103 protein-coding genes (2 of these 103 cut by a window edge) are annotated in these 115,343 nt (G+C 62.2%); 56 read left to right on the forward strand and 47 right to left on the reverse strand.

Annotated features, from left to right (window positions below):
* Positions 1-233: the beginning of a TetR/AcrR family transcriptional regulator gene (locus BLW80_RS11530; protein ID WP_244528110.1), read on the reverse strand. It extends 439 nt beyond the left edge of the window; 233 of the gene's 672 nt are visible here — the first part of the coding sequence; the start codon lies at positions 231-233; its stop codon lies off the left edge, out of view.
* 150 nt (positions 234-383) lie between these two features.
* Between BLW80_RS11530 and BLW80_RS11535 the strand changes: the two genes are divergently transcribed.
* The 9 genes from BLW80_RS11535 to BLW80_RS11575 are packed head-to-tail and all read left to right on the forward strand — an operon-like array spanning position 384 to position 9,218.
* Positions 384-1,247, forward strand: a complete 864-nt coding sequence (locus BLW80_RS11535; RefSeq protein WP_093757989.1) for an FAD binding domain-containing protein — start codon at positions 384-386, stop codon at positions 1,245-1,247.
* On the forward strand, positions 1,244-1,756 hold the full coding sequence (locus BLW80_RS11540; RefSeq protein WP_093757990.1) for a (2Fe-2S)-binding protein: 513 nt from the start codon (positions 1,244-1,246) through the stop codon (positions 1,754-1,756). The genes BLW80_RS11535 and BLW80_RS11540 overlap by 4 nt, the downstream gene beginning before the upstream one ends.
* Positions 1,753-4,125: a xanthine dehydrogenase family protein molybdopterin-binding subunit gene (locus BLW80_RS11545; protein WP_093757991.1), complete on the forward strand. Its 2,373-nt coding sequence runs from the start codon at positions 1,753-1,755 to the stop codon at positions 4,123-4,125. Before BLW80_RS11540 ends, BLW80_RS11545 begins: the two co-directional genes overlap by 4 nt.
* A gap of 29 nt (positions 4,126-4,154) precedes the next feature.
* The gene (locus tag BLW80_RS11550) at positions 4,155-5,405 is read left to right on the forward strand and encodes an ABC transporter substrate-binding protein (protein WP_089266640.1); all 1,251 of its coding nucleotides are present in this window, start codon (positions 4,155-4,157) and stop codon (positions 5,403-5,405) included.
* A gap of 18 nt (positions 5,406-5,423) precedes the next feature.
* Positions 5,424-6,290, forward strand: a complete 867-nt coding sequence (locus BLW80_RS11555) for a branched-chain amino acid ABC transporter permease (RefSeq protein ID WP_089266642.1) — start codon at positions 5,424-5,426, stop codon at positions 6,288-6,290.
* Positions 6,291-6,340: 50 nt separating this feature from the next.
* On the forward strand, positions 6,341-7,294 hold the full coding sequence (locus tag BLW80_RS11560) for a branched-chain amino acid ABC transporter permease (protein ID WP_244528187.1): 954 nt from the start codon (positions 6,341-6,343) through the stop codon (positions 7,292-7,294).
* Positions 7,291-8,046 carry an ABC transporter ATP-binding protein gene (locus BLW80_RS11565; protein WP_093757993.1) on the forward strand — a complete coding sequence of 252 codons (756 nt, stop codon included), beginning with the start codon at positions 7,291-7,293 and terminating at the stop codon, positions 8,044-8,046. The genes BLW80_RS11560 and BLW80_RS11565 overlap by 4 nt, the downstream gene beginning before the upstream one ends.
* Entirely contained in the window at positions 8,039-8,743 is a 705-nt protein-coding gene (locus tag BLW80_RS11570; RefSeq protein WP_093757994.1) for an ABC transporter ATP-binding protein, read from the forward strand. Before BLW80_RS11565 ends, BLW80_RS11570 begins: the two co-directional genes overlap by 8 nt.
* A gap of 28 nt (positions 8,744-8,771) precedes the next feature.
* Positions 8,772-9,218 carry an SRPBCC family protein gene (locus BLW80_RS11575; RefSeq protein ID WP_093757995.1) on the forward strand — a complete coding sequence of 149 codons (447 nt, stop codon included), beginning with the start codon at positions 8,772-8,774 and terminating at the stop codon, positions 9,216-9,218.
* 12 nt (positions 9,219-9,230) lie between these two features.
* Here BLW80_RS11575 and BLW80_RS11580 read toward each other — a convergent pair whose 3' ends face one another.
* Positions 9,231-10,118: a LysR family transcriptional regulator gene (locus BLW80_RS11580; RefSeq protein WP_093757996.1), complete on the reverse strand. Its 888-nt coding sequence runs from the start codon at positions 10,116-10,118 to the stop codon at positions 9,231-9,233.
* Positions 10,119-10,216: 98 nt separating this feature from the next.
* Between BLW80_RS11580 and BLW80_RS11585 the strand changes: the two genes are divergently transcribed.
* Positions 10,217-11,710, forward strand: a complete 1,494-nt coding sequence (locus BLW80_RS11585; protein ID WP_093757997.1) for a CoA-acylating methylmalonate-semialdehyde dehydrogenase — start codon at positions 10,217-10,219, stop codon at positions 11,708-11,710.
* Between the two features lie 63 nt (positions 11,711-11,773).
* On the opposite strand, the gene BLW80_RS11590 is transcribed toward BLW80_RS11585, so the two are convergent.
* The 4 genes from BLW80_RS11590 to BLW80_RS11605 form a co-directional block, all read right to left on the reverse strand.
* Positions 11,774-13,078, reverse strand: a complete 1,305-nt coding sequence (locus BLW80_RS11590; RefSeq protein ID WP_093757998.1) for a PQQ-dependent sugar dehydrogenase — start codon at positions 13,076-13,078, stop codon at positions 11,774-11,776.
* Between the two features lie 136 nt (positions 13,079-13,214).
* Positions 13,215-13,580, reverse strand: a complete 366-nt coding sequence (locus BLW80_RS11595) for a response regulator transcription factor (protein ID WP_093757999.1) — start codon at positions 13,578-13,580, stop codon at positions 13,215-13,217.
* Between the two features lie 99 nt (positions 13,581-13,679).
* Positions 13,680-14,321, reverse strand: a complete 642-nt coding sequence (locus tag BLW80_RS11600; protein WP_093758000.1) for a response regulator transcription factor — start codon at positions 14,319-14,321, stop codon at positions 13,680-13,682.
* On the reverse strand, positions 14,314-15,819 hold the full coding sequence (locus tag BLW80_RS11605) for a sensor histidine kinase (protein WP_170849638.1): 1,506 nt from the start codon (positions 15,817-15,819) through the stop codon (positions 14,314-14,316). The genes BLW80_RS11600 and BLW80_RS11605 overlap by 8 nt, the downstream gene beginning before the upstream one ends.
* Before the next feature lie 266 nt (positions 15,820-16,085).
* Here BLW80_RS11605 and BLW80_RS11610 point away from each other — a divergent pair, with 266 nt between their 5' ends.
* The 3 genes from BLW80_RS11610 to BLW80_RS11620 all read left to right on the forward strand — a co-directional run bounded on the left by BLW80_RS11610 (position 16,086) and on the right by BLW80_RS11620 (position 18,293).
* On the forward strand, positions 16,086-16,643 hold the full coding sequence (locus tag BLW80_RS11610) for a helix-turn-helix domain-containing protein (RefSeq protein ID WP_093758002.1): 558 nt from the start codon (positions 16,086-16,088) through the stop codon (positions 16,641-16,643).
* Positions 16,644-16,774: 131 nt separating this feature from the next.
* A complete protein-coding gene (locus tag BLW80_RS11615) occupies positions 16,775-17,089 on the forward strand; it encodes a hypothetical protein (RefSeq protein ID WP_093758003.1) in 315 nt (104 codons plus the stop codon).
* Between the two features lie 184 nt (positions 17,090-17,273).
* The gene (locus tag BLW80_RS11620) at positions 17,274-18,293 is read left to right on the forward strand and encodes a carbon-nitrogen hydrolase family protein (protein WP_093758235.1); all 1,020 of its coding nucleotides are present in this window, start codon (positions 17,274-17,276) and stop codon (positions 18,291-18,293) included.
* Here the strand turns inward: BLW80_RS11620 and BLW80_RS11625 are convergent.
* From BLW80_RS11625 to BLW80_RS11660, 8 genes are all read right to left on the reverse strand, one after another.
* Positions 18,290-19,237 (reverse strand): acetamidase/formamidase family protein, encoded by a 948-nt coding sequence (locus BLW80_RS11625; RefSeq protein ID WP_093758004.1) that lies wholly within the window; start codon positions 19,235-19,237, stop codon positions 18,290-18,292. The two genes, BLW80_RS11620 and BLW80_RS11625, sit on opposite strands and share 4 nt — an antisense overlap.
* 14 nt (positions 19,238-19,251) lie before the next feature.
* Entirely contained in the window at positions 19,252-20,028 is a 777-nt protein-coding gene (locus BLW80_RS11630) for an ABC transporter permease (protein WP_068737726.1), read from the reverse strand.
* Positions 20,025-20,867, reverse strand: a complete 843-nt coding sequence (locus BLW80_RS11635; protein ID WP_093758005.1) for an ABC transporter ATP-binding protein — start codon at positions 20,865-20,867, stop codon at positions 20,025-20,027. Before BLW80_RS11635 ends, BLW80_RS11630 begins: the two co-directional genes overlap by 4 nt.
* Before the next feature lie 4 nt (positions 20,868-20,871).
* The gene (gene allB, locus BLW80_RS11640) at positions 20,872-22,299 is read right to left on the reverse strand and encodes an allantoinase AllB (protein ID WP_093758006.1); all 1,428 of its coding nucleotides are present in this window, start codon (positions 22,297-22,299) and stop codon (positions 20,872-20,874) included.
* A 14-nt stretch (positions 22,300-22,313) separates the two neighbouring features.
* Positions 22,314-23,108 carry an SDR family NAD(P)-dependent oxidoreductase gene (locus BLW80_RS11645; RefSeq protein ID WP_093758007.1) on the reverse strand — a complete coding sequence of 265 codons (795 nt, stop codon included), beginning with the start codon at positions 23,106-23,108 and terminating at the stop codon, positions 22,314-22,316.
* Positions 23,109-23,296: 188 nt separating this feature from the next.
* The gene (locus BLW80_RS11650) at positions 23,297-24,346 is read right to left on the reverse strand and encodes an ABC transporter substrate-binding protein (RefSeq protein ID WP_093758008.1); all 1,050 of its coding nucleotides are present in this window, start codon (positions 24,344-24,346) and stop codon (positions 23,297-23,299) included.
* Between the two features lie 206 nt (positions 24,347-24,552).
* A complete protein-coding gene (locus BLW80_RS11655) occupies positions 24,553-26,010 on the reverse strand; it encodes an amidohydrolase family protein (RefSeq protein WP_093758009.1) in 1,458 nt (485 codons plus the stop codon).
* A complete protein-coding gene (locus BLW80_RS11660; RefSeq protein WP_093758010.1) occupies positions 26,010-27,062 on the reverse strand; it encodes an ABC transporter substrate-binding protein in 1,053 nt (350 codons plus the stop codon). The genes BLW80_RS11655 and BLW80_RS11660 overlap by 1 nt, the downstream gene beginning before the upstream one ends.
* 165 nt (positions 27,063-27,227) lie before the next feature.
* Between BLW80_RS11660 and BLW80_RS11665 the strand changes: the two genes are divergently transcribed.
* Both BLW80_RS11665 and BLW80_RS11670 read left to right on the forward strand, forming a co-directional pair.
* Positions 27,228-28,136, forward strand: a complete 909-nt coding sequence (locus tag BLW80_RS11665; RefSeq protein ID WP_093758011.1) for a LysR family transcriptional regulator — start codon at positions 27,228-27,230, stop codon at positions 28,134-28,136.
* An 89-nt stretch (positions 28,137-28,225) separates the two neighbouring features.
* Positions 28,226-29,851, forward strand: coding sequence for an ABC-F family ATP-binding cassette domain-containing protein (locus BLW80_RS11670; protein ID WP_093758012.1), 1,626 nt, complete (start codon positions 28,226-28,228; stop codon positions 29,849-29,851).
* Between the two features lie 67 nt (positions 29,852-29,918).
* On the opposite strand, the gene BLW80_RS11675 is transcribed toward BLW80_RS11670, so the two are convergent.
* On the reverse strand, positions 29,919-30,395 hold the full coding sequence (locus BLW80_RS11675) for an Lrp/AsnC family transcriptional regulator (protein ID WP_068737711.1): 477 nt from the start codon (positions 30,393-30,395) through the stop codon (positions 29,919-29,921).
* Positions 30,396-30,548: 153 nt separating this feature from the next.
* Between BLW80_RS11675 and alr the strand changes: the two genes are divergently transcribed.
* The 3 genes from alr (at position 30,549) to BLW80_RS11695 (ending at position 34,931) form a co-directional block, all read left to right on the forward strand.
* Positions 30,549-31,712, forward strand: coding sequence for an alanine racemase (alr, locus tag BLW80_RS11680; protein WP_093758013.1), 1,164 nt, complete (start codon positions 30,549-30,551; stop codon positions 31,710-31,712).
* Positions 31,709-32,962 (forward strand): D-amino acid dehydrogenase, encoded by a 1,254-nt coding sequence (locus BLW80_RS11685; RefSeq protein WP_093758014.1) that lies wholly within the window; start codon positions 31,709-31,711, stop codon positions 32,960-32,962. The genes alr and BLW80_RS11685 overlap by 4 nt, the downstream gene beginning before the upstream one ends.
* A gap of 328 nt (positions 32,963-33,290) precedes the next feature.
* Entirely contained in the window at positions 33,291-34,931 is a 1,641-nt protein-coding gene (locus tag BLW80_RS11695; RefSeq protein WP_093758016.1) for a GMC family oxidoreductase, read from the forward strand.
* 221 nt (positions 34,932-35,152) lie between these two features.
* On the opposite strand, the gene BLW80_RS11700 is transcribed toward BLW80_RS11695, so the two are convergent.
* From BLW80_RS11700 to BLW80_RS11710, 3 genes are all read right to left on the reverse strand, one after another.
* On the reverse strand, positions 35,153-37,243 hold the full coding sequence (locus BLW80_RS11700) for a molybdopterin-containing oxidoreductase family protein (protein WP_093758017.1): 2,091 nt from the start codon (positions 37,241-37,243) through the stop codon (positions 35,153-35,155).
* A 96-nt stretch (positions 37,244-37,339) separates the two neighbouring features.
* Positions 37,340-37,531, reverse strand: a complete 192-nt coding sequence (locus BLW80_RS11705; RefSeq protein WP_081422070.1) for a hypothetical protein — start codon at positions 37,529-37,531, stop codon at positions 37,340-37,342.
* A gap of 80 nt (positions 37,532-37,611) precedes the next feature.
* The gene (locus BLW80_RS11710; protein WP_093758236.1) at positions 37,612-38,724 is read right to left on the reverse strand and encodes an alkene reductase; all 1,113 of its coding nucleotides are present in this window, start codon (positions 38,722-38,724) and stop codon (positions 37,612-37,614) included.
* A 193-nt stretch (positions 38,725-38,917) separates the two neighbouring features.
* On the opposite strand from BLW80_RS11710, the gene BLW80_RS11715 reads away from it, so the two are divergent.
* The 10 genes from BLW80_RS11715 to BLW80_RS11760 all read left to right on the forward strand — a co-directional run bounded on the left by BLW80_RS11715 (position 38,918) and on the right by BLW80_RS11760 (position 50,141).
* Positions 38,918-41,200 carry an FdhF/YdeP family oxidoreductase gene (locus BLW80_RS11715; protein ID WP_093758237.1) on the forward strand — a complete coding sequence of 761 codons (2,283 nt, stop codon included), beginning with the start codon at positions 38,918-38,920 and terminating at the stop codon, positions 41,198-41,200.
* 84 nt (positions 41,201-41,284) lie between these two features.
* Positions 41,285-42,565, forward strand: coding sequence for an MFS transporter (locus BLW80_RS11720; protein WP_093758018.1), 1,281 nt, complete (start codon positions 41,285-41,287; stop codon positions 42,563-42,565).
* A 133-nt stretch (positions 42,566-42,698) separates the two neighbouring features.
* The gene (locus BLW80_RS11725) at positions 42,699-42,908 is read left to right on the forward strand and encodes a hypothetical protein (RefSeq protein ID WP_068737702.1); all 210 of its coding nucleotides are present in this window, start codon (positions 42,699-42,701) and stop codon (positions 42,906-42,908) included.
* A gap of 19 nt (positions 42,909-42,927) precedes the next feature.
* On the forward strand, positions 42,928-43,875 hold the full coding sequence (locus BLW80_RS11730) for a glutathione S-transferase family protein (protein WP_093758019.1): 948 nt from the start codon (positions 42,928-42,930) through the stop codon (positions 43,873-43,875).
* 209 nt (positions 43,876-44,084) lie between these two features.
* Entirely contained in the window at positions 44,085-45,329 is a 1,245-nt protein-coding gene (locus BLW80_RS11735) for an ABC transporter substrate-binding protein (protein WP_093758020.1), read from the forward strand.
* Positions 45,330-45,374: 45 nt separating this feature from the next.
* The gene (locus tag BLW80_RS11740; RefSeq protein WP_089266696.1) at positions 45,375-46,094 is read left to right on the forward strand and encodes an ABC transporter ATP-binding protein; all 720 of its coding nucleotides are present in this window, start codon (positions 45,375-45,377) and stop codon (positions 46,092-46,094) included.
* Positions 46,087-46,791 carry an ABC transporter ATP-binding protein gene (locus BLW80_RS11745; RefSeq protein ID WP_093758021.1) on the forward strand — a complete coding sequence of 235 codons (705 nt, stop codon included), beginning with the start codon at positions 46,087-46,089 and terminating at the stop codon, positions 46,789-46,791. Before BLW80_RS11740 ends, BLW80_RS11745 begins: the two co-directional genes overlap by 8 nt.
* Before the next feature lie 12 nt (positions 46,792-46,803).
* On the forward strand, positions 46,804-47,670 hold the full coding sequence (locus tag BLW80_RS11750; protein WP_068737690.1) for a branched-chain amino acid ABC transporter permease: 867 nt from the start codon (positions 46,804-46,806) through the stop codon (positions 47,668-47,670).
* Positions 47,667-48,662 carry a branched-chain amino acid ABC transporter permease gene (locus BLW80_RS11755; protein ID WP_093758022.1) on the forward strand — a complete coding sequence of 332 codons (996 nt, stop codon included), beginning with the start codon at positions 47,667-47,669 and terminating at the stop codon, positions 48,660-48,662. Before BLW80_RS11750 ends, BLW80_RS11755 begins: the two co-directional genes overlap by 4 nt.
* A gap of 114 nt (positions 48,663-48,776) precedes the next feature.
* Positions 48,777-50,141: an FAD-containing oxidoreductase gene (locus BLW80_RS11760; RefSeq protein ID WP_093758023.1), complete on the forward strand. Its 1,365-nt coding sequence runs from the start codon at positions 48,777-48,779 to the stop codon at positions 50,139-50,141.
* 7 nt (positions 50,142-50,148) lie between these two features.
* On the opposite strand, the gene BLW80_RS11765 is transcribed toward BLW80_RS11760, so the two are convergent.
* From BLW80_RS11765 to BLW80_RS11785, 5 genes are all read right to left on the reverse strand, one after another.
* Entirely contained in the window at positions 50,149-50,328 is a 180-nt protein-coding gene (locus tag BLW80_RS11765; protein WP_089266704.1) for a hypothetical protein, read from the reverse strand.
* 315 nt (positions 50,329-50,643) lie between these two features.
* Positions 50,644-51,393, reverse strand: coding sequence for a glucose 1-dehydrogenase (locus BLW80_RS11770; RefSeq protein WP_093758024.1), 750 nt, complete (start codon positions 51,391-51,393; stop codon positions 50,644-50,646).
* Positions 51,394-51,505: 112 nt separating this feature from the next.
* Positions 51,506-53,089 carry a Na+/H+ antiporter gene (locus tag BLW80_RS11775; protein WP_093758025.1) on the reverse strand — a complete coding sequence of 528 codons (1,584 nt, stop codon included), beginning with the start codon at positions 53,087-53,089 and terminating at the stop codon, positions 51,506-51,508.
* Positions 53,090-53,277: 188 nt separating this feature from the next.
* Positions 53,278-54,342: a glycosyltransferase family 4 protein gene (locus BLW80_RS11780; RefSeq protein ID WP_089266708.1), complete on the reverse strand. Its 1,065-nt coding sequence runs from the start codon at positions 54,340-54,342 to the stop codon at positions 53,278-53,280.
* A gap of 1 nt (position 54,343) precedes the next feature.
* Positions 54,344-54,628 carry a hypothetical protein gene (locus tag BLW80_RS11785; protein ID WP_139285809.1) on the reverse strand — a complete coding sequence of 95 codons (285 nt, stop codon included), beginning with the start codon at positions 54,626-54,628 and terminating at the stop codon, positions 54,344-54,346.
* A gap of 17 nt (positions 54,629-54,645) precedes the next feature.
* On the opposite strand from BLW80_RS11785, the gene BLW80_RS11790 reads away from it, so the two are divergent.
* The 4 genes from BLW80_RS11790 (at position 54,646) to BLW80_RS11805 (ending at position 60,689) form a co-directional block, all read left to right on the forward strand.
* Positions 54,646-56,412 carry an ABC transporter ATP-binding protein gene (locus tag BLW80_RS11790; RefSeq protein ID WP_089266712.1) on the forward strand — a complete coding sequence of 589 codons (1,767 nt, stop codon included), beginning with the start codon at positions 54,646-54,648 and terminating at the stop codon, positions 56,410-56,412.
* A gap of 75 nt (positions 56,413-56,487) precedes the next feature.
* Positions 56,488-58,689, forward strand: coding sequence for an amylo-alpha-1,6-glucosidase (locus tag BLW80_RS11795; RefSeq protein WP_093758026.1), 2,202 nt, complete (start codon positions 56,488-56,490; stop codon positions 58,687-58,689).
* Between the two features lie 59 nt (positions 58,690-58,748).
* Positions 58,749-59,336 carry a PRC-barrel domain-containing protein gene (locus BLW80_RS11800; protein WP_093758027.1) on the forward strand — a complete coding sequence of 196 codons (588 nt, stop codon included), beginning with the start codon at positions 58,749-58,751 and terminating at the stop codon, positions 59,334-59,336.
* A gap of 87 nt (positions 59,337-59,423) precedes the next feature.
* Positions 59,424-60,689, forward strand: coding sequence for an MFS transporter (locus BLW80_RS11805; RefSeq protein WP_244528189.1), 1,266 nt, complete (start codon positions 59,424-59,426; stop codon positions 60,687-60,689).
* Here the strand turns inward: BLW80_RS11805 and BLW80_RS11810 are convergent.
* The 4 genes from BLW80_RS11810 to BLW80_RS11825 all read right to left on the reverse strand — a co-directional run bounded on the left by BLW80_RS11810 (position 60,686) and on the right by BLW80_RS11825 (position 65,432).
* Positions 60,686-61,864: a pyridoxal-phosphate-dependent aminotransferase family protein gene (locus tag BLW80_RS11810; RefSeq protein ID WP_093758028.1), complete on the reverse strand. Its 1,179-nt coding sequence runs from the start codon at positions 61,862-61,864 to the stop codon at positions 60,686-60,688. The two genes, BLW80_RS11805 and BLW80_RS11810, sit on opposite strands and share 4 nt — an antisense overlap.
* Positions 61,865-61,950: 86 nt before the next feature.
* A complete protein-coding gene (locus BLW80_RS11815) occupies positions 61,951-62,802 on the reverse strand; it encodes an LssY C-terminal domain-containing protein (protein WP_093758029.1) in 852 nt (283 codons plus the stop codon).
* Positions 62,803-62,855: 53 nt separating this feature from the next.
* The gene (locus tag BLW80_RS11820; protein WP_089266918.1) at positions 62,856-63,581 is read right to left on the reverse strand and encodes a thermonuclease family protein; all 726 of its coding nucleotides are present in this window, start codon (positions 63,579-63,581) and stop codon (positions 62,856-62,858) included.
* Positions 63,582-63,695: 114 nt separating this feature from the next.
* Positions 63,696-65,432: a hypothetical protein gene (locus tag BLW80_RS11825; RefSeq protein ID WP_093758030.1), complete on the reverse strand. Its 1,737-nt coding sequence runs from the start codon at positions 65,430-65,432 to the stop codon at positions 63,696-63,698.
* 351 nt (positions 65,433-65,783) lie between these two features.
* On the opposite strand from BLW80_RS11825, the gene BLW80_RS11830 reads away from it, so the two are divergent.
* The gene (locus tag BLW80_RS11830; RefSeq protein ID WP_089266722.1) at positions 65,784-66,650 is read left to right on the forward strand and encodes a caspase family protein; all 867 of its coding nucleotides are present in this window, start codon (positions 65,784-65,786) and stop codon (positions 66,648-66,650) included.
* A 15-nt stretch (positions 66,651-66,665) separates the two neighbouring features.
* Here BLW80_RS11830 and BLW80_RS11835 read toward each other — a convergent pair whose 3' ends face one another.
* The 5 genes from BLW80_RS11835 to BLW80_RS11855 all read right to left on the reverse strand — a co-directional run bounded on the left by BLW80_RS11835 (position 66,666) and on the right by BLW80_RS11855 (position 74,177).
* On the reverse strand, positions 66,666-67,571 hold the full coding sequence (locus BLW80_RS11835) for an efflux RND transporter periplasmic adaptor subunit (RefSeq protein WP_093758031.1): 906 nt from the start codon (positions 67,569-67,571) through the stop codon (positions 66,666-66,668).
* 9 nt (positions 67,572-67,580) lie between these two features.
* Positions 67,581-70,691, reverse strand: coding sequence for an efflux RND transporter permease subunit (locus tag BLW80_RS11840; RefSeq protein ID WP_093758032.1), 3,111 nt, complete (start codon positions 70,689-70,691; stop codon positions 67,581-67,583).
* Complete coding sequence (locus BLW80_RS11845) at positions 70,691-71,554, reverse strand: efflux RND transporter periplasmic adaptor subunit (protein ID WP_093758239.1); 864 nt, start codon at positions 71,552-71,554, stop codon at positions 70,691-70,693. The genes BLW80_RS11840 and BLW80_RS11845 overlap by 1 nt, the downstream gene beginning before the upstream one ends.
* Before the next feature lie 230 nt (positions 71,555-71,784).
* A complete protein-coding gene (locus BLW80_RS11850) occupies positions 71,785-72,441 on the reverse strand; it encodes an OmpA family protein (protein WP_089266920.1) in 657 nt (218 codons plus the stop codon).
* 239 nt (positions 72,442-72,680) lie between these two features.
* Positions 72,681-74,177 (reverse strand): caspase family protein, encoded by a 1,497-nt coding sequence (locus tag BLW80_RS11855; RefSeq protein ID WP_093758033.1) that lies wholly within the window; start codon positions 74,175-74,177, stop codon positions 72,681-72,683.
* A 262-nt stretch (positions 74,178-74,439) separates the two neighbouring features.
* On the opposite strand from BLW80_RS11855, the gene BLW80_RS11860 reads away from it, so the two are divergent.
* Positions 74,440-75,252, forward strand: coding sequence for an N-acyl homoserine lactonase family protein (locus BLW80_RS11860; protein WP_093758034.1), 813 nt, complete (start codon positions 74,440-74,442; stop codon positions 75,250-75,252).
* Between the two features lie 4 nt (positions 75,253-75,256).
* On the opposite strand, the gene BLW80_RS11865 is transcribed toward BLW80_RS11860, so the two are convergent.
* A complete protein-coding gene (locus tag BLW80_RS11865) occupies positions 75,257-75,730 on the reverse strand; it encodes a MarR family winged helix-turn-helix transcriptional regulator (RefSeq protein WP_089266730.1) in 474 nt (157 codons plus the stop codon).
* Positions 75,731-75,874: 144 nt separating this feature from the next.
* Here BLW80_RS11865 and BLW80_RS11870 point away from each other — a divergent pair, with 144 nt between their 5' ends.
* The 4 genes from BLW80_RS11870 (at position 75,875) to hmgA (ending at position 80,293) form a co-directional block, all read left to right on the forward strand.
* Entirely contained in the window at positions 75,875-77,488 is a 1,614-nt protein-coding gene (locus BLW80_RS11870; protein WP_093758035.1) for an FAD-dependent oxidoreductase, read from the forward strand.
* Positions 77,485-77,700 carry a DUF2783 domain-containing protein gene (locus BLW80_RS11875; protein ID WP_093758036.1) on the forward strand — a complete coding sequence of 72 codons (216 nt, stop codon included), beginning with the start codon at positions 77,485-77,487 and terminating at the stop codon, positions 77,698-77,700. Before BLW80_RS11870 ends, BLW80_RS11875 begins: the two co-directional genes overlap by 4 nt.
* Positions 77,701-77,881: 181 nt before the next feature.
* Positions 77,882-78,832, forward strand: coding sequence for an MBL fold metallo-hydrolase (locus BLW80_RS11880; RefSeq protein WP_093758037.1), 951 nt, complete (start codon positions 77,882-77,884; stop codon positions 78,830-78,832).
* A 114-nt stretch (positions 78,833-78,946) separates the two neighbouring features.
* Entirely contained in the window at positions 78,947-80,293 is a 1,347-nt protein-coding gene (hmgA, locus tag BLW80_RS11885; RefSeq protein ID WP_093758038.1) for a homogentisate 1,2-dioxygenase, read from the forward strand.
* A 115-nt stretch (positions 80,294-80,408) separates the two neighbouring features.
* On the opposite strand, the gene BLW80_RS11890 is transcribed toward hmgA, so the two are convergent.
* Both BLW80_RS11890 and BLW80_RS11895 read right to left on the reverse strand, forming a co-directional pair.
* The gene (locus BLW80_RS11890) at positions 80,409-80,720 is read right to left on the reverse strand and encodes a DUF1272 domain-containing protein (RefSeq protein ID WP_093758039.1); all 312 of its coding nucleotides are present in this window, start codon (positions 80,718-80,720) and stop codon (positions 80,409-80,411) included.
* 152 nt (positions 80,721-80,872) lie between these two features.
* Positions 80,873-81,349, reverse strand: a complete 477-nt coding sequence (locus BLW80_RS11895; RefSeq protein ID WP_089266744.1) for an Lrp/AsnC family transcriptional regulator — start codon at positions 81,347-81,349, stop codon at positions 80,873-80,875.
* Positions 81,350-81,482: 133 nt separating this feature from the next.
* Here BLW80_RS11895 and hppD point away from each other — a divergent pair, with 133 nt between their 5' ends.
* Positions 81,483-82,607, forward strand: coding sequence for a 4-hydroxyphenylpyruvate dioxygenase (gene hppD / locus BLW80_RS11900; RefSeq protein WP_093758040.1), 1,125 nt, complete (start codon positions 81,483-81,485; stop codon positions 82,605-82,607).
* 204 nt (positions 82,608-82,811) lie between these two features.
* Here hppD and BLW80_RS11905 read toward each other — a convergent pair whose 3' ends face one another.
* The 4 genes from BLW80_RS11905 to BLW80_RS11925 all read right to left on the reverse strand — a co-directional run bounded on the left by BLW80_RS11905 (position 82,812) and on the right by BLW80_RS11925 (position 88,015).
* A complete protein-coding gene (locus tag BLW80_RS11905; protein WP_093758041.1) occupies positions 82,812-83,918 on the reverse strand; it encodes a CaiB/BaiF CoA transferase family protein in 1,107 nt (368 codons plus the stop codon).
* Positions 83,919-84,211: 293 nt separating this feature from the next.
* On the reverse strand, positions 84,212-85,012 hold the full coding sequence (locus BLW80_RS11915) for an FAD binding domain-containing protein (protein WP_093758043.1): 801 nt from the start codon (positions 85,010-85,012) through the stop codon (positions 84,212-84,214).
* Between the two features lie 74 nt (positions 85,013-85,086).
* Positions 85,087-87,441, reverse strand: a complete 2,355-nt coding sequence (locus tag BLW80_RS11920) for a xanthine dehydrogenase family protein molybdopterin-binding subunit (RefSeq protein WP_093758044.1) — start codon at positions 87,439-87,441, stop codon at positions 85,087-85,089.
* 88 nt (positions 87,442-87,529) lie between these two features.
* Positions 87,530-88,015: a (2Fe-2S)-binding protein gene (locus BLW80_RS11925; protein ID WP_093758045.1), complete on the reverse strand. Its 486-nt coding sequence runs from the start codon at positions 88,013-88,015 to the stop codon at positions 87,530-87,532.
* Between the two features lie 355 nt (positions 88,016-88,370).
* Between BLW80_RS11925 and BLW80_RS11930 the strand changes: the two genes are divergently transcribed.
* From BLW80_RS11930 to BLW80_RS11940, 3 genes are all read left to right on the forward strand, one after another.
* Positions 88,371-89,042: a 3-oxoacid CoA-transferase subunit A gene (locus BLW80_RS11930; protein ID WP_093758046.1), complete on the forward strand. Its 672-nt coding sequence runs from the start codon at positions 88,371-88,373 to the stop codon at positions 89,040-89,042.
* A complete protein-coding gene (locus BLW80_RS11935) occupies positions 89,039-89,743 on the forward strand; it encodes a 3-oxoacid CoA-transferase subunit B (RefSeq protein ID WP_210185319.1) in 705 nt (234 codons plus the stop codon). The genes BLW80_RS11930 and BLW80_RS11935 overlap by 4 nt, the downstream gene beginning before the upstream one ends.
* Before the next feature lie 283 nt (positions 89,744-90,026).
* The gene (locus tag BLW80_RS11940; protein WP_244528112.1) at positions 90,027-92,072 is read left to right on the forward strand and encodes a methyl-accepting chemotaxis protein; all 2,046 of its coding nucleotides are present in this window, start codon (positions 90,027-90,029) and stop codon (positions 92,070-92,072) included.
* A 112-nt stretch (positions 92,073-92,184) separates the two neighbouring features.
* Here the strand turns inward: BLW80_RS11940 and atzF are convergent, their stop codons facing one another.
* The 4 genes from atzF to BLW80_RS11960 all read right to left on the reverse strand — a co-directional run bounded on the left by atzF (position 92,185) and on the right by BLW80_RS11960 (position 97,504).
* Positions 92,185-94,005: an allophanate hydrolase gene (atzF, locus tag BLW80_RS11945; protein ID WP_093758242.1), complete on the reverse strand. Its 1,821-nt coding sequence runs from the start codon at positions 94,003-94,005 to the stop codon at positions 92,185-92,187.
* A gap of 54 nt (positions 94,006-94,059) precedes the next feature.
* Positions 94,060-95,703, reverse strand: coding sequence for a regulator (locus BLW80_RS11950; protein ID WP_093758047.1), 1,644 nt, complete (start codon positions 95,701-95,703; stop codon positions 94,060-94,062).
* Positions 95,700-96,434, reverse strand: coding sequence for a cysteine hydrolase family protein (locus BLW80_RS11955; protein WP_093758048.1), 735 nt, complete (start codon positions 96,432-96,434; stop codon positions 95,700-95,702). The genes BLW80_RS11950 and BLW80_RS11955 overlap by 4 nt, the downstream gene beginning before the upstream one ends.
* Positions 96,435-96,697: 263 nt before the next feature.
* Positions 96,698-97,504, reverse strand: a complete 807-nt coding sequence (locus BLW80_RS11960) for an SDR family oxidoreductase (protein ID WP_093758049.1) — start codon at positions 97,502-97,504, stop codon at positions 96,698-96,700.
* A gap of 169 nt (positions 97,505-97,673) precedes the next feature.
* On the opposite strand from BLW80_RS11960, the gene BLW80_RS11965 reads away from it, so the two are divergent.
* Positions 97,674-98,399 carry a CBS domain-containing protein gene (locus tag BLW80_RS11965; protein ID WP_093758050.1) on the forward strand — a complete coding sequence of 242 codons (726 nt, stop codon included), beginning with the start codon at positions 97,674-97,676 and terminating at the stop codon, positions 98,397-98,399.
* Between the two features lie 56 nt (positions 98,400-98,455).
* Here the strand turns inward: BLW80_RS11965 and BLW80_RS11970 are convergent, their stop codons facing one another.
* Positions 98,456-99,514 (reverse strand): polysaccharide deacetylase family protein, encoded by a 1,059-nt coding sequence (locus BLW80_RS11970; RefSeq protein WP_093758051.1) that lies wholly within the window; start codon positions 99,512-99,514, stop codon positions 98,456-98,458.
* Between the two features lie 162 nt (positions 99,515-99,676).
* Between BLW80_RS11970 and BLW80_RS11975 the strand changes: the two genes are divergently transcribed.
* From BLW80_RS11975 to BLW80_RS11990, 4 genes are all read left to right on the forward strand, one after another.
* The gene (locus BLW80_RS11975) at positions 99,677-101,080 is read left to right on the forward strand and encodes an OmpA family protein (protein ID WP_089266757.1); all 1,404 of its coding nucleotides are present in this window, start codon (positions 99,677-99,679) and stop codon (positions 101,078-101,080) included.
* Complete coding sequence (locus BLW80_RS11980; protein ID WP_068737611.1) at positions 101,077-101,376, forward strand: hypothetical protein; 300 nt, start codon at positions 101,077-101,079, stop codon at positions 101,374-101,376. The genes BLW80_RS11975 and BLW80_RS11980 overlap by 4 nt, the downstream gene beginning before the upstream one ends.
* Before the next feature lie 329 nt (positions 101,377-101,705).
* Entirely contained in the window at positions 101,706-102,752 is a 1,047-nt protein-coding gene (locus BLW80_RS11985; protein WP_089266758.1) for a lysylphosphatidylglycerol synthase domain-containing protein, read from the forward strand.
* Between the two features lie 39 nt (positions 102,753-102,791).
* Positions 102,792-104,108 (forward strand): ATP-binding protein, encoded by a 1,317-nt coding sequence (locus tag BLW80_RS11990; RefSeq protein ID WP_093758052.1) that lies wholly within the window; start codon positions 102,792-102,794, stop codon positions 104,106-104,108.
* Between the two features lie 366 nt (positions 104,109-104,474).
* Here the strand turns inward: BLW80_RS11990 and BLW80_RS11995 are convergent, their stop codons facing one another.
* Positions 104,475-104,915, reverse strand: coding sequence for a hypothetical protein (locus BLW80_RS11995; RefSeq protein WP_093758053.1), 441 nt, complete (start codon positions 104,913-104,915; stop codon positions 104,475-104,477).
* 747 nt (positions 104,916-105,662) lie between these two features.
* Between BLW80_RS11995 and pstS the strand changes: the two genes are divergently transcribed.
* The 6 genes from pstS (at position 105,663) to phoB (ending at position 111,029) form a co-directional block, all read left to right on the forward strand.
* Positions 105,663-106,673 (forward strand): phosphate ABC transporter substrate-binding protein PstS, encoded by a 1,011-nt coding sequence (pstS, locus tag BLW80_RS12000; RefSeq protein WP_092140314.1) that lies wholly within the window; start codon positions 105,663-105,665, stop codon positions 106,671-106,673.
* 147 nt (positions 106,674-106,820) lie between these two features.
* Entirely contained in the window at positions 106,821-107,819 is a 999-nt protein-coding gene (gene pstC, locus BLW80_RS12005; protein WP_093758054.1) for a phosphate ABC transporter permease subunit PstC, read from the forward strand.
* A gap of 1 nt (position 107,820) precedes the next feature.
* Positions 107,821-108,666 (forward strand): phosphate ABC transporter permease PstA, encoded by an 846-nt coding sequence (pstA, locus tag BLW80_RS12010; RefSeq protein WP_089266762.1) that lies wholly within the window; start codon positions 107,821-107,823, stop codon positions 108,664-108,666.
* Positions 108,663-109,490 carry a phosphate ABC transporter ATP-binding protein PstB gene (gene pstB, locus BLW80_RS12015; protein WP_068737599.1) on the forward strand — a complete coding sequence of 276 codons (828 nt, stop codon included), beginning with the start codon at positions 108,663-108,665 and terminating at the stop codon, positions 109,488-109,490. Before pstA ends, pstB begins: the two co-directional genes overlap by 4 nt.
* A 28-nt stretch (positions 109,491-109,518) precedes the next feature.
* The gene (gene phoU / locus BLW80_RS12020) at positions 109,519-110,232 is read left to right on the forward strand and encodes a phosphate signaling complex protein PhoU (protein WP_089266763.1); all 714 of its coding nucleotides are present in this window, start codon (positions 109,519-109,521) and stop codon (positions 110,230-110,232) included.
* A 92-nt stretch (positions 110,233-110,324) separates the two neighbouring features.
* Positions 110,325-111,029, forward strand: coding sequence for a phosphate regulon transcriptional regulator PhoB (gene phoB, locus BLW80_RS12025; protein WP_068737970.1), 705 nt, complete (start codon positions 110,325-110,327; stop codon positions 111,027-111,029).
* Positions 111,030-111,133: 104 nt separating this feature from the next.
* On the opposite strand, the gene BLW80_RS12030 is transcribed toward phoB, so the two are convergent.
* Positions 111,134-111,643 (reverse strand): GcrA family cell cycle regulator, encoded by a 510-nt coding sequence (locus BLW80_RS12030; protein WP_068737968.1) that lies wholly within the window; start codon positions 111,641-111,643, stop codon positions 111,134-111,136.
* A 446-nt stretch (positions 111,644-112,089) separates the two neighbouring features.
* On the opposite strand from BLW80_RS12030, the gene BLW80_RS12035 reads away from it, so the two are divergent.
* Entirely contained in the window at positions 112,090-113,316 is a 1,227-nt protein-coding gene (locus tag BLW80_RS12035; RefSeq protein WP_093758055.1) for an aspartate aminotransferase family protein, read from the forward strand.
* Positions 113,316-114,254, forward strand: coding sequence for an ornithine carbamoyltransferase (gene argF / locus BLW80_RS12040; RefSeq protein ID WP_093758056.1), 939 nt, complete (start codon positions 113,316-113,318; stop codon positions 114,252-114,254). The genes BLW80_RS12035 and argF overlap by 1 nt, the downstream gene beginning before the upstream one ends.
* 7 nt (positions 114,255-114,261) lie before the next feature.
* On the opposite strand, the gene BLW80_RS12045 is transcribed toward argF, so the two are convergent.
* Positions 114,262-115,071, reverse strand: coding sequence for an aminoglycoside phosphotransferase family protein (locus BLW80_RS12045; protein ID WP_093758057.1), 810 nt, complete (start codon positions 115,069-115,071; stop codon positions 114,262-114,264).
* Between the two features lie 129 nt (positions 115,072-115,200).
* Here BLW80_RS12045 and BLW80_RS12050 point away from each other — a divergent pair, with 129 nt between their 5' ends.
* Positions 115,201-115,343 carry the start of an Hsp33 family molecular chaperone gene (locus BLW80_RS12050; protein ID WP_089266767.1) on the forward strand. The gene runs 856 nt beyond the window's last position, so 143 of the gene's 999 nt are visible here — the first part of the coding sequence; the start codon lies at positions 115,201-115,203; the stop codon falls past the right edge of the window.

The raw sequence follows: 115,343 nt of genomic DNA on the forward strand, positions 1-115,343 counted from the left end.
CTGAGATAGATCTCTTCATAGACGCGTTCGATCAGCGCCTCTTTGCTCGGGAAGTGGCGGTAGATCGCTGAATGGGTGATGCCCATGCGTTTCGCCAGTTCGCGCGTCTGCCCGCCGAAGCCGTGTTCGGCAAAAAATTTCACGGCTTCATCGACGATGAAACGCTCGCGCTCCGCCGCGCGCATGTTGCGACGCGGTGGCTTTTCGACTGATTTGATGGGCTTTTTTGCCATTTTTGCTTCGCGTTGCGGGAGTTCTGAATAGCTCAATTCGAAAAAGAGACCAAATGGTCATTTTAAGTTGACCCGGGGAAATCGACGTGTTCTAGATTTCCGACCAAATGGTCACAACTGGACGTCCGCGAGACGTTTAGGGAGAAGACGTTGAAGGCGAGGGCGTTCAACTATGTGAGGGCCTCCACCGTGGTGGAGGCTTTGAAAGCGTTCGAGGAAGCCGGCGACGATGCGAGTTACATCGCAGGTGGCCAGAGCCTCGTGCCGGCGCTTGCCTTGCGTTTGCAGGCGCCGCAATTGCTGATCGACATCGCGCATATCCCGACGCTTCGTGGTGTCGACCTGCAGGGTGACTGGTTGCGCATCGGCGCGCTCACCCGCCATCACGAAGTGCTGACCGATCCGTTGATCCGCCGGCACGCGCCGCTCTACAGCGAAGCCGCGCCGCATGTGGCGCATCCGGCTATACGAAACAAAGGCACCCTCGGCGGCAGTATCTCTCATGCCGATCCTGCGTCGGAATTCCCGGCGATGACGTTGGCGCTGGGCGCGGAGCTCGAAATTGCTAGCCGCGGCGGCGTACGCCGCGTGCCGGCCGACGATTTCTTCCTCGATCTGTTTCAGACAGCGATCGAACCGGGCGAGCTGCTTGTCGCGATTCATGTGCCGGTGGTCAGGCCCGGCCATCGCTGGGCCTTTCACGAGCTTGCGCGTCGGCGTGGCGACTTTGCGTTGGTCGGCTGCGGTGTTCTCGCCGAATTCGTCGATGACGTCGTCAAACAGGTGCGTATTGCGTTCTTCTCCGTCGGCAGCACGCCGCTGCGCGCCCGGCAGGTGGAAGAAGCTCTGATCGGCAAGAAGCTGGATCAGGCTGTAATCGCTGCTGCGCAGGCCGTTGTCGGCGACGATCTCGATCCGCCTGAAGACGAGCACACGCCGCCTGCCATGAAGCGCCATCTTGCGCGCGTTCTTCTCGGCCGACTGCTGGGCGAGATCGCGAGGCAGGGCGCATGAGCGATCTCGTCCATGTCACCATGACGGTGAACGGCACTGAGGTGTCGCACGGCATCGCGCCGCGCATCACGCTAGCGGATTTCCTGCGCCAGACGCTGGAACTGACCGGCACCCATACCGGCTGCGAGATGGGCGTCTGCGGCGCCTGTCTGGTTATTCTGGATGGCCGCGTCGTACATTCTTGTCTGACCTTCGCGGTGCAGGCGAGCGGGGCGGCCATCGAGACGGTAGAAGGTCTCAATGATCGGGCGGTGATTGCGGACATCCAGGAGGCGTTCCATCAGCGTAACGCCCTGCAATGTGGCTTCTGTACGCCCGGCATGCTGATGACAGCCCATGCCCTGCTGTCGCAGCCAGGTGTGCCGACGCGTGAGCAAATTCGCGACGCGCTGTCAGGCAATTACTGTCGCTGTACCGGTTATGAAGCGATCGTCGACGCCATCGAGAAGGTCGCGCGCGATCGTCATGCGGGCGCGAATGCTTCGGCTCCCGAGGAGGTTGGCGCATGAGCGTGCTGACTCCACTCGATCGTCCGAATTCCTATATCGGCCGCTCGGTGCCGCGCCCGAATGCCAAGCGATTGCTGGCCGGTCGCGGCCGATACGTCACAGATATCACGCTGCCGCGTATGCTTCATGTCGCCTATGTGCGCAGTCCTTATGCGCACGCCCGCATCGTCTCGATTGATGCGACGACGGCGCGCGAGATGCCTGGCGTGCGGCTGGTGGCCACCGGCGAGGACCTCGCCAGGCTCTGCACGCCATGGGTTGGTACCATGGATCACTTCAAGGGTATGAGGTCGCCGCCACAGCTGCCGCTGCCGATCGACAAGGTCGTATGGTCCGGGCAGGCGGTGGTCGCCGTCGTTGCCGATACGCGCGCGTTGGCGGAAGATGCTGCTGAGTCCGTATATATCGAATTCGACGAGCTGCCGGCCGTTGTCGATATCGATGCGGCACGCGCACCGGATGCGCCGGTGATTTCACCGGAACTCGGCAGCAATCTCTGTTTCCATGGCAAGATCGATACCGGTGGTGTCGAGGATGTCTTCGCCGGCGCCGCGCATGTGGTGGAGGAGGAGTTTCACTTCGGCCGCCACACGGCGGTCACCATGGAGCCGCGCGCGATCATCGCTGACTACGATGCCAGCGAAGGGCAACTGACGGTGCATCATGCGACGCAGACGCCGTATCAGTTCCAGGACATCTATGCCCTCCACTACGGCCTCCCTGAATCCCGCGTCCGCGTGATCGCACCGGATATCGGCGGTTCGTTCGGCATGAAGCTGCACATGTATCACGAGGACATGGCGGTGGTCGGGCTCAGCATGATGCTTGGCCGTCCCGTCAAATACGTTGCTGATCGTATCGAATCTTTCGTGTCCGACATCCACGCGCGAGATCACCGCGTCCGCGCGCGCATGGCGGCGGATATCGACGGCAATATCCTGGCGATGGATGTGGAGGACGTCACCGGCATCGGCGCGTTCTCTGCCTATCCGCGCACCAGTGTGGTCGAAGGTAATCAGGTCTATCGCCTGATGGGCGCGCCTTACACGTTCAGGAATTACCGGGCTGATCTCCAAGTGGTATTCCAGAACAAGGTGCAGATGAGCCAGTACCGCGCCGTTGGGCATCCGGTGGCCTGCACCGTCACCGAGCGTCTGGTGGACATGATCGCCGACAAGACGGCGCAGGATGTGTTCGACATCCGCAGCCGCAACTTGATCCCTGACGATGCCTATCCCTGCACGTCGCCGACCGGCTACCAGTTCGAGGCGCTGTCGCATCACGCCTGTCTCGCTAAGCTACGGGAGATGATGGACTACGACCGGCTGCGCGCCGAACAGGCCGAGCTGCGGACCAAAGGCATTCATCGCGGTATCGGTATCGCCACCTTCGTGGAAATCACCAATCCCGGCCCGGCCTTCTATGGCGTCGGCGGTGCGCGCATCTCGTCGCAGGATGGCGCCATGATCAAGGTCACGCCGTCGGGGGATGTTCATTGCTCGATTTCAGTGACCGAACTCGGGCAGGGTACCGAGACCATCATCGGGCAGATCGTCGCCGAACATCTCGGCGTCGATCGCGATCGCATCAAGGTGATGACAGGCGATACGGACACCACCCCGCATGGCGGCGCGACCTATGCCTGCCGTGGTGCCGGTATCGGCGGCGAAACGGCGTTGCAGGCGGCCAAAAAGCTGAAGGCGAATGTGCTGGCGGTGGCCGCGGCCATCCTGCAGGACGAGCCGGATAAGCTCGACATCCATAGTGGCTGGATCGTAGATGTCGCGACCGCCCAGCAGCGTATCGAACTCTCCGAGATCGCGCGCATCGCTTACTTCCGTTCCGATACACTGCCGCCCGACACCCAGGCACAGCTGTCCGTCGCGCATCACTATGCGCCGCAGGGCTATCCCTTCGCATTCACCAATGGCGTTCAGGCTTGTCATCTCGAACTCGATGTCGAGACAGGTCTGGTCAAGATCCTCAAGCTATGGGTGGTCGAGGATTGCGGCCGGGTCATTAACCCGCTGCTGGTCGACGAGCAGATCCGCGGCGGCGTCGTGCAAGGCCTTGGCGCGGCGTTCTTCGAGGAATGCGTCTACGGAGACAGTGGCCAGCTCACCAATGGTTCGCTCGCCGACTATCTCGTGCCGATGGCGGTGGAGATGCCGGACATCGAGATCGGACATGTCGAGACGCCGACGCTGGATACCCAGCTCGGTGCCAAGGGGGTCGGCGAAGCCGGTACGGCTGCGGCATCGGCAGCAGCGCTTAATGCGATGAATGATGCGATGAAGCCATTCGGAGGCACGGTCGCGCAGGTACCAATGACACCGGCGCGAATACTCAAGGCGCTTGGACACATCTGACCCATAAAAGAAATCAAACGGAGGACATCATGACGAAGGACATTCGAGACACCAAACGCAATCATATTTCGCGCCGCCACGTGCTGGCCGCGCTCGGCACCGGCGCGAGCGTCGTCGCCATGCCGTGGATCGCACGCGCTGCCGATGACACGATCCGCATCGGCTTTCCGACACCACTGACCGGGCCGTTCGCGGCGGAAGCCAAGGATCAGGTCAAGAGCGCAGAGCTTGCCGTCAAGCAATTCAACGACAAGGGCGGCGTCAACGGTCGCAAGATTGAGCTGCTGGTGCGTGATGACAAGCTCAATGGCGGCGAGGCGGCGACCCGCACGCTCGAGCTCATCGAAAAAGATAAGGTGCATGCGATCGTCGGATCGCTGTCTAGCGCGGTGCAGCTCGCGGTCAATGAAGTGACGCGTGCCCGCGGCGTGCTCTATGTCTCCATCAGCCAGTCCGACACCATCAATGAGGTGAAGGACTTCAGCAAATACACCTTCCACGAAGCGCTCAATCCGACAATGACCGCAGGCGCCGTGGCGCGCCACGCCTTCAAGAAGGGCACCAAGGTCGCGCATCTTGTGGCCGACTATGCCTATGGCCATGAAATGCTGCGTGGCTTCAAGCGTGCGCAGGCCGTAATCGGCGCCGAGACCGTTGGCGAGATCATGCACCCGTTCGGTGCTGCGGATTACTCGACTTTCATGCCGCGTCTGCGTTCGATGCGCCCGGACATCCTGTGCATCAGCAATTTCGGCCGCGACCAGGCCAATTCCATTAAGCAGGCGGTGGATTTCGGCCTCAAGCAGCAGGCCAAGATCGTCGTGCCTGTGTTGCTGCATAACCAGCGGCTGGCGGTGAGCCCGGAAGTGTTCGAAGGGGTCGTTGGCGGCTCTAACTACTATTGGGGCCTTGAGAGCCAGTTGCCGAGCGCCAAGGCGTTCAACGACGCCTATCGCGCGGCCAATGGCGGCGCGATCCCGACCGACTACGGCGCCTATGGCTATACCGGCGTCTCGTCGCTGCTGCAGGCGATGCAGGTGGCGGGCGGTACCGACACCGACAAGGTGATCGCGGCGCTGGAAGGCCTGAAATACGATGTCGCCAAGGGCCCGCAATATTATCGCAAATGCGATCACCAGTCGGTCCAGTCGGTTCTCGTGCTCGAGTCCAAGAAGAAGGCCGATATGAAGGGCGACAGCGATCTGTTCAGTATCGTGGCCAATGAGCCGGCTTCGGAAAACGTACTGCGCAGCTGCACTGAACTCGGCTTCCCGGCCTAACGAAAGCATTCGCCGTCCATGGATACAGAACTCATTCTGATGCAACTCTTCTCCGGAGTTGCCCTCGGTGCGATCCTCGTGATCACCGCGCTCGGCCTGTCGATCATTTTCGGCATGCTGGGTGTGGTGAACTTCGCGCATGGCGCGCTGTTCATGGTCGGCGCCTATGCCGGGCTTTGGGTCGCCTCATTGACCGGCAGTTTCTGGTGGGGGCTGCTCGTTGCCCCCATCATGATCGGCGTGTTCGGGATGGCGATCGAATATGTCCTGATACGCCCGCTTTACGGCCGTTCGATCGACGATCCGCTGCTGCTGACTTTCGGTCTCAGTTACGTGCTGGTCGAAGGTGTTCGCATTGTATTTGGCAGTGACGGCATTCCGTTTCCCACGCCGTCGTCACTGACCGGCGTGGTCGATCTCGGCGTCGGTTTCTTTCCGATCTATCGCATCTTCGTTGTCGGCGTCGTCTTCCTGGTCGTGGTGCTGCTGTGGATGGGGTTGGAGAAGACCAAATTCGGCCTGATCGTGCGCGCCGGCGCGCGCGATCCGACCATGATGAAGGTGCTCGGCGTCGATATCAGCAAGGTCTGGTTGCTGGTGTTCGGGCTCGGTGTTGGCCTCGCCTCGCTCGGCGGCGTGCTGTCCGGGCCGATGCGGTCAGTTAATCCGGAAATGGGCGCCTTGGTGCTGGCCGAAGCCTTCGTCGTGACTGTCATCGGCGGCCTCGGCTCGCTGGTCGGTTCGATCATCGCGGGTCTTCTGGTCGGCGTCGTGATCAGCATGACCGCGCTGTTCGCACCGGAAATGGCGACCATCGTGATGTTCGCGCTGATGGCCATTGTTCTTCTGATCCGGCCGCAAGGCCTGTTCGGCAAACTCGCGTAACGGAGCGGACCATGACATCCCCGGCGCTCGCCGTTTCCCCTTCTGCAAGCATGCGTAAGCCCGCACGCTTCAAATTGCTCGTGATCAAATATCGCGTCCCGCTCTCGATCCTCGCGCTCTGCCTGTTGCCCTGGCTGCTGCCGTCCAAGGCGCTGGCGGTGAACGTCCTGATCTACGGCACGGTCGCCGTCGGCTATAATCTGCTATTCGGCTATACTGGTTTGCTGTCGTTCGGCCATGCGGCCTTTGTCGGTACCGGGGCTTACGTCACCGGCATCGCCATCGGCCAGTTCGGTGTGCCCTGGTATCTCGCAGTGCTGATGGGCGTTATTGGCGGTGCGCTGCTGGCCTTCGTCATGGGCGCGCTATCGACGCGAACGCGCGGCATCTATTTCTCGATGGTCACGCTCGCTCTCGCGCAGCTGGTCTATTATGTGGCGCTCCAGACGCCGTCCTGGACAGGTGGCGAGAACGGACTGCGCGGCTTCACTGTCAACAAGATCAATCTGTTCGGCTTCGACATTAACTTCCTCGATCCGGTCAACAAATACTATGTGCTGATGGCGTTCGCCGCCGCGGCGCTGTGGCTGGTCTCGCGTATTCTCAATTCACCTTTCGGCGCCGCCATTGAAGCGATCCGCGAAAACGAGCGTCGTGCACGGACCTGCGGCTACAATGTCGAGCGCACCAAGCTGTTGTCGTTCACACTGTCAGGCACGATTTGCGCCCTCGGTGGCACCATGTCGGCACTGCATCTGGCCTTCGTGCCACTGGATTCGTTGCACTACCTGTCCTCCGGCATGATCGTGATGATGACTCTGCTGGGCGGCGCCAGCAGCTTCTTCGGCCCCTTCATCGGTGCATTGGTGTTCCTGGTGATGGAGGACATGTTCTCGCTGTGGACCTCGCACTGGCAGATCATCGTCGGATCCATCTTCGTGCTGTTCGTGCTGTTTCTGCCCAAGGGCATCTGGGGCACATTTCTCACAAAGGTCATGCGATGAACGCGCCGCTTCTCGCCGTCAACGATATCGGAGTGAGGTTCGGCGGCTTCGTCGCGCTGCAAGGCGTGACGACGGAGTTCCGGCCGGGCCGCGTCACCTCCATCATCGGCCCCAACGGTGCCGGCAAGAGCACGTTCTTCAACGTGCTGTCCGGCGTACTGACGCCGTCCAGCGGCTCGATCCGCTTCAAGGGCGACGATCTCAAAGGCACGAAGCAGCACGAATTCGTGCATCGCGGCATCGCGCGCTCCTATCAGATCACCAACATCTTTCCCGATCTGAGCGTCCACGAGAACGTGCGTGTCGCTGCGCAGGCCAGTCGCTCGCGCTACAATATCTGGACCAACCGGAACAAGTTCACGGAGCTGGATGCCAAAGCCGATGCGGCGCTGGAGGCTGTCGATCTGGTCACCAAGCGCGACGAGACCGCGAAGTTTCTAGCCCATGGCCAGCAGCGTGCGTTGGAGATTGCCATCGCGCTGATCTCCAATCCGGAAGTGCTGTTGCTGGACGAGCCGACCGCGGGCATGGGTCCGGAAGAGACCAAGGAAATGGTGGCACTGCTCGAGAAGCTGGCGGCGGAGCGGACCATCCTCCTGGTTGAACACAAGATGAAGATGATCCTCGGCCTCAGCGACCGGATTCTGGTGCTGCACCATGGCCGGCTGATCGCTGATGGCACGCCGCACGACATTCAGACGGACCCCGAGGTTCGTCGCGTCTATCTGGGACAGAACGATGGCTATGCTTGAAACCAAAGACCTGAACGCCTGGTACGGCGCCAGCCATACGCTGCATGGGGTCTCGATCTCGGTGGCGCAGGGCGAAGTCGTCGCGCTGGTCGGCCGTAACGGCGCCGGCAAGACCACCACGATCCGTTCGGTCATGGGGTTGATGTCGAAAACCACGGGCGGCATGACATTCGACGGTAACGACCTGACGTCGATGCCCGCCCATGATCGTTTCAGGCTCGGCCTTGCTTATGTGCCCGAAGAGCGCCGGATCATTCCGGGACTCACGGTGCGCGAAAATCTCCAGCTTGGTCTCGTTGCCAGCCGCGGGAAGATCGACGAGCGCGAAGCCATCGAGGAAATCGCAGAGAGCTTCCCGCGCCTCAAGGAGCGCCTCGATCAGGAAGGCGTCACCATGTCCGGCGGCGAGCAGCAGATGCTGGCCATCGCGCGCGCGACCATCGCCAAGCCCAAGATGATCCTGCTCGACGAGCCGTCGGAGGGCATCATGCCGGTGCTGGTCGAGGAGATGGGCGTGCTGTTCCGCAAGCTGCGCGATCAGGGCGTCACGCTGTTACTGGTCGAGCAAAATGTCGAATGGGCGCTGCGCCTTGCTGATCGCGCAATCATCATGGACCAGGGCGAGGTCGTTTACGAGAGCAGCTCAGCGGCATTGCTTGCCGACAAGGAAATCCAGGAACGTTATTGCGCGGTCTGACGCGCATGCTTGCAGACAGGTCACTCCCATGCAGATGAAAGACAGCCAAACCGTTCCGGCCTCGCGCGACAAGGTTTGGGCCGCACTCAACGATCCCGCTGTGCTGAAGCAGTGCATTCCCGGTTGCCAGGTGCTGGACATGACCTCGCCGACCGAGATGACGGCGACAGTCGTGATCAAGGTCGGACCAGTGAAAGCGACCTTCGGGGGCAAGGTGACGCTGAGTGATCTCGACCCGCCGAACGGCTACAGGATCACCGGTGAGGGCTCCGGCGGCGTTGCGGGCTTCGCCAAAGGCGGCGCGGCGATCAGGCTTGAGGCCGCGGGCGACGACGAAACGATCCTGCACTATGAGGTCGATTCCCAGATCGGCGGCAAGCTGGCGCAGCTCGGTGGGCGTCTGATCGACTCCACCGCCAAGAAGCTGGCCGGCGAGTTCTTCACCAAATTCGGCGCAGTCGTTTCCGCAAGCTGAGTGTAACGCCGGCTATTGCACGACGAACTGGCTGCGCGCCTCACGCACCCTTGCCACGATGTAGCGGCGGATCTCGCGTACCCGGCTGGTGTCATGCGTATCGGGATGTGACACGAGCCAGTAGCTTCGGGTGAAGCGGCTGGCCGGCAGGATGCGCTTCAGCTCGGGATAAAGCTGCGCGGCATAATCATGCAGGATACCGACTCCGTGGCCCGCACGAACTGCTTCAAGCTGGCCGACCACGCTACCGCATTCGAAGCGGCGGGTGATCAGTTCGCTGAAGGTCGACGCATAGTCCAGCGCGCGGCTGTAGATGATGTCGTAGATGTAAGTAATGAGCAGATGATTGGCGAGATCGCCGGGCTCGCGGATCGGCGTCGACCGGGCCAGATAGTCCTCCGACGCGTAGACGCTCAGCGTGTAGTCGGTGAGCTTGGTGCAGATCAATTTCCCTTCGTCGGGCCGCTCCAGCGTCACCACGATATCGGCCTCGCGCTTGGCAAGCGAAAAGGTGCGCGGCAGGGCCACGAGCTGGACGATGAGATCCGGATTGGCTGCGGCAAAGCCGCCAAGCTTGTCAGCCAGAAAATAATTGCCGAGCCCGTCCGGTGCGCCAATCCGCACTGTGCCTGCCACCTTGTCGGCGGCCGATGTCAGCTGCGATCCCACCTTGAGCAGTTCGGACTCAGCGCGCTCGGCGGCGGCGAGCAGCGCAACTCCCGATGGCGTCAGCGACGAGCCCGTCGTCTGCCGGTTCAGCAGCTTTGTCTTCAGGTCTTTTTCGAGGGCGGTGAGCTGGCGCGCGACTGTTGCGTGGTTGAGCTTCAGCCGCTTGGCAGCACCGAGAATCTGGCCAGTACGGGCGACTTCCAGAAAAATCCGAACTTTGTCCCAATCCATCGTTGGACTCTATTTGCTGCACATCGAAGCCGCAATACTTCGCGTTGTCCGGGCCGGGGAAGCGGCGCAAGACCGCCGGAGCATCAAAGGAGAGTTCGATGGCTTCGGAAATCAAGCACTATATCGGCGGACAGCTCGTTGCGGGCCGTAGCGGCCGGACATCGCCGGTTTTCAACCCGGCCACCGGCGAGCAAACTGCTCAGGTGGGCCTCGCCAGCACGTCCGAAGTGGGTGCCGCGGTTGCTGCCGCACTCGCGGCAGCAGAGAGCTGGGCCGATACGCCATCGCTGCGTCGTGCCCGTATTCTCAATAAATTCCTGCGCATCTGCGAAGACCGCATCGACGATCTCGCGGCGGTGATCACCTCGGAGCACGGCAAGACCCTGTCGGACGCCAAGGGCGAAATCCAGCGCGGCCTCGAAGTGGTCGAATTCGCTGTGGGTGCTCCGCAGCTCTTGAAGGGCGAAGTCAGCGAGAATGTCGGCACGCGTGTCGACAGCTACGGCGTCCGTCAGGCGCTGGGTGTGGTCGCGGGCATCACGCCGTTCAACTTTCCGGTCATGGTGCCGATGTGGATGTTCCCGGTGGCACTGGCCTGCGGCAACACCTTCGTACTCAAGCCCTCCGAGCGTGACCCGTCGGCATCGCTTCTGATTGCCGAATGGCTGGCCGAAGCAGGTCTGCCGGCCGGCGTGTTCAACGTCGTGCATGGCGACAAGGAAGCCGTCGATGCGCTGCTGCATCATCCCGATGTTGCAGCGATCAGCTTCGTCGGATCGACACCGATTGCCCGCTACATCTATTCGACCGCGACCAGCACCGGCAAGCGTTGCCAGGCACTCGGTGGCGCCAAGAACCACATGGTCGTGATGCCCGACGCCGACATCGACCAGGCGGTCGATGCGCTGATGGGAGCGGCCTATGGCTCGGCCGGTGAACGCTGCATGGCGATTTCGGTCGCAGTGCCGGTCGGCGAGAAGACGGCGGATGCCTTGATCTCGAAGCTTGAGCCGAAGATTCGTGCGCTCAAGGTCGGATCTGGCTTCAACGCCGAATCTGAAATGGGCCCGCTGGTGACTCAGCAGCATCTCGACAAGGTTCGCGGCTATGTCGATTCAGGTGTGGAGCAGGGTGCCAAGTTGGTCGTCGATGGACGTGATTTCCGGTCCAACGAAGGCGGCTACTTCATCGGCGGTTCGCTGTTCGATCACGTGACGCCGGACATGAAGATCTACAAGGAAGAGATCTTCGGGCCGGTGCTCGCCGTGGTGCGGACACCGGACTATGCGACGGCGGCGCGCATGATCAACGACAACGAATACGGCAACGGCACCGCGATCTTCACGCAAAACGGCGACGTCGCGCGTGAATTCGCTCATCGCATCCGCGTCGGCATGGTCGGCATCAATGTGCCGATCCCGGTGCCCGTGGCATTCCATTCCTTCGGTGGATGGAAGGCCTCTCTGTTCGGCGATCATTCGATGCACGGACCGGAAGGCGTTCGCTTCTATACCCGGCTCAAGACCGTCACCAGCCGCTGGCCGACGAGCATCGCGCAGGGGCCGGAATTCGTGATGCCAACGATGAAGTAGATCGGAGCGTGGGGCGCGCGACTAACGCGCGCCTCACAAGCCCGCCGGATTATTCCGCGGGTCTTAGGCCGCGCCCGTCACACGCCAGATGACGTCGCCCACATCGTCGGCCACCAGCAACGCGCCGTCCGGGGTGAGCGTGACGCCGACAGGGCGTCCATAAGACACCTTCTCGTCGGGCGCGAGGAAGCCAGACAGGATATCCCGTGGCGGTCCGGACGGCTTGCCGTTCACGAACGGGATGAAGACGACCTTGTAGCCGCTGAGCGTGCTGCGATTCCATGAACCGTGCTGGCCGATGACCATGCCGTCCGGAAATCCCGGTAGCGTGCCGGCCGGCAGCCAGCACAGGCCGAGCGAGGCGGTGTGGCCGCCCAGCGCGTAATCGGGCGTGATCGCAGTGGCGACCAGCGCCGGATCCTGCGGCACGCGGTCGTCCACCGTCTTGCCCCAGTAGCAATAGGGCCAGCCATAGAAGCCGCCGTCGCGCACCGAGGTCAGATAATCCGGCGGCGTCTCGTCGCCGAGGCCGTCGCGCTCATTGACCACGGTCCATAGCGCGCCGGTCGTCGGCTCCCATGCGAGGCCGACGGGGTTGCGCAAGCCGGCGCCGAAGATGCGGCTCTTGCCACTGGCGATATCTAGTTCATAGACAGCCGCGCGGCCTTCTTCGACCGCAATGCCACTCTCGGCGATATTGCTCAGCGAGCCGACGCCGATATAGAGCTTGCTGCCATCCGGGCTCGGCAGGATGCTCCGCGTCCAGTGGCCGCCCGACTTGAAATTGGTGAGTTTCTTGCCCGGCGCGGTGATGCTGTCTGCGCCCGCCACATAAGGGAAGGCCACCACGCCATCGACATTGCCGACATAGAATGTGTTGTTCAGCAGCGCCATGCCGAACGGCTGGTTCAGCCCCTCCATGAAGGTCTGGCTGGTCTCGGCGACGCCGTCGCCGTCCCGGTCGCGCAGCAGCGTGATGCGGTTGGCGCTGATGCCGAGCGCGGCGGCCCGCCGCATCGTCGCCTGCATCGCATAGCCGAACATGTTACGCACCGGGCCTGCGACCTGCGTCGCCTCCGCGATGAGGACGTCACCGTTGGGCAAAACATTGATCCAGCGCGGATGTTTTAGGCCGGAGGCAAAGGCATTGACCTTGAGCCCGGGCGCGACCTCGGGCTTCTGTCCCGCGGCCCATCCCTGGGCAGTCGGCATCTTCAATGTGGGGATGGCGCCTTGCGGCTTCGCCTCTGGCACCACCGGCGCGCTGCCCCAGGCGGGCGCGTGTGTATTGCCCTGCAGGCGGCGCCACTGCAGCGCCGCGCCACCGATCACCGCGACAACGCGCGCAAATATTCCGGACCAGCTCATGTCATTCCCCCATGTAAGTGCGCGCACACTATCCGACACGCGCGCGCGTTAAAACCGCCGCGTGACGGCATATAGGGCATGTGAGCCCATCGCTATTGGGGGATCGGTGCCATCGATCTTGGGAAGATCAGTGCTGCTATGGTGTCGCGATAGCCCGGTTGATGCAGTCCGCAAGTTCGTCAACTTCAAACGGCTTGTTGAGGACGCAGGGCGTGCTGCCCAGCCGCGCGCGCACTTTCTCTTCGGAATTGGCCGTGATGAAAATGACCGGCGTCTGGTTCTTGTCCGAGCGCATGCGCTCATAGAGGTCGATGCCGGTGAGGCCCGGCATTTCGACGTCGGTCACCACGCATGACGTCTCGCGGGCCACGGGCGAGGCCAGAAACGCTTCGGCGGATTCGAAGCTGAGGACGACAAAGCCCAGCGATCGCAGCAGGCTTTCAAGCGCGCGGCGAACCGACGAGGAATCGTCGATGATGGCAATGGCATGTTCAGAGTTCAACGCAATCTCCACACGGCGGCTTTGACAGCGACCCCAGTGTTGAGCCGTTTCGCCCAGAATATTGTCAAATATCGCCGTGCAGCGAAATCATACTGAGGTTTATCGGGAGGTACCCGGGGCTGGTTTCATGCCGATGGCCTCGGCCATGCGCACCAGAGAGGCGAAGGATTTTGCATCCATCTTCTTCATCATCTTGCCGCGGTGGATCTTAACCGTAATTTCGCTGAGGTTCAGCTTTGCGGCGATCTGCTTGTTCAGCAATCCTGCGGTGGCCAGCTCCATGACCTCGCGCTCGCGTGCGCTCAATGTGCCGAAGCGCGCCTTGATATCGGCCAGTCCATCGCGCTCTTGCCGCGCCTTGCGGTCGCGCTCCACGGCGCCCGCGACGGCATCGAGCATTTCCTGATCGCGAAACGGCTTGGCGAGAAAGTCGACGGCGCCGGCCTTCATGGCGCGCACCGTCATCGGCACATCGGCATGGCCGGTCATGAAGACGATAGGCGTATTGCCGCCGAGATCGGCCAGGCGCTTCTGGAAATCGAGGCCGCTGACGATAGGCAGCCGAATATCGAGGACAAGGCAGCTGGCCCTGGTGAGAATGTCGCTCTCGAGAAGCTCGACTGCCGAGGAGGCGAAGCTGACTTCATATCCGACCGAGCGCAGCAGACTGCCAACCGCAGTGCGGATGGCGGCTTCGTCGTCCACGACGACGACCAAAGGTACTTCTGCGTCGTTAGGCAAGGCTGCCGGGTCCTTCTGCGGTGGCTGTCGGTATCATGAAATGAAAGGTGGTTCCACCACTCTCGTTTCGTTCCGCCCAGATGCGCCCGTGATGCGACTCAATGATGGATCGGGAGATCGAGAGGCCGATGCCCATCCCCTCGGCCTTTGTCGTGAAGAACGGCGCGAACAGGCGTTGCATATGGTCGTCCGGGATACCTGATCCTGAATCGCGCACCGAGACGAGAATTCCTCGTGCCGCGTCGAATGCCGACCACACCCTCAGCTCTTTCGTCTCGGTCGCCTTCATGGCGTGGACGGCGTTGTTGACGAGATTCATCAGCACCTGCTGAAGCTGTACCTCGTCGCCGGCGATGGTTGGCAGATCGGGTGTCAGGTCGAGGACTGCTGAAATCTGGTGCTGTGCCAGATCGCGCTGAACCATCGCCAGTACCTGCGTGACGATGGCGTTGATATCGACCGGACCGCGCGCCAACTCGCCCTTCACGGCGAGCGACCTCAGCCGGTGAATGATGTCGCCGGCCCTGCGCCCCTCCTGCACGACTTCCTTAAGACAGGCCGTGGTCTCGCCGAGATCGGGCCGCTCCCGCGACAGCCAGCGCAAGGCGGCCTCCGCATTGGTCACCACGGCGGCAAGTGGCTGATTGACCTCGTGGCCGATCGATGCCGTCAAGGCACCCAAGGTCGCGATGCGCGACACGCGGGTGAGTTCTGCAATGCTCTGCTGGAGTGCTTGCTCGGCTGCGATCTTGGCGGTGACATCAAGCGAATTGATCAGGACCGAACGAGATCGATCGGTGGGAAAGGTTGCCGTGACGATGGTGGTACGCAACTCGCCATTGACGGCACGGATCGCCGCTTCAATCGTGAAAGAGCTTTCTCCCGCAAGGAATGCGAGCAGGATTTCGCGAAAGGCGACCAAAGTCTCCGGCTCAAGTGCCGCATCCCAGGACTGCTGAACGTTCTTTTGGTCGAGATCGCCGATCAATTGCTTTGCGGCGTCATTCGCGTCGAGGGTCCGCACCAGAAACAGGCAATGCTTGAGGAAGCCCTCATTGGCGATGAAGTAATCGCGCAACCGGGGAATGCCTTGTTGCAGGATTGGCGCGCAGACATTGGCCGCTTCCGTGAAGTCCTGCTCCCAGATGGCAACACTCGTGCCCTGAAAGATGTTGCGATAGCGCTCTTCGCTCTGCCGAAGCCTTGCGTCCGACATCCTGATCTGAACGCAGAGCACGGCGGCGATGGCAATGGCGAGCGCGCTGACGGCGCCGCGCAGCATTGCTCCCTCATTGGGGTCGTTCGCGTGGCCGATCAGATAACCGAGGATTGTCAGGCCGATGCAACCCAGGGCGATCAAGATGATGCCCGTGACATTGGTGAAACGGAGCGCCATCAGCAGCACGACGATATAAAGCGCGGCGACGGCGATCTCGAATGTGCTGAAGGCGTCGAACGCGAAAATACCTGCAGCAAGGATAGCTGTCGCAATGGCCATGGGCAGCTGTGAGGGGCGGTGCACCCGATCAGAATTGGTCATTTGAGCCGCAAAATAGGAAGCAGGGCGTGCGTCCTGCAGGGAATGGTGAAGTCGTCTGAAGTCGGTGGCGTCTCGCCCAGGATAAACCTTGGTATAGGGCGGGATTACCTTCGTTTCTTGAATCTCTATCCTCGTAGAATGGTTAGCGCGGCCGGAATCTCTCATCCTTGGATCGTCGAAGTCATCGCGATGTCGATGGCATTCACCATCCAAAGGAGACCGATATGCTGCTCGATTCACAGTCCCAGAATTCTGACTCGTTTGCCGGTATATTGTCTGACGCGAGTTCTACGACGGCCGCCCAGCTCCTGCTAGATGCACGGCAGGCGATTGGATCGGATGTTGGTGCGGCTCTTCGCTGCATCAGGCAGGCTGCATCGCTGCTCGAGGCGCCCTCCCAACCGTCGCCCGTCAGCCCAGCGAGGGGCGGCCTCGCACGCTGGCAGGCGGAGCGGATCAAGCGCCACATTGATTCAAATCTGGATGAGGCGATCCAAGTATCGGATCTCGCGAGTCTCGCTCGCCTGAGTTGCGGTTACTTCTCAAATGCGTTCAAGACCACCTTTGGCCAGTCTCCCCACGCCTATATCGTCTCCCGCCGTCTGACGCGTGCGATGGAGCTGATGACATCCAGCAGCAAGTCACTCTGCGAGATCGCGATCGATTGTGGCTTCTCCGATCAGGCCCACATGTGCCGCCAGTTTCGCCGCGCGACCGGGGCCAGTCCCAATGCCTGGCGCCGCGACAACATGATGATGTCCGCACTCGCAACACAGCAGTGATGCTGCTCGGGGAGTATCCAGAAACTGGCCACGGACGCTTGCATGATCGTCCCGCCTTTGACGAATAGTTCGCATCGACGCTCCACCCGAAGATATCTCGCTACCTCAACCATGATGAAAGGATCGCTCAAATGTCTGCGCGCAAGACGATGATGAAATGGGCCCGGCGGTGGCTCCTGGTGCCCGCATCCGTGGCTTTCGTGATGTTGACCTCCATGGCGGAGAGCTCGGCGGCGTCCGACAAGGCCTATCGCTGGATCGGAGATCGCCGGCTCTCCACCGACATCAGCGCAGCCCACCGTGTACAGCAGCGACGTGTCCATGCTCCAGCCCGCGTGACGGTTCCTTCCGTTGCTCCGCCGGTGCGGCCGATGGATTCCTATGCGAGTGCGCCGACGAGCTATGGCTACGGCATCGGCGATAACTCCCGCAATCAGACGTGGTGAAGCGAGGCGCCAACAAGGCCCAGCCGATCCTCGAAGCATAGTGGTCCGTGCAGCCCGGGTTGCAGAAATGCCCGGTGGTCCCGCGACCCCGAATGGATAGGTTCCTCTTCATGGTTCAGCGACGTTTCCGGGCCTTCCGACGAGCCTGAGACATCGCTGCATCGATGCAAGAGGAAGAATGACGATGTCGTCACAGGTTAAAGTCGCTGCGGTCCATGCTGCGCCGGTATTTCTCGATCGCGCGGCCACCACGGCGAAGGCGATTTCGATCATTCGCGAGGCTGCGGCCGCGGGTGCGCAGCTGATCGCATTTCCTGAAACCTATATCCCGGCGTTTCCGGTCTGGGCGGCATTATGGGCGCCGATCGAGAATCACGATCTGTTCGTGACGATGGCCGAACAGTCGGTCTCGATTGCAGGTCCGGAAATGGCCGCCTTGCGCAACGAGGCGCGGGCGCTTGGCGTGACCGTCTCGATGGGCATCAGCGAGAGCTCGCCGGTCAGCGTCGGCCTGATCTGGAACAGTAATATTCTGATCGGGCCCGACGGCAACATTCTCAATCATCACCGCAAGCTGGTGCCGACCTTCTATGAGAAGCTGGTTTGGGCTGCCGGCGATGGCGCGGGCCTCCGTGTCGCCGATACGCCCGTGGGCCGTGTCGGCAATCTCATCTGTGGCGAGAACACCAATCCGCTGGCACGCTATACGCTGATGGCGCAGGCCGAGCAGATCCACATTTCAAGCTGGCCGCCGATGTGGCCGACGCGTAAGCCGAGCAGCGGCGGTAATTTCAACAATGTCGCCGCCAATCGCATTCGTGCCAGCGCGCATTCCTTCGAGGCCAAGGCTTTCGGCATCGTCACCGCCGGTTATATGGACAAGGCAATGCGCGACTTCCTGATCGCGCGGGATCCCGATGTGGTCGATGTGATCGATCGCACGCAGCGCGCCGCCAGCTTCTTCGTCGACCCGACCGGCGAAGTGCTCGGCGACATGCTGCAGGACGAGGAGGGCATCGCCTATGCCGAATTCGACCTGCGCCGCTGCATCGAGCCGAAGCAGTTTCACGACGTGGTCGGTTACTACAATCGCTTCGACGTGTTCGATCTCACCATCAATCGCAAGCGTCTCGTGCCGGCGACCTTCGTCGACAAGATCGACGACGAAGAGGTCGCGTTTGAGCCGGCCGAACGCGCGGTTTAGCGCTTCGACTGGTTCAGCACCGCATGCGGCATCATCACATGGATGCCCTTGTCGAGGTTGACCAGCTGGGTGACGCGGACATCGGCGGCGAGACTGCAGAGCATATAGGCATCGTCGGGCGTCAGTGTTGTGCGTGCGACAATCATGCTCACCATCCGGCGGAGCGCGATACGCGCGGCTTCGTCGAGATCGGGATCGAAGGCCATCGAGATGAGGTGATCCTTCGTCTCGGCATAGGGTGCCTCCAACTGCGTATTCTTGACGAGATCGATCTTGAACGTGCCGGTGAGGCCGGTCTCGACGGCGGTCACACAGACTTCGCCATCACCCTGCACGGCGTGACCGTCACCGCAGGAGAACAGGCCACCCTCGGCCCAGACAGGAAGATAGAGAACACAGCCTGCGCCGAGCTCCTTGTTGTCGATATTGCCGCCAAAATGCGAGGGCATGGTCGTGCTGACCCGGCCAACCGCAGGTTTCGGCGCGGTACCCATCACACCGAAGAACGGTTGCGCCTTTAGCGTGATGCCCCATGGGGTCTTTACCGCGCCGCTGGCACGATCAAGTCCGATATGGACGCGGCGGAAATAGTCGAAGTCGTCGGGCAGCGTGCCCATGCCGGGCTTGAAGAGCGTGTAGCCCCAGTCATCCGCGAGCTGGACATCAAGGATCTCGACACGCAATGCGTCACCCCGTTGGGCGCCGCGCACGGCGACAGGCCCGGTGAGGATATGCGGCCCGAGTTCTGGCGTGACGGCATCCAGGATGGCGACAAGTTCGGGGCGGATGGTCATGCCCGCTTCTGTCGGGAGGTTCTCGCGTGTGCCGCTGACGCTTGTGATCGTGACCGTCTCGCCGGGATCGATGGTGGCGATCGGCTTCAGCGTGGCGTCGAAATAACCCCAATGAACGGTCGTCGGGCTCGGAAGCAATGTCTGCGTCATGGAATGTCCTGTGTTCAGCCGCCGGCGGCGAAACTGTCACTGCGCACGGCCCAGCCGGTGACGCGCGCCTCGATCAGCGAGAACACAATATACAAACCGACGCCCAATGCAGCCAGAATGAACAGGCCGGCGAACACCAGCGGCACATCGAAGCTGGACGACGCGATCATCATCAGATTGCCGATGCCGCGATTGGAGGCCACGGTCTCCGAAATCACCGTGCCGACGAAAGCCAGCGTCGCAGCCACCTTCAGGGAGGCGAAGAAGTACGGCATGGTGCGCGGCAGCCCCACATTCCACAGAATTTCCAGTTTGGTCGCGCGCAGCGTCTTCATGACATCCTGCAATTCGGGCTCTGTGGCCGCAAGGCCGGTGGCGACGTTCACGACGATCGGAAAGATGCACATGATCATCGCGGTGAGGATCGCCGGCACGGTGCCCGCGCCGAACCACAGCACGAAGATCGGCACCACCGCGACTTTCGGGATCGACGAGAATCCCACCAGCATCGGATAGGCGACGTCATAGGCCAGCTTCGACGAGCCGATCAGCATGCCCAGCAGAATGCCGATCGCGATGCCGAAGCCGAACCCAACCATGGTTGTGTACAGCGTCTGCAGCGCATGCGGCCAGATCGCGGGGAAGCGCGTCCAGAGCGTCGCAAGCACCTGGCTCGGCCGCGGCAGCACGATGTCCGAGACATGGAACATCAGGCACAACAATTCCCACAGTACGAAGAAGCCGATGATGCAGGCGGTGGACATGACCTGGCGGCGGACGCGTTCGCTCATGACACGATCTCCTGAACGGCGCGAGCCGCGACGATGCGCTGGCGCAGGCGCTGGGTCAGCGTGACGAAATCCGGCTCGAACGACACGTCGATGGTGCGCGGCCGCGCGAACGGCACCGCGCTGTCATCGACGATGCGGCCGGGCCGCGCCTGCATCACGCAGATGCGCGACGCCAGATAGGCGGCTTCCTTGAGGTCGTGGGTGACCAGCAGCACCGTCGGCCGCTTTTCGATCCAGAGATTTTGCATGATCTCCCACAATTCCTCGCGAGTGAACTGATCGAGCGCGCCGAACGGCTCGTCCAGCAGCAGCAGCGTGGGATCGTGGATCAGCGCGCGGCACAGCGAGGCACGCTGCTGCATGCCGCCGGAGAGCTGCCAGGGAAACTTGTCGCCGAAGCCGCCGAGGCCGACCTGCGTCAGAGAGGCCTCGACGCGGTCGCGATATTCGGTCTTGCGCTTGGCGCTGAACGCTTCCTTGAACGGCGGCACGATCTTCAGTGGCAGCATTACGTTGTCGCGTATGTTCAGCCACGGCAGCAGCGTGGGGTTCTGGAACGCCATGCCGATCCGTGCCGCGCCCGCGCCGATTTCGCGGCCGGCAACGAACACGTTGCCCTGGGTTGCATTCAGCGTGCCGGCCACCAGTTTCAGAATCGTCGACTTGCCGCAGCCGGACGGACCGACCAGGGCGACGAATTCGCCCTTGTCTATGCGTAGCGACGTCTCGGCCAGCGCGGTCACGGCGTTCTTCGCCGTGCCGAAGGTGACGCGCACCTTTTCGAGCTCGATCACATTGTCCACAGCGCGGGGCTTTGGGTGGGCGAGCGGTGCGTTCATCGGGTCAGGCTTTCTGCACGGAGGTGATCGCGGCCATGGTCGAGTCGGTGTTGACCGGCGTCGCCGGCGGCATCTGCTGGATCGCATGCACCGATTGCCCGGTGCCGCGGGCTTCCTCTTGCAAGATCCGGTCCTTCATCACGAAGCGGCCGCGCACGATGGTATGGATCGGCAATGCCGAGGCCTTGCGGCCATGCCACGGCGAAATCTTCGCGCGCGACTGGATCATCGCGTCGTCGACAGTCCATTCGCGCTTGAGGTCGACGATGGCAATATCGGCATCGGACCCCACCGTCAGCGTACCCTTGCGTGGATACAAGCCCCAGATTTTGGCGGGGCTCTCGGCGCTCCAGCGCACGTAGTCGTTGATGGTGGCGCGGCCCTTGTTGATCTCGGTCAGCATCAGCGGCATCTGGGTCTCGACGCCGGGAAAGCCGCAGTCGACCGTCCAGATGTCCGGCCGGGTCTTCTCGTCCGGTGCATGTGGCGCATGGTCGGTGGCGATCATGTCGATCGTGCCATCCATCAGCGCGTTCCACAGCGGCTGCTGGTTGGGCTTCTCGCGCACCGGCGGGTTGACGCGCACGACGCCGCCGAATTTTTCGTAATCGGTCTCCGACAGCAGCAGATATTGCGGGCAGGTCTCGCCGGTAATGTCGACACCCCGCGCCTTGGCTTCGGCCAGCGGCTGCAGTTCGGCAGCGGAGGAAATGTGCAGCACGTGGATGCGCGCACCGGTCCATTCGGCGAGGATCGCCGCGCGAGCGACGGCCTCGACGGCGACGACGGCGGGCCGTGCTGCCAGGTGCGCGATCGGTTCGATGCGTCCGCTGGCACGCAGCCGTGCTTCGCGGCGCTCCATGATGGAATTGGTCTCGGCATGCAGCGAGATGCGCTTGCCGGTCGGGGCCACCACTTCGAAGGCTTCGAGCATCGCGCCGGTGGTCGGCGAGGGGATACGGCCGAAAGTGTTGCCCATATAGAGCTTGAAGCCGATCACGCCGCCATCGATCAGCGCGTCGACATGTTCGATGCTGTCTTCGCCCAGCACCGCATAGAGCCCGTAGTCGACATAGGCCTTGGCAGAAGCGATCTTGTGCTTGTCGGCCAGCGCTTCCGCATTGTTGATGGTCGGCAGCGTGTTGGGCATGTCGAACACGGTGGTGACGCCGCCAAAGGCCGCGGCGGCGGTGCCGCTGGCAAAGTCTTCCTTCTGCGGATAGCCGGGATCGCGGAAATGCACGTGCACGTCAATGGCGCCGGGCAGAACATGAAGGCCCGTGGCGTCGAGTATCTGCGTCGCCGGCGGCATCGCCTCCGGCGCGCCGATGGCGTGGATCACGCCGTCCTTGATGGCGATGCTAGCCCTGTAACTTGCATCGGGCGATACGATGGTGCCGCCATTGATGACCAGATCGACCTTGTCGCTCATGTTAGCCCCCTCGCTCACAGCATGGCCCAACCGCCATCGACCGGCAGGTCGACGCCGGTAATCTGGCGCGAGACGTCGCTGGCCAGAAACAGACAGGCATTGGCGACGTCGGCATCGACGGTGACGCGGCGCAGCGCGTAGTCCATGGCGTGACGCTCGGCGGCTTCCTGTTCGGTGATGCCGAGCTTCAGCGCCATGTCGCGGCAGACCTTGTCGCGAAAGCGCGGGCCATCGACCATGCCAGGCGCCACGCAATTGACGTTGATGTTGTGCGGGCCGACCTCGAGCGCGAAGCTCTTGGTGATGCCGCGCAGACCCCATTTCGAGGCCGAGTAGGCCATCCGGCCGGCGCGGCCGCGCATGCCGAAGGTGCCGCCAACATTGACGATCTTGCCGTAGCGCTGATCGATCATGGTCGGCAACGCCGCGCGCATGGAGTGGAAGCAACCGTTCATATTGAGCGTGACGATCTCGTCGAATTCCTCTGGCGTGGTCTGCACCCCCGTTTTGCCGATCGGGCCGGAGCCGCCGGCGACATTGACAAGAATGTCGATGCGCCCGCCGAACGCCGCCTTGGTTTTCTCCGCCGCGGCCTCGCATTGCTCGGACTTCGTGAGATCGCAGGGAATGACGATCACCTCGCCGCCCTTGGCTTTCATCTCGGCGGCAACCGGCTCGATCGCCGAGGTATCGCGGCCCAGCAGCGCCAGCTTGCAGCCTTGTTCGGCAAAGGCGTGGGTGATGGAGGCGCCCATACCCTTGGCGGGGCCTGTGATCATGACGACGCGATTTTCGAGGGAGAGTTTCATGGTGCTGTCTTTCTTGGGTCGTTTGCTCTGGCCCCTCCACGTCATTGCAAGGAGCAAAGGCGACGCGGCAATCCAGAAGCCATGAGCGCAGGAAGATTGGATTGTTTCGCCCAACGAATTGGCTTCGCCAATTCGCCAGGGCTCGCAATGACGGTTGAGAGGCGATGATGTGAGGGGCCGGTGCGTCGTTACATCGCGGCCTTGATGGCCGTTGGGCGATCGGCCAGCGGCGGCATGAAGCTGCGGTCGAATACGTCGCCGACCTTCGGCGTGCGTGGCAGTTCCTTGGCGCTAACGAGAATATCGATCGCCTTGCTCATGCGCTCGTCGCTGATGTCGCCATGGCCGATCTTTGAAATTTCCGGCGAAGTCATTTCGTCGGACAGCGTGGCTTCCAGGCGCGCGCGTTCGATGTCCGGCTTGATCAGCGGTTCGCGCTTCTGCACCGCCTCGATGGCGGCTTTGGGATCGGCCATGGCATCCTTGACGCCGCGGTTGAGCGCCTTGAGGAAGCCCTTCACGGCGTCAGGGTTTTCCTTGGCAAACTTGCGCGAGACAATGATGGCGTTGGAATACAGATCCATGCCGTAGTCCCCGAACTTGATGAAGCGAATCTCTTTTTCAGGATCGATGCCGATCAGCCTGGCGCTGAAGCGGATGGTGGTGATGTAGCCGAACACGCCATCGACCTGATCCTTCATCAGCATCTGTTCGCGCAGATTCGGCTGCATGTTGGTAACCTCGACCTTGGTGCAGTCGATCTTGGTCGCCGCGCAGAGCGCCGGGAATAGCTTCAGCGCGCCGTCGTTGGCCGCACCGCCGAGCTTGCGTCCAACGAAATCGGCGGGGGTCTTGATTGGGCTGTCGGCTTTCACCGCCACCGTGAAGGGCGGGCGGTTGTACATCTGGTAGACGCCGATCGGCGCTTCGTCCGGCTTCCTGGCGGCAAGTTCGATCAGCGCATTGATGTCGCCGAACCCCATGTCATAGGCCCCGTTGGCGACCTGCGGCACCGCCGCACCAGAGCCGTTACCCTGGTCGAAACTGACGTCGAGGCCTTCAGCTTTGAAGTAGCCGCGATCCTGCGCCAGGAAGAACATGCCCTGCGGACCTTCATACTTCCAGTTCAGGACCATCTTGATCCTGGTGTCGGCCTGCGCGGCGACAAACGATCCGGCCGTCACGATCAGTGTCAGGGCAAGCGTCTGCAATCCACGAAATGCATGGCGTCCGGTCATCGGTGTGTTCCTGTTGAGAAGAGTGACACGATCGGCCGGTGGGGTGTCTCTGCCTGCGGCCGCCCTCAGGAACAAGTTAAGCCTATCCGAGTGCGCTTATCTGCTGCTATCTTTTTGTCTAAGCGGTGCAAAAAAGGCCTCACCGGAATCGTCCAGATAACGCGTTGTTCAGGCCGGCGCTTGCAGAACCGCGAGGCGCAGGCGCGTCAGCAGCATCCGCAAAGGCTTGCGGCAATCACGCCGTCGAGCGCAGCGAGGGCCCCAGCCAGGTTCTGGCAAGAGGGCATGCCGGCGCGCATCTGCGTCAGAATCTCCTGCCGCGCGGCCGTGAAGTCGATCCCGGTGACATGCCCATCGCGCACGATCGTGTGGCCGGCGACGATCACTTCCCGGATATGGCGCGCGGTTGCCCGCGAGAACAGCAGATTGATCGGGTCGAGATCGCTGCGCAGCGCGTCGTCGTTGAGGGCGTTCCAGTCCAGCAGCAGCATGTCCGCATCGGCACGGTCCCGCAGACCGCCGTCGCTGGCGATATTGGTGACGGCGAAGCGGCCGTTGCTTACGCTCTCATGCAGCGCCCGGTGGCGGGTCGCGACTTGATCGAAACCGCTGCCGGCATGAAGCAGATGTGACAGTCGGAGCTCGCGCAGTGCATCGTTGTCGTCGTCGAATGCTTTGCCGTCGATGCCGAGGGCGATCCGGCATCCGGCGGTCCACATCCGGGTCATGGGAGCCACACCCGAATGCAGATGGAGATTGGAGCTGGTATTGACCGAAATGACGACGCCCCGTTCGGCCAGGAGTTCGAGTTCATCGGGCCGGGCCCAGACGCAATGTGCCAGCGTCAGCCGCGGGGACAGCAGACCGATCTCGTCCAGCATGCGGACTACGCCGCCAGGATAATTGGCGTCACACCACTGGCGTTGATACTTGGTCTCGAGCAGATGCATGTGGACGCGGCGGCCGGTCCGTGCCGAGGCTTCGGCGATCGCCTGCAACAGCGCGTCGCTGCACCACTGCACGCCATTGGGACCATATTGCACATCGAATGTCGGGCCATCGGCGGCGGAGACAATCTCGTCCACTAGCGTCATGTAATCGCGCGGTGACAGCGGCGGACGCGTGAAGCGCTGCGCGATCTCCGCCCGAACGTCCGGCGGCAGCGCTGCCAGCACAGGTTCCGAGGGACCGTAGACCAAAGGATTGCGATCTTTCATTGCCACGGCGAGGCCGGTGCGCACGCCGACATCGCGTGCCGCGCGCGATACCTCGGCCAGTTCGGTCGGCAGATCAGTGAAGCCCTGCACGCGGGTGTAATGGTTCATGACGATACCGGCACCGCCCAGCGCGCTGCTGGCGAACGCGACGCAGGCCGCTACATAGGGATCGACCGCAGGAAACAATGCGAGATAGTGGATCCAGGACTCCAGCGGCTTGGCGTCGGCGCCGATGGAGCTGGTGCGGACCGCGCGGCCGTGGTCGTGGGCATTGACCAAAGCGGGCAGCGCCATGATCGGCTCTGCTGCTTCAGTTGTCAGCGCGATCGACTGGATCTTGCCGTCGTGCAGCGCGATCACCTGTGCGCCGGGCATCGGCCCGTCCGGGCCAAGCACATGAGCGCAGGTGATGCGACGCGGCGCGCCGGTGGAGCGAGCCGTTGTCATTACGGCGCGATGGTCGGGGGAATCCGGTCGGGCTTGGCCGGCAGGAACGTATTGTTGAACACGTCGTCGGGCTTCGGTGTGCGCGGCAGTTCGAACGAGGTGACGATGGTGGAGATCGCTGAAATCAGGCGCTTCTGATCGAGCTCGCCGAGGCCCAGATCCCCGACCTCTGGCGTGTTGATGAAGTTGTTGTAAACGTAGGTCAGGCGCCGCTTCTCGATATCCTTCTTGATCAGTGGTTCCTCGGTGGCGAGCAGGTCGATGGCGGCGTCCGGTACCTGGACGGTTTCCTTGATCGAGCGGTTAATGGCGCGCAGCAGACCTTTCACCGCCTCCGGATGTTCCTTCAGCAGCTTCTGCGACACCATTACGCCGTTGGAATAAAGGTCGAGGCCGGCGTCAGAATAAAAATTCCAGCGGAAGTCCTTGTCGGGATCGACCTTGAGCGACACCAGGTTGAGATAGCTGGTGGCCGCGAACACCGCGATCGAATCCACCTGGCCCTGCAGCAGCATTTGTTCTTGCAAGGCCGGCGAAACCTGCAGAATGCTGATCTTGCTGTAATCGATGCCGTTCTGCTTGGCGAGCAGCGGCAGTAGTTTCAGCGACGCGCTGCCGGAAGGCGAGGCAAGCTTGGATCCCTCGAGATTCTTGAGAGTTTTGATCGGTCCATCCGCCTTGCTGAGCAGCGCGAACGGCGTCTTGTTGTAGATCATGTAGACCATCACCGGTGCATCGTCCGGCTTGGTGGCGGCGTTCTGAATGATGGCGTTGATATCGCCGAAGCCGGCATCATAAGCGCCCGACATGATCCGCGTGACGGTCGCCGCCGAGCCTTCGCCCTGATCGATCGTTACGTCGAGATTTTCATCTTTGAAGTACCCTTTGGCCTTCGCCCAGTAGTACCACGCATGCAGACCCTGGATTTTCCAGTCGAGGGTAAACTTGATCTTGGTTGGCCCGGCAGCCTGGGCAAGAGTGAACGTTCCTGCGGCTACGCCCAAGGCTAATACGAGCGTCAGTAATCCACGAAGTGCCCGGCGTTCGGTCATCGATGCTTTCCTGTTGCGAAACGTGACATGATTGGTCGGTGGGCGACGTCGCTCTCGCGACTATCTTCCTGTGTGAATCAGGATAGACCTATTCGAGTGGTCACATCTGCTGCTATCTTTTCCAGTGACCGGTGTGAAAAAGGCATCACTTGAGAGGCGAGGGCAATGAGGCATCTGCGGTTGCTGACCCATGTGGTCGAAGTGGCCCGCACCGGCTCGATCCGCCGCGCCGCGGAACTGCTCAACTTGACGCCTTCCGCGATGAACCGGCGCATTCAGGACCTCGAAGCCGAAATCGGCACGCCTTTGTTCGAGCGCCGGCCACGGGGCGTGAAGCTGACTACTGCCGGCGAAATGTTCGTGCGCTACGCGCGCAGCCAGATTGCCGATGCCGACCGGATGAGATCGCAGGTCGAGGATCTCAGAGGTCTGCGGCGCGGTCCGATCCAGATCGCCTGCAGCCAGGCGCTGGCGCTGGATTTTCTGGCGCTGCGCGTCGCTGCGTTCCAGAAGAAGCATCCGAAAGTGGTGTTCGACCTCAAGGTGATGGATCACGAGCGCGCGCTGGCCGCGCTGGCGGCTTACGACGTCGATCTCGCTCTGGTGCATCGTCCGGCGATGTGGCCGTCACTGCGCGTCATCGCCAGCCTTCCCCAGCGTCTTGTGGTGATCACCCGCTCGGATCATCCGCTGGCAGCCAAGAAGATGCTGCGCCTCTCCGATTGTGTCGATTATCCCGCAGCCCTGCCAGATCGGACTTTGAGCGGTCGCCAGATTCTCGATGAGGTCACGACCCGGCGCGATCTGCGCCTCAACATGCTCGCGGAATCAAACTCCTTCGAGATGCTGCGCGGGCTGGTGTTCCGCTGCAACATGATCTCGTTCCAGATCGAGATCGGAGCCCCCACCGGGAACCTCGGAATGGGGCTGGTCGGCCGCCCGATCGATACCCGCGATGTGCCCACCGCCGATCTGGTGCTGTGCCAGCTGCGCGGTCGCACGCTACCGGTAGCCGCGGCGACTTTCGCGGAAATCCTGATGAAGAGCCTGGGCGAGATGCGGGCGGGCACTTAGCTCTTTTGCAGCGCAAAATATCCTTCCTTGGGCGGGCCGGATGCCTTATTGGCAGGCCTCAATCCCTGTCTCGTGAGCCCGTAGTTCCCATGATCCGCCTCGACAATATCAGCAAGCAGAACGGTCATCAGATCGTCTTCATCGAAGCCGCCGGCGCGCTGCTGAAGGGTGAGAAGATCGGTCTGGTTGGGCCCAACGGTTCCGGCAAGACGACCCTGTTCCGCATGGTCACCGGCCGCGAACTGCCCGACGAGGGGCAAGTGGTGGTCGAGCGCGGCGTCACCATCGGCTATTTCAGCCAGGATGTCGGCGAAATGGCGGGCCATAGCGCCGTCGCCGAGGTGATGGAGGGCGCCGGCCCCGTCAGCGTGGTCGCGACCGAGCTGAAGGAACTGGAAACGGCCATGGCCGATCCGGACCAGGCCGACAATATGGACACAATCATCGAGCGCTACGGTGAGGTCCAGGCCCGCTTCGAGGAACTCGATGGTTACGCGCTGGAAGGTCGTGCCCGCGAAGTGCTCGCTGGTCTCTCATTCACACAGGAAATGATGGACGGCGATGTCGGCAAGCTGTCCGGCGGTTGGAAGATGCGCGTCGCGCTGGCACGCATTCTGTTGATGCGTCCCGATGTGATGCTGCTCGACGAACCCTCGAACCATCTCGATCTCGAAAGCCTGATCTGGCTCGAAGGGTTCCTGAAGGGCTACGAGGGCGCGCTACTCATGACCTCGCATGACCGCGAATTCATGAACCGCATCGTCACCAAGATCATGGAGATCGATGCGGGCTCGCTGACGTCCTATTCCGGCGATTACGAATTCTACGAAGCGCAGCGCGCCATGAACGAGAAGCAGCAGCAGGCGCAGTTCGAGCGTCAGCAGGCGATGCTGGCCAAGGAAATCAAGTTCATCGAACGCTTCAAGGCGCGGGCCTCGCACGCCGCGCAGGTGCAGAGCCGCGTCAAGAAGCTCGACAAGATCGAGCGCGTCGAGCCGCCGAAGCGCCGCGAAGTCGTATCATTCGACTTCCTGCCGGCGCCGCGCTCCGGCGAAGACGTCGTCAGCCTCAAGAACATCCACAAGGCCTATGGCAGCCGCACCATCTATGAAGGGCTGGACTTCTCGGTGCGTCGCAAGGAACGCTGGGCCGTCATGGGTATCAACGGCGCCGGCAAGTCGACGCTGTTGAAGCTCGTGACCGGCGCGGCCGAGCCTGACAACGGCAACGTCACCATCGGCGGCAGCGTCAAGCTCGGCTATTTCGCGCAGCACGCGATGGACCTGCTGGATGGCGAGCGCACGATCTTCCAGAATCTCGAGGACTCATTCCCGCAGGCGGGCCAGGGCACGCTGCGCGCACTCGCCGGCTGCTTCGGCTTCTCCGGCGACGATGTCGAGAAGCGCTGCCGCGTGCTCTCGGGCGGCGAGAAGGCGCGTCTGGTGATGGCCAAGATGCTGTTCGATCCGCCGAATTTCCTGGTGCTCGACGAGCCGACCAACCATCTGGACATGGCCACCAAGGAAATGCTGATCAAGGCGCTCGCCGATTACGAAGGCACCATGCTGTTCGTGTCCCATGACCGCCACTTCCTCGCGGCGTTGTCGAACCGCGTGCTTGAGCTGACCCCGGACGGCATCCAGCAATATGGCGGCGGCTATACTGAATATGTCGAACGTACCGGCCAGGAAGCGCCGGGTTTGCATCCGAATTAAGCGCGCCTGTTTCCTTCGCCCCGCCCGGCGAAGCGAAGCTTCGCTAGGCGGGAGAGGTTAAGCAAGTTCAGCCCGTCAGCGCGGACACCGAGACGCCGCGCTTCACCACGCTGCGCATCGCGAAGCTTGAATGCAGCCGCGCCACGCCGGGCATCCGCGAGAGGTGCTGCTTGTGGATGCGCTCATAGTCTTCCATGTCGCGCGCCTGCACATGGACGAGATAGTCGTCATTGCCCGACATCAGGTAGCAGGACACGACATCCGGGCATTTGGCGATCTCGCGCTCGAAGGCGGACAGCGCATCCTCGCTCTGCTTGTCGAGCGTGATGTGGACGTGGACCGTCATCATGTAGCCGAGCTCGGATGCGTCGATCTCGGCGGCATAGCCTTTGATCACGCCCTTCTTTTCCAGGGCCGTGAGACGCCGGGTACAGGCGGTGGGTGACAGGCCGACTTTCTCTGCCAGTGCCATCTGGCTGATCCGGGCATCCCGGACAACCTCGCGAAGGATCTTCCGGTCGGTCGAATCGAGGTCGCTTGCCATGGTTCTCGCCAAAGTTTTGCAGGATTTCTCTACAGGGACGTAAATTTACGCCGATAATCACCATTTATGACCGTAGCAGCGGCCGGAATCGCCGTAAAGCGCCATGCGGAAGGTGAGATACTGCCGTTGCGATCATTCGTAGCGGGGGATGTGATGCTGGCACCTTGGACAGGCGGAACGGGCACGCGGCATGCGAGCGCGGTGCTGACCATCGATCTCGAAGCCATCTCACGCAATTACCGGCTATTGGCCGAGCGGGTCGGCCCCGGCGTCACCTGCGCCGGCGTAGTGAAGGCCGACGCCTATGGCCTCGGCGCTGATCGTGTCGCGCCGGCACTCTATCGGGCCGGCTGCCGCACCTTCTTCGTGGCGCATCTCGACGAAGGGCTGGATCTCCAGACCCATCTGGCCCGCGACGTTACGATCTACGTGCTCAACGGTCTGCCCTCGGGCAGCGAGCGTGACTGCGCGGAAGCCGGCATCATTCCGGTGCTCAATTCGCGCGAACAGCTTGAGGCCTGGTCCGATCAGGCGCGGCAACGCGGCCGGATTCTCCCGGCGGTCATTCAGGTCGACAGCGGCATGTCGCGGCTAGGCATGTCGCCGCGTGAGGTCGCCGAACTCTCGGGCAAGGACACCTCAGTTCTCGATATCCAGATGGTGATGAGCCATCTCGCTTGTGCCGACACGCCGGAGCATCCGGCCAATGCGCACCAGCTCGCCGCGTTTCAGGCGCTCGCGAAACGCTTCCCTGCTGCGCGACAATCTCTGGCCAATTCGTCCGGCATTTTCCTTGGGCGCAACTATCATCATGACCTCGTCCGCCCCGGCGCCGCGCTCTACGGGCTCAATCCCCATCCCGCGCAAAGCAATCCGATGCTGCCAGTGGTTCGGCTCACCGCGCAGGTGCTCCAGATGCGCGAGGTCGCAGCCGGTGCCCATGTCGGCTATGGCTGGAGTTTCCGGGCGACCAAGCCGACGCGGCTGGCGACGCTGGCGATCGGCTATGCCGACGGATTGCAGCGCGCCTTCGGTAATGGCGGTGCGGTCTATTTCCGTGGACGACGGCTGGCGGTTGCCGGACGCGTCTCGATGGATTCGCTCACCGTCGATCTCGGCGATCTGCCGCCCGGCATGTTGGCACGCGGATCGCAAGTGGAGATCATCGGCGGACACCAATCGCTCGACGCGTTGGCCGCAGCCGCGGGCACCATTGGCTATGAAATGCTGACCTCGCTGGGTCAGCGCTATGAACGGATTTACTCGGATGAGATTGATGTGCGGTGGACCGCCCGGTCTGGAGGCACTGTACGATGAAGGTTCTGGTTCTTGGCGCGGGCGTGATCGGCGTCACCACGTCCTATTATCTGGCCAAGGCCGGACACGAGGTGACGGTGATCGACCGTCAGCCCGGCGCTGCATTGGAAACCTCGTTCGGCAATGCCGGCGAAGTCTCGCCCGGTTATGCCTCGCCCTGGGCCGGCCCCGGCGTGCCGAAAAAGGCGATCGGCTGGATCATGGACAAATATGGTCCGCTGGTGGTGCGGCCGCAGGCCGACCCGCACCAGTGGCGCTGGATGCTGCAGATGCTGCGCAACTGCACAAGCGCACGCTACGCGTTGAACAAGTCGCGCATGGTCGGCATCGCCGAATACAGCCGCGATTGCCTGCGCGCGCTGCGCGCCGAGACCGGCATCACCTATGACGATCGCAGCCAGGGCACACTGCAGCTGTTCCGCAAGCAGTCGCAACTCGACGCGACCGGCGGCGATATCGACGTGCTCAAGCAATATGGCGTGCCCTATGAGGTGCTGGATCGCGCCGGTTGCGTGAAATACGAGCCGGGTCTGGCTGGCGTGAAGGACCTCTTTGTCGGCGGCCTGCGCCTGCCCGAGGACGAGACCGGCGACTGCCATCTGTTCACGCAGCGGCTGGAAAAGATCGCAGCCGGGCTCGGCGTCAAGTTCATCTACGAGACGACCATCAAGTCGGTGGATGTGACGGGTGGCCGCGTCGCGCAGGTGACGACCGACAAGGGTGTCTTCACCGCGGATAGTTACGTAATGGCGCTCGGCAGCTTCTCGCCGCTGTTGTTGCGCCCGCTTGGCATCGATGCGCCGGTCTATCCGGTGAAGGGTTATTCGCTCACGGTGCCGATCACCGACGAAAGCGTCGCGCCGCAATCGACGATCATGGACGAAAGCTACAAAGTGGCAATCACGCGCCTTGGTGACCGCATCCGCGTCGGCGGCACCGCCGAAGTCGGCAATTATCATCCGGTGCCGACCGCCCCACGGCGTATGCCGCTCGATAAATCGGTGACCGATCTGTTTTCGACCGCCGGCGATCTCTCGCGCTCGACCTTCTGGAGCGGGTTGCGACCGATGACGCCGGATGGTCCGCCGATCGTCGGCCCGACGCGTATCGGCAATCTCCATCTCAACACCGGCCATGGCACGCTCGGCTGGACCATGGCCTGCGGCACCGCCCGCGTGCTGGCCGACCAGATCTCCGGCAAGGCGCCGGAGCTGGATGTCAAGGATCTGGCGATCGCGCGATACGCTTGATGCTTGCTTAACCTCTCCCCGCTCTGCGCGGGGAGAGGTCGCCGCGTCTTCGCGGCGGGTGAGGGGCCGTCTCGGACGAAGCCTCAATCACCATTTATCGGGTCGTGTATATGTCGACCCGATAAAGCATCCCCGTCTCCGGGCTTTGTGCATCGCCCCTCACCCCAACCCTCTCCCCCGCGCAGAGCGGGGAGAGGGAGCTTACCTCACGCAGTCTCCCGCTTTCGTATTGCGACGATTCTAGCCGCATGTGTGCCATGCTTCCGGGCACGCCCATTTACTTCCCCGCGATTTCCGTTTTCAGTTGCTGAAAACAATCGGGGGAAACATGAGCGGTCAAACTGCGTCGGCGCATCGCGCGTCGGCTGATGCCATTGAGGCTGATTACATCATCGTCGGCGCCGGCTCGGCCGGTTGCGTGCTCGCCAATCGCCTCTCGGCGTCGGGCAAATACTCGGTGCTGCTGCTGGAAGCCGGCCCGAAGGATCGCAATATCTGGATTCACGTTCCACTTGGCTACGGCAAGCTCTTCAAGGAGAAGTCCGTCAACTGGATGTATCAGACCGAGCCCGAACCGGGCCTCGATGGACGCTCGGTCTTCCAACCGCGAGGCAAAGTGCTCGGCGGCTCCAGTTCGATCAACGGGCTGCTGTATGTGCGCGGCCAGCATGAGGATTACGATCGCTGGCGTCAGCTCGGCAATACCGGCTGGGGTTATGACGATGTGCTGCCCTATTTCAAGAAGGCGGAAAATCAGACGCGTGGGCCGAGCGAGTATCACGGCGTTGGCGGCCCGCTGCCGGTGTCGGACTCGCGCTGCCCCGATCCACTGTCGGAAGCTTTCATCGCTGCAGCCGCCGAGACTGGCATTCCGGTGAACAACGACTTCAACGGGGCGACGCAGGAAGGCGCTGGCTGGTTCCAGACCACGACAAAGGGCGGCCGCCGCGCCTCGACAGCGCGGGCCTATCTGCGCCCGGCGCTGAAGCAAGGCAATGTTCGTGTCGAGACCGAAGCGCTGGCACAGCGCATCCTATTTGAAGGCAAGCGTGCTATCGGCATCGAATTCAAGCAGCACGGCGTGGTGCGCAAGGCGCGCGCCCGCAAGGAAGTGTTGGTGTCGAGCGGCGCCTATAATTCACCGCAACTGCTGCAGCTCTCCGGCGTCGGTCCCGCCGATCTGCTCAAGGAGCATGGCATCGAAGTCCTTCTTGATGCCCCCGGCGTCGGCAGTGATCTGCAGGATCACATGCAGGTCCGCATGGTGATGGAGTGTCTGCAGAAGATTACGCTCAATGATTTCGTCAATCATCCGGTTCGCAGGGCGATGATGGGTCTGCAGTATGCGGCGTTCCGCACCGGTCCGCTGACCTATGCTGCCGGCACTACCGGGGCCTTCTTCAAGACCGATCCGCGCATGGCATCGCCGGATATCCAGATCCACTTCCTGCCGTTCTCCACCGACAAGATGGGCGAGAAACTGCATCCGTTTTCCGGCTTCTCGGCCTCGGTCTGTCAGTTGCGTCCGGAAAGTCGTGGCTCGCTGCGCATCAAGAGCGCTGATCCTTCGGTGCCGCCGGCGATCCGCATCAACTATCTGGCGACGGAAACGGATCGGACGGCGAATGTCGAAGGGCTCAAGGTCCTGCGCAAGATGCTGAACGCGCCAGCGATGAAGCCCTTTGTGACGAAAGAGGTCGAGCCCGGTCCGGGCACGGTGACCGACGAGCAGTGGCTCGCTTATTGCCGCCAGCGCGGCAGCACGGTCTATCACCCGACCTCGACGTGCCGGATGGGCAATGATGCGAAAGCAGTGGTCGATCAGCGCCTGCGCGTGCGTGGGCTGGAAGGTCTGCGCGTGATCGACGCGTCGATCATGCCGGACCTGATGTCGGGCAACACCAATGCGCCGGTGATCATGATCGCCGAGAAGGCGTCGGATATGATCCTGGAGGATGCGCGTTCTTAACCTCGCCCCGCTCTTTGCGGGGAGAGGTCGACCGGCGAAGCGCAGCGAAGCCGGGCGGGTGAGGGGCGTCCACTGAACTTGCTCTCATCATTCAGCTCTCGGATCTCACATATGCCGACCCGATGGCGCACCATTGTATTGCGCCTTGTGCCTCGCCCCTCATCCCACCCTTCTCCCCGCGCAGAGCGGGGAGAAGGAGTGCGCGGCCGGCGCTTCTTGGCTCAAGAAGCCTTCTTCACCCACACCTTGTTGTCGTGAAACGCCGCGCCGCCATAGGGCGCGACGGCTTCGCCGCCGGTCAGCATATTGATGCCATGACCGCCGATATGCGCCTTGTTGGGGTGCACCGATTCCGCAATCAGCACGCCGCGCCGCAGGCCGTCGAAGATGCGCGCGGTCAGTGTCGTCTCGCCGCGCGTGTTGCCGAGTGTCACGGCATCGCCATCGGCGATTCCCAATCTCGCAGCATCGACCGGATGCATCATCACACTAGGTGCACCCTCGCGGGCCTGCGATGATGGCGTCTCGTTGAACGAGGTGTTGAGGAACGAGCGCGACGGGCTGGTGGCCAGGCGGAACGGATGCGCCTCATCGACCTGTTCGATCACCGCCCAGTGGTCGGGGAATGACGGCATCTCGTCCCATGCGCCCATCAGCCCGGCATTGGGCATTGGCACTGTCGACCAGTCCGCCTTGAAGTGGAATTTGCCGTCGGCATGGGCGAAACCGTCAAGATAATGCGAGGTGCGGAAATCCGGCTGGATGTCGCGCCATTTGTCGGCCTCCAGCCCTTCGATGCCACCGCGGCCGCTGGCTTGCAGCGTCTCGTCGATGATGTCGCGCGGATGCATGTCGAAAGCGCGGTGTTTCGCGCCGAGGCGGGTGGCGATGCCCTGCAGGACGTCGTGGTTCGAGCGGCATTCTTCCGGCGCGTCGATCAGCTTGGCACCGACCGAGATGTGCTGATTGCCGCCGGCGTAATAGAGATCGTCGTGCTCCATGAACATGGTCGCCGGCAGCACGATATCGGCCATCATGGCGCTCTCGGTCATGAACTGCTCATGCACCGCGACAAACAGGTCCTCGCGGGCAAAGCCCTGCCGCACCAGGGCCTGTTCCGGCGCCACCGTCATCGGATTGGTGTTCTGAATCAGCATCGCCTTGACCGGCGGGCCGTTGTGCAAGGCTTCCGCATCGCCGGTCAGGATGCGGCCGATCTTCGATTGATCAAGACGCCGAACGCTCTCGTCGAGCACGTCGAGGCCCTCGATCAGCGTCTTGTCGAATTTCCAGATTGCGGCATTGTTGAAGAAAGCGCCGCCGCCTTCCTGCTGCCAGGCACCGGTAACGGTGGGCACGCACAGCGCTGCATGCATCTGCGCGGCTCCGTTGCGGCTGCGGGTGAAGCCATAGCCGAGGCGGAAATAGCTGCGCTTGGTCTCGCCGACCAGGCGCGCAAAGGCTTCGATTTCCGCAGCGGGCACGCCGCAAATGTCCGACGCCCATTCCGGCGTTCGCGAAGCAAGATGCGCCTCGAACTCCGGCGAGGCATCGGTGTATTTGGCGAGATAGTCGCGATCAGCTAGGCCGTCGCGGAACAGCACATGCATGACGCCGGCGGCGAAGGCGCCGTCTGTACCTGGCCGCAGCAGGATCTTGATGTCGGCCTGCTTCATGGTGTCATTGTCGTAGATGTCGACAACCGCCAGCTTGGTGCCGCGTTCTTTCCGCGCGCGCGAGACGTGGGTCATCACATTGACCTGCGTCGAGACGGGGTTGGTACCCCAGATCACGATCAGGTCCGACTTCGCCATCTCGCGCGGATCGACGCCGGCTACCTTGCCGGTACCGGCGGCAAAGCCGGCCCAGGCAATGGTTGCGCAGATCGTCGAGTAAAAGCGCGAATATTTCTTCACATTGGCGAGGCGGTTGATGCCATCGCGCATCACCAGACCCATGGTGCCGGCATAGTAATAGGGAAACACCGACTCCGCGCCAAAGTCGCGCTCGGCCTCGTTGAACCTCAAAGCGATCTCGTCGAGCGCCTCGTCCCAGGTGATGCGGGTGAAATGGCCGGAGCCCTTCGGGCCGGTGCGGCGCATCGGATACATCAGCCGTTCTGGATGATGGATGCGCTCGGCATAGCGCGCGACCTTCGCGCAGACCACGCCGGCGGTATAGCTTTGCTCCTTGGAGCCGCGGACCCGGCCGATGGTGTTCCCGCCGATCACCTCGATGTCGAGGGCGCAGGCGGAGGGGCAATCATGCGGGCAGGTGGAGTGCTTGATGTCGATCTTGGCTTGAACGTTCATGCAGCCAAGCTAGCCAAAAGTTTACTGGAGGAAAAGCCGCGGTTTTGCGCATCCCGCCCGACAACCGGGCAGGCCTCCAGTCCGTAGTCCTCTCGGCTATTTGCCCAGGGCGTCGCGTTGGGCGATCAGCCGGTCCAGCTCCTCATTCTGCTGCGCCAGCCGATCCGCGGTGCGCTCCTCGTTGCTCTCGCCGGAAGCCGCGGTGGCCTGCTCGATCAACTGCCGGATATTGTCGCGAAGGATGGCGATGCGATCGTCGAGCTCGGCGGCTGAGAGGGTGGAATCCATGGGGCGATACTCCTGACCCGCTACGGGCCGTACACAGACTATAGCGCGCCAGAAGTGCTTTCTATTGAATAATCCGCAGACTAGCCTGCGCCAAGCACCGGGTAGTCGGTGTAGCCAGCCACATCGCCGCCGTAAAACGTCGCCCGGTTATAAGGCGTAAAGGGCGCCTTGCGCTTGATACGCTCCGGCAGATCCGGATTGGCGATGAACGGGCGGCCAAAGGCGATAATATCGACATTGCCGGAAGCGACGGCCTCCTCGGCGGAGGTGCCGTCGAAGCCGCCGGCGGTGACCAGCACGCCGCTCCACATCGGCCGGAACAGCTCATAGGCTTTCGGGACATTGCTATGAAACACTTCCGCGCGGCCGACGCCGCTTGTGCGCGGCTCGACGAAATGGAGATAGGCGAGGCCGAGCTTGTCGAGCTCACGGACCACGTAACTGTAGAGCGGCATCGGATCGGCTTCGCCGGAGTCATTCGAGACACCATAGGGCGACAGGCGGACGGCGACACGATCCGCACTCCAGGCGCCGATGACGGCATTGGTCACTTCCAGCAGCAGGCGAGCGCGGTTCTCGATTGAGCCACCATATTGGTCGGTGCGCCGATTGCTGCGGGTCTGCAGAAATTGTTCGAGCAGATAGCCGTTGGCGCCGTGCACCTCGACGCCGTCGAAGCCGGCTTCCCTGGCGTTGCGCGTGGCCTGTCGGTAGGCGTCGATAATGCCGGGAATCTCGCTGGTCTCCAGGGCGCGGGGCGTTTCGTAAGATACCGTCTCGCCTGAAGCCGTCCGCGTGGTAGCGTTGATCGCAATGGCTGACGGCGCGACCGGAAGCCCGCCGCCGGGCTGGAACGAGGAATGTGAGGCACGGCCGACATGCCATAGCTGCAGGAAGATGATGCCGCCTTTGGCATGCACGGCGTCAGTGACCTGACGCCAGCCGGCGATCTGCTCCTTCGTATAGATGCCCGGCGTGTGCGGGTTGCCTTGTCCTTCCTGCATGACCTGCGACGCTTCGGCGATGATCAATCCGCCTTCGGTCGCGCGCTGCGCGTAATATTCGGCGTTGAGGGTCCAGGCCGCGAGCGTTGTCTTCTCGGCCCGCATGCGCGTCAGCGGCGCCATCGCAACCCGGTGGCTGAGTTGATACGGGCCAACTTGCAGCGGCTGGAACAGGGAAGAAGAGGTCATCGGCGCTCCATTCAAAATATCAATCGGGCGATAGCCTTGGTGAACAGGTGTCGCGGCATTCGTATCGTTCAATACAGCGCAGGGGTCGGTCAATCAAAGTTGATGGCATCTATTCGCAGCAATGCAGCCTTTAATGCTACGAGGCGGAATTAGATTGGGCCATATGGGCCCTGACGACGAAGGACGGATCGCGATGGCGAAGAAGCAGGTTCAGGGTGTCGAAGACTATAAAGGTGCCGCCGCAGGTTGGGGCGCGTTGAAAGCAGTGGCCGACGCGGTGCGCGGACAGATGGCGGTCGTCAATGAGACCCATGGCCTTCTGACGATGAACCAGCCGCATGGCTTTGATTGCCCGGGCTGCGCCTGGCCCGATCCGAAGCATACGTCGTCCTTCGAATTCTGCGAGAACGGCGCCAAGGCGGTGTCGTGGGAAGCAACGGCCAAGCGCACGACGCCGGAATTCTTTGCGGCCCATACGGTGAGCGAACTCTGGGAATGGCATGATCACGACCTCGAAAACGAGGGACGTCTCACCCATCCGATGGCCTATGACCAGGCTAGCGACAAATATCTTCCGATCTCGTGGGAGGATGCGATGGCGCGGATCGGTGCCGGCTTGCGCGCTTTGCCCGATCCGAACATGGCCGAATTCTACACATCGGGCCGCTGCTCTAACGAAGCAGCCTTCATGTATCAGTTGTTCGTGCGCGAATACGGCACAAACAATTTTCCCGATTGCTCCAACATGTGCCACGAGGCCACCAGCGTCGGCCTTCCGGAATCCATTGGCGTCGGCAAGGGCACGGTGACGCTCGAGGATTTCGACCATGCGGATGCGGTGTTCTGCATCGGGCATAATCCCGGCACCAATCATCCGCGCATGCTGACGACGCTGCGCGAATGCTCCAAGCGCGGTGCTGCCATCGTTTCAATTAATCCGCTGCGTGAGCGCGGGCTGGAACGATTCACATCCCCGCAGCATCCAGCGGAAATGCTGACGTTGAGCTCTACGCAGATCTCGTCGACCTATTACCAGGTCAAGGTCGGCGGCGACATTGCCGTGCTGAAGGGCATGATGAAGACCGTCGTGGCGCTTGACGCCGCGAGCCTTGCCGAAGGCGGTCCCGGCGTGCTCGACCGCGCCTTCATCGCCGAACACACCAACGGCATCGAGGCGCTGCTGGCCGATCTCGATGCGACCTCATGGGAGGCGATCGAGAAATCGTCTGGCCTGCCGCGCGCCGATATCGAAAACCTCGGCAATATCTACGCCGCGGCCAAGAGCGTCATCATCAATTACGGCATGGGCATCACGCAGCATCGCCACGGCACCGGTAACGTGCAGCAGATCGCCAATCTCCTGATGCTGCGCGGAAACATCGGCCGTCCCGGCGCCGGCATCTCGCCGCTGCGCGGGCACTCCAACGTGCAGGGCGACCGCACCGTGGGGATCACCGAAGTACCCAACGCCGCACTGCTCGTCGGTATCGAACGCACGTTCAACTTCAAGCCGCCGAGCGCGCATGGTCACGATGCCGTCGCGTCGGTGAAGGCGATCCGCGATGGCCGTTCGAAGGCGTTGATCTGTCTTGGCGGCAATCTCGCGGTCGCGATGTCCGATCCCGAGGCGACCTATCCGGCGATGCGCAGCCTCGATCTCGTGGTGCATATCGCCACCAAGCTCAATCGCTCGCATCTGCTGATTGCAAAGGAGTCGATCATTCTGCCATGCCTTGGCCGTACCGAGATCGACGTGCAGGCGACGGGGCCGCAACTGGTGACGGTGGAAGATTCGATGTCGATGGTGCACGCCTCGCGCGGCGGCTTGAAGCCGGCGTCCGAGCATCTGAAGTCCGAGACTGCGATCGTCGCCGATATGGCAATCGCGACTTTGCCGAATACAAAGGTGAAGTGGCTCGATTACGTCGCCGACTACAGCAAGATCCGCGACGCCATCGAGTCGGTCTTTCCGGCCTTCCAGGATTACAATGCGCGGATCAAGAAGCCGGGTGGCTTCCGGCTGCGCAACGCCGCCTCGGAACGGGAATGGCTGACGCCGAGCAAGAAGGCGCAGTTCCTGGTCTTCTCTGGCCTCTATGAGGACGGCCCCGCCGAGACCGCGTTGACGCTGACCACGCTGCGCAGCCACGACCAGTACAACACCACGATCTACGGTATGAACGATCGCTATCGCGGCATCACCGGGCGGCGTGATGTGGTGTTCGTCAACGAGCAGGACCTCGCCCGCCGCGGGCTGAGCCACGGTGATCTGATCGACATCGTGCTGGACCGTCCGGACAGCGCACCGCGCGCACTGCGTCGGGTGACGGCGGTGGCTTACAACATCCCGCAAGGATCGGTGGCGGCCTATTATCCCGAGGCCAATGTGCTCGTGTCGCTCGACCAGCACGATTTGAAGTCGGGAACGCCGGCTTACAAATCGATCCCGATCCGGATCGAGGCATCGGCCGCCTAAGCTGCACCGCAGCATTGAGAGAGCATGACCGCCACGGCTTTCGTGGCGGTTGATGCGCGCCATGTTTCCGCGTAGGCGAGCGCCATGACCAGTGCTGCCGACTCTTCTGCCTTCAAGCCCGTTGCCATCGATCCGCCCGTGAGCGTAGCGCTCGTGGCCGCGATGCTCATTCTGACCTGCGGGCATGTACTGTCCAACATGCTGCGCACCACGCCTGCGGTCGCGATCGATGTGATGTCGACCGATCTTGGCGTCACGCCGCAGACGCTGGCCGCGCTGACTTCCGCCTATCATTTTTTCTTCGCGCTCCTGCAGATTCCGGTCGGCGTCGCGCTGGATCGCTACAGCATCCGCTCGGTGTCGCTCGTGCTGTTCGCCGGTACGGTCTGCGGCGCGGCGATTGCCGCGCTGTCGACAGGGCCTCTGTCGTTCTTCGTGTCGCAGGCAACGATCGGCATGGCGACGTCGGGCATGCTGATGTGCCCGATGACGCTCGCGGCCAAGCGGCTGACACCAGCGCAGTTCGGTCTGTGGTCCGGCATCATTCTGTCATTCGGCAATGCGGGGCTGCTGTTGTCGGCCAGTCCGCTTGCTTACGTTGTCGAACACTGGGGATGGCGCGCCGGATTCTGGATTGCCGCCGCAGCGGCGATTGTCGTGGCGATGCTGATCGCGGTCATGGTGCCGGCATCGCGTCCCGAAGGCCGGCCGCGCGCGCTTCTGGGCGAGATGGTTTCGGTTCTGCAACTCGGTGTATCACGTGCGGTGCGCGGTATCGTGATCCTCGCTTTCGTGTCGCTGGCGGTTCAACTCGTGTTGCGTGGGCTTTGGGCAGGTCCCTGGCTGATGAATATCAAGGGACTGTCGCGGATAGAGGCCGGCAATGTACTGGCTCTGTTTACGGTTGCGTTGGTGATCGGACCGGCGCTGTCGGGCCTGCTCGATCGCAAGCTGGGTCATCGCCGCATGCTGCTGTTTGCGGTCCATTTGTGCGCCGCCGCGTTGCTACTCGTGATGGCGCTCGGTGCACCGGGCTATCCGTTAGCCACGCTTTTCGGCCTGCCAGTGATGCCCGTGGCAGTCGATACCGGCCTGCTTGTGGTCATCGGCCTTCTCGTGGCGATGCAGCCGCTCGTCTATGCGATGATCCGCCAGGTCGTTGCTGCCGAGAATATTGGCAAAGCGCTCTCTGCAGCAAACCTGTCGTTCTTCCTTGGCACCGCCGTAATGCAATCGGCTACCAGTCCGATTGCCGCCGCCTGGGGATTGCCCGCAGTTTTAATCTCAATGGCGGTATTCCTGACCGTATGCACCCTCGTCTTCTTCGCGTTGACGCGTCCCGCAGCGCAGCGCGGGGCTGCATAACAGGTTCATGACGATTGCGACGGCAAGTTGCTGGAATTGCCGCGAGTCCTGTGGTCTGATGCGCAGAGTGACGCGATCAAGACGTCGCGCGCGGTCTCGCATTGCGGGGCGCCTCACACAGGGAGGACGTGACTTGCCGTTTTTCGTCAGGGGAACCGATACGTCAGGGACTGTTTCACTCCGCCGCGACAACGCGGCCGGAGCTGTCAAGAAGGCCAGGGAGCTGCTCGACGACGGCAGCTGGGATGTTGAGATCACCGGCCCGGATGGACTTCCGCATCCGATTGCCGAATTCGAGGCGATGTATTCCGCCGGCGCGACGACGGCGGTGCATGCGACATAGCTGACAGGCAAGGGATGCAGTGACGGCGACCGATCTTGTTCTGCATCACTATCCGCGTTCGCCGTTTGCCGAGAAAGTGCGCGTCGCCTTTGGATTGAAGGGCCTGCATTGGCAGTCAGTGATCCAGCCGCGGATCGCGCCGAAGCCAGAGCTCGTGGCGCTCACCGGAGGCTATCGCCGCGTTCCGGTGCTGCAGATCGGCGCAGACGTTTATTGCGATACGCGCCGCATTCTCGCGGAGCTTGAGCGGCGTTTTCCCGAGACGACGCTTTATCCGACGGGCACGCGCGGTCAGGCCGATATCATCGCGGCCTGGGCCGATCGCGCGCTCTTTGCCAATGCTCTTGGACTGGTCTTCGGCCTGAACGGCGATCGTTTTCCGCCAGAACTGCATGCCGATCGCGCGAGTTTCACGTCAGGCAAGTTCGATGGCTGGGACAGCGTGAAGATGCGTGAGCAGATTCCTGCGCTGCGCAACCAGTTTCGCATTCATCTTGCCTGGCTGAGCGATTGGCTTGCGCATGGCGACGCATTCCTGCTCGGCAACGTGCCATCACTTGCCGACATCGCCGTCTACCATCCGCTCTGGTACGCGCGCCGCAATCTCGGTGAGAGCGAAGGTCTTGCCGAGCATCCGCGCGTTCTCGCGTGGATGGACCGGGTTGCCGCGCTGGGGCACGGAACGGTTGAGGAGCTGTCGCCCGAGCTGGCGCTGGACATAGCGCGGCTCTGTCAGCCTATGGCGACATCTGCTTCTCCTCATAACGATATTGCAGATGATCAAGGTCTGCCGTTTAAGGAAGGCGTAATGGTATCGGTCATGCCGACCGATTGGGGTTTCGATCCCGTCATCGGTGCGTTTGTTTCTGCGGGTCATGACAGCATCGCTTTGCGGCGTGAGGATCCCGATGTCGGCGCGACGGTTGTACATTTCCCGCGTGCAGGCTTTGCGATTGCTCGCCTGTGAAAGCCCCGTCACGGATGCATGGCCCTCATTCGCGATTCCCGTACGCCGCAATTTGACGCGGCTGCGCAAAGGCGGCTAAGTCCGAAAAACGCTGCCCGACTGCGATATGCAGACTCCCAATCTGTAACGCAGTGTTCGACACTCCAGCGCCCAGTAACAGAACAAGAAAGCGCGTCGCTTCAGCGTCGTTGCGCATCGGAGGATATGACATGACCATGACCCGCCGCACATTTGGCCTTGGTGCCTCTGCCGTTCTGGCAGGGCCGATCGCCGCGCCGTTCATTCGTAGCGCAGGCGCCGCCAAGCCGGCGATCCGCATCGGCATGGTCAATTCGATGAGCGGCGGTCTTGCGGCTTACGCGCAGGAAGGCCAGCCGGCTTTCGAATACATCATCAAGAAGATCAATGCCGAAGGCGGCATCAAGAGCAAGGGCGGCGCCAGGATCGAGCTGGTGCTGGCGGACGATACCAGCCAGCCGGCGCGGACCGCTGCCGAAGCGCGGCGCCTGATCACCGAGGAAAAAGTGCAGCTTCTGACCGGCACCATTCTCAGCGCACAGATGCTGGCGTTGACGCCGGTGGTCGACGAAGCCAAGATTCCGACGCTGTCGGTCTGGGCCGGTGGGTCGCAGTCGAACTATATGTTCACGCTGGGATACCCGTATGATCGCGGCTATGCGCAGACCATGCATGATTTCGTCATCTCATTGCGCGACGATTTCAAGTTTCCGATCAAGACCGCCGTCATGGCCTATTCGAATTACGAGGCCGGCCAGCAGTCGAACAAATTCCTGGTCGAGAAGCTGAAGGCGAGCGGCATCCAGATCATCGGCGAAGCCGCGCTCGATATTCGTGCGCAGGACCAGACGGCGGCGATGGTTCGTATTCGCTCGCTCAAGCCGGACGTCGTTGTCGGCCTCGTGACGCCGCGCGATGGCATCTTGCTGCATCAGGCGCGTTACAATCTGAACTATCACGGCAGCATCTTCTGCGGTGGCACCGGCGGCTACTCGGATCTGTCGCTCTGGAAGGATCTCGGCCCCGAGATCGGCAAGGCCGTGCTGACGAAGAACCTGTTCGGTATGACCGGCTTCAGCGCCGGCGCCAAGATCGAGTCGATGCAGAAGATCGTCACGGAATTGCGCGATGTCGCCAAGCTCGAAAAAATCGGCCAGGGCGCGGTGCAATACGCCCAGGCGGCGCGCGTGCTGCAGCAGGTGCTTGAGAATGCCAAGTCGCTGCAGAGCGATGCGTTGCTCGAGGCGCTGAAGAACGTCAACATTCCGGCAGGCGATCCGAACCTCTACATCGCCAAGCCGAAGGGCCTGCAATTCGCAGAAGACCGTCTGCTCAAGGATGGTTCTGCGATGTTCATCCAATGGACTCCCGAGCAGGATCAGCAGGTCGTGTTCCCGAAGGAATTTGCCCAGGTGCCGCCGCGGCCGAAGTCCTGATCGGCGCTGTAGTAAGACTGAGCGCAACATAAAGAGTGGACGGCTGTGGCATTTCTGGAAGTCTCCAACATCACCAGGCGGTTTGGCGGGCTGGTCGCGCTCAACGCGGTGAGCTTCGACGTCGAGAAGGGCGAAATTCTTGGCATCATTGGCCCGAACGGTGCCGGCAAGACCACTTTGTTCGGTGTGATCTCCGGCTTCATTCCGCCGAGCGCGGGCGACGTTGTTTATGACGGTGAAAGCATTATCGGGGTGTCGCCGGATCGGCTGGTGCGCCGCGGATTGATGCGCTCCTTCCAGATCGTCCAGTCCTTTGCCGACATGACGGCGCTCGACGTCGTCACGACCGCAGCATTGACACGCCGGCCGATGCGCGAGGCCATCGACTATGCGGCGCAGGCGCTGCTGCGCGTCGGCCTCGGCGGCAAGGAGCACAAGACGCCGGCGACACTGTCGCTGCAGGACAAGAAGCTGTTGGAGCTCGCGAAGTGCATCGCCACCGATCCGCGCTGCATTCTGCTCGACGAAGTGATGGCCGGCCTGACCATGGCCGAGACCGCCGCGCCGATCGCGATCATCGAGGAGCTTAACAAGCAGGGCGTCACCATCGTGATGGTCGAGCACGTGATGCCGGTCATCATGCGGCTGGCGCAGCGTATGGTGGTGATCAATTTCGGCGAGAAGATCGCGCAGGGCACGCCCGACGAGATCCTTCGAGATCAGCGCGTCGTCGATGCCTATTTCGGAGATCATCTCGATGCTTGAGATCGATAACCTGGTTGCAGGCTATGGTGGCGTGCCGGTGCTGCGCGACATCAACGCCAAGATCGCTGCGGGCGAGATCGTCGGCCTGCTGGGCGCCAACAATGCCGGCAAGACCACGCTGATCAATGCGCTGTCCGGCATGGTCAAGCCGCTCTCCGGGCGCATTCTGTTTCTCGGCGAAGACATCAGCAAATTAACGCCGCAGGCGCGTGTCGAGCTCGGCATCGTGCAGGTGCCGGAAGGCCGTCTGGTGTTTCCGGAAATGAGCATCCGCGAAAATCTTCTGCTTGGCGGCATCAATGCGCATGCGCGCAAGCATCGTCCGCAGCAGATGGAGAAAGTCATCGGTTTGTTTCCGCGGCTCGGCGAGCGGCTGACCCAGAGCGCCGGGTCACTGTCAGGCGGTGAGCAGCAGATGCTGGCCATCGGCCGCGGGCTGATGGCGGAAGCCAAGCTCCTGATGCTCGATGAACCCTCGCTCGGTCTGTCGCCGCTGTTCGTGCAGTATATTTTTGAGATCATCGACAAGTTGCATGCCGATGGGCTGACCATCCTGCTGGTGGAGCAGAATCTGAATCTGACGTTGCGCCACGCCAAGCGCTGCTACGTGCTGGAGCGCGGGCAGGTGGCGGTGGAGGGTGATGCGGAGACCGTGAAGAACGATCCGCGTACCCGCAGCGCCTATCTTGGTCTGTGATCGGAGAGTGATGTGACCGAACTTTATCAAGCTCTCGCCCAAGGCCTTCTGATCGGCGCCACCTATGGCTTGCTGGCGTTGGGCATGGGGCTCGTTTACGGCGTTTCGGGCGTCGTCAACTTCTCGCATGGCGATTTCATCTCGCTCGGCATGTTCATGTGCCTCGCCCTGTACTCCGCCTTCGCTATGGACCCCTATGTGTCGATCATCATCACGGTGCCGCTGATGACCGCCATCGGCGCACTGGTCTACATCTTCCTGATACGGCCGATGGTCGGGCATCAGTTCCTGATGGTGGTGCAGCTCACGTTGGGACTCAGCCTCGTGCTGCAGAACGGCATCCTGATGGTGTTCGGCGGCGAGCCGGCACGCACGCCGTCCTTCGTCGAATCCAAGCTGATCATTCTCGGTGACGTGGTGCTGCGGGTGCCGCATATCGTGGCCTTCGTCGTCTCCTTCGCGCTGGCCATCGGCCTCTACATCATGCTGCGCTCAACCGATTTCGGCCGCTCGATCCGCGCCGTGCATCAGAATGCCCATGCCGCCGCGCTGATGGGCATCAATGTCGGCCGCGTCCAGGTGCTCACTTTCGCGCTCGGCATCGGCATTCTCGCGCTGGCCGCCGCGCTGCTACTGCCCGGCACGCCGATCCAGCCGACCCAGGGTCTGCGTTACACCGTGATCACGCTGCTGGTCGTGGTGCTCGGCGGCATGACCAATTTCGTCGGCATCATGCTCGGCGGCCTGATTATCGGCATCGCCGAAGCCTTCGGCACGATCTATCTCGACGGCCCGATCGGCTTGCTGCTGCCCTACATCATCTTCGTGGCGATCATGCTGTTTCTCCCGAAGGGCCTGACCTGGAGCTCGGCACGATGAGAGACGAATTCTACAAGACGCTCGCATCGCCGATCTGGTGGGGCGCGTTGGTCATCGCCGCCATCATGCCCTTCGTGCTGTCGAGCTATTACGTCCACATCCTCACGCTGGCGCTGGTCTATGTGGCACTGGCTTCGTCGTGGAACATCGTCGGCGGCATGGCCGGGCAGATCTCGCTGGCGCACAGCCTGTTTATCGGCATCGGATCGATGTTCTCGGCCGCGCTCCTGCTCAAGCTCGGCATCAATATGTGGCTGGGTCTCGTGATCTCGGCGGTGATCTCGGGAATCCTCGGCGCCGTCATCGCCTGGATCGATTTCCGCTTTCAGCTCGGCCATCTCTCTTTTGTGCTGATCACGCTGGCTTTCGCGGAAATGGGCAGCATCGTCGTCGAAGGCTGGGACTTCCTCGGCGGCGCGTCCGGGCTGCTGCTGCCGAAGGACACGGGTAATTTCCTGGCGTTCCAGTTTGGCGGTGGCCACGGCGCGTTCTGGATGATGCTGGGGCTGGCCGCGATTTGTGTACTGGTCAATGTCGCGATCCTCAATTCGCCGCTTGGCTATTATCTGCGCACCATCCGCGACAATGAGAAGGCGGCGCAGGCGATTGGCGTCAACGTCCTGCGCTACAAGATCACCGCCATGGTGATCTCGGCGATGCTCGCCTCCGTCGTCGGTACCGCCTATGTGCGCTATCTCACTTTTGCCGATCCCTATCTGCTGATCTCGCCCGTGATCACCATCGAGATCGTGCTGTTTGCAACCGTCGGCGGGCTCGGCCGCGCCTATGGCCCCGCGCTTGGCGCATTGCTGCTGGTGCCACTTGGTGAAATCCTGCGCGGCAAGCTCGGCAGCACGCTGCCCGGCCTGCATTATTTCATCTACGGCATCGTGGTGATCTCGGTGATTTTGGTGACGCCGCGCGGGCTGTTGCCGCTGTTTGAACGGCTCTGGGCGCGCTGGCGCGGCCCTGCAGTTGCCGGCAAGCCCTAAGCGGCCCGGGAGCTGCCGGCGCTGGAACTTCGGTCATCCGTTGGCTGATGCTGTTTCCAACGGTAGTCTCTCGCCACAGTGGAGCATTGGCTCTGCCGGTTGGGAGCTGAAATCATGCGCTTCGATGCCATCATCATCGGTGCTGGGCAGGCCGGACCTTCACTCGCGGGGCGGCTCACATCCACCGGCATGTCGGTCGCGATCGTTGAGCGCCATCTGTTTGGTGGCACCTGTGTCAATACCGGTTGCAAGCCGACCAAGACGCTGGTCGCCTCTGCCTATGCCGCGCATCTTGCGCGCCGTGGTAGCGACTATGGCGTGATGATTGACGCGCCCGTGCGGATCGACATGGCGCGCGTGAAGGCGCGCGCCGACAAGGTCATCCACGACTCGCGCAACGGCGTCGAAAGCTGGTTGCGCGGTATGGACAAATGCACGGTCATCAACGGCCATGCGCGCTTCGAATCCGCGGATACGATGCGTGTTGGCGATGAACTGCTGACAGCTCCGAGGATCTTCCTGAATGTCGGTGGGCGGGCTGTCGTGCCGGATATGCCGGGCATCAACGACGTCACCTATCTGACCAATACGGGCATCCTGCAGCTCGACCGCGTACCGAAACATCTGGTGGTCATCGGCGGCAGCTATATCGGGCTCGAATTTGCGCAGATGTATCGCCGCTTCGGCGCCGAAGTGACGGTCGTTGAGAAAGGCGCGCATCTGGTCTCGCGTGAGGATGTTGAGATCTCCGAAGCGATCCGCAATATCCTGCTCGCCGAAGGCATCCATATACGAACCAATGCCGAATGCATCACCTTCAAGCCGCATCCCGATGGCGTGGCTGTCGGTGTCGACTGCACCGAAGGCGCGCCGGAGATCATCGGCAGTGATGTTTTGCTTGCGGTGGGACGCCGTCCGAATACCGACGATCTCGGTCTCGACAAGGCTGGCGTCGCTGTGGATGACCGCGGCTACATCAAGGTCGATGACGGTCTCGCCACCAATGTACCCGGCATTTTCGCGATGGGCGATTGCAACGGCCGCGGGGCCTTCACGCACACGGCTTACAACGACTTCGAGATCATTGCCGCCAATCTGCTCGATGGCGCAAGTCGCCGCGTCAGCGATCGGCTTCCCGGCTACGCGCTGTTCATCGATCCACCGCTCGGCCGCGTCGGCATGACGCTGGCTCAGGCAAAGTCCACAGGAAAGAAATTGCTGATCGGCAATCGGCCGATGACCCATGTGGGCCGTGCCGTCGAGAAGGGCGAGACCGCGGGCATGATGCAGGTTGTGGTCGATGCTGAAACGAAGAAGATTTTGGGAGCCGCCATCCTCGGTACCGGAGGCGACGAGGCAATCCATGGCATCCTCGACATCATGAATGCCGGCGCCGATTACACCCAGTTGCAATGGGCAGTGCCGATCCATCCGACGGTGTCGGAACTGATCCCGACGTTGCTCAACGAGATGAAGTGATCGCCGCTCAGGCGGTCTGGAACTTGAGCACGGCCATCAGCGTCAACAAGGTGGTTGCGCAGGATGCGGACACAATCGCCATATTGATAAGGCTGCGGACTGCAACAGCCGCGACTGCAGAAATCGGATGAACAGCGTCCGATGCACTGGCTTTCTTGCGCGGAGCCGGTTTCTTCTTTGCTGCCATGATGATCCCCAAAGAGAGGGGTCAGACCGTTGACCGGCCTGACCCTGACGCCTTCCCTGCCGAGGTGTGTCCCTCGATCATGACGCGACCATCGCATGAATGACCGGTGAACTGCTTAACGCGAGTGGTAAATCGAATCTGACCGGATTCGATGGTTTATGAATTTCCCAGTTCGTCATTCCGGGGCGTGGGCGCATCTTGCGCACGCGAACCCGGAATCTCGCAGTGTGAGTCGATTCGAGATTGAAACCATGCCGGGATTCCGGGTTCACGTCCGGCAAGAGCCGGCCGCGCCCCGGAATGACAAGGGTGAGCCTAAATCGTTCGCCCGCCATCGACCGGCAAGATCACGCCGGTGAGGAACTCGGATTCCTCACCCGCCAGATACACGCAGGCATTGGCAATATCCGAGGGGCGCGACATGCGGCCGAGCGGGATCGTCCCGATGAATTTAGCGCGGTTCTCTGGCGTATCCGGTACGCCCATGAAGGATTCCAGTAGCGCGGTTTCCCCGATCACCGGCGCGATGCAATTGACGCGGATGCCATCGGGCGCCAGTTCCACGGCCATCGATTTCGACATCAGGTTCACCGCGCCCTTGGTGGCGTTGTACCAGGTCAGGCCCGGGCGCGGCCGGACGCCGGCTGTCGAGCCGATATTGATGATGCGACCGCTCTTCTGCTTCTTCATCACCGGCACACAGGCATTGGTCATCAGGAAGATCGATTTCACATTGATGTCGAACGCCTTGTCGAATTCTTCTTCGGTCACTTCGAGCAAGGGCTTGTTGCGAAAGGTCCAGCCGGCATTGTTGACGACAACGTCGAGCTTGCCGAATTTTTCGACCGCGAGCTTCACCGAGGCATCAACATCGGCCTTGCTGGTGACGCTGCCGCCAAGGGCGATTGCGCTGTCGCCGATCTCGGCCGCAACCTTTTTCGCGCCATCGGCATTCAGATCGAGGATGACGACCTTGGCGCCTTCGCGCGCGTAAGACCGCGCGATCTCGGCACCGAAACCCGATGCGCCGCCGGTGACGATAGTGGATAGGCCTTGAAGTCGCATGTTGTTTTCTCCCGGATTTTGCGCCTTGACTGGCGCTTGACGATCAAGGTTAGAGCCGATGGTGGCGGCTGTGAAGGCGCCACGGCGAATGGCTGCTAAAGGAAGCGTGCCTTTACAGAAAACGTCTTGCGTTGACTTCTTCGAGATCTAGCCCTTCCTCGATCGCATGCAGCACACTGTCGTGGATTTCGCCCTCACGGTGCATCTTCAGAAGCTCTGCACGGCCGGCTTCGATGGCGGCCAGCACGGTCGTGTAATGGTCGATGCGGTGCGGCGATAGTGCCTCAGCCTCTTCGGCATAGCGCGCCGCGGCGCCCTTGCGATAGGTATATTGCTCGAACAGGCGCGGATGGCGATGTGTGCCGTCATCATTGCGTGACGCCTTCTCGATGGCAGAAAATTGCGCGGCCGCAACGCGCGCGCGCGCCTGCGCTTCGCTGAGTTTGGAATGATGCGGTGCGCGGACATTGTCGGTTTTGATGAGACGGCGCACGATCGGTGCCAGCGTCGAGCCCTGGACAAGGACCGTCACCAGGATGACTGCGAAGGTGATCGCCAGGATGACGTCGCGGCCCGGAAATTCCTCCGGCAATGATAATGCGGCAGCGAGGCTCACCACGCCGCGCAAACCGGCCCAGCTCATGATGAACGGCACCGTCCATGGCGGAGCGGGGTCGCGGGCACGCAGCTTCGGCATCAGCATGCGCGGCAGATAGGTGCCGGGAAACATCCAGGCGAAGCGGGCGAGGATCACTGCTGCGATGACAGCAGCCGTCACCGGCAACAGCGCCACCACCGCGTCATAGCCGCCGAGGCGATACAGCACGCCGCGCAGCGACAGGCCAATCAGGATAAACACCAGAGATTCCAGCACGAATACGACGACGCTCCACGCTGCGGTGGCGCGGGTGCGCGTCGCAGCGCCGAAGAATTCGTGCTGCTTCCATCCGAGGATCATGCCGCAGGCGACGGTGGACAGCACGCCCGAGACGTGCAGCTTTTCCGCGGCGATATAGGAGATCCAGGCGACCAGGAAGGTCCAGGCAATGGCAAGGTCGATTTCCTTGATGCGCTTGATCACCAGAATGGCAGCGAAGGCGAAGACGATGCCAACAAGCAGGCCGCCGATCGCGACCGAGAAGAAACTCACGGTGGCCGCAGTGACGCTGAACGAGCCGGTCAGCGCTGCCGCGATGGCGAAGCGCAGCAGCACCAGGCCCGATGCGTCGTTGACGAGGCTCTCGCCCTCCAGCAGCACGATAATGCGCGGCGGGAGCGGCACGCTCTGCAGCACGGCCTTGGCCGCCACCGAATCCGGCGGCGAGACAATGGCGCCGAGCGCAAAACAGGCGGCCCAGGGCAGCGACGGCATCACCAGATGCGCGACTACGCCGACCACGAGGGTGGTGAAGAAGACAGCGCCAACGGCGAGCTGCAATATGATGCGAAGATCGGCGCGGAAATCCCGCCAGGAGGTGAACCAGGCGCTCGACATCAGCAGCGGCGGCAGAAACAACACGAGCACCAGCTCGGGGTCGATTTCGACATCCGGGGTGCCCGGGATCAGTGCGAAGCCGATGCCGCCGAGGATCAGTGCAGCCGCGCGCGGAAGCTGAAAACGCCGCGCGATCATATCGAGCAAAACGATGACAGCCATCAGCAGCAGGATAATTTCGAAGCGGGAAACGGCGGTCATGAGGGCCTGTCGAGATGCGAGAAAAACGGTCGGACGTCGATTCGGGCCAATGCCGTGATCTGATGTCTGTCATCTATCTCGCAAATGTCGCACGGGCTGTACAGCGGGCCAGTGATTTTGCAGCAGGCCCGCACCAAAAAGGGCGACCCGACGGGCCGCCCTTCGATGCCTTAATTATGCGCTTCAGACTACTCTGCGCTGCTGACCAGTCGCAGCGACACCCTATGCTCCATCATGCTGCGATAGGTGGCCACATAATCCAGAGCCATGCGCCGGGCGGTGAAGCGGGTTTCGAACTGCTTGCGGATCGCTGTACGATCCATGCCGGCGAGACGACCCACCGCGGCAACTGCACTGGTCTCGTCCTCGACGATGAAGCCGGTGAGGGCCTCGTCGATGATCTCCGGCACCGAGCCGCGGTTATAGGCAATGACCGGCGTGCCGCAGGCCATGGATTCGATCATCACCAGGCCAAACGGCTCGGGCCAGTCGATCGGCAGCAACAGACCATAGGCGCCGCTGAGGAATTCCGGCTTCTCCCGGTCGCTGATCTCGCCGATATATTCGACCAGCGGATGATCCATCAGTGGGCGAACGACCTGCTCGTAATAGTCCTCATCCGCGCGGTCGATCTTGGCCGCGATTTTCAGCGGGATGCCGGCGCGGATGGCGATCTTGATCGCGCGGTCGACGCCCTTCTCGGGCGCAATACGCCCGAGCACGGCGAGGTAGCTCGGCGTGATCGGTTGCGGCGTCAGCAATTTCTCGGGAAGGCCGTGATAGATCGTGCGCACGAAATTCGCCTGCGGTACCGGGCGCCGCTGCGCGTTCGAAATCGAAACAACGGGAATCTTGGAGAAAGTCGTGAAGGTCGGCTGATGTTCCGGCAGATCCAGACGGCCGTGCAGCGTCGTGAGAAATGGTGTGGGTTGGCGGGAGAATAGCGAGAACGGATAGTAATCGAGATGGAAATGCAGAACGTCGAATTCGTCGTCGTCACATTTCTGTCTTACGCGCTCGAGCATTTCCATATGGAGGGCGTTGGGATCGCGGACAGAGCCATCGAGCCGCAGCGCCTTCGGCCATCCGGCGTCAAGCTTGCCTGACGTTTGAGAGTCGCCGCTGGCGAACAGCGTAACATCATGCCCCTGCGCCACCAGCTCTTCGGTCAACCAGTGGACGACGCGTTCCGTGCCTCCATAGAGCTTCGGCGGAACGGCTTCTGTCAGCGGAGCAACTTGCGCGATGCGCATTTTACATATCTCCCATGTTGGAAGTGATGAACAACTTCAGCGACGACGTGTCGGTACCGGTATGCCTGAAGCTGGAACGTTCTCGCATCTGCGAGGTTCCTATGTGATCTGCGTAGTTCGTCCACACTGTGGTCTTGCTGATGCCATCACGTTCAACCACGGTTTCTGGAGTGTTAATGCTGCCCGAATGTTGCGCCGAGATGGCGAGAGCGTGGGAAATTCGGGATGGCATCATCTCCATCAGCGGGCGGGGACGCTGTCCGTCGAGATTCTTGTTCTTATTCAACGGGTTTTGACAATCACATGGACAGTCTTTCCGGATATGCGTATCGCCCTTTCGCTTTCGTGATGCGCTACATCAGGATGCGTTCTGCATCGCATCTGATCATCCTGATATCCGTGCTTGCAGCCGTCGCCTGTTCGGTGGGCACGCAGTACGGAATTAAATTTTTAGTCGATGGCCTCTCATCTGGACCTTCGGGAGCCGGTAATACCGTCTGGATCGCATTTGGCGTTCTGATCTCGCTGATCACGGCAGACATGTTCCTGTGGCGCGTGGCCAGCTGGACCGCGAGCTACACATTCGTTGGTGTCACCGGTGATCTCAGGCGCGATATCTTTCGCCATCTGACCGGACACGCACCGAGCTACTTCTCGGATCGGCTGCCCGGCATGCTGACCAGCCGTATCACGGCAACATCCAACGCGGTCTTCACCGTCGAAAACATGTTTGTCTGGAACGTGCTGCCGCCCTGCGTCGCGACATTCGCGGCGATCCTGCTGATTGGAACCGTCAGCCTGCCGATGGCGGCGGGGCTGACAGTGGTGGCGGGCGCGGTGGTCGTGATGATGTTCAAGATGGCCGCGGCCGGCAAGAAACTGCATGACGACTTCGCCAGCAAGGCGGCCGCCGTCGATGGCGAAATGGTCGATGTCATCAACAATATGCCGCTGGTCCGCGCATTCTGCGGATTGAGCTTCGAACATGACCGCTTCGATGAAACGGTCGATCGCGAGCTGAATGCCCGTGGTCGCAGCCTGCGCTACCTTGAGCGTCTGCGCTTGACGCATGCGGCCATCACGGTCGCGCTCACGATCGGGCTACTCGCCTGGGCGATCATGCTATGGCAACGCGGCGGTGCCAGCACCGGCGACGTCGTTCTGATCTGTACGCTCGGTCTCTCGATTCTGCATGCGACGCGAGATCTTGCGGTGGCGCTCGTGGATGTCACGCAACATGTTGCGCGCTTGTCCGAGGCGCTGTCCACATTGCTGGTGCCGCATGAGCTTAGCGATCATCCCGAGGCCGAGCCGCTGGTGAAGTCGGGCGCAGCGATCGCCTTCAACAATATCTCGTTTCGTTATCCCGGCGGTCTGCAGGTGTTCGACAAGTTCACGTTGCGGCTCAATGCCGGGCAGCGGGTCGGGCTCGTCGGCCAATCCGGCGGCGGCAAGTCGAGCCTGTTCGTGCTGTTGCAGCGCTTCTATGACGTCCAGGATGGCAGCATCACCATCGATGGCCAGGATATTTCACGCGTGACCCAGCACAGCCTGCGTCATGCAATCTCCGTGGTACCGCAGGACATCTCATTGTTCCATCGCTCCATCATGGAGAACATCCGGTATGGACGTCCCGAGGCGACGGATGACGAGGTATTGCGTGCAGCCATTTCGGCGCGTTGCGACTTCGTCGAGACGCTGCCGGAAGGCCTTCACACCATGGTCGGGGACCGCGGCGTCAAACTGTCCGGCGGGCAGCGCCAGCGCATCGCCATTGCACGCGCCTTCCTGAAGGACGCGCCCATTCTGCTGCTGGATGAGGCGACGGCTGCCCTCGACAGTGAATCGGAAGAGGCGATTCGTGAGGCGCTGGCGCGTCTGATGCGTGGTCGCACGGTAATCGCGATCGCGCATCGCCTCGCGACGTTGCGGAATTTCGATCGCGTGGTCATGCTGCAGAGCGGCAAGATCATTGAGGACGGCAAACCTGATCATCTGATGCAGGGCGAGGGGCCGTATCGGGAACTCGTCACACAGGAAATGAGCCGTCTCGCGCAGCACGCAGCCTGACGACTCAGTTATCCTCTCCATGCGCTGTGTTTATCTTCGTGCCTGTCTTCACCTTACAACCGGCCGAGGTCATCCATGCCCATCGAAGCCGCCGCGACCAAGTTGAACGCTATCGCCGATCAAAAGGCGGTCGAGTCGCCGTTCTACATTCCGATGACGGGCCCTGCTTCGCGCCCACGACGTGCGCTCAAGCACGACGATACGTTTGTGGTGCTCGACAGTCATGGTGACATTGGCGCGTCCGCGGGCGGGCCGGATGGCTTGTTCAATGCCGATACGCGCTATCTCGCGCGGCTGGAGCTGGCGCTGAACGATGTTCAGCCGCTTCTGCTCGGCTCGAATCTGCGCGATGACAACTCGTCGCTGACCGTCGATCTGACCAATCCGGATATCTATCGCAACGGCCGCCTCGTGCTGCAGAAAGATATGCTGCACATCGTGCGCACCTTCTTCCTGTGGCGCGGTGCGGCTTATCAGCGGATCGGTCTGCAAAATCACGGCGAACACCGTGCCAGTTTCGATCTGACGCTGTCATTCGACAATGACTTTGCCGATCTGTTCGAGGTGCGCGGCGAAAAGCGCAAGCATCGCGGCATCGCCACCAGTCGCCTGGTCGGGCCCAGTGACGTTGCGCTGGAATATACCGGCCTCGACGGCAAGCCGCTCAGCACGATGGCGCATTTCGATCCGCGCCCGACGCGGCTGGCGGCCAATACCGCGACCTACCACTTCGAGCTGAAGCCGCAGCAAACGACGTCACTGTTCGTTGCTGTCAGTTGCAACGCCGAGGTCGGCCACAAGCCTGTACCGTTCTTTCGTGGGCTGCTCGCGCACCGCCGCGAGATGCGCAATTTCAGCAAGGGTGCGGCGACGGTCGAGACCTCGAACGATATTTTCAACGAGGTGCTTTGCCAGGCGATGGCCGATCTCAGTATCCTGATGACGAATACGCCGCAGGGGCGATATCCCTATGCCGGTATTCCCTGGTATTCGACGACATTCGGTCGCGATGGTCTGATCACGGCGCTGCAGCTGTTGTGGATCGATCCACGCGTGGCGCGCGGCGTGCTGAAACGGCTTGCGGCGTTTCAGGCGAAGTCGGTCGATCCGCTTGCGGATGCCGAGCCCGGCAAGATTCTGCACGAAATGCGCGGCGGCGAGATGGCTGCGCTCCGCGAAGTCCCGTTCGCGCAATATTACGGCAGCGTCGACTCCACGCCGCTCTTTGTGATGCTCGCGGGGATGTATGTCGAGCGCACCGGCGATGATGAGACCCTGCGTGAGCTGTGGCCGGCCGTTGAGGCGGCCCTCGGATGGATCGATGGTCCCGGCGATCCCGACAAGGATGGCTTTGTCGAATATCAGCGCGCGACCGAACAGGGACTGCAGAACCAGGGCTGGAAAGATTCGTATGACGCCATCTTCCATGCCGATGGAAAGCTCGCTGAGGGCAATATCGCACTGGCGGAGGTGCAGGGCTATGTCTTCGCCGCCAAGCATCTCGCGTCGCGTCTCGCATTGCGCATAGGCCTGCCCGACAAGGCCCGGCAGCTTGAGGCCGAAGCGGAGCAACTTGCTGCGCGGTTCGAGGAAGCTTTCTGGTGCGAGGAACTCGGCACCTATGCGCTTGCGCTCGACGGCAAGAAGATGCCTTGCGCGGTTCGTGCCTCCAATGCGGGACAGTTGCTGTTCACAGGCATCGTCCGTGAAGACCGTGCACGCATGGTCGCCGCCGACCTGATGCGTCCGCATTTCTTCACCGGCTGGGGCATTCGTACCATTGCGCGCGGCGAGGCGCGCTACAATCCCATGTCCTATCATGACGGCTCGATCTGGCCGCACGACAATGCGCTGATCACACTCGGTCTGGCACGCTATGGCCTGAAGCATTCGGTCGAGGCTGTCTTCAAAGGCCTGTTCGACACCGCGGCCTATATGGACCTGCGACGATTGCCGGAATTGTTCTGCGGCTTCCAGCGCGAAAAACGCCGCGGCCCGACCTTGTATCCGGTGGCTTGCGCGCCGCAGGCCTGGGCCAGCGCAACGCCGTATACCCTGCTCGAGGCAGCGCTAGGAATCGAATTCGATGTCGCGCGCGGCGAAATTCGTTTCCGCGATCCGCGGCTGCCCGCCTTCCTGCAATACGTCATTTTGCGCGATCTTCAGCTCGGCGAATCCAGCGTCGATCTCTGCCTGCGCAAACACGAGAACGATGTGTCGTTGGAAGTGCTGCGGACCCGCGGTCAAATCCAGGTGTCGATCGTGCTGACGCATTGACGCGTCGCCTGGCGCTGGGGTCGTGCCCATCAGCGAAACGCGTGAGTGAGGGAGTTTCCATGCCTGCAATTCGCATCGTTGCCGGATTGGCTGTAGCGTTGGCGTTGAACGCCGTGGCCGTGTGCCAGGCGGCGGATGCGCCTGTGCCTCCGCCCGCGACGTCAGAGAAATCCACCCCTGAAGCGCAGCCGTCCGTGCCGTCGCCCGCACCGGATGCGGCTGCGGTGCAGCCGGCAGCGCCACCGGTCGCGTCCACGCCTCCTGCGCCTGTCGCCAAGCCGCCATCGGTTACGGTGATCGACGCTTTCGATGCCAAAGGCATTCTCGGCCGCGACGTGCGCAGTCCCGCAAGCGAGAATATGGGACGCATTGCCGACGTGATCGTCGATCGCGCGGGGCAGGTGCGCGGCGCGGTCATCGACTTCGGCGGATTCCTCGGGGTCGGCTCGCGCAAGATCGTGGTCGATTGGGGTGCGCTGCATTTCTGGAACGTGGCCGACAAGACCGCCAGCATCACGCTCGATCTTACACGCGAGCAGGTGCGTGCTGCGCCGGAATACAAGGACGACCAGCCCATCGTCGTGCTCGGCGCGTCCGGCACACTGACGCCGCTGAGGTTTCCGCCTCTCACCATGCAGGAGCGCTAATTGGCGGTTCACGCGACCACACGTGCAGCCGATCTCTCCCGCCGCGACGATGTCGCGGCGGTGCCCGAGGTCGCCTGTGCGCCGGGGATTGCGCCGGAGTCCGAGCTGGGCCCGCAGGAGCCGCAGCGGAGTCCTGAGCCATCGAAGCAGAGCCTGCGCGGGCTCGACTGGTTCATCTTCTTTCTCGCCGATGTGCAAACCGGATTCGGTCCGTTCGTTGCGGTCTATCTCACCACACAGAAATGGACCCAGGTCGAGATCGGCTTCGTGCTGTCGATCGGGGGCATCGTCGCGCTGCTCGGCCAAATTCCGGGTGGCGCGATCATCGATGCGGCGCGCTCGACGCGGCTGGTCGCCGGCGCCGCGGTCGCAACGATCGGCGGCTGTGCGCTGGCCTATGCCGCGCTGCCGGTGTTTCCTGTCATCGTCGCGGCAGCGACGCTGCATGCGATGGCGAGCTGTGTGCTCGGCCCCGCGATTGCCGCTATCAGCCTGGGGCTGGTCGGGCCGCTGCGGATCGGCGAACGGCTCGGGCGCAACGCACGCTTTGCGTCACTCGGCAACGGCGTCGCGGCCGCCGTGATGGGGACTTGCGGCTATCTGCTGTCCACCCGGTCGGTGTTCATCGTCACCTTCTTGCTGGCGCTGCCGGTGCTTTATGCGCTGTCGCGGATTCGGCCTCAGGAGATCAATCCTGCACAGGCGCATGGTGCGGGCACCAAGGAAGCCGAGAGCCATAAACCGATCCGCTTCCGCGATCTGGTGCGGCAGAAGCCGCTGTTGATTTTCGCCTGCGCTGTGCTGCTGCTGCAGCTTGCCAATGCCGCGATGCTGCCTTTGATGGCGGGCGTCGTCACGACGCGCTCGGCCGACTGGGCACCGGCGCTGATCGCCTTCTGCATCGTGGTCCCGCAGGCCATCGTCGCGGCGACCTCACCGACGGTCGGCCGAAAGGCGCAGCAATGGGGCCGTCGGCCACTGCTGCTGATCGCCTTCGCCGCGCTCGTGATCCGCGGATTGCTGTTCGCCGTGGTCACCGACCCGTTTGCGCTGGTCGCCGTGCAGATCTTCGACGGCGTCACTGCTGCCGTGTTCAGCGTGATGATCCCGCTGATCGTCGCCGACATCGCTTTTGGCAGCGGGCGCTTCAGCCTTGCGCAAGGCATTGTCGGAACAGCCACCGGCATCGGCGCGTCGCTCAGTACGGTGACCGCCGGCTTCGTCGCCGACAAGCTCGGCGCGCCGGTTGCCTTTGTCGGTCTGGCCTGCGTCGCCGGGCTCGGCCTCTTGTTGATCTGGCTCGTGATGCCCGAAACCCGCCGCGACCACGGCGAGGTTGAGAGCGGACCTTAGGGCGCGACACTCTCGCCGAGGAAGTTGACCGCCGCCGTGACGCCGCCCTTGCCGTGCGGAATGCCGAGCGCCTGCAGTCCCATCTCGATCACGCCGAGCGTTCCGAGAATCATGGGCGCGTTGACATGGCCCATATGGGCGATGCGGAATGCTTTTCCGTGCAGGTCGCCGATGCCGACGCCGAGAATGACGCCGCATTTATCGCGGCAGTAATCGAGCAGCGGCGTCGGGTTGTCCATCCGCACCGTCGTGACCGTGTTGCCGCGTTCTTTCGGCTCGATGATATTGAAGCTCAGCACGCCGCCATCGGCCCATACGGCAACGGCGCGGCGCACGGCTTCCGCCAGCAATCGATGGCGCTGGAACACGTTGACCAGCGTCTCGTCGAACAGCATGTCAATGGCCTGACGCTGCGCGAACATCAGGTGCACCGGCGCGGTGCCCGAATGTTTCCGGTAGTGCTCGTCGCCGTCGCGCTCGGTCCAATCCCAATAGGGCGTGCGCAGATTGGCAGTTTTGTGCACTTCGCGCGCGCGGTCATTGGCGGCGACATAGCCGAGGCCGGGCGGTGTCATCAGGCCTTTCTGCGAGCCGGACATGGCGACATCGATGCCCCATGCATCCATCTCGAACGGCATGCAGCCGAGCGAAGCCACGGTGTCGACCATGAACAATGCGGGATGACCGGCGGCCTTGATCGCCTTGCCGATGGCTTCAATGTCGTTGAACGCGCCTGACGCCGTGTCGATCTGCACTGCAAGCACAGCCTTGATCTCGTGCCTGGCGTCTTGTCGCAACGTTGCTTCAACCTCGGCAGGACGAATGGCGCGATTCCAGTCGCCCTTCAGGCTCTGCACGTCGACGCCCATGGCGCGCGCAGCATGCCCCCAGCCGACCGCGAAACGCCCGCTTTCCAGCACCAGAATCTTGTCGCCGCGCGACAGCACATTGGTGAGCGTCGCTTCCCAGGCACCATGCCCGTTGGCGATGTACATATAGGTGTTGCCTTTAGTGGCGAACAACGTGCCGATATCGCGCAGCAGCCCGAATGTGAGCTGCACCATTTCCTTGGAGTAGATATCCAGCGGCGGACGATGCATCGCCCGCAATACTTCGTCTGGCATCGTGGTGGGGCCGGGGATGGCGAGAAATTCACGACCTGCACGAACGACCATTTTCAATCCTTGTTGGTATTTTTAGCCATGGTGCCATGGCGCAGCGCGAAATCAAAGCGCGTGTGAGGTGGTTTGAATTTCACCGCTTAGTGAGTCAGCGCATCACGCCCGATCACATTCGCGATGGCCTGGAAGATCTGGTCCTTGATCTCGGTCGCCGCCGGGCTCGGGATCGTCTCGGGAGGGCCGTCGTGTTTGGCGCAGGCCACCACGAGCCGCAGGATCCAGACTTCGCCATCGGTGTAGTACAGGTCACCGCCGCCATTGTGGCCGGCGACGGTTGGCCCGATTCCTGTGACCTGATATTTGGCCTCGACCATGCCGGCCTTTTCGAGGTCGCCTGCGAGTACCGCGCGCTCCGCGTCGATATCGGCAGCGATATGATGCGTGATCGCGCCGGTGTATTTGCTGATCCCGACGCTGCGATCGAAAGTCGCATCGCCGAGCCAGACCGGGCGATCTTCCTGTCCCTTGTCGAGTACCTTCCAGAGCCGGATGTGGTGGCGATGATCAGCGCTGTTGCCGACCGGCTTCTCGAAAGCGAGATCCTCGCGGCGGCCGAGGTAAACCAGCGGGCTCACCGGTGCTTCGCGATAGGGGCGGTCGAGCAGGACGCTGCCGACAATCTCGAGGGACGAGCGCAAGGTTACGGGATCGGCGGGATACCAGCCGGCAGCATGCATCGCGCACAGCACGTCCTTCTTGTCGCCGATCAGGCCGACATTGATCGGATCGCCGGGAATACCTTGTGCGGTCATCGTCGTCATCGGCAATCCGGCAAGGCTCTTCTGGTGCTCGTAATGAGTCCAGAGTTCCGGGAGCAGCAGATAGGCGATGCCGCCATAGATGATCAAAGCGAGCAGCGTCAGCCGCGCCGCCCGGAATGTCCGGCTGCGGCGTTGTTTTTGCGCAATGACATCCGTCTGCAGGTCAGCCACGGTTCCGCTCGATCGAATCTGAGCGGGGAACCTGCCACGTCAGCGCCACGATGTCATCGGCGGGTCTCGCGGCAGCCGGCGGCTTCGGCCTCTTCTTTAGAGCAAAACCAGCGTGTTCCCTTGCTGATCCGCATGCTGATCTTGGCATACCAGCGGCTTTCGGGCGTGTGGTAGATGCAGACGCCGGCCCGGTTGACGTTGCCCTTGATCCGGCAGGCTGGAGACGGCGCCACGTGGCCGGATGCCGAGGCCAGCAGGATCGGCAAGGCATCCTCCGGAGGCTTGATCGAGCCGAGAATGGTGGTTTTCTTGTTGCGTACGCGCCAGTCCCAGGGCGCAAAGAACGCGCCGGCCCAAAGTCCGGCCTTGGCCTCACGTGCGGCTTTCTCGTCGGCATCATAGGCATGCGAGAAGCGCACATAGGAGAGCGCCCAGCCGCTCTTCACCATCCATTGGCTGATGTCCTCGCCGTCCACCTCGCATTTGGCGACCGAGCGACCGAAGCGATCGGTCCGTAGCACGTGGCAGGTCCAGCTCTTGTCGCCGACATGTTCAACAAGCGCTTCATGCGCTGCGACACCGCAGGTCCAGCGCTCGCCAGCGGCATTCAGGCACAACTGATCGAGGCCGGGCGAGTCCATGCCGGCGAGCCGGATGCGGGTCGCGCCAATGGTCATCTGGTCGCCATCGCGAATCTTCGGCACCCCGGTCACGTCGGCGGCCTGTGCCAGTGCGGGAATGCAAAGCATCGCGATAAAAAGTGAGAAGGTGCGGAACATGCGCATCGAACCGTTTGATTGCAAAATCATGACGACAATCCGGAGACAGTGCGGGCATTTCGCCGTGCATGCCAGCGCGGTCGCTCCTTCATACCTTCAACTTCGCGCGATGACCTATGCCGCGTGGCCATTCATCATTCTCCGCCGCGCCAGCGCGAGACCCATCAGCACGAAGGCTGAGGTCACTTCGGGACCGCCGACGAGAATCCGTGTCGGCGTTTTCATCTTGTTCCATTCATAGGCCTTGAACGGACCCTTGCGGCCGCCTTCGCCTGTTGCCGTGATGATGCAGCGCAGCGCAGGTGCGAAATGCGCGAGCTCGCCGCCGAGATGTCCAAGCGCGATCAGTGCGAGTGCCGCATCGAAAGTATTCATCTCGCGCGCAATCAACTCATCCTGTACATAAGCGAGCACACGCAGGCGGATGAAGTCGAACGTGCCGTCGGTATCGATGGCTTGTTGTGTCTCGGCCGGCAATTCACGGAAAGCCGCATAGCAGCGGCCGAAATAGGCGCTGTAGAGCTCCGGCAGATAGTAGATGTGCGATTTCGGATCGGCGAAGGCGCCGGATGCCACCAGGCGGCGCTGGAAGCCGATGATCCGCTGCATCGTTTCCAGACGTGTCGGCGTCTCCATCACCTTCCAGCGGACGAGATTCCGGAACGAGACTTCGAGCACGTCGAGATTGAGTGTCGGATCGAGATCGTTGCCATAGGGCCGCTCGCCCGCGAGATTGTCGATCCATGTGACGATGGCGCCGTCATAGTCGATATGGTCGTTGAGCGGCACGGTGACCATCGGTTCGTTGCTGCCGTTGCCGACCTGATAGCCGGCATAGAAGTCGAGTAGGGGTTGATCGAGGATCGGATCGGTCGAGCCGGCCTGTGTGGCGGCGGAGAACGAGCAGGCGGTGGTGTCGCAGTCCGGCACATAGATGCCGAAGCCGAGATCCTGCTTGATCTGTGCGAAGAGGCGGCTGAAGCGCGGATGCGGCGGCGGCGCCAGCGCGGTGATCACGTTCACGCTCGTCCCGTCATGCGAGCGGACTTCCTCGCGGCTGGTGACCAGGCAGAATTCAACCATCGCATCGATGGCGCGGTGCGAGGATGTCGTCTGGTCCGGCGACGGCAGCCCGGTTTCGCCGAAGCTGAGCAGCGCCTCGGTGAAGAACGCGTCGTAATAGGCCGAGCGATGCCGGATCTGCACCGGCTCCCACATGGGTTCGGCAATTCCGGTCCATGGCGGATTGATGAGTTTTCCGGCCGGCGAGCGGGCGATGAAGATACGCGCGAGGGTGAACAACAGCGTCGAGTTCTTGTAGCCGCGCGAATTCAGGCCCGTCAGAGCCATCAGGAAATCGCGGCCATGCATGTCGGGATCGCCGATCAGGTTGAATGCCGCGTAAGTAGGAATGAAGCCGTTGCGGTCGAACGAGCGCAGCAGATGCGCGCCGCAGGCCTTGATGACATTGTCGATCTCGCCCAGCGACGGTGCCTGCGCTGACGCCGTCACCGGCTTCGGCTCTGGATGGCTCAATGTGACCGTGTCGAGCAGCTCGGCGATGGGCTGGCCGATGGCTTTCCAATCGGGGCTCGCGTCGTCGCGCGCCGCTCTCAGGGCCTGCTGTATGGCTTTGAACCGCGCGGGGTCACGCAACTCGGGCAGGCCGGCGCGACAGAGCAATGGACGGAGCGCAGGATTGCCGAGCGCAGTTTTGTAGAACTTGACGATATGGGCGTCGCCGCCGGTGTGCTTGTGGAATAGGGGGTCGCAGAGGTCGTAAAGCGACGGGCCGACCTTGCTGGCTGTCAGCGCGCGGTATGCGGCGCCGGCAAAATAAGTCACACCCATGAGGTTTCTTTCAGTGCCGCCCCCTGCGCACGCCTCGAAAACCGCCCGCCGCTGCTGCGGCGCAATCGCTTCCCGACACCTGCAAGCCTTTGAAAACTTGCACGAATCGGTCGAGATTACAATTGCGTGAAGCGCAAGCCCGTTCAAGACCTTAGCCTGGTCAGTCAGTAACCCTGTCTTAAATCCCGGCCTTTACCGGTTGCCCGGGTGGGCTCGACGGGTTAACAACCAGTTTGCTGCGATGCCGCAAATTGAGCGCATTTAATACTCATTGGTTTGGCATCCCTTCAAACCTATTTCGACGTTCGCGCGACCCACGGTTGCGCCTGAACGATGAGCAGGAATGACGTTATGAACGTACGGCAGTTTCGCGTATCCCGTCGCTCGATCACTGTGGCCGCAGCTTTTGTCGGCCTGGTGTCGCTGGTGCTTGGCGCCAATGCCGCGCTGAACAAGCGCTCGCTGGAAGCCGCACAGGCCGAGACGGTAACCGGGACGATCAATCCCGTGACGAAGGCGTCGCGCATCGCGCTGGTGATCGGCAACGGTCATTACCCCGACGCTGGCGCGCCGCTGAGCCAGCCGATCAATGATGCACGTGCCATGACGAGCGCACTCCGCCGCGACGGTTTCGACGTCGATGTGGTGGAAGACGCGACCCGCGATGACATGACCCGCGCTGTCGAGCGCCTGAAGGCCAAGATCAAGCCTGAAACCGTCGTGATGCTGTATTTCGGTGGCTATGGCGTTCAGGTTGGCCGCCAGAGCTACATGATCCCGGTCGATGCTGCGATCTGGAAAGAGCGTGACATCCGCCGCGATGGCATGAGCGTCGAGGCCGTTCTCGATATCATGAAGGAGCAGGGTGCCCAGGCCAAACTGGTCGTGTTGGATGCGTCCCGCCGCAATCCCTATGAGCGTCGTTTCCGCGGTTACTCCCGTGGTCTCGCGCCGATCGATGTTCCTGAGAATGCCCTGATCCTGACCTCGGCGACGCCAGGCAAGGTTGCCGACGATGTGGATGGTCAGAACAGCCTGCTCGCAACCGAATTGCTGAAGAACATGAAGGCCAAGCCGGCGAGTGCCGAGTCCGTCTTCACCAACACCCGCGTTGCGGTTACCCGCGCGACTGCCGGTGAGCAGGTTCCTGCGGTGTCGTCGTCGCTCGTTGAGGATATCCTGCTCGGCGATAGCGCAACGGCCAAGGCCGGCAGCTAAGCTTTCCCATCGCGTTTACTTGTTAGCGTCTGCGCTGGCCATCACCGGACGAACCGGATCGCCTTCGCGCAACAAGGCGCCTGCCCGCGCGACGATCACATCGCCATCGCTCAAACCTTCGCGTACCTCCACGCGTCCGCCTGACATCAGCCCGATCTCGACGCGGCGCGTCTCGATGCGCTGCCGCCGGACCACCTGCACGACGGTCCCGCCAGCACTGTAGAGAACGGCGGTCAATGGCACCGCGACGCCGCAGCTTTCGCCAGTCTTGATGATGGCACGCGCGTAGGAATTGCTCATCAGCCGCCGGGCCGAGGTGATCGAGACCACGACCTGGCCGAGCTGGCTGTTGGGCTCCACGGTGGAGGCGACGCGTTTCACTTTACCGTCCAGCTCTCCAGCGCCGATCACCTTGACCTTGACCGGCTGATCGACTTTCAGCTTCGGCAGGTCGCGCGTCGGTACCTGGCCGATGAATTCGAATTCGCTCCGCGCGATGATGCTGAAAAGAGCCTCGCCCTTGGCCGATGCGAGTGATCCGACAACGGCGGAAGAGGCGCTGACCAATCCTGCGACCGTGGCCTGAACTTGAAGCGATCCGCCTTCCGGTGGCGTCAGGCGTGCGAGGATCTGGCCCGCAGTGACGTTCTCGCCGGCATCGACCATGACCTCTGCGACCTTGAGGCCCGGGCGATCCGGACGGATCGAGACTTCCTCGCGCGGAATCAGGATGCCGGAGACTTCGACGGTGGCGGAGAAGCAGGACTTCGCGGCGGTCAGCACGGTCACTGCTGCACCCTTCGGGGCATCAGCAGGATCGTCGGCGGCCAGAGCCGGCTGGGTGAACACGCATAGCGACAGCGCGACCAGCAATCTGGCCCATGTGGTGGTTCGCTTGGAAGAGGCGACGGACAGGGTCATTGCTTTTGCCTATTTGTGCGGGACGGCGGGTGGTTGACCGTTTTGCGGGTCTTCCTCGCCGCTCGACACCAGCAGCTTGCGCCCGAAGCGCCATGCCAATTGTCCGACATCGTCCATCATCATGAACATCGCCGGCACGAACAGCAGCGACAGCGCCGTCGAGAAGATCAGCCCGCCAATGATAGCAAGCGCCATCGGCGAGCGGAACTCGCCGCCGGCGCCGAAGGCCAGCGCGGACGGCATCATGCCAGCGACCATGGCAACGGTGGTCATCACGATCGGCCGCGCGCGCTTCATGCCGGCGTCGATGATCGCGACCTCTCGCGGCTTGCCTTCGCGAATGGCTTCCACTGCAAATTCCACCAGCATGATCGCGTTCTTGGTGACGATGCCCATCAGCATCAGGATGCCGATCCACACCGGTGTCGTCAGTTGCTTGCCCGTCAGGAGCAGCGCCAGGATCGCGCCGCCGATCGAGAGCGGCAGTGAGAACAGGATGGTGATCGGCTGCAGGAACGTGCCGAACAGCAGCACCAGCACCGCATAGACCATCATCAGGCCTGCCGAGATCGCGGTGGCGAAACCATCCGCGAGTTCGTTCAGGCTTTCGGCGTCGCCGGACTGCTTGACGCTGACATTCTTCGGCAGGCTCTTCATGACCGGTAGTTCGTAGATTTTCTTCAGGGCATCGCCGAGTGCGGCGGTGCCCACGAGATCCGCGGCCACGGTGGCCTGACGTTCTCTGTCGTAGCGGTTGATGCTGGTCGGTCCCTGATCGAGCTTGATGTCGGCAACGACGGAGAGCGGCACACCGCCGCGGCCGCCACCAAGTGGCACCCGCAATTGTTCGAGAATCTGGAAGTCTGCGCGTGCCGTGTCTTCGAGCTGCACGCGGATCGGCACCAGGCGATCGCCGGCATCGAATTTCGCCAGAGCGGGACCGACGTCGCCGATGGTGGCGACGCGGATGGTTTCCGACAGGCTCTCGGTGGAGACGCCGAGCCGTGCCGCCAGATCGGCGCGCGGCTGTACGCGTAGCTCAGGACGATCCAGCGAGGTTTCCGAGATCACGTTGGAAATCAACGGAATGCGCTTCATCTGTGTTGCCAGTTCGCTGGCGACATTGGCGACGATATTGCTGTCGGTGCCGGTCACTACCAGCGAGATGGCGCGCAGCCCGTTTTCGTCGAGGAACCAGTAGCGGATATCCGGAACGCTTTCGAGTTCCTTGCTGATATCGAGTTCGAGCAGGCGCTGTGTATGTGCGCTGTCGCGTTCGCTCTTTGGAGTGTAGTTGATGATCAGAGCTGCGCGCCGCACTTCATAGGTGCCGGGAGGAACGTGACCGCCATCGACGAACACGCTCTTCACCTCAGGTCGCTTGCGGAGCCGCGCAACGATGTCTTCGGTGACCTTTTCGGTGTAAGCGAGCTGCGATCCCGGTGGCAATTCCATCGCCATGAGCGAACGCGCCGTGTCCTGGGCCGGCAGGAAGCCCTGCGGTAGCAGCTGGATGCTCCAGATCGACAGTGCGAAGACGGCGAGACCGAACAGAACCGTCACGTAGTAGCGCTTCACCGACAGGGTCACGAGCTTGTTGTAGGCCTGCAGGATGCGCCGGGGGGGCGGGTCGTCGTGCTTGTGATCTTTCAGGAAGTATGCGGCCAGCACGGGCGTGACGAAGCGTGCCGCCAATAGTGAGAAGAATACCTGCACCGACACGGTGATGCCGAACTGCTTGAAGAATTGTCCGGCGATGCCGGACATGAAGCTGGCCGGGGCAAAGATCGCGATAATGGTGAGGCTGATGGCGATCACGGCGAGGCCGATTTCGTCGGCCGCTTCCAGCGCGGCGCGATAGGGCGATTTGCCCATCCGCATATGCCGCACGATGTTCTCGATCTCGACGATGGCGTCATCGACGAGAATACCTGTCGAGAGCGTGATGGCGAGGAAACTCACGAGGTTGAGCGAGAAGCCGAGCAGGTCCATCGCCCAGAAGGCCGGAAAGATCGACAGCGGGAGCGAGATCGCGGCGATGACCGTGGCGCGCAGGTCGCGCAGGAAGAAGAACACGACGATGACGGCAAGCGCTGCGCCTTCGAACAGCGTCGAGATTGCAGCTTCGTAATTGCCCTTGGTGAAGTCGACCGACGTGTCGATCAGTTTCAGATCGACATCGGGATAGGACGCCTTCAGCGCATCGATGCGTTTCTGCACGGCCGCGGCGACAACCACATCGCTTGCGCCCTTGGAGCGCTTGATGCCCAGCGCCACCACCGGTTCGCCGTTGAAGCGCGCAAAGGTACGGCGGTCGGCGATGGTGTCGGTGACGGTGCCGAGATCTTCGAGCCGCACTTCGCCGCCGGACGGCAGGCTGATCATGGTGCCGGCGAGTTCATTCAGTGTTTTCGCGCCCGCCAGTGTGCGAATGGCCTGATCGTTCTTGCCGATTTCGGCGCGGCCGCCGGCGAGGTCCACATTGGTGCCGCGCAGACGTCTGGAGACGTCGACGGCGGTAAGGCCTGCGGCCTGCAAGCGGTCGGGATCGAGCGAGACTAGGATTTCGCGCTCGACGCCGCCGATGCGCTCGACCTGTGCGACGTTGCGCACGCCCTGCAGCGCGCGCTTGACCACGTCATCGACGAACCACGACAGCTGCTCCGGCGTCTTGCCCGGCGAGATCGCGGCGTAGGTCACGATCGGCAGGCCGATCACGTCGACGCGCTGGATCAGCGGTTCATTGACATTCTGGGGGAGATTGGCGCGCACGCGCGTCACGGCGTCCTTGACGTCGTTCAGCGCGCGGTCGGTATTGGTTTCCAGCGCGAATTGCACCGTGGTGACCGACAGGCCGTCAGTGATCGACGACGAGATGTGGCGCACGCCTTCAACGCCGGAGACGCCGTCTTCGATGGTCTTGGTGACCTGCGCTTCAAGTTCCGCGGGCGCCGCGCCGAATTGCGAGACAGCGACCGAGATCACCGGAATGTCCGCGCTCGGCAGCCGCGTGATCGCCAGCTTGGTGAAGCTGATCCAGCCGAGTACCAGAAGAATGATCGAGAAGACGATGGACGGAAGCGGATGGCGGATCGACCATGCCGAGATATTCATTGCCATTAACGCACCCGCGATCGATCGAGGTCATCGGCGAACATGGTCTGGACCTTGTCGCCGTCATGAAGTGATGTGCCGGCATCGGCGACGACGATGTCGCCCACCTCGACGCCTTCAAGAATTTCCGTCGACGTATCGGACACCAGCCCGACTTTTACCCGTCGGGTCTCGATGGTGTTGCCCTTCACGAGCTGCACCATGAAGTGTTCGATCGCCGAGCGCGGGATCGCGACGCCGCAGCTGCGCTTGGCGTCGATGCTGGCGCGGGCGAAGACACCGACCTTGAGCGACGGGTTGCTGGCCAGTGACAGCCGGACATGGCCGAGCTGTGTCACGCGGTCGATCTGTGGCGACACCAGCCGCACCTTGCCGAAAATATCGGGCTGATCGTCTCGGCTGATCCGCGCTGTGACGCCGGGGTTGAGTTTGAGGATGTGGATGCTCGGCACTTCCGCATCGAGCTCGAGCTCGTTGTGGATGGCGATCCTGAACATCGGCCCGGCCTGCGGCGAGGCCGGCGCGCCGACGATGGTGTTCACGGAGGTAATCAGACCTGCCGCGGGGGCGCGCAGCGTCACAGGATTCGGGCGTGCATTGCCTGCTGTCGACGGCGGTATCAGCCGGGCCAGTTCCTGGTTCTCGGTGACGGTGTCGCCTTCGCGGACCAGCACTTCGGAAACCTTCGAACCTTCGGTATCCACGCCGACCACGGCCTCGCGGCGCGGAACCACGAAGCCAGTGACCCGCACGAGATCCGAGAAGCAGGCATTGGTGGCCTTGGCGACGATCACCATGGCGCCATTCGGCGAAGCGGAGCCGGCGGGTGCGGGTTCAGCGGCGAAGCCGATAGTGGTGGTTGCGACCATGATGGCCGCCAGCGACAGACATGCGAGAGAGGGGGAGAAGCAGGCAAAAGCCTTCATTGCGAGATCGATCCACTTGGTATTACGGAGCACCAGGGGCATTCGATCGGTGCGGCGGCAGGTCGGGGCAATCTATACAGGATATCCGCGATCACCACAGCAAACAGCGTCCCGCGTGGCGCGGAACGCTGTGGTGCGGCAATCCGCAGCAAGCTCAGAGGTACCACCGAGCTCTATTGGGATGCGGTGGTCTTGTTCGCCATATTCACCACCTGAACGCGGCGGTTGGACGGATCGGTCGGCGCAACGCCGGCCTTCGGCTTGCCCTTGCCATAGCCAACGGTGACCAGGTCGGCGCCGGCGATGCCGTATTTGTCCGTCAGATAGCGCTTGATGGCATCGGCGCGGCGCTCCGAGAGATCCTGGTTGTATTCTTCGCCGCCGACCGCGTCGGTATGGCCGGCGACCACGAAGGTCGCGCCCTTGAGATCTTCGCTGCTCAGGGCCTTGCCGAGGGCCTGCACCGAGGACAGCGACTTCTTGCTGATATTCGCCGAGTTGTAGTCGAAGGTAATTTCCAGATCGATCGCCGGCTTTGTCTGGGCGACGGCGGCGATCTGCTCGCGCTCGCCGATCGACAGCGACCGCGTGCTGCGATTGCGAAGGGAGTCGACGAACTTGCCTTCGGCGGCATTGACGGCCGGCTCGGCCGGCGGCGTCATCGACAGACCGCGGGTCAGCGGCTTCTTCGGCGCTAATGCACGCAGGATCTGGTCGGAGGTCACTTCCTCAGCCGCTGCGGCGATGCCTGCGGTCAGCGACAGGGCGACGCTGATCATGGCGATCGTGCGAAGTGCCTTGAAGCCGGGGCGTGCGGATGTGTTTGACATGGGTGCATCCTTCATTTCGGCGCGCAAAACGCGCTTGAATCAAATCCAACAAAATCTGGTGCCGGATCGCTTCAGGATGGCTTCCGGCTTGCCATCAATAGTGTCCGCTCGCGCGCCGCAGGTTCAAACCGGGCTTGCGACTTTCCTACGATTTTCTTGCGACTTTCCTGCGAAATCCTGGTGACCTCTGGGGATCATCGGCTGGCGTGCTATCGCGCGCTGTCCTATCGGACGCCGTTCTATCGAACGCCGTAGCTGGCAAATTCCTTGACGATGTCCGGGTCCATGGCCTTGGCATTGGTGATGTCGAGATCGCCTTCAGCCGTCTGGCCGAGGCGATGTTTGGCGAGCCCGCGGCCATAGAGCGATGAGGTCAGCTGCGGATTGATCTTCAGCGCAGCGTCGAAATCCGCAATCGCGTTCTTGCTCTGGCCGTTCTTGAGGTTGACCAGGCCGCGGCTGTCCAGCGCATCGACAAAATTCGGGCGCAGGCGCAGCGCTTCGTTGCAGTCCTTGAGCGCGGCGGCGAGGTCGCCGGTCACGGTGCGTGCCCAGCAACGATTGTTGTAGGCCTCGACATCCTTGGGATTCAGTTTGATCGTGGCGTCGAAATCCTTGATCGCAGCGGAATAGGCGCCTTTGCTGGCATAGACCTGGCCACGGCGATACAGCGCGCCGGCGTCTTCCGGATTATCGGTCAGCTTGACGTTCAGCGATTTGACGGTCGGATCCTCCGCCAGCGCCAGCAGGATCTTGTTTTCGTCGCGAGGAACTTCGGCGGCGACGGCAGGGGCAGGAGTCGGTGCCGCGGCCGGCGCAGGCGCTGCTGCCGGAGCGGCCGGCGTGGGTGCAGCAGGCGCGGGGGCGACAGGTGCGGCGACGACTTCCGGCTTGGCCACAGCAGAGGGGCGCGGTGTCGCAGCCGGCGCCGGGTCGGCCGGCTTGGCTTCCGCCACAGCGGCTGATGCCGGGCGCGTTCCCGCTATGAAAGAGAAGTCTTCCGCCAGCGACGACGAAATCCACGGCACCTGCTCGCTGCGCGACGCGCGGGTGACGTTGACGCGGGTTCGGTTCAGCGTCTGCTCGGCGGTGAGATCCGGAACCCGGATTTCCTTCAGCAATTCGCTGACAAACAACCCATGATCGCCGCCGCCATCGCTGACGACCGAGCTCAGCGCCGCCGAATACATCACAAGCGTGCCGCTCGGTGCGATCACCGGAGCGAGCCCGGCGGAGAAGCTGCGGAACCGGCGTTCGAACGGATTGCGGCGAGATGCGTCCAAAAGCGCAATCTTGACGCCGGCGCCGCGGCCGTTGATCTCGCCCAGCACGGTCTCGAGGCTGAAGCCGTCGCGGCGCACGTCGGGCTCGGTCCAGATCTGGGCATCGACCGGGATCATGTAACTCTGGCGCGCGGACTGGATGCCGAAGCCGCTGAAGAACACCAGGGCGACCGAGCCGGGCTTCACCTTGCCGTAGAATTTGTCGAGCGCCCGGCGCATGCCGTCACCGCCGAGATTTTCCCCGGTATCGACCTCAAATCCGTCACGCTTCAATTCGGCAGCGACGTCGCGGGCGTCGTTGATGGGCTCTTTGAGCGGTGTCTCGGCGTCCGGATATTTCGCATTGCCGATCACCAGTGCGATCCGGTGGGTCCGATCTTCCGCGGCGGAGGCCTGCCAGATGGGCGTGGCAGCAAACGTCAGGAGAGCGATCAGAGCAATGCGCATTTTCATAATGAAACCGGTCCAGACTTGAGGGCGCTGTCCAAGCTGTGGCTTGCGCCGCAGCGACACTAATCCACGCCATTCGCATTATCAAACCGGCGTGATCGCGGCTGTCAACGTGCGGTGCTATCGCGTCCATTCACCTCACCACGCGTCCGGCGTTGTCGCTGCAGTCCCGGTTCCCGGTCATTCCGGTGGCTGGAACGGTTTGACCTTTCCCGGCAGCAATGGCTTGTTGCGCATAACAACGATCGGGAACGGGACGGGACGAATGAGCGTGACTTACGAAATCTATGCGATCCGCTATGCCACGATGACGCCGCGGACGCCGCAGATGAATTATCTCGCACCCGATCCCCATGAGACCGCGGCGGCCGATCTCGATTATTTCATCTGGCTGATCCGCGGCGGCGGCCGCGACATTCTTGTCGATACCGGCTTCAACGAGGTCGCCGCGAAAGAACGCAGCCGCAAGCTCACGATCAATCCGATCGATGCGCTGGCCGATTTCGGCGTTCGCGCGGCGGACATCCGCGACGTCATTGTCACGCATCTGCATTACGATCATGCCGGCAATCTCGATCGCCTCCCCAATGCCAGGTTCCATCTGCAGGACCGCGAGATGAGCTACGCGACGGGCCGCTGCATGTGCAACGGGCTGCTGCGGCATCCGTTCTCGGCGGAAGACGTCACCTTGATGGTGCGTCACGTGTTCAATGAGCGCGTCACGTTCCACAATGGCGATGGCGAGGTTGCGCCGGGCGTCACGCTGCACCGCGTTGGCGGCCATTCCGATGGTCTGCAGATCGTGCGCGTGCAAACCGCGCGCGGTCCAGTGGTGCTCGCCTCGGACGCCTCGCATTACTACGGCAACATGCAGCGCCGCAGCCCGTTTCCGATCGTCTACAATATCGGCGACATGTGCGACGGCTGGACCACCTGCGAGCGCCTTGCCGGCCACCCCGATCGCATCATTCCCGGCCATGATCCGCTGGTGCGTGAGCTCTATCCGCGCGTCGAGGGCAGCAAGGCCGATGCCTATGCGCTGCACGAGATGCCATCGCGCTCCTTTGTGAAAGACTAATCGCTCAATAGGCGCCGGCCTTTTGCCCATGCCGCGTCTGCACGAGGTCGAGGCTACGCTCGATCTTGCCGAGTGCGGCGGCGAAGTCCTTGCGCTCCTGCGCCGTCAGGCATGACAGGATGTCGCGCTCTTTGCTTAGCAGGCGCGGGATCAGTTCTTCATAGAGCGCTGTGCCTTTCGCGGAGAGACGCAGTTCGAAGGCGCGGCGGTCGTCTTCGTTTTCGACCCGTTCGATGAGTTCGCGGTCCAGCAGGGCCGTCACCGCCCGGCTGATGGTGGATTTGTGGGTGCGCGTGCATTGCGAAATGAACTGCGCGCTGCAGGCGTCGTCGCGAAAGCCCAGCGTGGCGATGACGCGCCATTCCGGAATATCGAGCCCATAGCGTACCTGATATTCGTCGGACAGTGCGGCGCTGACCTCCGCGGCCAGCCGGTTGAGCCGGAACGGAACGAACTGAAACAGGTCGAATTTTGCCACGGAGCCACCAATTCTGCTGTTGACGCCGCCACGGGTCCGGCGTTTAGATGGTTGCAAATGAGACTATCTTAGAGGGAGTGCGATCCGTTGGCCAGACCAGCGTTGATCCGAAAATACATCCGGTTGCAGGGCGGGGTCTGAGCCATGGCGCAGCATGTCCGCCAGTTTGCCTATCGTCGCCATGCCGATCAGGCACGCCCTGCCGTTGATGCAGCGTGTCATCCCGTTGTGATCGTCGGCGCCGGGCCGGTGGGTCTATCGCTGGCCATCGATCTGGCGCAGCGGGGCCAGCGCGTGGTGCTGCTCGACGACGCCGATCGCATCGGCGACGGCTCGCGCGCCATCTGTTTCTCGAAGCGCTCGCTCGAATATTGGGATCGTCTCGGCGTCGCCCATCGCATGATCGACAAGGGCGTGGTGTGGAAGGTCGGCAAGATCTTTCTCGGACCGGACATGCTGTATCAGTTCGATCTGCTGCCCGAGACCGGCCACAAGATGCCGGCCTTCATCAACCTGCAGCAATATTACGCTGAATCCTTTCTGGTCGATCGCGTGCATCAATTGCCGGAGATCGATCTGCGCTGGCGCAACAAGGTCATCGCGCTGGCGCAGCACAACGATCACGCCGAACTCACCATCGAGACGCCCGATGGGCCTTACACGCTGCGCGCCGACTATGTCGTTGCCTGCGATGGGGCCCGCTCCGGGCTGCGCGGCATGGTTGGCGCGGACTTTTCCGGCGAGGTATTCGAGGATCAGTTCCTGATCGCCGACGTCAAGATGACCGCGGAATTCCCGACCGAACGCTGGTTCTGGTTCGATCCGCCATTCCATTCCGGCCAGTCCGCACTGCTGCATCGTCAGCCCGACGATGTCTGGCGTATCGATCTGCAGCTCGGGCCAGATGCAGACCCCGCCGAGGAGCGGCAGCCGGAGAAGGTGCGGCCGCGCATCGCACGCATGCTCGGCCACGATGATTTCGATTTCGAGTGGATCTCGGTCTACAAATTCCAGTGCCGCCGCATGCAGCGCTTCCTGCATGAGCGCGTGATCTTCGCCGGCGACGCCGCGCATCAAGTGTCGCCTTTCGGCGCGCGGGGCGCCAATTCCGGCCTCGAAGACGCCGAGAATATCGCCTGGAAGCTCGCACTGGTGCTGGCTGGCGATGCGCCGGCGTCGTTGCTGGCGAGCTATGACGCCGAGCGTGGTCCGGCCGCGGACGAGAACATCCGAGCCTCGACCCATGCCACGGATTTTATCGCGCCGCATTCGAAGCAGGAGCAGCGCATGCGGCAAGCCGTGTTGTCGCTTGCCAGGGAGGCCGATTTCGCCAAGCGGATGATCAATGGCGGCCGGCTGTCGGTGCCGTCGGTCTATCAGACGCCGCTCTCGACGACCGATAGCGACGACTGGTCTGTCGGTCCTCAGCCGGGCGCGCATATGCCGGACGCGCCGCTCGCGACTGACGACGGCGCACATGTATTTCTCTCGGAATGTTTCGCGGGGGCGGGTCGCGGTTTCACCGTATTGCACTCGGATGGTCAGGCGATCGAACTGCCCGAGGGCGTGGCGCGTCTGGTCGTCGGCGATGATGCGGCGCTGCGCGACGAGACCGGGTTGTTCAAGGCGCGCTACGGTGCCGATCCCGGAAACGCCTATCTGCTGCGTCCCGATGGTTATGTCGCTGCGCGTTTCCGGCATCCGACGCCGCAGGCGATCAAGGCCGCGGTCGCGCGTGCCTCCGGGAGGCCGTCATGACGGCACTATCCATGACGTCCAACTTCGCCAGTCCCGACGACGCCTATCGTGTGATCGTCGAGGCGCATCGCGGATTGACCGACGATCAAAGCGCGGCGCTCGATACGGCACTGGTGCTGATCCTCGCCAATCATATCGGCGATGCCGCTGTGCTCGGTGACGCGATTGCGCTGGCGAAGCGGCGGCTGCCGAATGTGAGGGACGAGAAATGACAAAACTCGTCATTCCGGGGCGAGGGCGGCGTCAGCCGCACGCGAACCTCAGCCACTCCAATTGGAGTGGCGGGGAATCTCGGCATGTTCATCACTCCGGGATTCCGGGTCTGCACTGCAGTCGCTGCGCGACTTACGTGCATCCCGGAATGACGACCTAGATCTGCAAAGGAATAGATAGATGACCAAGGGTTTCGCATCCACGACCGACATGACCGAGAAGAAGGTCACCTTCTCGGAGATCGGTACCGATCTATATGCCTTTACGGCCGAGGGCGATCCGAACTCGGCTGTCATTGTCGGCGATGACGGTTGCATCGTATTCGACGCGCAGGCGACGCCGGCGATGGCCAACAAGGTGATCGAGCGCGTGCGAACCGTCACCGACAAGCCGATCAAATATGTCGTGCTGTCGCATTATCACGCGGTGCGCGTGCTCGGTGCGTCCGCCTACAAGGCGCAGGGCGTGGTCGCGTCGCAGGAAACCTATCGGCTGGTGGAAGAACGTGGTCAGCAGGACTGGGATTCCGAATTCGGCCGCTTCCCGCGCCTGTTCCAGGATGCTGAGAGCATTCCCGGCCTGACCTGGCCAACGCTCACTTTTGAAGGCGAGATGTCGATCTTCCTCGGCAAGCGCGAGGTGCGCCTGATGCAGCTCGGCGCCGGTCATACGTCGGGGGATATCGTCGCCTGGGTGCCCGATGCCGAAGTCATGTTCTCCGGCGATCTCATCGAGTATCATTCGGCCTGCTACTGCGGCGATGCGCTGCTGCGCGAATGGCCGTCGACGCTGAACGAGATTCGTGCGTTCAACCCGAAGGCAATTGCGCCGGGCCGCGGCGATGCACTGAAAGGGCTGGAGACGACCCGCGAGGCGATCGCGATGACGCGTGACTTCGTGATGTCGCTCTACGGCGCGGCGGAGCTGTCAGTCGCCAAAGGGCGCAGCCTGAAGGAGACCATGGCGGCGACCCGCGACGTCATGGACAAGAAGTTTTCGAGCTTTGCGATCTACGAGCACTGCCTGCCGTTCAATGTATCCCGCGCCTTCGATGAAGCTTCGGGAATCGACGACCCCGTGATCTGGACCGACAAGCGCGACCGGGAAATGTGGGCCGCGCTCCAAGGGTAACCTAGTAGATTCGTCATTGCGAGCGAAGCGAAGCAATCCAGAAGGTCACAAAGGAAGACTGGATTGCTTCGTCGCAAGCGCTCCTCGCAATGACGGTAGGAAAAGGAGGATGAGATGAACATCACCACCAATCCCGATCTGATCAGCCGCAACACCGTCAACGTCACGCCGGGCTATATGTCCGGCTTTGGGAACAGCTTCGAAACCGAGGCGCTGCCCGGCGCGCTGCCCATCGGCCGCAACTCGCCGCAGCGTGCGGCCTATGGGCTCTATGCCGAACAGCTCTCCGGTTCGCCCTTCACCGCGCCCCGCGGCACCAATGAACGGTCCTGGCTGTATCGCATCCGCCCGTCGGTGAAACATTCGGGCCGCTTCGAGAAGACAGATAGCAAGTTGTGGCGCACCGCGCCGTGCCACGAGAACGATCTGCCGATCGCGCAATTGCGCTGGGATCCAGCGCCGATCCCGAAGGAGGATATGACCTTCCTGCAGGGCGTGCAGACCATGACCACGGCCGGCGACGCCGGCACCCAGGCCGGCATGGCAGCGCATGTCTATCTGATCACCAAATCCATGGTAGATCAGCACTTCTACAATGCCGACGGCGAGATGATGTTCGTGCTGCAGCAGGGTAACTTGTTGTTCGTCACCGAATTCGGCCGCATCGATGCCGAGCCAGGCGAGATCGTGGTGATCCCACGCGGCGTCAAGTTTCGCGTCGAACTCACGGGTGGCGCTGCGCGCGGCTATCTCTGCGAGAATTATGGCGGCGCCTTCACGCTGCCGGAGCGCGGGCCCATCGGCGCCAATTGTCTTGCCAATGCGCGCGACTTCCTCACGCCGGTGGCCGCCTATGAGGACAAGGACACGCCGACCGAACTCTATGTGAAATGGGGCGGCACGCTGTTTGTCACCACGCTACCGCATTCGCCCATCGATGTCGTCGCGTGGCACGGCAACTACGCGCCGTATAAATACGACCTGCGGACCTTCTCGCCGGTCGGCGCCATCGGCTTCGATCATCCGGATCCGTCGATCTTCACGGTGCTGACCTCGCCGTCGGAAACTGCCGGCACCGCGAATATCGATTTCGTGATCTTCCCGGAGCGCTGGGCGGTGGCGGAAAACACCTTCCGTCCGCCGTGGTATCACATGAACATCATGTCGGAATTCATGGGTCTCATTTACGGCGTCTATGACGCCAAGCCGCAGGGCTTCACGCCGGGCGGCATCAGCCTGCACAACATGATGCTGCCGCACGGTCCGGATCGCGAGGCCTTCGATCACGCCAGCAATGGCGAGTTGAAGCCCGTGAAGCTCACCGGCACCATGGCCTTCATGTTCGAGACCCGCTACCCGCAGCGCGTTACGGAACACGCGGCCACGACGGCGACGCTGCAGAGCGATTATGCGGATTGCTGGAAGGGCCTGGAGAAGCGCTTCGATCCGAACAAGCGGTGATACACCGGCCGTAGGATGGGTAGAGCGCAGCGAAACCCATCGACTGCAAGCTCTGCAGGGATGGGTTTCGCGAAGACGCTCTATCCATCCTACGACGCCATCAAGTTGACGTGCCTCACCGCTCTCCGGGCGGTACGTCCCTGATCCGCGCCGAATGCGCCGCGATGTCTTCAAGGCTGTAGGACAGATGCGCGCGCTTGTCCGATGGCGGGCGCTTGGCAACGGAAAGTCCCGGCCGCCATTCGGTGACCGGCCGGATCGGGCGTGGGGCGAAGCCTCCGCCGCAGTTCGGACAGACATTGTGGAGCTTGGTCTCCACGCAGTCCGCGCAGAACGTGCATTCAAAAGTGCAGATGAATGCATCGCGTGCCGCGGGCGGCAGATCCTTGTCGCAATATTCACAGTTTGGCCGCAGCGCCAGTGCCATCGTTCTCTCCCAATCGGTTCGTTGCGCCGATCTTGGCAGAACCGCGATGGTTCGTGAACTGTCAGGCGGCCTGACGCTGGAAGGCGGGTGCTACGACGCTGCGTCCGTGCGCGGGATGTTGAGCCGCCGCGCCCAGGCGATGCCCTTTGCGCTCAGGCGAGGGCCGATTTCAGCGGCAGTTTCGATGTTTCCTTCAACCGATCGAGCACGATCGACGAGCGCACATGCGCCACGCTCTGATGCGGCATCAGCACATTGTTGACGAGATCGGACAATCCCTTGAGGTCGCGCAGCACGGCCTTGAGCACATAGTCGGCGTCGCCGGTCAGTGAGTAGGCTTCCTGCACCTCGTCGACCCGCTGCACCAGCGTGCGGAACTTCTTGGCATTGTCCGGCGAGTGGGTGGCCAGTTGCACCTGGATGAAGGCGATGACGTTGAACCCGAGCGCGTCCGATGACAGATCGGCGTGATAGCCGGAGATCACTTTCTCCTCTTCGAGCCGCATCCGGCGCCGCGAGCATTGCGAGGCAGACAGGCCGACGGCGTCGGCGAGCTGCTGGTTGGTCAGCCGGCCGTCATCCTGCAAGGCAGCCAGCATCTTGAGATCGAAGGCGTCTACCGGGATCATGCGTCAAAAGCCTCTTTCATGCGTGAACCGTGCATGAATGTCGCATATTCCATCCGAATTTGCATGCACCTTGCGTCGCAAACGACCGACACTCCAGGCAAGCGATAATGCAAATCAGCTTCGGGAGATCACCATGGGTCCGTTTCCGCACGACGCGCCGGCTGCCATCATCTCGGCACATAATCCGATGGGCACCGACGGCTTTGAATTCGTCGAATACGCGCATCCGAACCCCGCGGAGCTGCATGCGCTGTTCAAGCTGATGGGCTACGCACCCGTCGCAAGGCACAAGACCAAGCACATCACAGTGTACCGCCAGGGCGATATCAACTACCTCGTCAATGAGGAGCCCGGCACCCACGGCTTCAATTTCGTCGCCGCGCACGGCCCGTGCGCGCCGTCGATGGCGTTCCGAGTCGTCGATGCGCAGGCGGCCTATGACCGCGCGATCTTGCTCGGTGCCGAGCCGGCGGATGTGATCGCAGCGCAGAAGACGCTCGAGGTGCCGGCCATCAAGGGCATCGGCGGCAGCCTATTGTACTTCGTCGATCGTTACGGCGCCAAGGGCTCGGCCTATGACCATGAATTCGAATGGCTGGGCGCGAAGAACCCGCGGCCCGAAGGCGCCGGCCTGTTCTATCTCGATCACCTCACCCACAACGTTCATCGCGGCCGCATGGATGTCTGGACCGGCTTCTACGAGAAGCTGTTTAATTTTCGCCAGATCCGTTTCTTCGACATCGAGGGCCGCGCCTCGGGCCTGTTCTCGCGCGCGCTGACCAGTCCGGATGGCAAGATCCGAATTCCGATCAACGAGGATGCCGGCGATGCCGGCCAGATCGAGGAATATCTCAACACCTATCACGGCGAGGGCATCCAGCACATCGCCTGCGGCGTGACCGATATCTACACGACCATCGAGAAGCTGCGCGCCGATGGCCTGCCCTTCATGCCGGCGCCGCCGCAGACCTATTTCGAGAAGATCGATGCACGGCTGCCGAAGCATGGCGAGGACGTGCCACGGCTGCAGAAGAACGGCATCCTGATCGACGGTGAAGGGGTGGTCGCAGGCGGCGAGACCAAGGTGCTGCTGCAGATCTTCTCGGCCAATGCGATCGGACCCATTTTCTTCGAATTCATCCAGCGCAAGGGCGATGATGGCTTCGGCGAGGGCAATTTCAAGGCGCTGTTCGAGTCGATCGAGGAAGATCAGATCAGGCGCGGCGTGCTGCACGTCGGCGATAAGACGGCGGCGTAGTCTTCTCCCTCCCCCAAGCAGCGCAGCTGCGCAGTGGGGAGGGTGGCGCGGCTGCGAGCGTTCAGCGAGCAGACGTGACGGGTGGGGTGGCACGCGCCCCGACGTCACGTGGGGCACCCCCACCCGACCGGCCTTCGGCCGGCCACCCTCCCCACAAGGGGGAGGGATAAGAGAAGCGGAGCTCTTAGGCGAGTATGAGCTTTCTCAATTCGCCCACTCCTTCACCGCATCCCCCAGCTCCACCTTCACTGCCGGCCGTGCCGCCGATGGCGTGCGCGAGAACCGCGGTGCGGGTGCCGGCTGTGTCGCGCCTTCGTGCTGGATGAACACTTCGCGTGCCACCATATGCGGATGCTTGGTTGCTTCCGACATGGTCAGCACCGGTGCGAAGCACACATCGGTGCCTTCCATGATCTTTGACCACTCGTCGCGGCTCTTGGTCTTGAACACCGCGGTGAGCTTGTCCTTCACCGCGGCCCAATTCTTCGAGTCCATGTGATTGTCGTAGCAGGCCTCCGACAGCCCGGCGAGTTCGCGCAGCTCGGCATAGAATTGCGGCTCGATCGATCCGATCGAGATGAAGTTACCGCAGCTGCATTCATAGACGCCGTAGAAATGCGCGCCGCCATCGAGCATGTTGCTCTCGCGGGCTTCCTTCCAGCGACCGGCCGCGGTCATGTCGAAGAACATGGTGATCAAGGATGCCGCGCCGTCGCACATGGCCGCGTCCACCACCTGCCCCTGGCCGGAGCGGCTGGCTTCCAGCATGGCCGCGAGCATGCCCATCACGAGATACATCGAGCCGCCGCCGAAATCGCCCACCAGATTCAATGGTGGCACGGGCTTGTCGGCGCCGCCGATGGCGGCGAGGGCCCCAGTGATCGAGATGTAATTGATGTCATGGCCGGCGGCCTGCGCCAGCGGGCCGTGCTGGCCCCAACCGGTCATGCGGCCATAGACCAGTCTCTTGTTGCGGCCGAGCACAACGTCCGGCCCGAGGCCGAGGCGCTCCATCACGCCGGGGCGATAGCCCTCCACCAGCGCATCGGCACTATCCAGCAGCGACAGCACCTGTGCGATGGCAGCCTTGTCCTTGAGATCGACCTCGATGACCTTGCGGCCGCGCGACGCCGCGCCCTTCGGCATCTGCTTCGGCCGCACCAGCGTAATCACCTCGGCGCCCATATCGGCCAGCAGCATGCAGGCGAACGGACCGGGGCCGATGCCCGCGAATTCGACGATGCGTGTGCCTTTGAGCGGGCCGGTGGCTTTGGTCTGTGGTCGCGACGACGCGAGGGTGGTGTCCTGCACTTGTGTTTCCCATGCTTGATATTGGTCGTCGATAGCGACGGACCGATTTGCCGGAAACTGTCTATGCTGGAGGTGACAAGGGCAAGAAGCTTTTGGCCGCAATCCTGCATGCGGCCATGCTGCGGCACTGCACAAAAATGCTGAAGCCAAAACTCGATGTCGTCCCCGCGAAGGCGGGGACCCATAACCACCGAGTTCGTGTTTTGCAATGGCCTCTGCCGCCATTCCGCCGCGACGGGATGGAGGCTATGGATCCCCGCCTTCGCGGGGATGACAATTGAGAGGTTCGAATTTTACCCCGCCGCTTCCACCGCGCGCTGTGCCATCACCTTGATGAGATTGGCGCGATATTCCGCCGAGCCGTGGATGTCACCCATCAACCCATCGGCTGAGATCTTCACGCCATCCAGCGCTCCCGCCGACCAGTTGGCTTTCAGTGCAGCCTCGATCGCCGGCACGCGCATCACGCCGCTCTGCGATGCGCCGGTGGCTGCGACACGGACTTCGCCGGACTTTGTCTGCGCGACGAACACCGCGGTGAGTGCGAAACGCGACGCCGGGTGGCGCATCTTGGCGTAGCCGGCCTTGGCCGGAATGGGAAACGACACGGATGTGATGATCTCGTCCTCTTCCAGCGCGGTCGAGAACAGGCCCTGGAAGAAATCGTCGCCTTTGATCTCACGCTTGTTGGTCTTGATCGTGGCATTCAGCGCCAGCACGGCGGCGGGATAGTCGGCGGCGGGATCGTTGTTGGCGATGGAGCCGCCGATGGTGCCGCGATAGCGCACGGCGGGATCACCGAGCACCGACGTCAGATGCACGATGGCGGGAATTGCCTTCTTCGCCGCGGCGCTCTGCGTGATGTCGTAATAGGTCGTTGCGGCCTTGATGATCAGCGCGTCGGATGTTGCCTCGATGCCGATCAAGTCCTTGATCTTCGCGAGGTCGATGACATCCGAGGGTGCCGCAAGACGCTGCTTCATCACGGGGATCAGCGTGTGGCCACCGGCGAGATATTTCGCCTCGGGATGCTTGGCGAACAGGGCCGCTGCTTCGTCGATGCTCGCAGGGCGGTGATAAGTGGTCTCATACATTGTATTGCTTCCTTATCTTTTGGTCGTGTTTTCTTGACGCGAACCGGCTTCCACTTCGCTTGAAAACACTCCGCTTATTCCGCTGCCTGCTGCAATTGCAGCGCTTCCCAGACACGGCCGGGCGTCGCCGGCATCTCGATCTTGTTGTGACCAAGCGCATCGGTGATGGCGTTGATGACGGCGGGTGACGAACCGATCGCGCCGGCCTCACCGCAGCCTTTCACGCCGAGCGGATTGCCCGGGCAGAGTGTCGTGGTGTGCGAGACCCGGAACGACGGCACGTCGTCGGCGCGCGGCATGGCGTAATCCATGAACGACGCCGTCACCGGCTGGCCGTTGTCATCATAGATAGCGCTTTCGAGCATCGCCTGACCGATGCCCTGGGCGAGGCCGCCATGGACCTGGCCTTCGACAATCATCGGATTGATCAGCCGGCCGAAGTCATCCACCGCGACGAAGTCGACGATGTCCACCTTGCCGGTGCCGGGATCGATCTCGACTTCGCAGATATAGGCGCCGGCCGGGAAGGTGAAGTTGGTGGGATCGTAGAACGCGCCTTCCTTCAGGCCGGGCTCCATGCCATCCGGCAGATTGTGTGCGGTATAGGCCGCGAGTGCCACCATCGGCAGTGCGATCGCCTTGTCGGTGCCGGTCACCTTGAACTCGCCATTCTCGATGACGATGTCGCCTTCGGAGGCCTCGAGCAGATGCGCGGCGATCTTCTTCGCCTTGGCTTCTACCTTCTCCATCGCCTTGAAGATCGCAGACATGCCGACCGCCGCCGAGCGCGAGCCATAGGTGCCCATGCCGAATTGCACCTTGTCGGTGTCGCCGTGTACGATCTGCACCTGATCGACGGAAATGCCGAGCCGCCCGGCGACCAGTTGCGCGAAGGTCGTCTCGTGGCCCTGGCCGTGGCTGTGCGAGCCCGTCAGCACCTCGATGGTGCCGACCGGGTTGACGCGAACTTCCGCGGATTCCCACAGGCCGACGCCGGCGCCGAGGCTGCCGACCGCCTTGGACGGCGCGATGCCGCAGGCCTCGATGTAGCAGGAGAAGCCAAGCCCGCGCAGCTTCCCGCTGGCTTTGGCCTTCGCCTTCCGCGCCGGGAAGCCGCCGTAGTCGATGGCCTTCAGCGCCGCGTCGAGCGATGCGCCGAAGTCGCCGATATCATAGGCCATGATGACAGGCGTCTGATGTGGAAATTGCGTCACGAAGTTGATGCGGCGCAGCTCGGCCGGATCGACCTTCAACTGCCGCGCCGATGTCTCCATCAGCCGCTCCACCAGATAGCTCGCCTCGGGTCGTCCGGCGCCGCGATAGGCATCGACCGGCGTGGTGTTGGTATAGACGCCCATCACCTCGGCATAGATGGTCGGGATATTGTACTGGCCCGATAGCAGCGTAGCGTAGAGATAGGTCGGCACCGAGGACGAGAACAGCGACATATAGGCGCCGAAATTGGCGTGGGTCTTCACCCGCAGGCCCAGGATCCTGTTGTTGGCGTCGAAGGCCATCTCGGCATGCGACATGTGATCGCGGCCATGCGCATCGGTAAGGAAGGCCTCGGTGCGGTCGCCGGTCCATTTCACCGGGCGGCGCACTTTCTTCGACGCCCAGAGTGCGACCATTTCCTCGGGATAGATAAAGATCTTCGACCCGAAGCCGCCGCCGACATCGGGGGCGATGACACGCAGCTTGTGTTCCTGCGCGACGTTGTAGAACGCCGACAGCACGAGCCGCGCCACATGCGGATTCTGCGACGTCGTATGGAGCGTGAAGTGCTCTTCTGCGTCGTCATATTCTGCGACGGCTGCGCGCGGCTCCATCGCATTCGGCACCAGCCGATTGTTGGTCAGGTCCAGCGAGACCACATTGGCGGCCTTGCCGAAGGCGTCATTGGTCAGCTTCTCGTCGCCGATCGCCCAGTCATAGACCACATTGCCTGGCGCTTCCGGATGTAGTTGCGGCGCGCCCGAGGCGAGTGCTGCGGTCATGCTGCTGACGGCGGGCAACTCTTCATATTCGACGACGACGGCTTCGGCGGCATCCTTGGCCTGGTTCTTGGTCTCGGCGATGACGACTGCCACGGCCTGTCCGACAAAGCGCACCGTGTCCGGCGCCATCGCCGGCCATGCGCCCATCTTCATGGGTGTGCCATCCTTGGAGGACACCGCCCAGCCGCAGATCAGATTGCCGATCTTGTCATCCACCAATTGCTGGGCGGTGAGCACATCGACCACGCCGGGCATGTCCTTTGCCGCGGAAGCGTCGATGCCCTTTACTTTCGCATGGGCATGCGGACTGCGGATGAAATGTGCGTGGGTGAGGCCGACGATCTTGACGTCGTCGACATAGCGGCCGCGGCCGGTGATGAAACGCTTGTCTTCCTTGCGCGCAACGCGTGCGCCGATGCCTTCAACGCCCATCTCATGGGTCTCCCTGCCGGAGTTTTTGATTGTCCGCGCTTTCCATCGAAAGGCGCGGTTGGCTCAGCTCAGATCAATGCGCCGCGGCTCATTCAGCCGCTTGCGCAACCTTCATGCGTCCGGCGGCGTCGAGCACCGATTTGACGATGTTGTGGTAGCCGGTGCAGCGGCAGATATTGCCTTCGAGCTCGTGGCGCACTGTCTCTTCATCGAGTTCGCCCGCGTGGCGATTCACGATGTCGATCGCCGACATGATCATGCCCGGCGTACAGTAGCCGCACTGCAAACCATGATTGTCGCGGAACGCCGCCTGCATCGGATGCAGCTGGTCACCCTTGGCAATGCCTTCAATGGTGGTGACATTGGCGCCGTCGATCTGACCGACCAGCGTGGTGCAGGATTTCACGGCCTTGCCGTCGATATGCACGATGCAGGCGCCGCACTGGCTGGTATCGCAGCCCACATGGGTCCCGGTCAGGTTGAGATTTTCGCGGAGCAGGTGGACGAGAAGGGTTCTGTCTTCGACCGTGGCAGAGACAGATTTGCCATTGACCGTCAGTTTCACTGTGGACACGCAGACCTCCCGGTATTTTTTAATTATTCCAATTAGAAGCGCGGTGCGGAAAGTTTGCAACTGGGAATTTGGTGGGTGCTTCACCCTCCCCTGGAGGGGGAGGGGCGATGCGAGCGTAGCTCGCAGCGGGGTGGGGTGAAATCACAAGCGACGCAGTGTGTGGTCTCACCCCACCCCGTCTCGCATCCGCTTCGCGGCTGCTCACCGACCCTCCCCCTCCAGGGGAGGGTAGGCGCGTATCCCTCCTGCAAATTTGTGCCTTCATATCCGCAGGCTGCGATGCTCTAGTCGCGGCGCAATAAATGCCGCAAGCGATTGCGGACAATAACAATTCCGCGACGAGGAGTTTTCGGGAGTGATCGACAAGCGCGTAGCCAGCGCGGCCGAGGCCGTGGCTGGGGTGAAGGACGGGGCAGTCGTCCTGGTGGCCGGGTTCGGTACTGTCGGCATTGCCGATGATCTGCTGGAGGCGCTGCACGAGCAGGGTGCGACCAATCTCACCATCGTCCACAACAATGCCGGCAATGGCGATACTGGTTTGGCCCGGCTGATCAATTCCGGCCGCGTAGCCAAGGTGATCTGTTCTTATCCGCGCTCCGGCGACTACAGCGCTTTCCTCAATGCCTATCGTGCCAAGACGCTGGAACTCGAACTGGTGCCGCAGGGCATCATCAGCGAGCGCATGCATGCGCATGCCGCGGGACTTGGTGGCTTCTTCTCGCCTGTGACGGCGCATACCAAGCTCGCCGAGGGCAAGGAGACCCGCGAGATCGACGGCGTGCTGTATGTGTTCGAGAAGCCGCTGAAGGGCGACATTGCACTGCTGCGCGCCAAGAAGGCGGATCGCTGGGGCAACCTCGTCTATGACCAGTCGGCGCGTAACTTCAATCCGATCATGGCCATGGCTGCCGATCTCAGCGTCGTGCAGGTCAATGAAATGGTTGAACTCGGCAGTCTCGATCCGGAAGCGGTGGTGACGCCGAGCATTTTCATCGATCGTGTGGTGGTAGTGGGAGCAAAGGCATGACGTCGTCTGATAAGACCGCAACATACAAGCCGCTCAATCGCGACCAGATGGCCTGGCGCGCCGCGCAGGACCTGCAGGAAGGCGCCTATGTCAATCTTGGCATCGGCATGCCGACGCGGGCGGCGAGCTATGTGCCCGATGGCCGCGAGGTGATCTTCCACAGCGAGAACGGCATTCTCGGCCTCGGGCCGAAGCCGGAGCCGGGCACGGAAGACGAGAACCTGATCGATGCCGGCAAGAACTACACGACTCTGATCAAGGGCGGCGTGTTCATGCACCACGCCGACGCGTTCCTGATGATCCGCGGCAAGCATCTCGATGTCAGCCTGCTTGGCGCCTTTGAAGTCTCCGAAGCCGGCGATCTCGCCAACTGGACCACGGAAGATCCGTCTTTTCCGCCCGGTGTCGGCGGCGCGATGGATCTGGCGGTCGGCGCCAAGGAAATCCGCGTGATCATGGATCATACGGACAAGGCCGGTAAGCCGCGGATCCTCAAGAAGTGCCGGCTGCCGCTCACGGCACCGGGCTGCGTCAAGCGCATCTACACCAATCTGGCGGTCATTGACGTCACGGAGCAGGGCCTGTTCGTGCGCGAGATGGTCGAGGGCATGACGCTGGAGCAGTTGCAGGCGCTCACCGAGCCCAAGCTGCAGCTCGCCAACAACTGGCAGTCGCTGACCCCGCCGGCGATGGCGGCGTAGTTGGCTCGTCATTCCGGGACAGGACGGACCGCGTAGCGGGGCCGGCATGGGCCCGGAATCTTGAGCTGCTTTGCACAACATGTCGAGATTCCGGGTTCGGTCCCGCCGCCTACGGCGTCGGCCCGCCCCGGAATGACAGTCCTGTTCGCCTGCCGCGCAACCTCCAGAAGTTCCGGTATCCGTTTACTCGTCCTTAGCCAATGTGCCGTAGGTTTGGGCATCGGCTTTGCGCGCGCTTGCGCGCGATGACCGGGATGTTGGGAGTGATGAACGGGGGCCCCACGTGGCAACGACGACGCTTGTCCGGAAGAAGCCGGCTTCTTTTAAGTTTCCTGCCCTCAGGTTCCGCGCCAAGGTGACGCTGGGCTTTGCGGCCGTGCTCGCCATATCCGCGCTCAGCATGGTGCTCGCTTATGTCGGCTTCGAGCGCATCTCGGCCGGCGTGGTATCGTATCGCACCAGCGTTGCGGAGTCTGGTCTGGCCCGCAATATCGACCGCGAACTGACCTCTTATCAGGCGCTGACGCGCTATTACGTCCTCACCAGCAATGAAGCGGACGCCAAGGCAGCGAAGGCTGCGGAAACCAGTCTGAAGGACGCCATCGACCAGTCGATGAAAGTGACCAAGGACTCCGCGCGGCTCGACAAAATCACCAAACTGTCCCGCGAATTCATTACGTTCACCAAGGTGTTCGCCGACATCCTCACCGTCAAGGGACAGAACGACACTATCGCGTCGACCCAGTTGTCGCGCACCAGCCTGATGCTGCGTAACAAGATCGATGATCTCGGCGATACCGCGACCATGGCCGGCCTTGCCTCCGTGCAGGATCAGGTCAAGGAAATCACCACCCAGTTCATCACCGCGACCTCGCTCGTGAACACCTATATCGGCAAGGCCGAGGACAAGACCTCGAATGCCGCAACGGCTCGCATCAAGTTCCTGCAGAACTCGTTTGCGACGATCTATGCCAATGACGACAAGATCAACAACAAGGTGAAGGAGATCACCGCGGAGACGAAGCTCTACGCTGATGCTTTCGTCAAGTTCGTTGAGAACACCAAGAAGGTCGACGGTCTCGTTCAGGAAATGTCAGAGACGGCGGGAGCGATCACCAAGCTGTCGACGGCGATGAAGGGGGATCTGCTGTCCGATCAGCAGCGTCTTGAAACCGAATCCGACACCACGATCCACGATACCGAGCGCCAGGTGATGGTGCTGGGCGTTGGCGGCTTCATCGTCGGTGCCATCCTTGCGCTGCTGCTGGGCCGCAGCATTGCCGGTCCGATGATTGCGATGTGCGCAGCGATGCGCAAGCTCGCAGCCGGCGACTTCGAAGTCGTGCTGCCGGGTCTTGGCCGCCGCGACGAACTCGGCGACATGGCGTCGGCCGTGGAAGAGTTCAAGGTACAGGCCATCGCAAAGGCCGAGCGGGATGCCGCCACGCAGGAAGAGCAAAGCCGCGAGGCCGGTGCGGCGCGCCGTGCCGAACTCATCCGCTTTGCCGACGATTTCGAGGCCGCCGTGGGTGCGATCGTCTCGAACGTGTCGGCATCGGCAGGGCAGCTGGAAACCGCAGCGGGCACGCTGACGCGCACCGCCGAGACCACCGAGGGATTGTCGAGCCGCGTCGCCGGCGCATCGGATCAGGCCTCCTCGAACATGCAGTCAGTGGCGACCGCAACCGAGGAGCTCTCGCTGTCGGTCAATGAAATCGGCCGCCAGGTGCAGACCTCCAGCAAGATCGCCGATAGTGCGGTCGTGCAGGCGCAGCAGACCGATGCCCGCATCGGCGAATTGTCGCGCGCCGCGCAGCGCATCGGCGACGTCGTCGATCTCATCACGGCGATTGCCGAACAGACCAACCTTCTGGCGCTCAATGCAACCATCGAGGCTGCACGTGCCGGAGATGCCGGCCGCGGCTTCGCGGTTGTGGCGTCCGAAGTGAAGTCGCTGGCCAGCCAGACCGCAAAGGCAACCGAGGAAATCTCGACCCAGATCGCGGGCATGCAGAGCGCGACGCAGGAATCGGTGTCGGCGATCAAGCAGATCGGCAGCACCATCGGCGAGATTTCCGGCATTGCGTCCGAGATCGCCAGCGCCGTCGAGCAGCAGGGCGCTGCCACGCGCGAAATCGCACAGAACGTCCAGCGGGTTGCCCATGGCACCCAGCAGGTCGCCGGCGATATCGTCGACGTCAACCGCGGCGCCACCGAAACCGGCGCGGCGTCGGCTCAGGTGCTGAATTCGGCACAGACCCTGTCGAGCGAGAGTGCGCGGCTGCGTGCCGAGCTCGATCGGTTCATGGGGAATATCCGGGCGGCGTAAACGCGATGCCCGCACCTATAACTCCGTCATGCCCGGCCTTGTGCCGGGCATCCACGTCTTTGCCGCAAAGCAAGACGTGGATGGCCGGGACAAGCCCGGCCATGACGGCGTATTATTTTGCGTCTGCCATATAGGCCCGCCATCCGCCAAACGACGAGATGTCCCGCGCGCCTTCCGTCGCCCTGGCTTCCACGAGGAAGCCCTTGACGCTCGATCCGTCGGACAGCGTCAACGTGCCGATCGACATCGGCTGCGGAAGCGATGCAACGAATTTGCCGAAGGCCTCTGCCGACAACGCCCAGACTTCGACGGCGATTTCCGCGCCCGAGCCAGCGGCGACGCGCAGCAGGCCGGGCTTCGCCGGCGTCGTGCCGTTGAGCGCATAGAACTTGTAGTCCGGCGCCGTCGTCGTGGCTTTCAGCAGGCGACCATTGAGGGCCTGCAACTCGCCGTTCAGCGCCATGCCGGAGAGATGCGCGCCGACCACTGCGATCGCGATTTCGCCTTCGGCCAACTCAGTGGACAGTGCCGCCAGCGCCGGCTGCGGCAGGGCCCCGGCGCCAACCGGCAATTTGGTGTCGGCGTGAAACACGCGGCCGATGCTCGCCAGCAAGGCGTCGTCGCCGCCCGGCGCGAGTAGCGTGATGCCGAACGGGATGCCGTCGGCACGCATGGCTGCGGGGATGGCGAGGCCGCAGAGGTCGAGCAGGTTGACGAAGTTGGTGTAGGTGCCGAGCCGCGAATTGAGCTCGATGGGATTGGCGAGCACCTGCGCCGTCGTATAGGCGGTCGGCGCCGTCGGCAGCACCAGCGCGTCGATAGCGGAGAAAGCCTGTTCGGCGACCCGCTTCAGCTCCTGCAACTTGTACAGGGCCGCAAACGTATCGGTCGCGCTCTGCCGTGCACCGGCGATGGTGATCTCGCGCGTGACGGGATGAATTGCATCCGGCGCAGACGCCAGCAGATCGCGGATCACCAGCAGGCGCTCGGCGACCCATGGTCCATCGTAGAGCAGCCGCGCGGTCTCATAGAACGGCTCGAGGTCGAACTCGACCAGCGTCGCGCCGAGCGAGGTCCAGCGCTTCAGCGCGTCCGCATAGGCTTTCTCCGAGGCCTTGTCGCCGAAGAAGATCAACTGCCCATTGCGCGGCACGCCGAGCTTGAGGCCTTTCGGAAAGTCCGTGACCGAACCCGGCACCCGCTTGCGCGAATAGGGATCATGCGCGTCATAGCCGCCCATCACATCGAGCGCGGCAACAGCATCGTCCACCGTGAGCGTGAAGATCGAGACGCAATCCAGCGTGCGGCAGGCCGGCACGACGCCGGCGGTCGGGATCAGGCCGAGGCTGGGCTTGAGGCCGATGATATTGTTGAGCATCGCCGGCACGCGGCCGGAGCCCGCAGTGTCTGTACCAAGCGTCAGCGGCACGAGGCCTGCGGATACCGCAACGGCAGAGCCGGAGCTCGATCCGCCGGGCACGAGATCGTCGCGGATCGCATTCTTGGGAATGCCATAGGGCGAGCGCACGCCGACCAGACCCGTCGCGAACTGGTCGAGATTGGTCTTGCCGATGATGATCGCACCCGCCGCGCGCAGCCGCGCCACGGCGCTGGCGTCACGCGTTGCGTTATAGGCGAAAGCGGGACAGGCGGCGGTGGTCGGCAAACCGGCGACGTCGATATTGTCCTTCACGCCGACCGGCACGCCGTAGAGCGGCAGGGTGGCGGGATCCTTCGCAGCGAGCGCCTCGGCTTCGGCGATCGCCTCGGCCTCGTTGCGGAGCGTGATGAAGATGGCGGTATCGCCGCGGTCGCGGATTCGCTGATAGCTGCGGGCGACTGTCTGTGCGGGCGTGACGGTGCCGGCGCGATGCGCGGCGACGATGGCGGCGATCGTTTCGGGAACGGTGGTCTCGGGAACGGACTCACTCACGATGCGAACCTGCTGCGGATGGCACGGGTGTGCCACCCGCAGGTTGAGACGATGTTATTCAGCAGGCACGGCAAGTGGCGGCTCCGATTGCGGGACAGAAGACAGGCTGGTTGCGCCGAACTTGTCCGCGGCGAAGAGCCCGGCTGCAACAAGAGCATAAGCGAGAGCGACGCCGGGCGTCACCCCCAATCCGCCGCCGATCCCGATCGCCTCGCCATGCATGAAGCCGAAATAGGTCAGCACGGCACCGGCCAGAGCGAAAGCCGAAGCGTTGAGGAATTTGCGCTCGATAACGAACACCGCGATGGCGCCGAGCACCAGGCCGACCAGGATCGAGCCGCCGCCCATGACTTCGAGGCCGTGGAACAGCACGCCGTTCTGTCCCATCTTGGCGATGAATTCGGGCGAATGGATCGCGCCGAAATTCATGCCGGCGGCACCGAGTGCGCCCGACAGCAGCACCGTGGCCCAGGCCGCAAGATGCGGCGTGAGTGCGAGGGCAATCGCCGGAGCATGTTCGCGCGGCGTGGTCTCGAACGCCTGCGCACAGATCAGCATGCCGATATAGAGCAGGATTGGTGAGATCGCGACCACAGGGATAACGGCCAGCATCAGCGAGATGACGCCGAACCATGACAGTACGATCACCATCAGGCCGGTCGCTGCCGAGTAGCCGATCCGGCCGCCCATCGCCTTCCAGCCGGGATGGCCGATATAGACCGCGTTGATGAAGGGGTTGCCCATGAGGCAGCCGATCAGCGAGACGACGCCGTCTGCGGTCAGCACGCGGGTGGTCGGATATTCGTCGCCGGCGGCTTCCGCGCTCTCGACATTGTCCATCGCCTCGACCAGATCGTAGATGCCATAGGGAATGGCGGTGACCAGGATGATGCCGAGGAACTGGAAGCCGGAGAACACGTGATCGAAGGCCGGGATCGGCACCGAGAACCCGAAATTGGTGAAGGCTGCTTTCACTCCGGCGACGCTGACGCCGCCGATACCGACTCCAAAGAGGTTGGAGCCCCAGGCGATCACCATGCCGACGCCGATCGCGACGAGGCCTGCCGGAATCCCCTTGGGATATTTATAGCCGCCGAACCAGCTCAGCATGATGATGGCAAAACATGTGAGGCCGATCACCGGCGTCATGAACATTTCCAGCGCCGGGCGCATCGCGATGAAGGCGATGGAAACGCCGGCCAGCGTGCCAAGCAGCGCGGCGCGCGGCGTCACCTTGCGGATCCAGGGCGCGATGAAGCCGCCGATCATCAGGATGAAACTCTGGAAGAACACCCAGACGAGGCCGGCTTCCCACCCCTTGATGGGATCGCCTGTCGTGATCGAGATCGGCAGCATGATCACGAAGGTGACGATGAACATATGCGGCACGCTGATGCCCGAGGGCAGCGCGCAGACATCGCTGCGGCCGGTCTTCTGCGCCAGTTTGTAGGCGAGCCAGGCGTAGTACATCGTGGACAGGCACATCATCAGGCCCATGGCCGGAAGGATGCGTCCGAATACGATGTTGTCAGGCATTTTCAGGACAAAGCGCAGCAGGCCGGTCAGTACCAGCATGTTGACGAGGATATTGGTACCGAAGCCGAAAAACGCATTCCAGTCGCCCGGTGTCCATAGAGCGGGCTTGAAGTCGGATTTGCCGGCAGAATCTTTAGAAAACGTCCCCGCGGTCGTGCTCATCGTGATGCTCCTGCTGCAAGTTTGTTGGAAGTCTCCGGTGCATTTTCAGAAAGTGTCATTGCTTCAAGGATTGCGGCGGATGAGGCGACCCAGCCGAAGATGCCGCCCTGGGCCTTGATCATCTTCAGGCCCATCTCGTGGAATTCAGGAAAGTAGGACGCGCAGCCGTCAGAAATGACGATGCAGCGATAGCCGCGGTCATTGGCTTCGCGCACGGTGGTGTTGACGCAGACCTCCGTGGTGACACCGCAGACCAGCAGCGTGTCGATGTCGCGCGCCTTGAGATCGGCGCCGAGCGTCGTGGCGTAGAATGCGCCCTTGCCGGGCTTGTCGATGACGATCTCGCCTTCGACGGGATAGAGTGCGGGAATGATGTCGTGACCGGCCTCGCCGCGAATGAGGATGCGTCCCATCGGACCGGGATCGCCGATCCGCAGGCTCGGCGCTCCGCGTTCGATCTTGGCGGGCGGTGCGTCAGACAGATCGGGCAGGTGCCCCTCACGGGTGTGCACCACCATCATCCCGGTTTCGCGCGCGGCTTTCAGCACCGCGGCGATCGGGGCGACGGCGCTGGCGAGTTGTGAGACGTCATTGCCGAGCGTCTCGCCGAAGCCGCCGGGCTCCATGAAATCGCGCTGCATGTCGATGATGACGAGCGCTGTCGTGCCCCAGTCGACCGCGATCGGGCCGGGTTCTGCAAGGACCGCCGTTGTATGCAGTGAGTCCGCCATTGCCGTGTACTCCCCGAGGCATGGATGTCTCAGAGGTTAACAAAGCAAGCAGCGTGCCATTGTGTACAACTGCGACGGTTGAATAATTTCGGATATTATATTTATATAAATCAGATGGTTATTTCAGAATAGCTTTGCAGCCTAAATGTCGTTCGCAAGCCGGACGCTGGCTAATTGCTTAGTTTGTAGCCGGGGCTGATAGATTGGCAGCGACCGCACGTCATCGCAGCCCGGAGGGCTGCAATGACGCGGCGCGCTTGCCCTCAGTCCCAGCCGTCGCCCTTGATGCCTGGATTCGCATAGACGATGCCACCGTCCACCGCGATGGTGGCGCCGACCACGTAGTCGCCGGCACGCGAAGCGAGATAGATCGCGGCGCCCGCCATGTCCTCGTCGGTGCCGATCCGGCCGGCAGGCACGCGGGTTGCCACTTTATCGGCATTGTCGCGTGCAGCCTTGTTCATGTCCGACTGGAACGGGCCCGGCGCGATGGCCGTGACGACGACGTGATCCTGGATCAGTTTGACGGCCATCCGCCGCGTCAGGTGGATCAGGCCGGATTTGCTCGCCGCATAGGAATAGGTCTCCATCGGATTGACGAAGATGCCGTCGATGGACGCGATATTGATGACCTTGGCGGGCTTTTCCGCGCTGGCTGCTGCACGCAGCGGTCCGGCCAGCGCCTTGGTCAGAAAGAACGGCGTCTTGACGTTCAGCGTCATCACCTTGTCCCAGCCGCTCTCCGGAAATTCATCGAAGTCCGCGCCCCAGGCAGCGCCCGCATTGTTGACGAGAATGTCGAGCTTGGGGTCGCGCTTCTTGATTTCGGCAGCCAGCATCTCGATGCCGGCCATGGTCGAGATGTCGATCGGCAGTGCGATGCATTCACCGGCATACTGCGCTGAGAGTTCTTTCGCGGTGGCTTCGCACGGCCCGGCCTTGCGTGCGGTGATGTAGACCTTCGCCGCGCCCTGGCTGAGAAATCCCGCTGCGATCATCTTGCCGATGCCGCGCGAGCCGCCGGTGACGAGTGCAATGCGGCCATCGAGCGAAAACAGATTGGTGAACATGACGCCTCCCGTTTGTTTTGTCGTTGGGCCGATTGTGTGCGGCGGCGTGCAAGGCGAGTCAACAAGCGCCGCTGCAGTTGACCCAGATCAAGGCCCGAACCGGCGGCCGGCGTAGGCTTCTCGTGTTGGTTCGTCCAGCAAACGGACCTCAACCCAATGGGAGAGTGTCATGAGAGCTCATCAAATTATGACCCGCAAGCTCGTCACCGTGTCGCCGGACGCGTCGATCAGCGAAGCTGCGCGGCTGATGATCGATTATCACGTCAGCGGATTGCCTGTGGTGGATGCGGCTGGCAAGCTGGTCGGCATTGTGACCGAGCGGGACTTCCTGCGTCGGCACGAGGTCGGCACGCAGCGCAGGCGTCCGCGCTGGCTCGAATTCGTGCGTGGCCCCAGCCTGCAGGCCATCGATTATGTCCGCGAAGCCGGCCGCAAGGTGCACGAGATCATGACCCGCGAGGTCCGCACGGTGACCGAGGAGACCGGTCTGGCCGATATCGTCGACGTGATGGAGAAGTATCACATCAAGCGCGTGCCGGTGGTGCAGGGCGACAAGCTCGTGGGTATCGTCAGCCGGCAGAATTTCGTCGAAGCCATCGCCGATGTCATGCACGATGTCTCCGATGTCGGGTCGAGTGATGCGTTGATCCGTCGCCGCATCGTCGCTGTGCTCAGGCATAACGAATGGACACCATTCGGCCTCGACGTCCGGGTGAAGGATGGCGTCGTGGACATCGACGGCTTCATCACGGACGAGAATGTCCGTCGGGCGATCGTCGTGGCTGCTGAAAATGTGGCTGGCGTAACCCGCGTCAACGAGCATCTGTGCTGGGTCGATCCGATGTCGGGCGTGTATTTTCCGCCGGAGACCGATCTGCCGCAAAAGCCGGCCTGATCCGGCGCGGGACCCGCGACTCCAGTAAGGCTGCAGTTCGCCTGCAGCGGGCCAGACTATCCGACGCCGCCGCGCTGGAAGCCGTTCCACATCGCGGTGGCCGCGCCGGAGGTCAGCACCGGCAGATAGCGGGTGTCCTGATAGTTGCCGTTCAGCGAGACCCGCGGCAGCGCTGTGAGCTGCGAGAAGTTGTCCGAGGCGATCACGCCGGGGCGCGTCGTCACGGCTGTCTCGAAGCCGGCGCTTTTCGCCAGTGCGAATTCCCGTGTGCCCGCGGCGCAGCGGTCGCCATAGGGATAAGCAAGATGCACGGCCGGGCGCTGCAGAACGTTTTCGATATCGGTGCGGCTGGCTGACAGCTCATGCACGACCATCGCTTCGCTCTGTTTGGCGAGATTGCAGTGGCTTACGGTATGCGCGCCGATTGTCACCAGCGGATCGGCGGCGAAAGGTTTGAGTTCGTCCCACGACATGCACAGCTCACGGCTGACCGCGTCTTCGTCGATGCCATGCGCAGCGCAGAGCGCGCTGACCTCGCGGCGGATATCCGCTTCTTCCGGCAATCCGCGCAGCCAGCCATGCAGGCGGTCGAACGCCATGTCCTTCCCGGCGAGAGTCGATGTGTCCAGGCGCACCATCTGTCCGTCGATCGGGGCCTCGATCGCATCGGCCCTGGCGACGATGCGCTCCAGCGCCACCCACCACAGCCGGCCTGTGCCGGAGGCGAAGTCGCTGGTGACATAGACCGTGAAGGGAGCGTCGAAATCCCGCATCGCGGGCAATGCATGGTCGCGGTTGTCGCGATAGCCGTCGTCACAGGTGAAACAGGCGAAGCGGCGCGAGAAATCCCGCTCCGTCAACCGCCGCTGTACTTCATCGGGGGTCACGATATCGACGTCGGTCGCGCGCAGATAAGCGAGGGTGGCGCGCAGGAAATCCGGCGTGATCTCGAGGTGACGATTGGGCTGGAACGGACCGGCATGCGCAGGACGCACATGGTGCAGCATGAAAATGGTGCCCACGCCGCCGAAGATTGGTCGCAACACGCGGTGGGCGCCACTGAAATACAGCGCATCCAGGCCGGCACGAATAATCGTGTTGCGAATCTGCTTCATCGTATGACCGAGCAATTGATGCTACCCACGGAAATGATCAGAAACGATTGAACAAAGCGTTATTCGAATACCCGCGGCGACGCCAGAGGTTTGCCTTGATTTCAATTTGACAGTCCCGCAAGGGTTTGTTTTCTCTCTGTTTCCAGACCCGCAGGACGTCGAATGCACGGATTTTACAGGTGGAGTGCCAAATGGTGGCCCGGGCTCATCCCGCTTGCCATCCTTTGGGCGGTTGCTGCCTGGGTTAGCACGATTCCGCTTGAAACGGATTTAACGGCGCACAGCACTGCGGCGCTGAAAAACACGATCCTCGACAAGAGCCAGATCACGGTTGCCGGGCGTGACGTCTCGTTTTCTGCCGAAGCATTTTCCGAAGATGGTCGCCGCAGTGCGGTCTCGTCGGTCGAGGCCACGCCGGGCGTTCGCCTGGTCAATGACGAAACCCGCCTCGTCGCGGAAGCCAAGCCGTTCGTCTGGGTCGCGGAGCGCGACAATGTCCGCGTCACGCTGTGGGGAACCGCGCCATTGCCGGCCAGCAAGGCGCGCATCGTGGAAGCGGCCCGCGCCGCACTCAGCGGAACCGAGGTCTCCGACCGCATGGGTCTGAAGCGCGGCGCGCCGCCGCGGTTTGATGCCGCAGCCGTGCTCTTGCTCGATCAGGTCGCCAAGCTGAAGGAAGGCAAGGCGGTGATTTCGGATACGAATATCAGCCTCTCCGGCATGGCGCGCGACCTCGGTGGCCGCGAAGCCATTGCGGCGGCGCTGAAGAATCTGCCGGAAGGTTTCACGGTCGCGGCCAATGACGTCAAGGCGCCGCCCTATGTGTTCCAGGCCAACAAGGACCCGGTGACGAATACGCTGACGCTGAGTGGCTATGTCCCGGACAACACCATCCACGCCGCGCTGGCGTCGGCTGCCGGACGCAAGTTCGGCAATGAGAAGATCGTCGACAACTTGAAGGCCAGCATCGGCGCGCCCGGCGGTTTTGCCGCAGCGGTGACCACGGCGCTGGGTGCGCTGTCGCGGCTGTCGACGGGGACCCTGGTGGTGTCCGACCGCGAGGTGAAGCTGTCAGGTGACGCACTCTACGAAGTGGCCGCCGACCAGATCCGCGCAAGCCTGGCGCGCGAGCTCCCGCAGGGTTGGCAGGCCAAAGCCGAAGTCTCGGTGAAGCCCGCCGCGGCGCCGGTTGATGCCAGTGTGTGCCAGCAGCTCTTCGCGCAGAACCTGACCAAGGGCCGCATCCGGTTCGAGCCCTCCAGCGCCAGCATCAATGTGGATTCCGCCGGCCTGCTCGATCGCCTCGTGGAAATCGCCATGCGCTGCCCCAATGTCCGGGTCGAGATCGCCGGGCACACCGATGGCGATGGCGACGCGGCGTTCAATCAGTCGCTGTCGGAAAAGCGCGCGCTCGCCGTCGAAGAATATCTCGTGAAGGCCGGCCTGCCGGCGGACCGTTTCTCCACCATCGGCTACGGCAGCACCCAACCCATCGCCACCAACGATACCGACGAGGGCAAGCTGCAGAATCGCCGGATCGAATTCGTCGTGAGGCAAGCGCCATGACCTATCTTGCGATGTTTCACTGGGGCTGGCTGCTCGGGGCGTTCCTGATCGGCTTCTGCATGGGCTGGATCGCCGTGGTCTATCGCGGGCGTTCGGTGTCGCGGGTCTGGATCCAACGCCTGTCGGTGATCGCCGCGGTCATCGTTGGCATCGCGATTGCCAAGGTCGTGCCCGGCCGCTTCGGCTACTGGCTCGATCTCGGCCTCGCCTTGTTCGGCTTCTATCTCGTCGGCTGCGCCATCGGATCATGGCTGCGCGACATCGTGGTGGTCAGGCAGCAGGCCCGCGCGACCTGAGGTCTGTGGTGCATGCCGCTGCCGTCTTTTTTATCAACGTCTCGCCGCCAAATCGGCGGCATGAGGTCACGAAAGCCTCATTGTCACGTGAGACGCGTCACGACGTCGGCATTTTGCCGCAGCGAATGCGCCCGAGAGGCTGGTGGTTTGTTAGGACTGACCTAATATACTGATGTGGCTTGTTTTTATTCACAGCCGGCGAATTCCACTTTGCCGCAAAACGCGCTACGACGGTTGTGCCGGAGACAACTGATGTGGCGGTTCCGCCGAGGCTAGTCTGACTTCCTGGTCCAGATCTCTCTGGTCAGGGGATCGCATTCGAGGTTGAGATGCTGGAAGCAATACGCAGGGCGATCTCGTTTCTGCGCGAGAAGCAAATCCTGCACAAGCTCGGTGTCTTGATCAGCGTCGCGGTGATCGGCATCGCCTGCTACATGCTGTATCACAAGCTGCGCAACATCGACGCTGCTGCCGTTTTCCGGGCGATGACCGAGACCGAGCCGCGGCTGATCATGTTGTCGGCGCTGTCGGTTGCCGCCGGCTATTTCACGCTGACATTCTACGACTGGTTTGCGGTGCGCACGATCGGTCGCCGCGACGTGCCGTACCGGATCAACGCGCTGGCGGCCTTCACCAGCTATTCGATCGGCCACAATGTCGGCGCCAGCGTCTTCACCGGCGGCGCGGTGCGCTATCGCATCTATTCGGCCTGGGATCTCAGCGCCGTCGATGTCGCCAAGATCGTCTTTCTCGCCGGCCTCACCTTCTGGCTCGGCAATCTCGCGGTGCTCGGCATGGGCATCGCCTATCACCCGGAGGCGGCCAGCGCGATCAACCAGGTGCCGCCATGGATGAACCGCATCCTGGCCTATATCATCCTCGCCGGCCTCGTCGGCTATGTGGTCTGGGTCTGGATGAAGCCGCGCAGCGTCGGCCGCGGCCCATGGTCGGTGGTACTGCCGGGCGGCCCGCTCACCTTGCTGCAGATCACCATCGGCATCATCGATCTCGGCTTCTGTGCGCTCGCGATGTACATGCTGGTGCCGGCCGAGCCTGACGTCGGTTTCGTCGTGGTGGCGGTGGTTTTCGTCTCGGCCACCTTGCTGGGTTTCGCCAGCCATTCGCCCGGCGGTCTTGGCGTGTTCGACGCCGCCATGCTGGTCGGCCTCGAAATGATGGATCAGGAAAAGCTGCTGGCTGGCATGCTGCTGTTCAGGGTGCTTTATTACCTCGCGCCGTTCTTTATATCAGTCATGTTACTGACGCTTCGCGAGCTTATTATCGGTTCGCGATCGAAAAAGCTGCAGGCGGTCGCGGCGGACGCCAAGCCCGGCGTCGGCCACCCGCTCAAGGAACATGGCCGCTCCGGCGCCTGATATACGTTCGCATTCGCAGCAGGAAGAGATCCGGTTCAGATGGCCATTGAAGCTTCTCCATCGACCATGTTTTCGCCGTGGCCTGACCGGCTGCGGCATTCAGCGATCATCCTGCTGGCCGCCGGCCTGGCGCTGGCCGCACTGGTGTTTTTCGGCGAGTTGTCGCCTGTTCGCGCGGGCATCGTGTTCGTCTGCATCGCCGGCGCGGCGCTGGTGCCGTGGCGGCTGCATGATGTGGTGACGGCGCGCGACGAGGCGCTGGCCGCCAATCCGGTCGAGGCACCCGCGGTGCGCGCCATCATTGCCGGCATTCCCGATCCCGCCGTGCTGCTCGACCGCGCCGGCCGCGTCATCCATCTCAATGCCGCTGCCGCGCAGCTTGCGCCGGCACTCCGCAAGAACGAACTGGCGCAATTCGCGCTGCGTTCGCCTGAGATCATCACCGCCTTGCGCGAGTCCATCGCCACCACCGAGCCGCGCCGTGCGACTTATCTCGATCACGTTCCGGTCGATCGCTGGATGGAATTGATGATCACGCCGGTGCCGGTTCCGACCGCCTTTGGCGGCACCGACACCTGCATGCTGATGACGTTCCACGACCAGACGCCGCTACGCCGTGTCGAGGAAATGCGTGCCGACTTCGTCGCCAATGCCAGCCACGAGCTGCGCACGCCGCTGGCGGCGCTGTCGGGTTTCATCGATACGCTGCAAGGGCCGGCCAAGGACGACGCCAAGGCGCGCGAGCGCTTTCTCGGCATCATGCATGCGCAGGCGACCCGCATGGCACGGCTGATCGACGATCTGCTGTCGCTGTCGCGCGTCGAACTGTCGGCGCATGTGCGGCCGGATACGCTGGTGGATATTCTCCCCATCATCCGTCAGGTCGGCGACGGGCTGGAGCCGCTGGCCAATGAGCGCAACGTCAGGATCGAAATGGCGCTGCCGGAGACGCCGGTGTCCATCGCTGGCGATCGCGAGGAATTGCTTCGGCTGTTCGAGAACCTGATCGAGAACGCGCTGAAATACGGCGCATCCGGTGGCAAGGTGGACGTATCGTTGACCACGGAGTCGACCTCGGAGGGTGTGCCGGAAATCCGCGTCGCCGTGCGGGACTATGGCCCGGGCATCGCCCCCGAGCATCTGCCACGCCTGACCGAACGTTTCTACCGGGTCGATGTCGGCGACAGCCGCGCACAGGGCGGTACGGGCCTCGGCCTCTCGCTGGTGAAGCACATCCTGAACCGGCATCGCGGCCGGCTGCTGATCGAAAGCGTGCCGAAGAATGGCGCGACTTTTACCGCCGCCTTTCCGCAGGTGAAGACGCCGCCAGCGCCTCCCGTCTCCGCGGCGTCCTGACGCCTTAAACTCTCTTCGTTCTCCTGCGCCCATATCGGGGATGTTCCCCTTGAGTCAGGTGTAACATATTGGAATCTCTATTCGATTCAGGTGCAACCATATTGACTAATCATTATAGTCCTTTATGTAAAAAGAAGAGGGGGCGGTTTCCCGCCCCCTCAAAGTCATCTTAACAAGATCAATCTCGGATTCGGCATTTGGGCGGCAACCCTCCTGCCGGGGCGACATCGGAAACTACTCCCGTTGTTGCCTCCGCCGAGACTCGATACGCTTGAGCCCATAGGCATGGCTTTCCTTTCTCCGACGAACTAAAGGCACTCATCGGTGTGCCGCTCTGGCGAGCAAGGCCCGGAACCATTCCGGGCCTTATTCTTTTGGCGCGAACAAACCTGGTTCGTCTGGAAGACGCACCCATCGGTCACCGCGCAAATCGATCTTCTTGTCCCGATCCTTCAGTCTCGACAACTGAGGTGAAAGGCTGTGCCGCATGATCGGTTCGCCCAGCAGATTCCTCGTATTGATCTCAGTCATGATCTCACGGGCCGTCATTCCGTTCGGCGCGTCATCCAAAATTTCGAGAACCACATCCATAATCTTGGGCCGCCCCGCGTTCTCGCGTTTTGCATCTCCGGCCTGTATCGCGGCAACTGCGACATCGATCTGTTCAATCGAAGTCTTCAGTGCGCGCACCTGTTCTCTCCTCTGATCGAGCTGCATCTGTAGCTCGACGCAATCCTTCATTGCCGGCTTGAGCAATTCGACAAACTCGGCGCGCTGTTTCAGCAAAATTTCTTGGATCTGATTCATGGCCAGATCTTTCTACTTCAGCTCATCGTCGATTGCAACGGGTGGATCCAATTTGGAATCCATCTTGGTTAACGAATCCTTAAAGACCATGGTTAACGAATCTCCGTAAGATCCTCCGAAAGTTGGCACACTCTGTGCTACGCGCGCGAAATACCCTCCGGCGCTGTTTTTGGCCCAGATTAGGTATATTTTCTCTTTAATGGTGTTTTATGGAGCAAGCCCGACGTTCGATATTGCATATCAGATATGCGCTTTTCGCGTCGGTGCGGAGGGACCAAGCAATGCTTGAGCAATGCTAGATGCAGTGCTTCGGCAAGCCTGCTTGTGTGGAGGGAACATCCCCCCATAGCGACCGTCCTCGGGCAGTCCCGTAGCGCTTCGCTCAGACAGTCAAAAAGCCCTGGTGGGTGGTGCGGCATTGCGTCCGACCACCCTCGATATCGTGCCCGCCGCTGTCATACGCGCGCATGCGCGCGAGGCCGGATTCCGCGTGCTGAAACATATTGTTAACCCCTGTGACGGCGGATTTTGACGGCTTGGCATGACCCTTATGGCAGGGCATTTTCGATGTCATTTGCACGGTAAAATTATCCGCGGAGGCAGAAAAACAAAGCATTTACAGATGCTTGGTGCCGTCATCCAAGTGTCACGGAACTATCATAAAAGCACAATCGACCACCCCTAAACGGGCGGCGTGAGCACAACTGGCGCATCCGGCGCGGTCGCTCACGAGATTGGAGACATCCCATGAAATTCCTCAAAGCGATCGTCGCTGCCGGCCTCGTTGCCGCCTCGACCTCGGCATTTGCCGCCGACATCACGGGTGCCGGCGCAACCTTCCCGTTCCCGGTCTATTCGAAGTGGGCCGACGCCTACAAGAAAGAGACTGGCAATGGTTTGAACTACCAGTCGATTGGTTCGGGCGCCGGCATCAAGCAGATCCAGGCCAAGACCGTGACCTTCGGCGCCACCGACGCGCCGCTCAAGGCTGAGCAGCTCGAGAAGGACGGCCTGGTTCAGTGGCCGATGGTGATGGGCGCGATCGTTCCCGTCGTGAATCTCGAAGGCATTGCCTCGGGCGAGCTGGTTCTCTCCGGCGAAGTGCTCGGCGACATCTATCTCGGCAAGGTCACCAAGTGGGACGACGCTGCCATCGCCAAGCTGAACCCGAAGCTGAAGCTGCCCTCGGCTGCCATCACCGTCGTTCGTCGTTCGGACGGTTCGGGCACCACCTTCAACTTCACCGACTATCTGTCGAAGGCCTCGGCTGACTGGAAGACCAAGGTTGGCACCGGTACGGCTGTCGAGTGGCCGGTTGGCGTCGGCGCCAAGGGCAATGAAGGCGTTGCCGGCAACGTCGGTCAGACCAAGAACGCAATCGGTTACGTTGAATATGCTTACGCCAAGCAGAACAAGCTGACCTATGCCGGCCTCGTCAACAAGGCTGGCAAGACCGTGCAGCCGACCGTCGCTGCCTTCCAGGCTGCTGCTGCCAATGCCGACTGGGCCAAGGCTCCCGGCTACTACGTGATCCTCACCGACCAGCCGGGCGAAGCGTCCTGGCCGATCACTGCGGCGACCTTCATCCTCATGCACAAGGCCCCGACCGACAAGGCGGCCTCGGCTGAAGCGCTGAAGTTCTTCAAGTGGTCGTTCGAAAAGGGCGACAAGGCTGCCGAAGAGCTCGACTACATCCCGATGCCGGACTCGGTCGTCAAACTGATCGAAAAGACCTGGTCGGCTGACATCAAGAGCTGATCTGGTGTGTGGGCGGAGGAGAGGGGCATCTCTCCTCCGTTTGCTGCAGGGCTGAATTTCTTTCTTCTTCTCTTCTGACTTCGCGCCCTGACAAGCCCCTCCAGGGCAATGCGTTTTGGGGTATTATAACAATTACAGGGGACTGGCGTGGCAGACATGGCCGTACAGAGCTCTTCGATGGACGCTGCCGGACCTTATGATCGTGCGAAGGCTTTGAATGCCTTCAAGACGGGGGACCAGGCGTTTTATTGGATCACCCGCATCTCGGCGCTGTCCGTTCTGTTTATCCTCGGCGGCATCATTCTGTCGCTTATCGTTGGTGCGTGGCCGGCGCTCCGCGAATTCGGCTTTTCGTTCCTGACGACGCAGCGCTGGGCACCGTCGGCTGATCCGCCGGTGCTGGGAGCGCTCGGCCCGATCTACGGCACGATGATCACCTCGGTGATCGCGATGGCTATCGCCATTCCGGTCGGCATCGGCATCGCGATCTTCCTCACCGAACTGTGCCCGAACTGGCTGCGCCGCCCGATCGGCATGGCGGTTGAGCTTCTCGCCGGTATTCCCTCGATCATCTACGGCATGTGGGGCTTCTTCGTGCTCGGCCCGTTCCTGGCCAACCACGTGCAGCCATTCATGATCAACGCCTTCGAAGGCGTCCCGGTCCTCGGCGTGATCTTCGCCGGCCCGCCGTCCTATCTCTCGCTGTTCAACGCGTCGCTGATCCTCGCCATCATGGTGCTGCCCTTCATCACCTCGATCTCGGTCGATGTGTTCAAGACGGTGCCGCCGGTGCTCAAGGAAGCTGCCTACGGCGTCGGCTGCACCACTTGGGAAGTCGTCCGCAACGTCGTCATCCCCTATACCCGCGTTGGTGTGATCGGTGGCGTCATGCTGGCGCTCGGCCGTGCGCTCGGTGAAACGATGGCGGTGACCTTCATCATCGGCAACTCGTTCCGTATCACAGGCTCGATCTTTGGCCCGGGCACCACGATCTCGGCAGCGATCGCCAGCGAGTTCGCGGAGAGCGACGGTCTGCATCAATCGGGTCTGATCCTGCTCGGTCTCCTGCTGTTCGTGCTGACATTCTTCGTGCTCTCGGCAGCGCGTCTGATGCTGCTGCGTCTGGAAAAGAAGGCGGGCAACTAATATGAACCCGATTTACGCTTCACGCCGCCGCAACGACATGATCATCCGTGGGCTCTGCATGGGTGCCGCTCTCTTTGGCGTCACCTGGCTCGCGCTGATCCTGTTCACGCTGTTCTACAACGGTATCGCCGGCATCAGCCTGCAGATCTTTACCCAGAACACGCCGCCGCCCGGCTCCATGGAAGGCGGCCTGCTCAATGCCATCGTCGGTTCGATCATCATGACCGTCATCGGCGTCGGCATCGGCGCGCCGCTCGGCCTGTTTGCCGGCACCTATCTCGCGGAATACGGCAAGCACGACAAACTCACCTCGGTGATCCGCTTCATCAACGACGTGTTGCTGTCGGCCCCGTCCATCATCATCGGCCTGTTCGTTTATGGTGCGGTGGTGGTTCCGATGGGCGGCTTCTCGGCTCTCGCCGGTTCGCTTGCGCTCGCCGTGATCGTGATCCCCGTCGTGGTTCGCACCACTGAAGATATGCTTGGTCTCGTGCCGAACCCGCTGCGTGAAGCGGCCTCGGCGCTCGGCCTGCCGCGCTCCCTGGTCATCAAGCGGATTGCTTATCGTGCAGCCCGCGCCGGTCTCATCACCGGCGTGCTGCTGGCGACCGCGCGTGTCGCCGGTGAAACGGCGCCGCTGCTGTTCACCGCGCTGAGCAACCAGTTCTTCAGCCTCGATCTCACCAAGACGATGGCCAACCTGCCGGTGACCATTAACAACTTCGTGCAGAGCCCCTACGAGTACTGGAAGCAGCTCGCCTGGAGCGGTGCCCTGATCATCACCTTGACCGTACTTGCCCTTAACATTGGCGCGCGCATTCTCGGCGCCGAGAGGACAGCAAAATGAGTGAGCTTTCTGTGTCGTCTGGCGTTCCTTCCGTCTCGATGCCGCCGCCGTCGGCCCTGCAGGGCGAGACCCGTCCCAAGGTCACCGTGCGCGACCTGAACTTCTACTATGGCGAACACCACGCCCTGAAGAAGATCAACCTGACGCTGATGGCGAACCGCGTAACCGCATTCATCGGCCCGTCGGGCTGCGGCAAGTCCACGCTGCTGCGCATCTTCAACCGCATGTATGATCTGTATCCCGGCCAGCGCGCCGAAGGTCAGCTCATGCTCGACAACCAGAACATTCTGGATCCGAAGCTGGACCTCAACCTGCTGCGCGCCCGCGTCGGCATGGTGTTCCAGAAGCCGACTCCGTTCCCGATGACGATTTACGAAAACATCGCCTTCGGTATCCGCCTCTACGAAAAGATCTCCAAGTCGGAGATGGACATCCGCGTCGAGAGGGCGCTGCGCGGCGGTGCACTCTGGAACGAAGTCAAGGACAAGCTCAACGCGTCGGGCCTCAGCCTGTCGGGTGGTCAGCAGCAGCGCCTGTGCATCGCGCGCACCATCGCGGTGCGGCCGGAAGTGATCCTGTTCGACGAGCCGTGCTCGGCGCTGGATCCGATCTCGACTGCGAAGATCGAGGAGCTGATCGACGAGTTGAAGGATCAGTACACGATCGCGATCGTGACCCATAACATGCAGCAGGCTGCCCGCGTCTCCGACAGCACAGCCTTCATGTATCTCGGCGAGTTGATCGAGTTCGATCAGACCAACAAGATCTTCACGTCGCCGACCGATCGCCGCACCCAGGATTACATCACCGGCCGCTTCGGCTGACGCGACATATTCGCGGGAGGAATTTGAGATGGCTTTTGAACACACCACCAAGGCTTTCGACGACGATCTGCAGGAGCTGACCCGTCTCGTTGCCGAGATGGGTGGCCTCGCGGAACGGCAGATCGTCGAATCCGTCGACGCGCTGATCCGCCGGGACGTCGCGCTCGGTGCGCGCGTCGTCGCCACTGACTCCGAGATCGACCAGTTGCAGCGCACGATCGAAGAGCGCGCCGTGCTGACCATCGCCAAGCGCCAGCCAATGGCTGTCGATTTGCGCGAGATCGTCGGCGCGCTGCGCGTCGCTACCGATCTGGAACGCATCGGCGATCTCTCCAAGAATATCGGTAAGCGCGTCAATGCACTCGACAGCGACTTCCATCCGCTGAAGCTGATCCGCGGCCTCGAGCACATGACCGACCTCGTGACCACCCAGGTCAAGGCCGTGCTCGACGCCTATGCCGCACATGATCTGCCCGCCGCGATGACGGTGTGGAAGGGCGACGAGGAAATCGACGCGATCTGCACCTCGCTGTTCCGCGAACTCCTGACCTATATGATGGAAGACCCGCGTAACATTTCGTTCTGTATCCACCTGATGTTCTGCGCCAAGAACATCGAGCGGATCGGTGACCATGCCACCAATATTGCGGAAACCGTGTTCTACATGATCGAGGGCCAGCAAATCCTCGACAAGCGCCCGAAGGGCGACATGACCACATTCGCGAATACGCCGACGGTCTGAAGCATGATCCGGAAAAGTGGGAGCCAGTCTTCCGCAAGGATCATGATTTAAAAACTTGTCGGACGTCACTGAGGGTATTGATCAAGATGGCTGTGAATGCACGCATTCTGGTTGTGGAAGATGAAGAGGCGCTAACGACGCTGCTTCGCTACAACCTCGACGCCGAAGGCTATGATGTTGAAACCGTCGCTCGCGGCGACGATGCCGACACCCGCTTGAAGGAGCGGGTGCCGGATCTCGTGGTGCTCGACTGGATGCTGCCGGGCCTGTCCGGCATCGAACTGTGCCGCCGCTTGCGCGCACGGCCCGAAACCAAGGCATTGCCGATCATCATGCTGACGGCGCGTGGCGAAGAGAGCGAGCGCGTTCGCGGTCTCGCCACTGGTGCCGACGACTACATCGTCAAGCCGTTCTCCGTGCCGGAGCTCCTGGCCCGCGTGAAGGGCCTGCTGCGTCGTGCAGCTCCCGAGCGTCTCGCTACCGTTTTGGCGTTTGGCGACATCGAACTTGACCGTGACAAGCGCCGCGTCGTGCGCTCAAGCCGTCCGATCGATCTCGGTCCGACCGAATATCGCCTGCTGGAGTTCTTCCTGGAACATCCGGGCCGCGTGTTCAGCCGCGAACAGTTGCTCGACAGCGTCTGGGGCCGCGACATCTATATCGACGAGCGCACCGTCGACGTGCATATCGGCCGCCTGCGCAAGCTGCTCAACCCCGCCGGTGAGCCAGATCCGATCCGCACCGTGCGCGGCGCCGGCTACGCGCTGGACGACCGGTTCGACAAGGCGGCGGAGTAGGTATCTTCCTTCTTCCCCGCAAGCGGGGCGAGGTTAGAAGCCCCCAAACAAAAAATGCCCGGCTCATCGCCGGGCATTTTCATTTGGTTTAGATGCTTTCCAGCTCAGCGCGTCGGCTTCGGCACCGCGCGGCGGCGGTCGCTGGCCGGCTGATAGGCGATGCGCGAGTGATGTGCGCAATAGGGGGCGCCGGCCAGGGCCTTGCCACCGCAGAAGTAGAAGTCCGCGCTCGACGGATCGCCGATTGGCCAATGGCAGGTGGCTTCGTTGAGTTCGACCAGCGACAGGCGCTGGCTGATCGGCACGATGTTGTCATAGGCGATCGGGTCGGGCTCGGCCTCGATCTCGTAGTTATGGGCCAATGCTGTGTTGCCACGGGCCATCGGGCGGGCGACGCGCACCATCTGCTGTGCCGGGCGCGCCTTGCGCTGCCGCGGAGCTGCCGAGGAGGGGCTCTTGGCACGGCCGGACAGGCCAAGGCGGTGCACCTTGCCGATCACGGCGTTGCGGGTCACGTTACCGAGTTCCGCAGCGATCTGGCTGGCGGAAAGGCCGCCTTCCCAGAGTTTCTTCAACTGTTCGACGCGATCGTCGGTCCATGTCATTACCGTCATCGCCGTTTTCCCTTCGTGAGCGCCGGCCTGACCGGGCAGCGCTGCGAGTTGAGACTTCAAAAATCCCTGCGGTCAGAATCCTTTAGCGCTCACCGGGCGCGAATTTCGCGTCCGGCTGTTACGCCGCACTGGATGTGTCAAAAGGATCTACCGCCGCACGAGATGTCGTATCCGACGAGGCAAAAGCTACAATATGCCGTGACTCGCGCGCAAGAGTCGGGCATGCCGCGTCCACATGCTTCTGCAAATAAAGCTGCAAAATCGGCTTTTTCTGCGACTCCGTGTGACTCGAAAGCCGCAGTGCGCGGTTGACAGTCTTCACAGCACACATAGAATAATGCCCACGTGCCGCCCGAGAAGGGCGGCACGTTTCGTTTCTAGGGTCCGTTGTTCGATTTCGCACAGTTGTCATCGACGCGGCCGCAGTCTTTTCGATCGGATCGGTTATGACCAGCAACGCAACGTCTTCGCCCCTCTCTCAGGCTCACTTGCTGCCTGTTTTCGCGCGTGCGGATGTCGCTTTCGAGCGCGGTGAAGGCGCGTGGCTGATTGGAACCGATGGCGAGCGCTATCTCGACTTCACCAGCGGCGTTGCCGTGAACGCGCTGGGCCATGCGCACCCACATATGGTCGCCGCATTGCAGGAGCAGGCCACCAAGCTCTGGCATATGTCGAACCTGTTCAAGAGCCCGGACGGCGAGCGTCTCGCCGCCCGGCTGTGCGAACAGAGCTTTGCGGATTTCGTGTTCTTCGCCAATTCGGGTGCGGAAGCGATGGAATGCGCGATCAAGGTGACCCGGCACTATCATTTCTCCAAGGGCCATCCCGAGCGCACGCGCATCATCACCTTTGAAGGCGCGTTCCATGGCCGCACCCTCGGCACGCTCGCGGCGACCGGCGCTGCCAAATATCTCGAAGGCTACGGCACGCCGCTCGACGGCTTCGATCAGTTGCCGCTCGGCGATATCGAAGCGGTGAAGAAGGCGATCGGCCCGAACACCGCCGGCATTCTCATCGAGCCGCTGCAGGGTGAGGGCGGCGTGCGTGCGCCGAGCAACGCGTTCTTCGGCGCGCTGCGCGAACTCTGCGACAAGAACGGCATCCTGCTGATCTTCGACGAAGTGCAGACCGGTATGGGCCGCACCGGCGAGTTGTTCGCCTATCAGCGCATTGGTGTGACGCCCGACGTGATGTCGCTGGCCAAGGCGCTTGGCGGCGGCTTCCCGATCGGCGCGTGTCTCGTCACGGCGGAAGCGGCCGAAGGCATGGCGCCCGGCTCGCACGGCTCGACCTTCGGTGGCAATCCGCTGGCGGTCGCTGCCGCGAATTCCGTGCTCGATATCATGCTGAAGCCCGGTTTCTTCGACCATGTGAAGAAGATGTCGCTGCTGCTCAAACAGAAACTCGCGGGCGTGGTCGACGGCCACCCTGATGTGCTCAGCGAAGTGCGCGGCGAAGGTCTGCTGATCGGCCTCAAGGCTGTCGTGCCGGCTGGTGATCTCGTGGCCGCATTGCGTGACGCGAAGCTGCTGACCGTCGGCGCCGGCGATAATGTCGTGCGCTTCCTGCCGCCGCTGATCGTCAGCGAGTCCGAGATCGAGCAGGCCGTGCAGCGGCTGGAACAGGCCTGCGTGGCCCTCGGTTCATCTGCCAAGACGCAGGGAGCCGCGTGATGAGCACGTCACTGCGGCACTTTCTTGATCTCACGGCCGTGCCGGCCAGTGAGTTGCGCAATATTATGAACGCGGCTGCCGCCATGAAGGCGACGCTGAAGGGGCGGGATGGCACGAATGCCGAGCCCGATCGTCCGCTCAAGAACAAGACGCTGGCTATGATCTTCGAAAAGCCCTCGACGCGCACCCGCGTGTCGTTCGAGGTCGGCATGCGCCAGCTCGGCGGCGAAGTCGTCATGCTCACCGGCGCTGAAATGCAGCTCGGTCGCGGCGAGACCATTGCCGACACCGCACGCGTACTGTCGCGCTTCGTCGACATCATCATGATCCGCATCCTCAATCATGACTCGCTGATGGAGCTCGCGGAGAATGCGACGGTGCCGGTCATCAATGGCCTGACGCGGTTCTCGCATCCCTGCCAGGTGATGGCGGATGTCATGACCTATGAGGAACATCGCGGCCCGATCAAGGGACGCACCGTGGCCTGGACCGGCGACGACAACAATGTGCTGATGTCCTGGGCGCATGCGGCCGAACGCTTCCAGTTCAAACTGAATATCGCGACGCCGCCGCAGCTGTCGCCGAAGAAGCCGTTCAAGGACTGGGTCAAGGCGGCAAACGCGCCGATCACCTTCAGCGACGATCCCGATGCGATGGTGAAGGGCGTCGATTGCGTCGTCACCGACACCTGGGTGTCGATGGGCGACAAGGACGGCGAGACCCGCCACAACCTGCTCAAGCCCTATCAGGTCAATGCGCGCCTGATGTCGCTGGCCAAGCCGGACGCACTCTTCATGCACTGCCTGCCGGCGCATCGCGGCGAGGAGGTGACCGACGAGGTGATCGACGGTCCGCAGTCGGTGGTGTTCGACGAGGCCGAAAACCGTCTGCATGCGCAGAAGGGCATTCTGGCCTGGTGCCTCAACGCGGTGGCGTGAGGCGCGATCAGCGATCGAGTTCTGTCGCGGCCAGCTCGGCCACCTGAAAGTCGATGCTCGCCGGATCGTCGTCGCCGAGGAACCATGCGGCCGAGAGGCCGGTCCATGCCAGGACCCATTGCAGCAAGCGATAGCGATCGAGTTTGGCCGCGTCGCTGACGACCTCGACACGCCGCTGGAAACGGCCTGGCGAGGTCGAGACCGGGCGCGTGGGGTCCGAGAGATCCGGGTTGGTGAAAATGTTGGCGAAGTCGAAGCCGCGCTCGCCGATGATGTGCTTCGGATCGATGGCAAGCCAACCACGCTCCCCGAAGTCCAGCACATTGTCATGGTGGAGGTCGCCGTGCAGCACGGTCATCTCGCGGGGGTCGTCCAGCAAAGCGTTGGCCGTTTCGGAACAGCGACGTAACAGGCCGCCATGGGTCGCTGCGGCCGGCGCGAGTTCGCGGAACCAATGCTGCAGCCGTACCAGCGGAGGCGGCGATTTTTGCCTTGGCCGGTGCAACCGTGCCGCCACGGCGCACAGGATGCGCGAGGCTTCGTCGTCCTGTCCACCACGCGCCATGTCGGAGAGCGAGGCCGGGCCTTGGGCGCGTTCCATCAGCAACGCGTCGTCATGGCGGGCCAGAACCCGTGCGGCGCCGTCGCCGTCCCACCATTCCAGTACCGCGCTGCCGGCGCGTTCGTCCTCGCCCTTGGCCAGTTTCAGCATCGCCGGCTGGCCCCGATGCAGGACTGGCAGCAAATATCCGGCGTGGGAGGTAATGGCCGTGCCGTCCGGGACGAGGTGCCACCGCCTAAGGTAGGTTTCAAACATCGTTCGCTTATACTTGGTAGATATTTCATCCGAACGGGGGCAAATCGTCGCCGGATGCCTTGTATTCGTTCGGACATTTGCCCCTTTGCGGGGTTTCGATTTCAGCTCCTCGCCCTTACATAGAGCGCCATGACCCCATCAAATCCAAATCTCCAGCCCGACGCCCCCATTCGCGCGCCGTCCTCCGTTCCGGTCGATGACGCGGTGCTGCCCTTCGAGGTGGCGCCGCTCGACCTACGCGGGCGGCTGACGCGACTTGGCCCGGCGCTCGA

This window comes from Tardiphaga sp. OK245, from assembly GCF_900108575.1.
GTDB lineage: Bacteria > Pseudomonadota > Alphaproteobacteria > Rhizobiales > Xanthobacteraceae > Tardiphaga > Tardiphaga robiniae.

What these genes read in the sequence shown, in the direction of transcription:
- BLW80_RS11540 (WP_093757990.1), top strand. Translation starts at nt 1,244, where the DNA reads ATGAGCGATCTCGTCCATGTCACCATGACGGTGAACGGCACTGAGGTG.
- BLW80_RS11545 (WP_093757991.1), top strand. Translation starts at nt 1,753, where the DNA reads ATGAGCGTGCTGACTCCACTCGATCGTCCGAATTCCTATATCGGCCGC.
- BLW80_RS11550 (WP_089266640.1), top strand. Translation starts at nt 4,155, where the DNA reads ATGACGAAGGACATTCGAGACACCAAACGCAATCATATTTCGCGCCGC.
- BLW80_RS11555 (WP_089266642.1), top strand. Translation starts at nt 5,424, where the DNA reads ATGGATACAGAACTCATTCTGATGCAACTCTTCTCCGGAGTTGCCCTC.
- BLW80_RS11560 (WP_244528187.1), top strand. Translation starts at nt 6,341, where the DNA reads ATGCGTAAGCCCGCACGCTTCAAATTGCTCGTGATCAAATATCGCGTC.
- BLW80_RS11565 (WP_093757993.1), top strand. Translation starts at nt 7,291, where the DNA reads ATGAACGCGCCGCTTCTCGCCGTCAACGATATCGGAGTGAGGTTCGGC.
- BLW80_RS11570 (WP_093757994.1), top strand. Translation starts at nt 8,039, where the DNA reads ATGCTTGAAACCAAAGACCTGAACGCCTGGTACGGCGCCAGCCATACG.
- BLW80_RS11575 (WP_093757995.1), top strand. Translation starts at nt 8,772, where the DNA reads ATGCAGATGAAAGACAGCCAAACCGTTCCGGCCTCGCGCGACAAGGTT.
- BLW80_RS11580 (WP_093757996.1), bottom strand. Translation starts at nt 10,118, where the DNA reads ATGGATTGGGACAAAGTTCGGATTTTTCTGGAAGTCGCCCGTACTGGC.
- BLW80_RS11585 (WP_093757997.1), top strand. Translation starts at nt 10,217, where the DNA reads ATGGCTTCGGAAATCAAGCACTATATCGGCGGACAGCTCGTTGCGGGC.
- BLW80_RS11590 (WP_093757998.1), bottom strand. Translation starts at nt 13,078, where the DNA reads ATGAGCTGGTCCGGAATATTTGCGCGCGTTGTCGCGGTGATCGGTGGC.
- BLW80_RS11605 (WP_170849638.1), bottom strand. Translation starts at nt 15,819, where the DNA reads ATGGCCATTGCGACAGCTATCCTTGCTGCAGGTATTTTCGCGTTCGAC.
- BLW80_RS11610 (WP_093758002.1), top strand. Translation starts at nt 16,086, where the DNA reads ATGCTGCTCGATTCACAGTCCCAGAATTCTGACTCGTTTGCCGGTATA.
- BLW80_RS11615 (WP_093758003.1), top strand. Translation starts at nt 16,775, where the DNA reads ATGTCTGCGCGCAAGACGATGATGAAATGGGCCCGGCGGTGGCTCCTG.
- BLW80_RS11620 (WP_093758235.1), top strand. Translation starts at nt 17,274, where the DNA reads ATGTCGTCACAGGTTAAAGTCGCTGCGGTCCATGCTGCGCCGGTATTT.
- BLW80_RS11625 (WP_093758004.1), bottom strand. Translation starts at nt 19,237, where the DNA reads ATGACGCAGACATTGCTTCCGAGCCCGACGACCGTTCATTGGGGTTAT.
- BLW80_RS11630 (WP_068737726.1), bottom strand. Translation starts at nt 20,028, where the DNA reads ATGAGCGAACGCGTCCGCCGCCAGGTCATGTCCACCGCCTGCATCATC.
- BLW80_RS11635 (WP_093758005.1), bottom strand. Translation starts at nt 20,867, where the DNA reads ATGAACGCACCGCTCGCCCACCCAAAGCCCCGCGCTGTGGACAATGTG.
- allB (WP_093758006.1), bottom strand. Translation starts at nt 22,299, where the DNA reads ATGAGCGACAAGGTCGATCTGGTCATCAATGGCGGCACCATCGTATCG.
- BLW80_RS11645 (WP_093758007.1), bottom strand. Translation starts at nt 23,108, where the DNA reads ATGAAACTCTCCCTCGAAAATCGCGTCGTCATGATCACAGGCCCCGCC.
- BLW80_RS11650 (WP_093758008.1), bottom strand. Translation starts at nt 24,346, where the DNA reads ATGACCGGACGCCATGCATTTCGTGGATTGCAGACGCTTGCCCTGACA.
- BLW80_RS11655 (WP_093758009.1), bottom strand. Translation starts at nt 26,010, where the DNA reads ATGACAACGGCTCGCTCCACCGGCGCGCCGCGTCGCATCACCTGCGCT.
- BLW80_RS11660 (WP_093758010.1), bottom strand. Translation starts at nt 27,062, where the DNA reads ATGACCGAACGCCGGGCACTTCGTGGATTACTGACGCTCGTATTAGCC.
- BLW80_RS11665 (WP_093758011.1), top strand. Translation starts at nt 27,228, where the DNA reads ATGAGGCATCTGCGGTTGCTGACCCATGTGGTCGAAGTGGCCCGCACC.
- BLW80_RS11670 (WP_093758012.1), top strand. Translation starts at nt 28,226, where the DNA reads ATGATCCGCCTCGACAATATCAGCAAGCAGAACGGTCATCAGATCGTC.
- BLW80_RS11675 (WP_068737711.1), bottom strand. Translation starts at nt 30,395, where the DNA reads ATGGCAAGCGACCTCGATTCGACCGACCGGAAGATCCTTCGCGAGGTT.
- alr (WP_093758013.1), top strand. Translation starts at nt 30,549, where the DNA reads ATGCTGGCACCTTGGACAGGCGGAACGGGCACGCGGCATGCGAGCGCG.
- BLW80_RS11685 (WP_093758014.1), top strand. Translation starts at nt 31,709, where the DNA reads ATGAAGGTTCTGGTTCTTGGCGCGGGCGTGATCGGCGTCACCACGTCC.
- BLW80_RS11695 (WP_093758016.1), top strand. Translation starts at nt 33,291, where the DNA reads ATGAGCGGTCAAACTGCGTCGGCGCATCGCGCGTCGGCTGATGCCATT.
- BLW80_RS11700 (WP_093758017.1), bottom strand. Translation starts at nt 37,243, where the DNA reads ATGAACGTTCAAGCCAAGATCGACATCAAGCACTCCACCTGCCCGCAT.
- BLW80_RS11705 (WP_081422070.1), bottom strand. Translation starts at nt 37,531, where the DNA reads ATGGATTCCACCCTCTCAGCCGCCGAGCTCGACGATCGCATCGCCATC.
- BLW80_RS11710 (WP_093758236.1), bottom strand. Translation starts at nt 38,724, where the DNA reads ATGACCTCTTCTTCCCTGTTCCAGCCGCTGCAAGTTGGCCCGTATCAA.
- BLW80_RS11715 (WP_093758237.1), top strand. Translation starts at nt 38,918, where the DNA reads ATGGCGAAGAAGCAGGTTCAGGGTGTCGAAGACTATAAAGGTGCCGCC.
- BLW80_RS11720 (WP_093758018.1), top strand. Translation starts at nt 41,285, where the DNA reads ATGACCAGTGCTGCCGACTCTTCTGCCTTCAAGCCCGTTGCCATCGAT.
- BLW80_RS11735 (WP_093758020.1), top strand. Translation starts at nt 44,085, where the DNA reads ATGACCATGACCCGCCGCACATTTGGCCTTGGTGCCTCTGCCGTTCTG.
- BLW80_RS11745 (WP_093758021.1), top strand. Translation starts at nt 46,087, where the DNA reads ATGCTTGAGATCGATAACCTGGTTGCAGGCTATGGTGGCGTGCCGGTG.
- BLW80_RS11755 (WP_093758022.1), top strand. Translation starts at nt 47,667, where the DNA reads ATGAGAGACGAATTCTACAAGACGCTCGCATCGCCGATCTGGTGGGGC.
- BLW80_RS11760 (WP_093758023.1), top strand. Translation starts at nt 48,777, where the DNA reads ATGCGCTTCGATGCCATCATCATCGGTGCTGGGCAGGCCGGACCTTCA.
- BLW80_RS11765 (WP_089266704.1), bottom strand. Translation starts at nt 50,328, where the DNA reads ATGGCAGCAAAGAAGAAACCGGCTCCGCGCAAGAAAGCCAGTGCATCG.
- BLW80_RS11770 (WP_093758024.1), bottom strand. Translation starts at nt 51,393, where the DNA reads ATGCGACTTCAAGGCCTATCCACTATCGTCACCGGCGGCGCATCGGGT.
- BLW80_RS11775 (WP_093758025.1), bottom strand. Translation starts at nt 53,089, where the DNA reads ATGACCGCCGTTTCCCGCTTCGAAATTATCCTGCTGCTGATGGCTGTC.
- BLW80_RS11780 (WP_089266708.1), bottom strand. Translation starts at nt 54,342, where the DNA reads ATGCGCATCGCGCAAGTTGCTCCGCTGACAGAAGCCGTTCCGCCGAAG.
- BLW80_RS11790 (WP_089266712.1), top strand. Translation starts at nt 54,646, where the DNA reads ATGGACAGTCTTTCCGGATATGCGTATCGCCCTTTCGCTTTCGTGATG.
- BLW80_RS11795 (WP_093758026.1), top strand. Translation starts at nt 56,488, where the DNA reads ATGCCCATCGAAGCCGCCGCGACCAAGTTGAACGCTATCGCCGATCAA.
- BLW80_RS11800 (WP_093758027.1), top strand. Translation starts at nt 58,749, where the DNA reads ATGCCTGCAATTCGCATCGTTGCCGGATTGGCTGTAGCGTTGGCGTTG.
- BLW80_RS11810 (WP_093758028.1), bottom strand. Translation starts at nt 61,864, where the DNA reads ATGGTCGTTCGTGCAGGTCGTGAATTTCTCGCCATCCCCGGCCCCACC.
- BLW80_RS11820 (WP_089266918.1), bottom strand. Translation starts at nt 63,581, where the DNA reads ATGTTCCGCACCTTCTCACTTTTTATCGCGATGCTTTGCATTCCCGCA.
- BLW80_RS11825 (WP_093758030.1), bottom strand. Translation starts at nt 65,432, where the DNA reads ATGGGTGTGACTTATTTTGCCGGCGCCGCATACCGCGCGCTGACAGCC.
- BLW80_RS11830 (WP_089266722.1), top strand. Translation starts at nt 65,784, where the DNA reads ATGAACGTACGGCAGTTTCGCGTATCCCGTCGCTCGATCACTGTGGCC.
- BLW80_RS11835 (WP_093758031.1), bottom strand. Translation starts at nt 67,571, where the DNA reads ATGACCCTGTCCGTCGCCTCTTCCAAGCGAACCACCACATGGGCCAGA.
- BLW80_RS11840 (WP_093758032.1), bottom strand. Translation starts at nt 70,691, where the DNA reads ATGGCAATGAATATCTCGGCATGGTCGATCCGCCATCCGCTTCCGTCC.
- BLW80_RS11845 (WP_093758239.1), bottom strand. Translation starts at nt 71,554, where the DNA reads ATGGTCGCAACCACCACTATCGGCTTCGCCGCTGAACCCGCACCCGCC.
- BLW80_RS11850 (WP_089266920.1), bottom strand. Translation starts at nt 72,441, where the DNA reads ATGTCAAACACATCCGCACGCCCCGGCTTCAAGGCACTTCGCACGATC.
- BLW80_RS11855 (WP_093758033.1), bottom strand. Translation starts at nt 74,177, where the DNA reads ATGAAAATGCGCATTGCTCTGATCGCTCTCCTGACGTTTGCTGCCACG.
- BLW80_RS11860 (WP_093758034.1), top strand. Translation starts at nt 74,440, where the DNA reads ATGAGCGTGACTTACGAAATCTATGCGATCCGCTATGCCACGATGACG.
- BLW80_RS11870 (WP_093758035.1), top strand. Translation starts at nt 75,875, where the DNA reads ATGGCGCAGCATGTCCGCCAGTTTGCCTATCGTCGCCATGCCGATCAG.
- BLW80_RS11875 (WP_093758036.1), top strand. Translation starts at nt 77,485, where the DNA reads ATGACGGCACTATCCATGACGTCCAACTTCGCCAGTCCCGACGACGCC.
- BLW80_RS11880 (WP_093758037.1), top strand. Translation starts at nt 77,882, where the DNA reads ATGACCAAGGGTTTCGCATCCACGACCGACATGACCGAGAAGAAGGTC.
- hmgA (WP_093758038.1), top strand. Translation starts at nt 78,947, where the DNA reads ATGAACATCACCACCAATCCCGATCTGATCAGCCGCAACACCGTCAAC.
- BLW80_RS11890 (WP_093758039.1), bottom strand. Translation starts at nt 80,720, where the DNA reads ATGGCACTGGCGCTGCGGCCAAACTGTGAATATTGCGACAAGGATCTG.
- BLW80_RS11895 (WP_089266744.1), bottom strand. Translation starts at nt 81,349, where the DNA reads ATGATCCCGGTAGACGCCTTCGATCTCAAGATGCTGGCTGCCTTGCAG.
- hppD (WP_093758040.1), top strand. Translation starts at nt 81,483, where the DNA reads ATGGGTCCGTTTCCGCACGACGCGCCGGCTGCCATCATCTCGGCACAT.
- BLW80_RS11915 (WP_093758043.1), bottom strand. Translation starts at nt 85,012, where the DNA reads ATGTATGAGACCACTTATCACCGCCCTGCGAGCATCGACGAAGCAGCG.
- BLW80_RS11920 (WP_093758044.1), bottom strand. Translation starts at nt 87,441, where the DNA reads ATGGGCGTTGAAGGCATCGGCGCACGCGTTGCGCGCAAGGAAGACAAG.
- BLW80_RS11935 (WP_210185319.1), top strand. Translation starts at nt 89,039, where the DNA reads ATGACGTCGTCTGATAAGACCGCAACATACAAGCCGCTCAATCGCGAC.
- BLW80_RS11950 (WP_093758047.1), bottom strand. Translation starts at nt 95,703, where the DNA reads ATGAGCACGACCGCGGGGACGTTTTCTAAAGATTCTGCCGGCAAATCC.
- BLW80_RS11955 (WP_093758048.1), bottom strand. Translation starts at nt 96,434, where the DNA reads ATGGCGGACTCACTGCATACAACGGCGGTCCTTGCAGAACCCGGCCCG.
- BLW80_RS11960 (WP_093758049.1), bottom strand. Translation starts at nt 97,504, where the DNA reads ATGTTCACCAATCTGTTTTCGCTCGATGGCCGCATTGCACTCGTCACC.
- BLW80_RS11965 (WP_093758050.1), top strand. Translation starts at nt 97,674, where the DNA reads ATGAGAGCTCATCAAATTATGACCCGCAAGCTCGTCACCGTGTCGCCG.
- BLW80_RS11970 (WP_093758051.1), bottom strand. Translation starts at nt 99,514, where the DNA reads ATGAAGCAGATTCGCAACACGATTATTCGTGCCGGCCTGGATGCGCTG.
- BLW80_RS11975 (WP_089266757.1), top strand. Translation starts at nt 99,677, where the DNA reads ATGCACGGATTTTACAGGTGGAGTGCCAAATGGTGGCCCGGGCTCATC.
- BLW80_RS11980 (WP_068737611.1), top strand. Translation starts at nt 101,077, where the DNA reads ATGACCTATCTTGCGATGTTTCACTGGGGCTGGCTGCTCGGGGCGTTC.
- BLW80_RS11985 (WP_089266758.1), top strand. Translation starts at nt 101,706, where the DNA reads ATGCTGGAAGCAATACGCAGGGCGATCTCGTTTCTGCGCGAGAAGCAA.
- BLW80_RS11990 (WP_093758052.1), top strand. Translation starts at nt 102,792, where the DNA reads ATGGCCATTGAAGCTTCTCCATCGACCATGTTTTCGCCGTGGCCTGAC.
- BLW80_RS11995 (WP_093758053.1), bottom strand. Translation starts at nt 104,915, where the DNA reads ATGAATCAGATCCAAGAAATTTTGCTGAAACAGCGCGCCGAGTTTGTC.
- pstS (WP_092140314.1), top strand. Translation starts at nt 105,663, where the DNA reads ATGAAATTCCTCAAAGCGATCGTCGCTGCCGGCCTCGTTGCCGCCTCG.
- pstA (WP_089266762.1), top strand. Translation starts at nt 107,821, where the DNA reads ATGAACCCGATTTACGCTTCACGCCGCCGCAACGACATGATCATCCGT.
- pstB (WP_068737599.1), top strand. Translation starts at nt 108,663, where the DNA reads ATGAGTGAGCTTTCTGTGTCGTCTGGCGTTCCTTCCGTCTCGATGCCG.
- phoU (WP_089266763.1), top strand. Translation starts at nt 109,519, where the DNA reads ATGGCTTTTGAACACACCACCAAGGCTTTCGACGACGATCTGCAGGAG.
- BLW80_RS12030 (WP_068737968.1), bottom strand. Translation starts at nt 111,643, where the DNA reads ATGACGGTAATGACATGGACCGACGATCGCGTCGAACAGTTGAAGAAA.
- BLW80_RS12035 (WP_093758055.1), top strand. Translation starts at nt 112,090, where the DNA reads ATGACCAGCAACGCAACGTCTTCGCCCCTCTCTCAGGCTCACTTGCTG.
- argF (WP_093758056.1), top strand. Translation starts at nt 113,316, where the DNA reads ATGAGCACGTCACTGCGGCACTTTCTTGATCTCACGGCCGTGCCGGCC.
- BLW80_RS12045 (WP_093758057.1), bottom strand. Translation starts at nt 115,071, where the DNA reads ATGTTTGAAACCTACCTTAGGCGGTGGCACCTCGTCCCGGACGGCACG.